Origin of the sequence: Novosphingobium sp. (genome assembly GCF_040398825.1) — a bacterium.
Taxonomy (GTDB): domain Bacteria; phylum Pseudomonadota; class Alphaproteobacteria; order Sphingomonadales; family Sphingomonadaceae; genus Novosphingobium.
The window spans coordinates 1-96,293 of record NZ_JBBATI010000014.1; the positions used below are offsets into that span (position 1 = coordinate 1).

At 63.7% G+C, this 96,293-nt stretch carries 81 protein-coding genes, 1 tRNA gene and 2 pseudogenes; 48 read left to right on the top strand and 36 right to left on the bottom strand.

Annotated elements, in window-relative coordinates; genetic code table 11:
* Positions 1-60: 60 nt before the first annotated feature.
* Positions 61-651 (top strand): annotated as a pseudogene (locus ABWP89_RS08870) (sugar phosphate isomerase/epimerase family protein); the annotation flags it as partial.
* 50 nt (positions 652-701) lie between these two features.
* Here ABWP89_RS08870 and kce read toward each other — a convergent pair.
* Positions 702-1,631, bottom strand: coding sequence for a 3,5-dioxohexanoate:acetyl-CoA acetone transferase (gene kce, locus ABWP89_RS08875; protein WP_353228710.1), 930 nt, complete (start codon positions 1,629-1,631; stop codon positions 702-704).
* Between the two features lie 272 nt (positions 1,632-1,903).
* On the opposite strand from kce, the gene ABWP89_RS08880 reads away from it, so the two are divergent.
* The 11 genes from ABWP89_RS08880 to ABWP89_RS08930 all read left to right on the top strand — a co-directional run bounded on the left by ABWP89_RS08880 (position 1,904) and on the right by ABWP89_RS08930 (position 12,752).
* Entirely contained in the window at positions 1,904-4,096 is a 2,193-nt protein-coding gene (locus ABWP89_RS08880) for a TonB-dependent receptor (RefSeq protein WP_353228712.1), read from the top strand.
* A 267-nt stretch (positions 4,097-4,363) separates the two neighbouring features.
* Positions 4,364-5,257, top strand: a complete 894-nt coding sequence (locus ABWP89_RS08885; protein WP_353228713.1) for an acetoacetate decarboxylase family protein — start codon at positions 4,364-4,366, stop codon at positions 5,255-5,257.
* A 297-nt stretch (positions 5,258-5,554) separates the two neighbouring features.
* Positions 5,555-6,235: a YceI family protein gene (locus ABWP89_RS08890; protein WP_353228714.1), complete on the top strand. Its 681-nt coding sequence runs from the start codon at positions 5,555-5,557 to the stop codon at positions 6,233-6,235.
* 43 nt (positions 6,236-6,278) lie between these two features.
* Positions 6,279-7,670, top strand: a complete 1,392-nt coding sequence (locus tag ABWP89_RS08895) for a hypothetical protein (protein WP_353228715.1) — start codon at positions 6,279-6,281, stop codon at positions 7,668-7,670.
* Positions 7,671-7,944: 274 nt separating this feature from the next.
* Positions 7,945-8,361 (top strand): DUF6152 family protein, encoded by a 417-nt coding sequence (locus tag ABWP89_RS08900; protein WP_502915267.1) that lies wholly within the window; start codon positions 7,945-7,947, stop codon positions 8,359-8,361.
* Positions 8,362-8,371: 10 nt separating this feature from the next.
* On the top strand, positions 8,372-9,106 hold the full coding sequence (locus tag ABWP89_RS08905; protein ID WP_353228717.1) for a hypothetical protein: 735 nt from the start codon (positions 8,372-8,374) through the stop codon (positions 9,104-9,106).
* 32 nt (positions 9,107-9,138) lie between these two features.
* The gene (locus ABWP89_RS08910) at positions 9,139-10,173 is read left to right on the top strand and encodes a hypothetical protein (protein ID WP_353228719.1); all 1,035 of its coding nucleotides are present in this window, start codon (positions 9,139-9,141) and stop codon (positions 10,171-10,173) included.
* Between the two features lie 4 nt (positions 10,174-10,177).
* Positions 10,178-10,759, top strand: a complete 582-nt coding sequence (locus tag ABWP89_RS08915) for a nuclear transport factor 2 family protein (RefSeq protein WP_353228720.1) — start codon at positions 10,178-10,180, stop codon at positions 10,757-10,759.
* A 90-nt stretch (positions 10,760-10,849) separates the two neighbouring features.
* Positions 10,850-11,338 (top strand): DUF6644 family protein, encoded by a 489-nt coding sequence (locus tag ABWP89_RS08920; protein WP_353228722.1) that lies wholly within the window; start codon positions 10,850-10,852, stop codon positions 11,336-11,338.
* A 39-nt stretch (positions 11,339-11,377) separates the two neighbouring features.
* The gene (locus ABWP89_RS08925) at positions 11,378-11,890 is read left to right on the top strand and encodes a DUF6644 family protein (protein WP_353228723.1); all 513 of its coding nucleotides are present in this window, start codon (positions 11,378-11,380) and stop codon (positions 11,888-11,890) included.
* 157 nt (positions 11,891-12,047) lie between these two features.
* Positions 12,048-12,752, top strand: a complete 705-nt coding sequence (locus ABWP89_RS08930; RefSeq protein WP_353228724.1) for a TetR/AcrR family transcriptional regulator — start codon at positions 12,048-12,050, stop codon at positions 12,750-12,752.
* A 3-nt stretch (positions 12,753-12,755) separates the two neighbouring features.
* On the opposite strand, the gene ABWP89_RS08935 is transcribed toward ABWP89_RS08930, so the two are convergent.
* The 3 genes from ABWP89_RS08935 to ABWP89_RS08945 are packed head-to-tail and all read right to left on the bottom strand — an operon-like array spanning position 12,756 to position 15,636.
* Positions 12,756-13,970, bottom strand: a complete 1,215-nt coding sequence (locus ABWP89_RS08935; protein ID WP_353228725.1) for a HupE/UreJ family protein — start codon at positions 13,968-13,970, stop codon at positions 12,756-12,758.
* A complete protein-coding gene (locus ABWP89_RS08940; RefSeq protein ID WP_353228726.1) occupies positions 13,967-14,866 on the bottom strand; it encodes a peptidylprolyl isomerase in 900 nt (299 codons plus the stop codon). Before ABWP89_RS08940 ends, ABWP89_RS08935 begins: the two co-directional genes overlap by 4 nt.
* Positions 14,863-15,636 (bottom strand): c-type cytochrome, encoded by a 774-nt coding sequence (locus tag ABWP89_RS08945; protein WP_353228727.1) that lies wholly within the window; start codon positions 15,634-15,636, stop codon positions 14,863-14,865. Before ABWP89_RS08945 ends, ABWP89_RS08940 begins: the two co-directional genes overlap by 4 nt.
* Before the next feature lie 137 nt (positions 15,637-15,773).
* Between ABWP89_RS08945 and ABWP89_RS08950 the strand changes: the two genes are divergently transcribed.
* Positions 15,774-17,024: a helix-turn-helix domain-containing protein gene (locus ABWP89_RS08950; RefSeq protein WP_353228728.1), complete on the top strand. Its 1,251-nt coding sequence runs from the start codon at positions 15,774-15,776 to the stop codon at positions 17,022-17,024.
* 44 nt (positions 17,025-17,068) lie between these two features.
* On the opposite strand, the gene ABWP89_RS08955 is transcribed toward ABWP89_RS08950, so the two are convergent.
* On the bottom strand, positions 17,069-17,815 hold the full coding sequence (locus ABWP89_RS08955) for a cytochrome b (protein ID WP_353228729.1): 747 nt from the start codon (positions 17,813-17,815) through the stop codon (positions 17,069-17,071).
* Between the two features lie 241 nt (positions 17,816-18,056).
* On the opposite strand from ABWP89_RS08955, the gene ABWP89_RS08960 reads away from it, so the two are divergent.
* From ABWP89_RS08960 to ABWP89_RS08980, 5 genes are all read left to right on the top strand, one after another.
* The gene (locus tag ABWP89_RS08960) at positions 18,057-18,911 is read left to right on the top strand and encodes a fumarylacetoacetate hydrolase family protein (RefSeq protein ID WP_353228730.1); all 855 of its coding nucleotides are present in this window, start codon (positions 18,057-18,059) and stop codon (positions 18,909-18,911) included.
* Between the two features lie 170 nt (positions 18,912-19,081).
* Positions 19,082-19,924, top strand: coding sequence for a fumarylacetoacetate hydrolase family protein (locus ABWP89_RS08965; protein WP_353228732.1), 843 nt, complete (start codon positions 19,082-19,084; stop codon positions 19,922-19,924).
* A gap of 82 nt (positions 19,925-20,006) precedes the next feature.
* Positions 20,007-20,957 carry a VOC family protein gene (locus ABWP89_RS08970; protein ID WP_353228733.1) on the top strand — a complete coding sequence of 317 codons (951 nt, stop codon included), beginning with the start codon at positions 20,007-20,009 and terminating at the stop codon, positions 20,955-20,957.
* Positions 20,958-20,989: 32 nt separating this feature from the next.
* Positions 20,990-21,814: an SDR family oxidoreductase gene (locus tag ABWP89_RS08975; RefSeq protein WP_353228735.1), complete on the top strand. Its 825-nt coding sequence runs from the start codon at positions 20,990-20,992 to the stop codon at positions 21,812-21,814.
* A 2-nt stretch (positions 21,815-21,816) separates the two neighbouring features.
* Complete coding sequence (locus ABWP89_RS08980) at positions 21,817-22,329, top strand: nuclear transport factor 2 family protein (protein WP_353228736.1); 513 nt, start codon at positions 21,817-21,819, stop codon at positions 22,327-22,329.
* A 6-nt stretch (positions 22,330-22,335) separates the two neighbouring features.
* Here the strand turns inward: ABWP89_RS08980 and ABWP89_RS08985 are convergent, their stop codons facing one another.
* The 3 genes from ABWP89_RS08985 to hisD form a co-directional block, all read right to left on the bottom strand.
* Positions 22,336-23,556, bottom strand: a complete 1,221-nt coding sequence (locus tag ABWP89_RS08985; protein WP_353228737.1) for an MFS transporter — start codon at positions 23,554-23,556, stop codon at positions 22,336-22,338.
* Positions 23,557-23,662: 106 nt separating this feature from the next.
* Positions 23,663-24,427 (bottom strand): SDR family NAD(P)-dependent oxidoreductase, encoded by a 765-nt coding sequence (locus tag ABWP89_RS08990; protein ID WP_353228739.1) that lies wholly within the window; start codon positions 24,425-24,427, stop codon positions 23,663-23,665.
* Positions 24,424-25,749 (bottom strand): histidinol dehydrogenase, encoded by a 1,326-nt coding sequence (gene hisD / locus ABWP89_RS08995; protein ID WP_353228741.1) that lies wholly within the window; start codon positions 25,747-25,749, stop codon positions 24,424-24,426. Before hisD ends, ABWP89_RS08990 begins: the two co-directional genes overlap by 4 nt.
* A 316-nt stretch (positions 25,750-26,065) precedes the next feature.
* Between hisD and ABWP89_RS09000 the strand changes: the two genes are divergently transcribed.
* From ABWP89_RS09000 to ABWP89_RS09010, 3 genes are all read left to right on the top strand, one after another.
* Positions 26,066-26,500, top strand: coding sequence for a DUF6152 family protein (locus tag ABWP89_RS09000; RefSeq protein ID WP_353228742.1), 435 nt, complete (start codon positions 26,066-26,068; stop codon positions 26,498-26,500).
* A 62-nt stretch (positions 26,501-26,562) separates the two neighbouring features.
* Positions 26,563-27,402 carry a hypothetical protein gene (locus ABWP89_RS09005; protein WP_353228744.1) on the top strand — a complete coding sequence of 280 codons (840 nt, stop codon included), beginning with the start codon at positions 26,563-26,565 and terminating at the stop codon, positions 27,400-27,402.
* Positions 27,403-27,475: 73 nt separating this feature from the next.
* Positions 27,476-28,156, top strand: coding sequence for a nuclear transport factor 2 family protein (locus tag ABWP89_RS09010; RefSeq protein WP_353228745.1), 681 nt, complete (start codon positions 27,476-27,478; stop codon positions 28,154-28,156).
* A 94-nt stretch (positions 28,157-28,250) separates the two neighbouring features.
* On the opposite strand, the gene ABWP89_RS09015 is transcribed toward ABWP89_RS09010, so the two are convergent.
* From ABWP89_RS09015 to ABWP89_RS09045, 7 genes are all read right to left on the bottom strand, one after another.
* Entirely contained in the window at positions 28,251-29,201 is a 951-nt protein-coding gene (locus tag ABWP89_RS09015; RefSeq protein ID WP_353228746.1) for a quinone oxidoreductase family protein, read from the bottom strand.
* A gap of 100 nt (positions 29,202-29,301) precedes the next feature.
* Positions 29,302-31,578 (bottom strand): TonB-dependent receptor, encoded by a 2,277-nt coding sequence (locus ABWP89_RS09020; protein WP_353228747.1) that lies wholly within the window; start codon positions 31,576-31,578, stop codon positions 29,302-29,304.
* A gap of 296 nt (positions 31,579-31,874) precedes the next feature.
* Positions 31,875-32,744 (bottom strand): hypothetical protein, encoded by an 870-nt coding sequence (locus ABWP89_RS09025; protein WP_353228748.1) that lies wholly within the window; start codon positions 32,742-32,744, stop codon positions 31,875-31,877.
* Complete coding sequence (locus tag ABWP89_RS09030) at positions 32,741-33,250, bottom strand: DUF6152 family protein (RefSeq protein ID WP_353228749.1); 510 nt, start codon at positions 33,248-33,250, stop codon at positions 32,741-32,743. Before ABWP89_RS09030 ends, ABWP89_RS09025 begins: the two co-directional genes overlap by 4 nt.
* On the bottom strand, positions 33,247-34,890 hold the full coding sequence (locus ABWP89_RS09035; RefSeq protein ID WP_353228750.1) for an FAD-binding oxidoreductase: 1,644 nt from the start codon (positions 34,888-34,890) through the stop codon (positions 33,247-33,249). The genes ABWP89_RS09030 and ABWP89_RS09035 overlap by 4 nt, the downstream gene beginning before the upstream one ends.
* Positions 34,887-35,435, bottom strand: a complete 549-nt coding sequence (locus tag ABWP89_RS09040; protein WP_353228752.1) for a hypothetical protein — start codon at positions 35,433-35,435, stop codon at positions 34,887-34,889. Before ABWP89_RS09040 ends, ABWP89_RS09035 begins: the two co-directional genes overlap by 4 nt.
* A gap of 7 nt (positions 35,436-35,442) precedes the next feature.
* Positions 35,443-35,832: a c-type cytochrome gene (locus ABWP89_RS09045; RefSeq protein WP_353228753.1), complete on the bottom strand. Its 390-nt coding sequence runs from the start codon at positions 35,830-35,832 to the stop codon at positions 35,443-35,445.
* Positions 35,833-36,231: 399 nt separating this feature from the next.
* Here ABWP89_RS09045 and mhpA point away from each other — a divergent pair, with 399 nt between their 5' ends.
* The 8 genes from mhpA (at position 36,232) to ABWP89_RS09085 (ending at position 48,005) form a co-directional block, all read left to right on the top strand.
* On the top strand, positions 36,232-37,797 hold the full coding sequence (gene mhpA, locus ABWP89_RS09050; RefSeq protein WP_353228755.1) for a bifunctional 3-(3-hydroxy-phenyl)propionate/3-hydroxycinnamic acid hydroxylase MhpA: 1,566 nt from the start codon (positions 36,232-36,234) through the stop codon (positions 37,795-37,797).
* A gap of 217 nt (positions 37,798-38,014) precedes the next feature.
* Positions 38,015-41,515: a hydantoinase B/oxoprolinase family protein gene (locus ABWP89_RS09055; RefSeq protein ID WP_353228757.1), complete on the top strand. Its 3,501-nt coding sequence runs from the start codon at positions 38,015-38,017 to the stop codon at positions 41,513-41,515.
* Positions 41,512-42,183: a DUF969 domain-containing protein gene (locus ABWP89_RS09060; RefSeq protein ID WP_353228759.1), complete on the top strand. Its 672-nt coding sequence runs from the start codon at positions 41,512-41,514 to the stop codon at positions 42,181-42,183. The genes ABWP89_RS09055 and ABWP89_RS09060 overlap by 4 nt, the downstream gene beginning before the upstream one ends.
* Positions 42,180-43,130: a DUF979 domain-containing protein gene (locus tag ABWP89_RS09065; protein WP_353228760.1), complete on the top strand. Its 951-nt coding sequence runs from the start codon at positions 42,180-42,182 to the stop codon at positions 43,128-43,130. The genes ABWP89_RS09060 and ABWP89_RS09065 overlap by 4 nt, the downstream gene beginning before the upstream one ends.
* On the top strand, positions 43,127-44,122 hold the full coding sequence (locus tag ABWP89_RS09070) for a DUF2891 domain-containing protein (RefSeq protein ID WP_353228761.1): 996 nt from the start codon (positions 43,127-43,129) through the stop codon (positions 44,120-44,122). Before ABWP89_RS09065 ends, ABWP89_RS09070 begins: the two co-directional genes overlap by 4 nt.
* Before the next feature lie 41 nt (positions 44,123-44,163).
* Positions 44,164-45,597, top strand: coding sequence for a DUF6880 family protein (locus ABWP89_RS09075; RefSeq protein WP_353228762.1), 1,434 nt, complete (start codon positions 44,164-44,166; stop codon positions 45,595-45,597).
* A gap of 91 nt (positions 45,598-45,688) precedes the next feature.
* Complete coding sequence (locus ABWP89_RS09080) at positions 45,689-46,483, top strand: dimethylarginine dimethylaminohydrolase family protein (RefSeq protein WP_353228763.1); 795 nt, start codon at positions 45,689-45,691, stop codon at positions 46,481-46,483.
* A 247-nt stretch (positions 46,484-46,730) separates the two neighbouring features.
* Complete coding sequence (locus tag ABWP89_RS09085) at positions 46,731-48,005, top strand: amino acid permease (RefSeq protein WP_353228764.1); 1,275 nt, start codon at positions 46,731-46,733, stop codon at positions 48,003-48,005.
* A gap of 45 nt (positions 48,006-48,050) precedes the next feature.
* Here the strand turns inward: ABWP89_RS09085 and ABWP89_RS09090 are convergent, their stop codons facing one another.
* Positions 48,051-48,836 (bottom strand): MipA/OmpV family protein, encoded by a 786-nt coding sequence (locus tag ABWP89_RS09090; protein WP_353228765.1) that lies wholly within the window; start codon positions 48,834-48,836, stop codon positions 48,051-48,053.
* A gap of 149 nt (positions 48,837-48,985) precedes the next feature.
* Positions 48,986-49,570, bottom strand: a complete 585-nt coding sequence (locus tag ABWP89_RS09095) for a DUF2306 domain-containing protein (protein ID WP_353228766.1) — start codon at positions 49,568-49,570, stop codon at positions 48,986-48,988.
* 207 nt (positions 49,571-49,777) lie between these two features.
* Here ABWP89_RS09095 and ABWP89_RS09100 point away from each other — a divergent pair, with 207 nt between their 5' ends.
* Positions 49,778-50,662: a LysR family transcriptional regulator gene (locus tag ABWP89_RS09100; protein WP_353228767.1), complete on the top strand. Its 885-nt coding sequence runs from the start codon at positions 49,778-49,780 to the stop codon at positions 50,660-50,662.
* Here the strand turns inward: ABWP89_RS09100 and ABWP89_RS09105 are convergent.
* Positions 50,659-51,801 (bottom strand): MFS transporter, encoded by a 1,143-nt coding sequence (locus tag ABWP89_RS09105; RefSeq protein ID WP_353228769.1) that lies wholly within the window; start codon positions 51,799-51,801, stop codon positions 50,659-50,661. The two genes, ABWP89_RS09100 and ABWP89_RS09105, sit on opposite strands and share 4 nt — an antisense overlap.
* Positions 51,802-51,979: 178 nt before the next feature.
* Between ABWP89_RS09105 and asd the strand changes: the two genes are divergently transcribed.
* The gene (asd, locus tag ABWP89_RS09110; protein ID WP_353228770.1) at positions 51,980-52,819 is read left to right on the top strand and encodes an archaetidylserine decarboxylase; all 840 of its coding nucleotides are present in this window, start codon (positions 51,980-51,982) and stop codon (positions 52,817-52,819) included.
* Positions 52,820-52,857: 38 nt separating this feature from the next.
* Here the strand turns inward: asd and ABWP89_RS09115 are convergent, their stop codons facing one another.
* Complete coding sequence (locus ABWP89_RS09115; RefSeq protein ID WP_353228771.1) at positions 52,858-53,994, bottom strand: aromatic ring-hydroxylating oxygenase subunit alpha; 1,137 nt, start codon at positions 53,992-53,994, stop codon at positions 52,858-52,860.
* Positions 53,995-54,090: 96 nt separating this feature from the next.
* Here ABWP89_RS09115 and ABWP89_RS09120 point away from each other — a divergent pair, with 96 nt between their 5' ends.
* The 5 genes from ABWP89_RS09120 to ABWP89_RS09140 all read left to right on the top strand — a co-directional run bounded on the left by ABWP89_RS09120 (position 54,091) and on the right by ABWP89_RS09140 (position 61,051).
* Positions 54,091-55,704, top strand: a complete 1,614-nt coding sequence (locus tag ABWP89_RS09120) for a phytoene desaturase family protein (protein ID WP_353228772.1) — start codon at positions 54,091-54,093, stop codon at positions 55,702-55,704.
* The gene (locus tag ABWP89_RS09125) at positions 55,704-57,113 is read left to right on the top strand and encodes an APC family permease (protein ID WP_353228773.1); all 1,410 of its coding nucleotides are present in this window, start codon (positions 55,704-55,706) and stop codon (positions 57,111-57,113) included. Before ABWP89_RS09120 ends, ABWP89_RS09125 begins: the two co-directional genes overlap by 1 nt.
* Positions 57,110-57,724: a TetR family transcriptional regulator C-terminal domain-containing protein gene (locus ABWP89_RS09130; RefSeq protein ID WP_353228775.1), complete on the top strand. Its 615-nt coding sequence runs from the start codon at positions 57,110-57,112 to the stop codon at positions 57,722-57,724. Before ABWP89_RS09125 ends, ABWP89_RS09130 begins: the two co-directional genes overlap by 4 nt.
* Before the next feature lie 66 nt (positions 57,725-57,790).
* Positions 57,791-59,089, top strand: a complete 1,299-nt coding sequence (locus ABWP89_RS09135; RefSeq protein ID WP_353228776.1) for an NAD(P)/FAD-dependent oxidoreductase — start codon at positions 57,791-57,793, stop codon at positions 59,087-59,089.
* 396 nt (positions 59,090-59,485) lie between these two features.
* Complete coding sequence (locus ABWP89_RS09140; protein ID WP_353228777.1) at positions 59,486-61,051, top strand: alpha-amylase family glycosyl hydrolase; 1,566 nt, start codon at positions 59,486-59,488, stop codon at positions 61,049-61,051.
* Between the two features lie 14 nt (positions 61,052-61,065).
* On the opposite strand, the gene ABWP89_RS09145 is transcribed toward ABWP89_RS09140, so the two are convergent.
* The 7 genes from ABWP89_RS09145 to ABWP89_RS09175 form a co-directional block, all read right to left on the bottom strand.
* Positions 61,066-62,214, bottom strand: a complete 1,149-nt coding sequence (locus ABWP89_RS09145; RefSeq protein WP_353228778.1) for a cytochrome P450 — start codon at positions 62,212-62,214, stop codon at positions 61,066-61,068.
* Complete coding sequence (locus tag ABWP89_RS09150) at positions 62,211-63,698, bottom strand: MFS transporter (RefSeq protein ID WP_353228779.1); 1,488 nt, start codon at positions 63,696-63,698, stop codon at positions 62,211-62,213. Before ABWP89_RS09150 ends, ABWP89_RS09145 begins: the two co-directional genes overlap by 4 nt.
* 41 nt (positions 63,699-63,739) lie before the next feature.
* A complete protein-coding gene (locus ABWP89_RS09155) occupies positions 63,740-64,642 on the bottom strand; it encodes an alpha/beta hydrolase (RefSeq protein ID WP_353228780.1) in 903 nt (300 codons plus the stop codon).
* Positions 64,639-66,843, bottom strand: coding sequence for a GH92 family glycosyl hydrolase (locus ABWP89_RS09160; RefSeq protein WP_353228781.1), 2,205 nt, complete (start codon positions 66,841-66,843; stop codon positions 64,639-64,641). Before ABWP89_RS09160 ends, ABWP89_RS09155 begins: the two co-directional genes overlap by 4 nt.
* Positions 66,843-67,637 carry a GDSL-type esterase/lipase family protein gene (locus tag ABWP89_RS09165; RefSeq protein WP_353228783.1) on the bottom strand — a complete coding sequence of 265 codons (795 nt, stop codon included), beginning with the start codon at positions 67,635-67,637 and terminating at the stop codon, positions 66,843-66,845. The genes ABWP89_RS09160 and ABWP89_RS09165 overlap by 1 nt, the downstream gene beginning before the upstream one ends.
* A gap of 164 nt (positions 67,638-67,801) precedes the next feature.
* The gene (locus ABWP89_RS09170; RefSeq protein WP_353228784.1) at positions 67,802-69,421 is read right to left on the bottom strand and encodes an alpha-amylase family glycosyl hydrolase; all 1,620 of its coding nucleotides are present in this window, start codon (positions 69,419-69,421) and stop codon (positions 67,802-67,804) included.
* A 14-nt stretch (positions 69,422-69,435) separates the two neighbouring features.
* A complete protein-coding gene (locus ABWP89_RS09175) occupies positions 69,436-71,256 on the bottom strand; it encodes an alpha-amylase family glycosyl hydrolase (RefSeq protein ID WP_353228812.1) in 1,821 nt (606 codons plus the stop codon).
* 193 nt (positions 71,257-71,449) lie between these two features.
* Here ABWP89_RS09175 and ABWP89_RS09180 point away from each other — a divergent pair, with 193 nt between their 5' ends.
* Together ABWP89_RS09180 and ABWP89_RS09185 are read left to right on the top strand one after the other, a co-directional pair.
* On the top strand, positions 71,450-72,964 hold the full coding sequence (locus ABWP89_RS09180; RefSeq protein WP_353228785.1) for a tryptophan halogenase family protein: 1,515 nt from the start codon (positions 71,450-71,452) through the stop codon (positions 72,962-72,964).
* A gap of 17 nt (positions 72,965-72,981) precedes the next feature.
* Positions 72,982-73,650, top strand: a complete 669-nt coding sequence (locus ABWP89_RS09185) for a DUF6445 family protein (protein WP_353228813.1) — start codon at positions 72,982-72,984, stop codon at positions 73,648-73,650.
* On the opposite strand, the gene ABWP89_RS09190 is transcribed toward ABWP89_RS09185, so the two are convergent.
* Together ABWP89_RS09190 and ABWP89_RS09195 are read right to left on the bottom strand one after the other, a co-directional pair.
* Positions 73,625-75,109 (bottom strand): tryptophan halogenase family protein, encoded by a 1,485-nt coding sequence (locus ABWP89_RS09190; RefSeq protein WP_353228786.1) that lies wholly within the window; start codon positions 75,107-75,109, stop codon positions 73,625-73,627. The genes ABWP89_RS09185 and ABWP89_RS09190 overlap by 26 nt on opposite strands.
* Before the next feature lie 171 nt (positions 75,110-75,280).
* Positions 75,281-78,169, bottom strand: coding sequence for a TonB-dependent receptor (locus ABWP89_RS09195; RefSeq protein ID WP_353228787.1), 2,889 nt, complete (start codon positions 78,167-78,169; stop codon positions 75,281-75,283).
* A 277-nt stretch (positions 78,170-78,446) separates the two neighbouring features.
* On the opposite strand from ABWP89_RS09195, the gene ABWP89_RS09200 reads away from it, so the two are divergent.
* Positions 78,447-79,484, top strand: a complete 1,038-nt coding sequence (locus ABWP89_RS09200; protein WP_353228788.1) for a LacI family DNA-binding transcriptional regulator — start codon at positions 78,447-78,449, stop codon at positions 79,482-79,484.
* 41 nt (positions 79,485-79,525) lie between these two features.
* Here the strand turns inward: ABWP89_RS09200 and ABWP89_RS09205 are convergent, their stop codons facing one another.
* Entirely contained in the window at positions 79,526-81,061 is a 1,536-nt protein-coding gene (locus ABWP89_RS09205; protein ID WP_353228789.1) for an AMP-binding protein, read from the bottom strand.
* 266 nt (positions 81,062-81,327) lie between these two features.
* Here ABWP89_RS09205 and ABWP89_RS09210 point away from each other — a divergent pair, with 266 nt between their 5' ends.
* Positions 81,328-81,903: a TetR/AcrR family transcriptional regulator gene (locus ABWP89_RS09210; RefSeq protein ID WP_353228791.1), complete on the top strand. Its 576-nt coding sequence runs from the start codon at positions 81,328-81,330 to the stop codon at positions 81,901-81,903.
* Between the two features lie 183 nt (positions 81,904-82,086).
* Here the strand turns inward: ABWP89_RS09210 and ABWP89_RS09215 are convergent, their stop codons facing one another.
* Positions 82,087-82,950 (bottom strand): SDR family NAD(P)-dependent oxidoreductase, encoded by an 864-nt coding sequence (locus ABWP89_RS09215; protein WP_353228792.1) that lies wholly within the window; start codon positions 82,948-82,950, stop codon positions 82,087-82,089.
* Positions 82,943-84,127 (bottom strand): acyl-CoA dehydrogenase family protein, encoded by a 1,185-nt coding sequence (locus ABWP89_RS09220; protein ID WP_353228793.1) that lies wholly within the window; start codon positions 84,125-84,127, stop codon positions 82,943-82,945. Before ABWP89_RS09220 ends, ABWP89_RS09215 begins: the two co-directional genes overlap by 8 nt.
* A 217-nt stretch (positions 84,128-84,344) precedes the next feature.
* On the opposite strand from ABWP89_RS09220, the gene ABWP89_RS09225 reads away from it, so the two are divergent.
* Genes ABWP89_RS09225 through ABWP89_RS09245 form a run of 5 tightly spaced genes read left to right on the top strand, consistent with a single transcriptional unit; the run spans position 84,345 to position 90,609 of the window.
* Positions 84,345-85,178 carry an enoyl-CoA hydratase-related protein gene (locus tag ABWP89_RS09225; RefSeq protein ID WP_353228795.1) on the top strand — a complete coding sequence of 278 codons (834 nt, stop codon included), beginning with the start codon at positions 84,345-84,347 and terminating at the stop codon, positions 85,176-85,178.
* A complete protein-coding gene (locus tag ABWP89_RS09230; protein WP_353228796.1) occupies positions 85,163-87,013 on the top strand; it encodes an acyclic terpene utilization AtuA family protein in 1,851 nt (616 codons plus the stop codon). The genes ABWP89_RS09225 and ABWP89_RS09230 overlap by 16 nt, the downstream gene beginning before the upstream one ends.
* Positions 87,010-88,494, top strand: a complete 1,485-nt coding sequence (locus tag ABWP89_RS09235; protein ID WP_353228798.1) for an acetyl-CoA carboxylase biotin carboxylase subunit — start codon at positions 87,010-87,012, stop codon at positions 88,492-88,494. The genes ABWP89_RS09230 and ABWP89_RS09235 overlap by 4 nt, the downstream gene beginning before the upstream one ends.
* A 2-nt stretch (positions 88,495-88,496) precedes the next feature.
* Positions 88,497-88,997: an acyl-CoA carboxylase biotin carboxyl carrier protein subunit gene (locus ABWP89_RS09240; protein ID WP_353228800.1), complete on the top strand. Its 501-nt coding sequence runs from the start codon at positions 88,497-88,499 to the stop codon at positions 88,995-88,997.
* A gap of 4 nt (positions 88,998-89,001) precedes the next feature.
* Entirely contained in the window at positions 89,002-90,609 is a 1,608-nt protein-coding gene (locus ABWP89_RS09245; protein WP_353228801.1) for an acyl-CoA carboxylase subunit beta, read from the top strand.
* Between the two features lie 7 nt (positions 90,610-90,616).
* Here ABWP89_RS09245 and ABWP89_RS09250 read toward each other — a convergent pair whose 3' ends face one another.
* Together ABWP89_RS09250 and ABWP89_RS09255 are read right to left on the bottom strand one after the other, a co-directional pair.
* Positions 90,617-92,584 carry a DUF2075 domain-containing protein gene (locus ABWP89_RS09250; protein WP_353228802.1) on the bottom strand — a complete coding sequence of 656 codons (1,968 nt, stop codon included), beginning with the start codon at positions 92,582-92,584 and terminating at the stop codon, positions 90,617-90,619.
* A 33-nt stretch (positions 92,585-92,617) separates the two neighbouring features.
* Positions 92,618-93,034 carry a cupin domain-containing protein gene (locus ABWP89_RS09255; RefSeq protein WP_353228803.1) on the bottom strand — a complete coding sequence of 139 codons (417 nt, stop codon included), beginning with the start codon at positions 93,032-93,034 and terminating at the stop codon, positions 92,618-92,620.
* Positions 93,035-93,231: 197 nt separating this feature from the next.
* Here ABWP89_RS09255 and ABWP89_RS09260 point away from each other — a divergent pair, with 197 nt between their 5' ends.
* Positions 93,232-93,849 (top strand): hypothetical protein, encoded by a 618-nt coding sequence (locus ABWP89_RS09260; RefSeq protein WP_353228804.1) that lies wholly within the window; start codon positions 93,232-93,234, stop codon positions 93,847-93,849.
* 59 nt (positions 93,850-93,908) lie between these two features.
* Here ABWP89_RS09260 and ABWP89_RS09265 read toward each other — a convergent pair.
* Positions 93,909-93,990, bottom strand: a tRNA-OTHER gene (locus ABWP89_RS09265).
* A gap of 94 nt (positions 93,991-94,084) precedes the next feature.
* On the opposite strand from ABWP89_RS09265, the gene ABWP89_RS09270 reads away from it, so the two are divergent.
* Positions 94,085-95,359 carry a tyrosine-type recombinase/integrase gene (locus ABWP89_RS09270; protein WP_353228806.1) on the top strand — a complete coding sequence of 425 codons (1,275 nt, stop codon included), beginning with the start codon at positions 94,085-94,087 and terminating at the stop codon, positions 95,357-95,359.
* On the opposite strand, the gene ABWP89_RS09275 is transcribed toward ABWP89_RS09270, so the two are convergent.
* Positions 95,347-95,565 (bottom strand): DUF5818 domain-containing protein, encoded by a 219-nt coding sequence (locus ABWP89_RS09275; RefSeq protein WP_353228808.1) that lies wholly within the window; start codon positions 95,563-95,565, stop codon positions 95,347-95,349. The genes ABWP89_RS09270 and ABWP89_RS09275 overlap by 13 nt on opposite strands.
* Positions 95,566-95,588: 23 nt before the next feature.
* On the opposite strand from ABWP89_RS09275, the gene ABWP89_RS09280 reads away from it, so the two are divergent.
* Positions 95,589-95,876 (top strand): ADP-ribosylglycohydrolase family protein, encoded by a 288-nt coding sequence (locus ABWP89_RS09280; protein ID WP_353228810.1) that lies wholly within the window; start codon positions 95,589-95,591, stop codon positions 95,874-95,876.
* A 202-nt stretch (positions 95,877-96,078) separates the two neighbouring features.
* On the opposite strand, the pseudogene ABWP89_RS09285 reads toward ABWP89_RS09280, so the two are convergent.
* Positions 96,079-96,293 (bottom strand): annotated as a pseudogene (locus ABWP89_RS09285) (D-aminoacylase); the annotation flags it as partial.

A 96,293-nucleotide genomic window follows, 5' to 3' on the forward strand; every position in this document is an offset into this window, starting at 1 on the left:
TGGTCGGGTGGGGAGGCGGGGCGGGCGGTATGAGTTCACGTCAGTGAACTTTGGTGTGAGGCGGTGGACACGATCGTCAGGTTCGGTGGCAGCTATATGAACACCTGTCCGACTCAGAACTATTTCGGCACGGGCCCGCTCACCCGCAAAGAGGTGCAGCAATGCGCGCGCGTGATGAACGAAATCGGTGGCTATGCCACAGACCATGGCGTGAAGATCGGCCTCCACAACGAATTTTTCTGCGCGATCAACCTGCCCAACCACCGCGAACTGATCGAATCGACCGATCCCGGGCTGGTCCACTATTGCATCGACACCGCGCAGATCGCGATCATGGGTGAAGATCTGCTGACGTTCTACGAGGATTATCACGACCGCATCAGCACCTTTCACCTGAAAGACACGGCATCGGCCAACCAGCCCGACAACGTGCGCCATGCGCAGGACCCGGAAATCGCCGACGATGGCCACCGCTGGTTCTGGGAACCGGGCGAGGGCGAGCTCGACCTCAAAGGCCTGTATCGTTTGCTCAAAAAGCACGCGTTCCGGGGGTGGATGTCGATCGAATACGACGGCTCGCCCGATATGCTCGCCTCGATGGCGCTGACCCGGTACCACCTCGATAACGAGCTGCGCCCGATCTACGATTGAGCGCTGAGGATCGGCGGACCCGATCGATAGCCGCGTGGATTTATCGCAACCTAGAATCTTACCTGATCCGCCCCCTTCAGGCGCAGGCGATCGCGCGCCTGCGCCGGAGTTGCCACGGCATAACCGAGCGAATCGATAATCCCGGCCAGCTTTGCAACTTGCTGGGCATTGGAATGGGCCAGCTGGCCACGGCTGATGGTCAGGCTGTCTTCAAGTCCGACCCGCGCATTGCCGCCGAGCAGAATGTTTTGCGTGGCCATCGGCATCTGATGGCGTCCGGCGGCGAGCACAGACCATTCAAAATCGGTGCCGAACAGGCGCTGCGCGGTGCGCACCATGTGCAACAGGTGGTCGATCTCTGCGCCGATCCCGCCCAGAATGCCCAGGCAAAACTGGATGAACAATGGTGGTTCGTACAGCCCGCGTTCGAGGAAATGGGCCAGATTGTACAGGTGCCCGATGTCATAGCATTCAAATTCGAACCGGCAGCCATGACCTTTGCCCAGTCGGTCAAGGATCATCTCGATATCCTTGAACGTGTTTTTGAACACGTTGTCGCGCGACCCTTCCAGAAAGGGTTGTTCCCAATCGAAGCGGTATTCCTTTATTTTTGATGCGGCCGGAAACAGCCCCACGTTGATTGACCCCATGTTGAGCGAGGTCATTTCCGGACTGGCCCATTCCGATGCGGCCAGCCGGTCATCCATGGCCATGCCGGGGGCGCCTCCGGTGCTGATATTAACGACCGCGTCGGTCGCTTGTTTGATGCGGGGCAGGAATGCCCGGAACACGTCGGTGCTGGCGGTCGGCCTGCCGGTCTGGGGGTCGCGCGCGTGCAAGTGCAGGATTGCGGCGCCGGCTTCGGCGGCGGCAATCGATTCCTGCGCGATCTGGTCGGGCGTGATCGGCAGATAGGGCGACATCGATGGCACATGCAGCGATCCGGTGATGGCGCAACTGATAATAACCGGCTTCGTCATACGGGTTCCTTAAAGTGCGATGCCATTTCGTCGGCTAGGACTGCGGCCACGCTTTTTAAAATGACCAAATATTCCAATTGTGACCTTATGGTACATTTTTGTGGGGGGATAGTGCAAGCTGTCTGTGTGGTACCCCGACAGGGCCACGCCCAAATGCGTTGCCGATGCACGGGGATTCCTGCTGAAACGTGCGCTGTAACCTGGGCGCAACGGTAAAGAACTTAACGTGCAGGCGGATTGATCGTCAGGGCCTTGGCCAAGGCGCCACAGACATGGGCCGCATTTGGGAGGCCTGTTTGCGCGGATTGGCGACGATTGTGTGTGCGGCACTGTGGCTGGTTCCGTCAGCCGTGCTGGCGCGGGGTGAGGCGGCGACCCCGGCACCTGCCAGTGACACTTTGGAGGCGGAGCCCGCCGGTCAGCAAATTGTCGTTACCGCGTCGCGGGCTGACCTGCTGGGGCGGGCCGCCACCGCCAGCGAGGGTTCCTTGACCCGGCGCGAGGTTGCGCTGCGGCCAATCTATCGCCCCAGCGAGCTGTTTGAAAGCATCCCCGGGATGGTGGTGACCGTCCATTCGGGTGAGGGCAAGGCGCCGCAATACCTGATCCGCGGCTTCAACCTGGATCACGGCACCGATTTTGCCAATTTTGTCGATGACATGCCGGTCAACCGGCCGACCAACGCGCATGGTCAGGGCTATTCCGATATCGGTTTTCTGATCCCGCAGCTGGTTGGCGGGATCGATTTTACCAAGGGGCCCTATTTCGCCGGTGTCGGTGATTTCGGTTCGGTCGCGTCTGCACATACCCGGCTGGTCGATGAATTGCCGGCACAGGCTGTGCTGACCATCGGCAGCAACGGTTCGCAAAGCCTGTTTGCGGGTGGTACGCTGCACCCGGCGCCGGACCGGCGGTTGCTGGCTGCGGTGGAACTGACGCACTACGACGGGCCATGGCAGCCGCGCCAGAATTTCCAGAAGATCAACGCCGCGCTGCGTTACAGCCAGGGCACCAAGTCCGATGGATTGAGCGTGACCATGCTGTTTACCCGCAGCGGGGGCGGGCTGACCACCGACGTGCCGGAACGAGCGGTCGATGCCGGCCTGATCGGCCGGTTTGGCACGCTCGATCCCAGCGATCACAGTGCCACGTCGCGGTACAGCGTGTCGGCCCATCTCGACAAGCCGGTCGGCGCGGGTCAGCTTGGTTTCAGCGCCTATGCGGTGCACAGCACGATGACGCTGTGGAACAATTTCACGCATTTCCTGTTCGATCCGCAAAACGGTGATCAGGAACAACAGGATGAGACCCGCACGACATTCGGGTTTGCCGGCAGCTACAGCGTGCGCGCCACCATCGCCGGTATGATGACGGAAACCGTGATCGGCGCGCAGCTGCGCCATGATACCGTGCTGGTCGATCGCAAACATACCATGGGCCGGACCACTGTGCTGCCCACGTGCCAGGCCGCGCTGGGCGACGAAGGCGTGCTGACTTATGCTGCGGTCAACGGCAATTGCACAAATGACCGCGTGCATCTGCTCAGCCTGGCGCCGTGGGTACAGGAAACCGTCCACGTCACGCCGTGGTTGCGGGTGACCGGTGGTCTGCGCTTGGACAATTTGCGGGCTGACGATCGCAGCCTGGTGACCGGCACCGGTGGCGCCGGCAGCCAGGCGCTGTGGCAGCCCAAGGGCAGCATCGCGCTGGGGCCCTGGGCAAAGACCGAGCTGTATTTCAGCATCGGGCGCGGGTTTCATTCCAACGATGTGCGCGGCGTGTTCGGCACGGTGCCCAATGTCGGCATCCCGCTGGCCGGCGGTGCAACGCCGCTGCTGTCGACCACCAACGGTATGGAACTGGGCCTGCGCAGCGACGCAATTGCGCGGCTGTCGTTGCAACTGGCGCTGTTCCAGCAGGATTTCGGGTCGGAACTGATCTACAATGCCGATCTGGGCAGCGACGAGGCCGGCGCACCCAGCCGGCGCCAGGGACTTGAGCTGTCTGCGCAATATCACCCGTTCCGCTGGCTGGAATTGAACACCGACCTGGCGTTTTCGCGGCCGCGCTATCGTAGCGGCAGCCTGGCTGCGTTCGGTCTTGCCGGGCCTTACATATCGGATGCACCCAATTTCATCTATTCGGCGGGAATTCTGGTCGATGGCCTTGGCCGCTGGTCGGGCGGCCTGCAATGGCGGCGTCTGGGCACGCATCCGCTGGTCGATGGCCAACGGTTTCCGCAGGCCGCGGGCTATAGCGAATGGAATCTGGATGTGGCCTATGCCCTGCCGACCGGCTGGCAGGTGCAACTGGGCCTGTTCAATGTGTTCGACAGCCGGGGACTGGCGGCGGATTTTTTCTACACCAGCCGCCTTGCCGGCGAACCGGCCGAGGGCGTTGCCGGATACCAGAATCACCCGCTGGAACCCCGCGCCGCGCGGATCGTCCTGACCCGGCGGTTTTGATACCGGTCGCTGCCGGATCGCCGCACGACCGCAAAGGGCACCTGGGCGCAGCGCCTGAACCGCCCGCCCGGCGTCGGATATTGCGTCGATCGCGCCATGATCGCAGCGGTTTGGCGATGTGATTTAAAGTTGACCGATATGTTCAAATATGACTACATAGTTCAAATAATTTTACGCCCGGCCGGTCAACCTTCCAGTGCTATGGAAAGGCTGTCCGACTGTTTGCAAAAATATGATTTTCAATGAAAACCTCTACGGAGAGAACGAATGACATTTGTTCCCAATGCCGGTTCGCGTTACCGTATGCCGATCATGTTCGGTGCCGCACCAGGGCCGCGCCAGCATCCCGACGGGCGGATGTGGACTGTCGAAGAAGCCGGGCGGATGAATGCCCAGTGGATGAAAATCGGTTACCGTACCGATCCGGCCAAGCTGGAAAAACTGCTCCCCGCCGGTTTCAGCCTGCGCGGGGATCCGATTGTTTCGGTCAGCTGCGCGTGGTTCAAGAATATGTATTGGCTGGCGGGGCGGGGCTATGGAATTTTGTCGGTCGATTTTCCGGTCACCTATCAGGGCAAGACGGAGCGGCTGGATGGTGCGCTGTGCCCGATCATCTGGGAAGGATCGCCCGATGCGATCATGACCGGCCGCGAAGAACTGGGGTTCCCCAAGATGTTCGCCCGGTTCAGCGAAATCGACTGGGACCCTGCCGCCGGACGCGCCGCCTGCGATGCCGCGTGGTTTGATCATACCTTTTTCGACATCGCACTGCATGACATGGTCGAAGAAGCGAACCCCAAAAAGCAATTGCCGGGGTCCAACGGCGGCGCGCAGATGTATTACAAATACATGCCGCGCACGAGCCCGGGCGGACGCGAGGGCGCAGATCTGGCCTATGTCACGACGTCGGCGGCCCTGGCCGGCAGCGGCGGTGCGGTTGCCAATATCAATTTCGATGAATTTGAATTCCGCCGCTGGACCGGCAAGGGCAGCCTGCAGTGGCACCGCGCCACGTTTGAACAGCTGCCGCTGTCGGCGCATATCGTCAACGGCATCGCCGATCTCGACATTCTGGAATTCACCGATGCGGAAATGGTGCAGTTCACCGGTCCGGGTATCGGTGTGGCGATGAATTCGCATCGCGTGGTCGAACCTGCGTGAACGCAGCCGTGTGATCTGCGCGGGATGCCATTATTGACAAGCATTTCAAGCGTTCATCCGGCCTTTTCGGCTTTCCGCCGGCACCAGCCCGCCTTGCAAATATCCTTGACCAAACAGTTCAAATATGACTGAATGGTGCATATCGGAAAGTGTTTTGGCGTGCAGTGTGGCCCCTGTGCAGAGCGGGCACGGCGCACGACGCGACCTCCGGGCGGCAGTGCCGGTGTTTCACCGGCACCCGCGTGACAGCCTGATAGAGACCGGTTTGGCCGGCGAATTGTGATTGGGGAAGACAGGGTGCATAAGCGGATCACGACTTTGCTGGCAGTGGCGGCGCTGACCTTGTGTCTTTCGGGCGCAACCATAGCGCAGACCACGCCCCCACCGGGGGCGATGACGATGCCCCCACCGGGGGCGATGACGATGCCCCCACCGGGGGCGATGACGATGGCCACCCGCGACCCGTCGGCCGCACCCGAAGGCACCTATCGCATCGATCCGGACCATCAGTCGGTTGTTGCGCGCGTTTCGCATCGGGCGATGTCGTTCAGCGTGGTGCGGTTTGGCGTGCGCCAGGGGGTGCTGCACTGGAACCCTGCCAATCCATCGGCGATCACGCTGGATGTCACCGTCGATGCCAAGCCGTTCTTTGCACCCATCGTGTACAAGATGCCGCCCGACGGCGCCCCGTTTCTGAACGTGGCCAAATTCCCCGAAGCCCGGTTCGTGTCCACTGCAGTTCATGTCAAAGATGGTGCCCGCGCGGCCATTGATGGCCAGCTGACCCTGATGGGGGTGACCAGGCCCGTGGTGATCGACGCGGAACTGGTCGGGGCCGGGCGGTCGATGAACGGCACGGCCAACATCGGCTTTACTGGCACAATGGCGGTCAACTGGGCCGAATTCAGCGATCAGCCGATGGCGCGGATGGCGGGCAAGGTCACATTAATGCTCGATGCGGAATTCCTGAAAGACTGACATACCCCGTGCCAAAGCCGGCGCAGCCAAGGGACATCAAGCAATGATCAAAGCCAATCGGTCCGCCGGATCCGGCGTCGATGAATTGCAGCGGATCAGCGGCTGCATGCTGGGTGATGTCGCCCCGGCCAGCCTGGCGCATGAAGCGGTGCTCGACATGGAAATGGGGCTGTTGCGCCAGGGCTGGCCGGTGGGTCAGTCGCTGGGCGCGCTCCCCGATGTGCGCAAACGTCTGGGCCTTGGCCGGCCCGCGTTCCGTGAAGCGGTGACCATCCTTGAGGCACGCGGTCTGCTCGATGTGCGACGTGGCCCCGGTGGCGGGTTGTTCGTGGCGGCGCCAGCGCTCGAAGACGTCGCGGGTGCGGTGCTGATGCACCTGGCCCTGGCCGGGGAAACCCACGCCTGTATCGACCAGTTCCGCCTGCTGGTGTGGCGCATGATTGTGAACGTGGCGATTGAGCGGCGCATTGTAACTGTGTCCGGCGTGACTGTGTCCGGCGTGACTGTGTCCGGCGGCGCCGGATCGCATGACTGGGGCTTTGCCGCCGATCTTGCCGAACAACTGGGCAAGACGACCATGGCACTGCTGGCGCGCCTTGCCGAAATGCTGGTGCGCACATCGCAAGGAACTGAAGCGCCGGCCCATGACTGCGCGCTTGCCGACGCGATCGGGCATGGCGATCTTGCCAAAGCGCTGGAACGGCTGGATGAACTGGCCGGGCCGGTTAACCCGAACAGTGCCATTGTCGCGCTGGAACTGGCCGAGCGCGCGTTTTCGCTGTCAGGCCGCAAATCGGCGATGGCGCTGGCGGCGCGCATGACCCGCGAACTGAGCGGGCGTCCGGGCACGCAGGAGGCGGAGTGGGAAACCGCCGAACGGCTGGGCTATACCGATGGGGTCGTGCGGCAGGCGCGGCGCATCCTGCAGGATTTCGGGATCGTGCGCTGCCACCAGGGCCGCAAAGGCGCAGAGCTGGCGCCACCTGCGGCGCCCACCGGCGTTATCCGCTTGCTGGCGCCGTGTCTGGTGGCCAGCGCCACGCCGGCACTGGATATTCGGGAGGCGATTACCTTTTTGATGTGCAGCGCGCCGGTGCTCGCCGCCCGGCGCGCCCGCGATGCCGATGGCCCGGTCGCCCGCGCGGCGGCGCCGGCATCGGGCGCCGAGGCGTTTGAAGCGCTCACGCTGGAAAACCTGTTGCTGGAACTCAGCGGCAATCCGCTGCTGGCGATCATCGTCCGGTCGCTCGGGCTGGCCAATATCTTTGCTACCAGCGAACCGCTGGCACCGCCCGACCGGTGGGATGTGATGGCAATCAACCGCCGCATCCTGCAGGCGATCGAGGCGGGCGATGTCGCCGCGGCGGGCATGCTGGCCCGGGTCAAGCTGGAGATCATGCAACGGCCGGCCGCCACGTATCTGGCAGTGGCCTGACGCGCCAGGCCAAGCATTGGCGCGCGCCATCGGCTGTGGGCGCGACCGCCAGCCGGGCTGCGAATTGATACAGCTAACTGCGCAACAAGGCCTGCGATAGCATCAACTTATCGGCGGTGGCTGGGTTTGTCCTCCGCGTGCCTGGCGCCGTGCCCAGGCGTGACCGGCGCAGCAGTGCCAGCGCGCCCGCGGTTGCGGTGCGCGCATGGCTTGGCACAACAGCCTTATTTTTGCAGGCGGCGGGGCGGTGCCACGGGCGTCGGGTTGGAGCAGAATGATGAACAGGTTGAAAATGCGATGGCTGGCGGGATTGGTTGCGGGTGCAGCCCTTGGCGTCGGCCTGGGTGCCGCGCCGGCCGTCGCACACCATTCGTTTGCCGCGTATGACATGAACCAGACACTGTCAGCCGAAGGCACGCTGAAGGAATTTCGCTGGGGCGCGCCGCATTCCTCGCTGGTGCTGATCTATCTCGACAAGGGCGCTGAAAAGCAGATGTCGATCATCAGCGGCAGCCCGCTGCTGTTTTCGAAACAGGGACTTAGCCCGCGCGACTTCAAGCGCGGCGACAAGATAAAGGTTACCTACCATCCCAATACCAGCGGGCAGCCGGGCGGCGCGCTGGCAACGTTGAAACTGCCCAATGGCAAGGCGTTTTCCGACACCGAGGCCGCCCGCGCCGGCGGCAATTGAAAGACGCGACATGGGCACCCGTTCGAACAGACCCCGTACCGCGCTGCGCACCCTGCTTTCCGGTGTGGCGCTGGCAATCGGCATCACCGGTTTTGGCGTGGCGCAGGCGGCCGTGCCCAATCTGGAAGGGGTGTGGCAGATCGCCACGCCCACCAGCCAGATGAAGCCGGTCGCCGGCCAGGTGCCGTTCACCCCCGACGGGCGCAAGGCCTATGACGCCAACCGCAAGCTGCAGGCGCAGGGCAAGTTTGACGATTACGACATCACGCTGTCGCGCTGTTCCAACCCGGGCGTGCCGCGGCTGGCGCTGACGCCGCTGCGGTTCAAGATCTGGCAGCGGCAGAATGTCGTGACGTTTGATTATGAATGGAACCGCGCGCTGCGCCAGATCAACCTGGGCGTGCCGCCGCAGCCCGATTTTCTGGGGTTGGGGCTGGTGCCGACGATGACCGGCAAATCGAACGGCCATTGGGAAGGCGACACGCTGGTGTCGGTGATGGACGGGGCGTCTGACCGCACGCTGATCGATGACCTGGTGCCACACGACTATGACCTGAAAGTGACCGAGCGCTACCGGCTGATTGCGCCCGACACGCTGGAAGATCGCATCACCATCGAAGACCCGGGCATGTTCACCACAGCCTGGGATGCCGTGGTCATCTACAAACGCCAGCCCGACGTGATCTTTGCCGAAGATGTCTGCCTTGATCGCATCGACGCCAAGCAACCCGCATTTCCGAAATGAAGCGGCAGCACAGCAATTGGGAACATGCCCGCATGAGGAACACCACCCTGACTTCGTTCGGCCCCACGCGCACGCTGCTGGGCATCGCGGCCACCATGGTGATGGCGATCGGTCCGCAACTGACGGTGGCCCAACCGGCACCCCAGGGGCCACCACCACCGGGCGCAGGCTTTCCCGCGCCAGGCGGCCAGCCGCCAGCGGATTTTCAAGGCCCGCCACCCGGCATCCAGGGCCCGCCGCGCGGTGGCCCTGGCGATGGCGTGCTGGCGCAGCTTGGGCCGCCGCCGGGGCCGGTGCTGACGCCTGCGCAAAAGCTGGTGGCCGCGTTGCCCCCACCGGCACCGGGCGGGATGCCGCCACGCCCGCCGCTGCCCGCCGACGCAGCAATGCCGTCGGCCGATCGGCACGATCTGCAGGGCACGTGGATTCACAACCTGCCGTTGGCATTCCGGTCGCAGAATGACATGTATGGCGCGGCCGCACCCTATACCATGGCCGGCGCCAAAGTGATCGCGCGCCGGGTGCAGTCGCTGAAGGACGGGAAACCGTTCACCAATGCGTCGGCGCTGTGCCGGCCACCGGGGCCGCAATGGCAATTTGATCTGAACTTTCCGTTTCAGATCATGCAGGCCAAGGACCGGCTTGAGTTTATTTTTGAAGAATACCACGGCCGCTGGACCATCCTGCTGGACCCGGCGAAGGCGGCGATACCGGCCCGGAAATCCTATATGGGCACATCGGTCGGCCATTGGGACGGCAACACGCTGGTGGTTGAAACCGGCGATTTCAGGCAGGCGATCTGGATGGATGTCGATGGCACGCCGCTGTCGGCCAATGGCAAGTTGATCCAGCGCATTCGCAAGGTCGCCAATGCCGGGCAAGTGCCGTTTCTGGAGGTCGTGACCACCATTGTCGATCCTGCGAATTACACCGCGCCGTGGTCGATCGTGCGGACTTATGGCTGGAATCCGTATCTTGCGCTGTTTACCGAATACAATTGCGAAGAACAGATCGGCGATCCGGGCGTCAAGGCCGATGCCGGCCTGGTCGCGGAACCAAAGGACTGATCGGATGCGCGCACCACCAATGGCTGTCCTGCCCATGCTGCGTCGCTGGCGCACATTGTTCACGCCGGTGCTGACACTGGGCGTCATGCTGGCGTCCGGATCGCCCGCATTGGCGCACAGGACGGCAGCAGAGGTTGCCAACCAGAAAGTCGTGATCGATTTTTATGCGGCATTGAACGCAGCGGATGCGGCCGGCACGATGCCGCAGCGCATCCAGACGATCGCCGAAACCTATCTCGATCCCGACTATGTGCAGCATTCGGACATGTTCGCCGGCCTGCCTGGCCCCGGCAGCGCGCGTGACAAGCTGATCCGCCTGTTCCAGTCGCGCCCGGCCATGCCGGCAATGGCTGCGCCGACCACGGTGGCGGTGATGGCGCAGGATGACCGGGTGATGCTGCTGACATCGCGCGCGATGCCCGATCCTGCCACCGGCGGTCTGAAGCCAGCCTATATCTTCAATATGTTCCGGGTCAAAAACGGGCGGTTGGTGGAACATTGGGATATCATGCCGATGCCACCGGGCGGTGGTGGTCCGGGCATGATGCCGGGTGGCCCGGGTGCACCGCCACCCGCTGCTCCGTGATGATCATACCGGCGCGGTCGCGCGTACCGGCCGATGCAGCGCTCATCCGGATGAGGCTTAACCGACCGCAGACTTGAGGATGTTTCCGCCATGTCACTCGAACAACTCTCTCGCCAGATCTATGTCACACCGGTCAGCGCGGCGATCCGCGATACGACCTGGATCATTCCGGCACTGCAAAGCGTGCACATCCTGGCCATCGCGGTGGTGATCGGTTCGGCCGTGGTGATGGACCTGCGTCTGGCCGGGGTGCTGGCCGTCGATGAAACCCCGCAGGTGATCGTGCGCCGGCATTTGCCATGGATGTGGTCAGCGCTGGCCACGCTGCTGACTTCGGGTTTCATACTCGGGTTTGGCGAACCCGATCGTGTGCTGATGAACGAGGTGTTCTGGGTCAAAATGGCGCTCGTGCTCAGCGGTTTTGCGCTGACCCTGCTGTTTCGCTATCCGATCCTGCATCCCGATTATCGCATCGAACACGCGCGCGCGGCCCGCCTGGTAAAGCCGATGGCGTGGGCGTCGCTGGCGATCTGGGTGGTCGTCGTGTTTTGCGGCCGCTGGATCGCCTACACCAAATAAGCCAAGCCAAATAAGCCATGATTGTCTGGAGACGAGCATATGGAACCCGATGGCGCCACCGGCGGCCTGATGCAGATGCTGTACGATTCTGCCTGGGGCACCGCGATCCGGCAAAGTTCGACGCTGTTTCCGTGGATCGAATGCACCCACGTGCTGATGATCGCGACGGTGGTCGGCACGATTGCGATTGTCGATCTGCGATTGATGGGGTTTGCGGCCCACCGCCGCAGCGCGCGGCAATTGACGGTGGATATGCTGCCGTTCACCTGGGTCGCCTTTCTACTTGCGGCGATCACCGGCGGGCTGCTGTTTATTTCCAATGCCACAGGCTATTACGAAAGCATGCCGTTCCGGTTCAAACTGATCGCGATCGTGATTGCCGGGATCAACATGGCGGTTTTCCACTTCACCGCCTATCGCAAGGTCAGCGATTGGGGCGATCACCTGCCGCCACCGCACGCGGCGCGGATTGCCGGGTTCACCTCGCTGACATTGTGGATCGTCATCGTGTTTCTGGGGCGCTGGATCGGTTATTCGTACCCGCTGGCCTGATCTTGCGCGCGGGCGCGGGGCAGACCTGCGTGAAATTGCGTGCATGAAATGCGTTCGACCGCTGATTTCAGTTGAACGAACCAGTCAATTACGGCGAAAGAGATCACCATGGCAGCAACGCGGCATGGCGGTCGCGTGGAATGGATAGGAACAGCGAATGGTAGCGCGGCCCCGCCTGACGGAAAGCCCGAAGCAATCGCAATCGCTGCTGGGCAAACTGGATACCGCGCGCCATTCGGGCGAAAAGGCTGATCGCCGCATTTCCCGCACCCGGCTGGCCTTGCTTGAGGCGGCGCAGCGCCTGTTTGCGACCCGCTCGGTCGACGGGGTGAGTATCGACGACATCGCCAGAGAGGCGGAGGTCGCCAAGGGTAGCCTGTACAACCATTTCGACAGCAAGGAGGATCTGGCCGACGCGCTGTTCGGGATGGTGCGTGGCCATGTCGCGGGCCTGCTTGATGCGCATGTCGACACCAGCATCGCGCCGCCCGAACGGCTGGTGCGCGGGGCTTTTGTCATCCTGCGGTTTGCCATCGACCATCCCGAAAGCGCGGCGGCGCTGATCAAGCTGTCGCCCGAATTGCTCGAAGATTCCGCGCCGCTGAATGTCAAGGCGCGCGAAATCATCGTCGAAGGGCTGGAATCGGGTCATTTCAAAGGGATTCCATCGGATTCGGCCACGCTGCTGGTGGTCGGCGCGATGCTGGTGATGCTGCAGGATTCGATCGATCGGCAAAAATCGGTCAAGCGCCTGATCGCCAGGATCATCCCGCTGATGGCGGGCGTGCTGAAAGCGCTGGGGGTGGACAGCGAAAGCGCCGCCGCCGCCGCCAAAGCGGCAGCGCGCGCCAACCTGGAATAAGGTTCAGATGAAGCTGAAACTGCGGCTGACGAACCAGTAGGTCCCTTCCAGCACCAAACCCGCCGCGCACACATCGACCACGATCGGCCGGGGCAGCGTCAGTCGCAGGCGCCGCAGCAGCGCGACCGCCGCCACCAGCGTGGTCACCACGGTCAGCTGGCCGATCTCGACACCCAGGTTGAAACCCACCAGCAATTCGGCGAGTTTTGCCGGCGGGATCGCATCGTTGAGCAGGTCGGCGGCAAAGCCGAAGCCATGGATCAACCCGAAGATCAGCGTCACGATCAACCGCAGCCGTCCGGCATCGCGGACATGGCCCGCGACCAGCAGATAGTTGGATGCAAAAAGCCCCGCGCCCAGCAGCAGCGTGAACGGCAACAGCCCGATCCCCAGCAGTTTCAGCCCGGCCATCGCCAACAGGCCTGCCCCGGTCCACACCGCAAACAGCCCCGGGCGATGAATTTGCACCGCCAGATTTTCAATCCCGATCAGCGCGATGGTCAGCGCCACCAGCGCATCGATGAATTCTGCATGGGGCCGGATAATCCCGGTCACCGCCAGCGCCAGCGTCAGGCTGTGACCGATGGTGAACCCGGTGATGACAAACACCAGATCCTTGAACCGGCGCGAAATCAGCACCAGCCCGAGCAGAAAGCTCATGTGATCGATACCGGTAAAGATGTGCATCAGGCCCATCGACACAAAGGTCAGGAACCCGGCGCCTTCGATCCGCCCGCCCTGCGCCTTGCTCAGGTCGATGGTCTGCGTGTCGGCCGTCAGCACATCTTCGGCAAAATCGCCCTTGGCGGTCTGGATCTGCGCCAGATTGACGTGGGTCGGCACCAGTTCAAAAAACGCGTTGTCGCGCAAAGTGATCCCATCTGACGACGGGCAATTGAAAAAGAATTCCACGCGTCGATAACCGGTTACCGCCGCGACCGCGCGCGGCCGACCGGCGGCGGCGCAAACACGCCCGGCGGCGCTGGCGCCAACCCTGGGCGCAAGATAGGCGATCAACCGTGGCGTCGCGGGCGTGTGGCCATCCGGTGTCAGCCTGCGCGCTTCGACGTCGGTCACCGAAAAGGTCAGATGCACCGAACTGCCATCGACCAGCCAGGTCGTGTGCGATTCAGACCGGGTGTGCGCCTGCGCCGGTGCGATGTGCCAGACGGCGATGGCGATCAGCAGCAGTGTGCGCAAAGCTATCCGTGTGATCATTGCAGGTCTGACGCGATCTTGATGTCGGCGCGTTTTTTCAGGAATGTCCGGTTGCCATCCTGCAGCCGCGCCACCTTGTCAGCCAGAAAATCGTTCAGCACCTGATCGCGTGCCTTGGCGTATGGGGTTGGTTGCGGCGGCCGGTTCGCCACCACCTGCACGATATGAACGCCATCGGGCGCCGCAACCGGATCGGACACGGCGCCATCGGGCAGGCGGCGCACCAGGGTGAACAGCGCCTTGCCCAGATGCTCTTCGGCAGCGAAATAGAACTCGTCGCCATCATCGACCCGGCCGGATGTTTTCAGCCCCAGCCATTGCGCGGTGGCGCCCCTGCGCAAGGCGGCGACGGCCTGTGCTGCATCGGACCCGCGCGGCGCAATCCATTCGTGCAGCGCGATCATGCCTTCACCGGCATAGCGATCCTTGTGGCCGGCATACCAGCGAACGAGTTCGTCCTCGGCCGGTTTGGCGGTCATCGCGTCCTGGGCGATTTGACCTTCGGTGGCCTGTATCAGCGCCGCGCGGACATCGGTATCGTCGTTGGTCAGCCCCATTTCGACCCCGCGCTGCACATAAAGTTCTTCACGGATCATGTCTTCGAGCACGTTGTGCCGTTGCGCCGGGGTGGCCTGGGCATAGGGCACCCCGTACAGCGCAGTGACCTGCGCGATCATGTCGGCGCGCAGCAGTGGCACATTGTTGATCAGCGCGGCATCTTCGGCCGGAACGATCGCGGTGCGCGTGCCCTGCGCGGTGAACAGGCCGTATCCGGCGATGGCCAGGCCGATCAGCGCGCCCGCCGCCGCCAGCGCCAGCGAACGTCGCCCGACCGGCTGGTGAATATCCCAGACCGATGGAGCAGACGTGGCGGGGGATGCAATCGGATCGGTCATTTCCGTTCCTGTCGGGTTGGCGCCAGTGACGCGACATAGACCGCGACGTTGCGCAGCTGCGCCGCGGTCAGCGTGCGGGCAAAGGCCGGGCTGATCCCGGCCCGGCCACGGCTGATCGAGCGGCGAATGTCGTCGGCGCTGCCGCCATACAGCCAGATGTCATCGGTCAGTGTGGGTGCGCCGATCGCCGGGTCACCACCCAGATCGCGGCCATGGCAATCCCAGCATCCTGCCGCAGAATATGCGGCGGGACCGCGTGCGACCGCGGCCGCATCGGTGGCGCGCGCGGTAAACGACAGAATGTACTGGGTCAGATCCGCGATCTGCGCGGGTGTCTGCGGTGGCAAGGGTTCCGCCGCGTCTGGCATTTTGCGGGCATAGGCCGGCATCACCGCCAGGTTCCAGCCGCGTTTGTTGCGCGCGCGAATGCCATAGCGCGCAATGTCCTCGATCTGCGAAACCGTGCCGGTGCCGTAAAGGTGGTCGCCGTCGGTCAGATCGGGCACACCCAGCGTGCGGTCGCCTTTGCCCGCGTTGCCGTGGCATGATGCACACGACGTGTCGAAGACCTGTTTGCCGCTGGTCAATGCGACGCGGCGCAACTGCGGATCGCCAAGAATGGCTTCCGGGTCTGCGCGCAAAACCGCGGACTGCGCGTTTGGTTGCAGCGCGCCCACGCCCAGCGCAACGGCCCCGCCAGCCAGCAGCAGCAGCGCCCACCGCAGCCTGCGGGGTTTTATGGCAGTAACGAAATCGACAACGAACGACATGATCATGTGCCTGGGCAAGTCCGGGCAAGGCGTCCAGCAACGTACGGTAACGTACATGTTACAGGGCGTTACCGCGCAGATCGCTGACCGACTGGTTTTGCACTTGTCCCGACGGCGCAGGCTGATAGCACCGTCCCATGATGACCACCGACCCCGGCATTCGCGAACGACTGGCCGCAGCAGCGGCGCGGGTGCGTGCCAGCGGCGGTCTGGGGAAATCGGATTCGCTGATCCGGTTGTTTGATTTTCTGCTGGAACGGTCGCTGGCGGACCGTGTCCCCAAGGAAATCGAAATCGCGCAGGAGGTGTTTGGCAAGACCACCGATTTTGACGGGATGGTCGATGCCTCTGTGCGGGTCTATGTCCACCGCCTGCGTCGCAAGCTGGCGGACCATTATGCCACTGCGGCGGACAATCCCGATCACATTACCGTGCCGCTGGGCGAATACCGGATGGTGCTGGTTTCGCCGGAGGGCGGGGATGATGCGGCCCCGCCTGTCCCGGTTGCCGCGACTCGCCCGGACTGGCGGATCGGGCGCCTGTGGCTTGCGCTGCTGGTGCTGGCGCTGGGCAATGGACTGGCGTGGACGTATTATATTGCACGGCAAAGCGCCGATGCCGGCCCGACACCGGGGATGCTGTGGCAGCCGATCATGGAAAACCGGCGGCCCACGCTGCTGATCATGGGCGATTATTACATCTTTGGCGATGCGCCCGATGGCAATGTCGTTTCGCGGCTGGTCCGTGACTTTTCGATCAATTCGGCCGCCGATCTGGATAACCATCTGCTGGCTCACCCGGACAAGGTCGGCCGTTATCTGGATGTGAACCTGCACTATCTGCCGGTTGGCGGGGGTCTGGCGTTGCGCAGCCTGCTGCCGGTGGTCAACGCTGCCGCCCGACCCAGCCGGATCCGTCCGGTGGTCGACACCATGTCGAATGTCCGGCCCGAAATCTTCAAGGCCGCGAATATTGTCTATGTCGGCTTTTTCAGCGGGCTTGGCCCGTTGCAGGACGCGCTGTTTCGCGCATCAGGCTTCAGGATCGGTAACAATTTTGACGAACTGGTCGACAAGGCCAGCGGACGGCGGTTTACATCGGATTGGGGCGTGGTCGCGGACGGCAAAGTGCCACGGCGCGATTTTGGCTATATCGCCAGCGTGCGCGGCCCGGCTGGCAACCGCATTCTGATCATCGCCGGCACACGCGATCCGGCGGTCCTGCAAATGGCCGAAGTCGCTGCCGACGCGCAGCAAATCGACGCCATTGTGTCGAAAAACGGTGGCGACGCGTTTGAGGCGCTGTTTGAAGTGCGCACGCTGGGCAATCTCAATCTTGGCAGTTCGCTGGTGCTCGCCCGTCCGCTGCGTGCAGGCAGTATCTGGTAGCGTGTTGGGGGGGCAGGGCCTGGCGCTGCCCCCCCCTGCTACGATCAGTCTGCCGCGCGTTTGTGACCACGCAGGCCCATGCGCTGCAGTTCCGGCTCTTTGTCCACAAACTGATGCTTTAGCGCGCCGCCGATGTGCACCATCAGCAGCAGCAGCATCAGATAGCCGCCGATCTTGTGCCAATCGGCCAGTTGTTCATGCAGGATGTGCTGTGGTTTCACACCGCCCGGTTCCAGGCCGATATTGGCAATCGGCGCGATCGGGGGCAGCGGAACGATCCACCAGATGCCGGGCGGGGGCGGGGGACCATGCGGCGCACCGGCGCCGCCCGAAGCGCCAGCAGGCGGCGCGGCCATCGGCGGCAGTGGTGCGCTGAGCGCGCCCGCCGACCCCGCCGGCGGATGCGCGGACAGGATCGCCCACCCGGTCAGCGGCATCAGCACCATCCCGCTGTACAGCAGGAAGTGCGCAAAGTGCGAGGCATGGCGTTCCCACTGCTTCATCGTCGCGGGATAGGCCGGCGGTTCGTGCATCAGCCGCCAGACGACCCTGGCCAGGGTCAGTGCCAGCACGGTCAGCCCCGATGACAGGTGCGATGTGATGCCGATCCCGTAAAACGCGCGGTGCGATTTGAAAAAGCCAGCCGCAAAATCCCAGATCAGCAACCCGCTGACCAGATTGTAGATGATCATGATCGCGATCGTCCAATGCAGCCACATCGCCACCCGGGTATAGCGCGCGCCTGAATGGGCGTGACTTTGCCGATCTGTGTCGGCGGCTATCGCTTGCATACATTCTCCCGCTTCATGATGTTGCGATGTGGCTGACCATGCAGCGGATTGATCGTTGCAAAACGTTCGCTCAGTGGTGCTGCCAAATTTGAACTAGACAGTCATCTTTGTACCATCTAGTCAATGAAAAAGGCAAGGTACCCGGGATTGGCGAATGCCATCCGTGCGGTTTGGGCGGCCTGCGGCATCGGCCGTGCAACCTGCCCTTTCGCAAAATTGACGGACAAAGGATCGATTTTTCATGAAGCTTGCAAGGTTTACCGCCGGCGGACACACGCGCCTGGGCAAAGTGGTTGGCGATTCTGTTGTCGATCTTGGCGCGGTGTTGCCGGGTATCGGTGATTCGATGCGGCTGCTGCTGGAACAGCTGGACGGGTTTCGCGACGCAATCGAGGCAGTCGCTGCACCGGCGTTCGCGCTGGCCGATGTCATGCTTGAAGCGCCGATCACCGACCCCGGCAAATACCTGGCGATCGGCATGAACTATCAATCGCATGTTGACGAAGCCGCCGCCGCCGGCGTGACCGCACCAAAAACGCAGATCTGGTTCAACAAGCAGGTCACCTGCATCAACGGGCCGTTTGGCGATGTCGATGTGCCGCGGGCAGGGCCGGACAAGGTCGATTACGAGGCGGAACTGGGCGTGGTCATCGGCAAGCGTTGCCGCCACGTGTCGCGCGATCAGGCGCGATCGGTGATCGCCGGCTATGTCGTCTGCAACGACGTGACCGCGCGTGACTGGCAGTTCCGTTCGCCAACCTTCACGCTGGGAAAATCGTTCGACACACACGGACCGATCGGTCCGTGGATCACCACCGATGATGAAATCGCCGATCCGCACGCGCTGACCATCACGCTGGAGCTTAACGGTGAAGAGCGCCAGCGCGCATCGACGGGCGATATGATCTATGACATCTATGACCAGATTGCGTACCTGAGCGAAGTGATGACGCTGCTGCCCGGCGATCTGATCGCCACCGGCACACCCGCCGGGGTCGGCATCGCCGGCAACCGTTTCATGAAAGCAGGCGATGTCGTGCGCGTGGCAGTCGAAGGGCTGGGCGCGATCGAAAACCGCTTTGTCGACGAGGCCTGAACCGCGCGCGATCGATTGAGGCACCTAACATTGCCGCGCCAACCGGCGCAAAAAACGTCCTGTCGGCATGGCGCCCGGTCTGATGGCATCGGGCTGGCAGCAACCGGTCCATGCTGACGGCATCGGCCGTCGGCAACCGGTCCATGCCATGGTCAAAGGGGTTATCACGCGTGAAACTCGCTGTTTTTGAATCAAACGGGGCGCAGCAGGTCGGCATCGTCAAGGATGGCAGCGTGCTGCCGGTGCCGGGTGTGACCGACATGATTGCGCTGATTGCGGATTTCGATTCGCATGCGGCAAGCCTGCATGATCTGGCGGCAACCGGTGAAGGCTGGCTGGCACTGGATACGGTCAAATTGCGCGCACCGATCAAGCGGCCCGGTAAAATTCTGGCAATCGGTCTCAACTATGCGGACCACATCGCTGAATCCGGACGTGAAAAGCCCACACAGCAAATGTGGTTCCTTAAGGCATCGAGCTCGATCGCGGGCCCGTTCGATCCGATCCAGCTGCCCAAGGCATCGCCCGGCAGCGTCGATTACGAGGTCGAGCTGGTCGCCGTGATCGGCAAAGGCGGTCGGCATATTTCGCGCGAAGATGCGCCGGCTGCGGTGTTCGGGTATTGCGTGGGCAATGATGTCAGTGTGCGCGAATGGCAGGGGCATTCACCGCAATGGTCGGTGGCCAAATCGTTCGACACGCATTCGCCGGTGGGGCCGTGGATCACGCTGACCGACGAAATGCCAGACCCGCACGGCTACGCCATCAGCTGCAGCGTCAATGGTGATGTGCGCCAGCAATCGAACACCGCCAATCTGGTGTTCGATGTGTGGGCGCAGATCGAATACCTGTCACAGGCGATGACGCTGGAACCCGGTGATATCATCTTTACCGGCACCCCCGGTGGCATCGGCTGGGCGCGCGATCCGAAACTGCTGCTTAATCCCGGCGACGTGTGCCGTTGCGAAATTGCGGGCATCGGCGCGATCGAAGGCGTCTGCATCCCTGAATGACACCGGCCCGACCGACCGTGTCGGCAACCCATGACGACCTGCACCTGGCGCAACGGCCGGCCATTTTACGGAGCATCGCAGCATGAGCATCGCCAAGGCCTATGACGTCGCACACGTGCGCTTTCGCGCGCCGGATCTCGACCGGATGCGGGCGTTTCTGGTCGATTTCGGAATGGTGGATGCGGTTGTCGATCAGCCCACCGACCATCTGTTCATGCGCGGCACCGGTCGCGCGCCGTTTGTGCATGCGACCGAGCGGGGCGATCCGGGGTTTGCGGCGCTGGGCATCTGGGTGCGCGATCGCGCCGATCTGGAACGTCTGGCGGCCCACGATGGCGCCACAGTCGAACCGTTTGACGCGCCCGGTGGCGGTCTGGTGGTGCGGCTGACCGATCCCGACGGGTTCGTGATCGAGGCGATTGCCGAACAAGTCGCGCTGCCGCCGGTCGAACGGATCGCGCCGCAGCCGGAACCATGGAACCACGCCGGGGAATACCCGCGCATCGGCCGGTTCCGCCGGGTGGCGCAGGGGCCATCGCATGTGCAGCGGCTGGGCCATTGCGTGTTCGGCGTGTCCAATTTTCGCAGCTCCGAACAATGGTACAAGGAACGCTTTGGCTTCGTCACCTCTGATGAAATCCAGCCAGCGCCGGGCGTGGCGATCGGCGCGTTCATGCGCGCCGATCGGGGGGATGAACCCTGCGACCATCACACCATTTTCCTGTTCGAGCGACCCGGCGCACCCGCGCAGTTCATGCATTCGGCGTTTGAAGTGGTCGATGTCGATGATCTGATGGCTGGCCACGACCACCTGGTCAGTGGTGGCTGGCACCTGCATTGGGGCGTCGGCCGACATATCCTGGGCAGCCAGATCTTTGATTACTGGAACGACCCCTGGGGTCACGAGATCGAACACTGGACCGATGGTGACAAGTTGCGCACCGCCGATGGCGGCGGGATTGCCGGGATGGGCGAATTGCTGGGCGGCCAGTGGGGCCCACCCAATCCGGTGATCGCCGAATTGATGAAATAGCCCGGTTTTCGAGATTGTTGAAGGGTACCATTATGCCGGTCGTGTTGATCACAGGCTGCAGTTCGGGCTTTGGCGAGGCAATGGCGCTGGGCTTTGCCGAGCGCGGGTTTCAGGTGGTGGCGACCATGCGCAAACCCACATCCGCACCGGCCAGCCTGACCGAACTGGCGGCGGCCAGGCCCGATGACGTCATGCTCACCGCGCTCGATGTGACCGATGCCGACATGCGCAAAGGCGTGATCGACACGGTCAACGCACGCTTTGGCCGCATCGATGTGCTGATCAACAATGCCGGCGTCGGGTCGCGCGGGGCGTTTGAGGATACGCCCGATGCGCAGTTGCGGATGATGTTTGAAACCAATCTGTTCGGCCCGCTCGATCTGATCCGGCTGGTGTTACCGCTGATGCGCGCGCAAGGGTCGGGGCGGATCATCAACGTGACCTCGGTCGCGGCGATGATCAAAACCCCGTTCATGAGCGCCTATTGCGCCAGCAAGCATGCGCTGGACGCCGCAACCGCGGCACTGAACATCGAAACCCGCGGAACTGGTGTGCGGGTCGTCAGTGTGGTGCCCGGGCCGTTCAAGACCGCCCTGCCGCAAAACTCGCTCGATCGCGCGGCCAGCGCGCCCTATGCCGCGATCGCGGAAACCTTTAACCGCAACTTTGACGGCCTGGAGGCTGGCGCCCCGACCGACGTGACCCCGGTCGTGCTGGCTGCGCTGGCGGCCGCCACCGATGCCGAGCCGCTGTTGCGTTATACCGCGGGCACGGAACCGGTGAAAATCCTGCCGCCGATCCTGCAGGCGCTGGCCCCGCTGGAAAAAATCGGGCTGCATCTGACCGGGCAGGATTGATTGTGCAGGGCGGTGCGCCGGGCCTGCTTCGGCGCGAATTGCTTGCCGGTTCGCTGGCCGGCGCGGCGGGGCTGGTTGCTGCACCCGGGTGCGCCGCCACGCCACGACCCGGCCGTTTCGATCGTGCTGCCTATGATCGCTATGTCGCGCTGATGAACGCGGGCGATCCGCATGTCGTGGATTTCTATGCTGATGACGTCAAATTCGTCATGGGCATCCGGGGCAGGGCGGCAGTGCGCGATTTTTACGCGCGGCACCGCCCCTATGTGCGTGAATCCCTCGAAGTCTTGTTCTTTTGTGCGGATGCCACGGGTGCCGCGGCCGAGGTGCACAGCACCCTGCGCTGTCTGAAGGATTGCGACGACAGCAGCGTGTTTGGCCGCGCGTTGCGGGCGGGTGAGGTCATGCGAACCCACGGTTACCTGCTTTACGTGCTGAACCCGCAAGGCCTGATTGTCGAGGTCAAAGGACCGCCGCCCGAAGTGCTGCAACCGTGGCAGATCGAGGCGGGCTAGCGCGCGTCAGTGCGCGCCGGGCATGGTGCCCGTCGCGCCCGTCTGGGTCGATCCGCGCCGCCCGCTGATCGCCGCAACCGCTGCGGCAACCAGACAGGCAATCCCCAGCATCTGCAAGGTCGCGGGCAGGTTGCCGCCATTGTGCGCGCGCAGGAATGCCACCGCCTGGCTGCTGAGCGGCTGGCCCAGCCACCACCCGCTCATGAACAGGCCGGTCCCGCGCCCGCGCACCGCGAACGGCAGGCGGGCCATCGCCCACACCACCAGCGCGGGCAGCAACATGCCCGAACCGATCTGGTTGATGATCAGCCAGGCGGTAAACGACACCGGCGTGGCAGCGTGGTTCATCAGGATATACGACAGACCCAGCAGGCCGAACGCGATCATCAATTGCGCCGGGGTCATCAGCCGCGCGGTAAAGCGCCGATACAGCAGCGTACCGCCCGCCACCGACAGCCCGGCCAGACCGCTGAACAGCCCCAGCGCGCTGGTCGACCGGATGGCATAATAATCGCTCAGCATGTTGCTCACCTGGATCTGCATGGGGAAAAACATGGTGCCGCCAAACACCGCCAGAACCGAAATCGGCACGATCGTCGCCCAGGGAAAGGGCGCGTCAGGGGCGGCGGCATGCGCAACCGGTTCATCATGGCGACGCGGTTCCCAGGTCCACAGCAGCAGGCCGATCGCGAAAACAATGCTGAACCCATAGGCGGCAAATGCCCCGCGCCACCCGAAAGTGCCCAGTGCGCCGCCCAGCAAGGCCAGGAAGATCGACGAAATCGACGCGACCGCAGTCTGGTTGGCCAGCCATTTTTCGCGTTCGCGCCCGTGAAAATAATCGCCGATCAGCGTCGTGCTGGAAATCACGATCAGCGCTTCCATCGCGCCCAGCACCGCGCGGCTGATGATGATTGCGGTCAGGCTTTGCAGAAAGATCGGCATGATGCCGACGAACGTATAGACCACCAGCGCGCTGATGCAGGTGGTGCGCCGGCCAAAGAAATCCACCACCACGCCCGCCACCGGCGACAGCACCGCGACACACAGCGCGGGCAGGGTCAGCATCAGCGGGACGAGGTATTCGACGCCGGGCACGTCATGGAAATGCGCCATCATGCCCGGCAGCACCGGCACCAGCACGATCAGCCCCATCACCGCCATCGTGATCGGCAGCAGCAGCAGGACCCCCTGCAAAGTGCCGGCGTGGCGTTCGGTGACGGTCATTGGCCAGGTTTCCCGCAGTGCAAGGTGGTTTCAACACCGCGTCCTACCGCAACGCTGCTGCGCGAGTTAGGTGTCACCTTTGCGCCGGGGGCAAGACTTTGCCCGATCAATCCGCCGTCCAGCCGCCGTCCACCACCAGGCTGGTGCCGGTCATCAGTGCCGACGCATCCGACGCCAGGAACAGCACCGCACCCATCAGATCGGTGACCTCGCCCAACCGGCCCAGCTTGATCCTGTCCAGCACGCTGGCCTTGAACGCCGCGTCCTGAAAAAACGGCCGGGTCAGCGGTGTATCGATAAAGGTCGGTGCGATCGTGTTGGACCGGATGCCATGCGCGGCAAGGTCGAGCGCAAACGCCTTGTTCATACCCTCCAGCGCCCATTTCGATGCGCAATAGAGCGATCGGTTGGCCCCGCCGACATGGCCCATTTGCGATCCCATGTGGATCAGCGAACCGGCCACCCCTTGCGCGATCATCGCCAGCGCGGCGGCCTGCGCGACGAAAAATGCCGCCCTGACGTTCAGGCCGATCACCGCGTCGAAATCGTCCGGGGTGACATCGGTCATCGGTTTGGGGCGGTTGGTGCCGGCGTTGTTGAGCACGATGTGGAACGCGGGCCGCGTCGCGAAAAAATGCTGCACGGCGTCCAGGTCGGCCACATTGAGCACGGTTGCGCTGGCCTGCCCACCGCCAGCAACGATTTGCGCCGCCACCGCTTCGATCTCATCGCGGGTGCGGGCAACCAGTGTGACCGTCGCCCCGGCCTGCGCCAGTGCGGCGGCACCGGCCAGCCCGATTCCGCGCCCGGCACCGGTGACCAGCGCACGCCGGTGATCCAGCCGGAAACTGGGTGTGACCGGCAATGTCATGATGCGCCGTGCGGCATGGCTTTGCCAGCATAGGGAACATTGCGATGGCCATAGCGACGCACGCGGATATTGGCCTGTTCGCCGTGGCCGGCGAAACCTTCGAGCGCGCACAGCCGGCTGCAATATTCGCCGATCATGGCCGATGCCTCATCGGTCAGCACGCGTTGATAGGTGCAGGTTTTCAGGAATTTGCCGACCCACAGCCCGCCGGTATAGCGCGCGGCCTTGCGCGTCGGCAGCGTGTGGTTGGTGCCGATCACTTTGTCGCCAAACGACACATTGGTGCGCGCGCCCAGAAACAGCGCACCATAATTGGTCATATTGGCCAGGAAATAGTCGGGGTCGGCGGTCATCACCTGCACATGTTCCGACGCGATTTCGTCGGCAATGCGCACCATTTCGGCATCGTCGTCGGCCACGATCACTTCGCCGAAATTTTCCCACGCAGCCCGCGCAATATCGGCAGTGGGCAGGATTTGCAGCAGCCGTTCGACCCAGGCGATGGTATCCTGCGCCAGCTTTTCGGATGTGGTCAGCAGCACGGCCGGGCTGTCCGGCCCATGTTCGGCCTGGCCCAGCAGATCGGTGGCGGCCAGTTCGCCGTCGCAGCCGATCTCGTCGGCGATCACCAGCGTTTCGGTTGGCCCGGCAAACAGGTCGATGCCCACACGGCCGAACAATTGCCGCTTGGCCTCTGCCACAAACGCGTTGCCCGGCCCGACCAGGATATCGACGGGATCGATCGATTGCGTGCCCAGTCCCATCGCTGCGACCGCCTGAATCCCGCCCAGGCAGTAAATTTCGTCAGCCCCTGCCATAGCCTGCGCAGCGACGATGGCCGGGGCAGGCTTGCCGCCAAACGGCGGGGCGCAGGTCACCACGCGCGGCACGCCCGCGACCTTGGCGGTGATCACCGACATATGGGCAGAGGCCAGCAGCGGATATTTGCCACCGGGAACATAGCAACCGGCGGCGTTGAGCGGCAGGTTGCGATGACCCAGCACCACGCCGGGCAGGGTTTCGACCTCGACATCACGCATGCTGTCGCGCTGGATCTGCGCGAAGTTGCGCACTTGTGCCTGTGCAAAGGTGATGTCGGTGATGTCCTGCGGGGAAAGTGTGTCGATGCAGGCCTGGATTTCGGCATCGCTGAGCCGGTAGCTGTCACGATCCCACTGGTCGAAACGGATCGACAGATCGCGCACCGCGGCATCGCCGCGCGCCTCGATATCGGCCAGAATGGCTTCGACCGTATCGCGCACCTGGCGGTTGGTGGCGGCCCTGGCCTCTGCCGTAGCGCCGCGTTTGAGATAGCGAGCCATGCAATGTTCTCCTGAAAATTCAATGAATGCTTTGCCACTTCCGGCCAGGTGGATCGCGTCGCAGAACGATTGCCCGCTCGATCGCGAACGAGGCGCCGGTGCGATACCGGTCGCTGCAGCTGTATCCCAACCGGCTTATGCGCGCGTGCCGATCCCGGTTAGGTGCAAAAATTGTCTGGCTACCGCGCGAGCGCCGGACCCAATTGTGGCACCTATCTTTGCCGGCCGTTCGGTGGGATGAATCGTGGCGATCCACTGACGGTATGCGCAAATGACGACATGCCGGAAACCTTCGAAAGGCAAAAAGGCCGTGAAAGTGCATATTTCAACCCGGATTTCGGGCGCATTGGCAGCATTGCTGTTTGTAACCGCCATACCCCATGCGTCGGCGCACCATTCCGCAGCCGTGTTCGACATGACAAAGCAGATCACCGTTTCCGGCACTGTTGAAAAGTGGCTGTGGGCCAACCCGCATTCCTGGCTGTATATTCGTGTTGCCAAACCCGACGGCACCCAGGAAATCTGGGGGCTGGAAGGTGGCAGCACGGGCATGCTGGCGCGCGGTGGCTGGAATGCGGCCGACATGAAGCCGGGCGACAAAGTCACCTGCTCTGCAAACCCCGATCGTCATGGCAATCACATCGGATTGCTGGGTGATGTGCATCTGGCAAACGGCCGCGTGCTGAAGGCTGCGGCCGGTGCGCCGCCGCCGGGCCTGCTCGGCCCAGGTGGCCCGCCGCACCCCCGTTGATTGGCCCCGTTGCTTGTTGACGCCGCCCGAAGACACATTGCAAAAACCGTGGAAATCGCATCATGAAAAATCGCAAAATAGTGCTGGCGATCGCGCTTGGTTCGGCCATGCTGGCCATGCCGGCGGCCGCCGAAACAGCGGCGCCGGCGGCGCCGACCGGATCAACCTGGGCCGAAGTTACCAAACTGCCTGATTTCTTTTCGGGCAATTGGCAGAGTGTGACGTCGTTCCTGGATCACCCGGTCGATGCCCCCTATACGGATGAGGCGCAGGCCTATGTTTCGCGCTTCAAACCCATCAAGGACATCCCGTTTGCCGGCGCAACCTGCAAGACCCCGGGGATGCCGATCGTGCAACGCCTGGGTTCCCCGCTGAAGTTCTTTTACGAACCGGGCATGATTGCGATCTACATCGAAAATACCAGCATGACTCGCTTCATCCGGTTGAATTCGAAGCACCCCGATCGCCCCAATCCGACGTATCTGGGCGATTCTATCGGGCATTTTGAAGGCGATACGCTGGTTGTGGACAGTGTCGGCTTTGCCGATATCCTGACGCAATATGGCGATTTGCCCGGCCAGGGCAAAGGCATGTTCATCCTTCCCCCGGAATCGATTTTTGGCCCGCACGGACCCAATATGCGGATGGTTGAGCGCATCCGGCTGGTCGATGCCGACACGCTGGAAGACCAGCTGACGATCTATGACGATACCATCTGGAAAAAGCCCTACGTTTCCAGCCCGGTGCAGATTTTCAAACGCAACCGCGGTGAGGAAGGCATTCCCCACGAATGGGTGTGCAGCACCGCCAATATCCTGGCGTTTGATCCGATCCAGGACAAGACCATCGAAGAAGACCCCGCCGTCGTCCTCAAGCGACTGAAAGAAAACGACAATCACTAGGAATGTGATCCAGACGTCATGCTGGCGTCCGGATTGTTCCTGATTGTCATAAAGATGCTGCGGGGAGGGTACGATGAATCGCAAAATGAAATTGCTGGCCGGTATTGTCGGGGCGTGTTTGTTGACGACCGCCGTCGGGGCTCATGCCCAGGCAGCAGCCCAAAGCGCCGCTGCCCCAGCGTACAAACCCACGGTCGATGATTGGGTCGGGGTCAATGATGCGGTCGACAACTATACCCTGGGGCTGGAACTTCACGATCCGGCGCGGTTTGACCGGGCGTTCTGGCCCGAAGCACAGATAATCGCCGTGCCCGAACCTGGCCTGCGTTTTGCGATGCCCTATCGGCAGGCAGAAGCTGGCCCACCGCCACCGGGAGCCATGCCGCCCCCCGGTACGCCGATGCCACCACCCGGAATGCCCATGCCGCCCCCCGGCGCACCAATGCCGCCCCCCGGCGCACCAATGCCGCCGCCGGGAATGTCCATGCCGCCGCCGGGAATGCATCTTCCGGCACCCGGTGGGGTCAATGCGATCGGCAATGGCAATCCGCCCTGGCATCTGGCGCTGAGCCATCACTTTGAATTTCAAAGCGCGACCCGCGCCACGCATTATGGCTATTTCATGAGCGTGTATCCGGATCTCAAGACGAAGCAGACCGTGGTCGGCCTGCCCGGGCACTACGATGACGTTCTGGAAAAGCGCAACGGCGAATGGCGCATTCTGCAGCGCACGACGGTGATCGGCGTCAAGTAGGCACTGGTTGCAACCCCTGGCGAACCTGCGGGATCGCCGGGGGGGGCAGGCACGGCAGACTGGCGGACGGAGGACATCACCGTCCTGATCAAAATCAGATCATGAATACCGTACGCGGTCCCGCGGTGTCCGACCACATGGCGGCAACATCGGCCAGCGGCACTGCGCGGATGGGCAATTGCAATCCGCCGGTGGCGGCCAGTTGCAGGACTTCGCCGATCCGTTCGAGCAGCCGGGCGTTTGACACGCTGCCCAATCCACTCCCCATCAGGACAAGGCCCGAGGACCGCAGGATGGCACCCGGCAGGCTGATTTCCAGCCCGCTGGCGGTGCCGATCTGCACAAAGCGGATCGGTTTGCCCGGCCGCGCTGCCCTTGCCGCCGCCCTAAGCAGGGTGAGTGCGCTTGGCCCCCACAGGTAGTCGAGCACGACATCCACCCCGCCGGCAAACAGCGCTTCAAAGCGCGTCGCCATGGTTTGCGGATCAGCGTCCAGCGCGATGGTTTCGTCCGCCCCAAGGGTGGTCAAGTGTTCCAGCACCGCCCGATTTCTGCCCGTGGCAACGATCCGTCCGGCCCCCAGCGCCCGGGCGATCTGCACCGCCAACTGGCCGGATGCACCGGTGGCGCCATTGATCAGCACGGCCTCACCCGGCTGAAATTGCGCGCGATCTTTCAACGCAGCCATCGATGACATGCCGGGATTGGCCAGCGCAGCCGCCATGGCATTGTCGAGCCCGGCCGGGACCGGTGTGCAGCGATCGGCCGCCACCACGGTCTGTTCGGCCATCGCGCCAAAGGGATCGCGCGGCAGCGAGAAATAGACCCGGTCCCCGGACGGGGTTCGCCCGACCCCGTCCACACCCGGGATCAACGGATAGAGCCCGGCCGCGCTGTAATGGTGCCCGGCAGCGCGCGCGCGCACCAGCGGGTAAAGCGCGGCAGCAGCGACGGTGATCAGCAATTCCCCGGCGTGCGCGACCGGAGCGGCGTGATCGGCATAGATCGGGGTGTTGCCGGCAGCTGCAACCAGGGCGGATTTCATAGTTCGATACCCTCTCGATCGCGCCACGTGCCCGAACCCATAAACACGCATAGCCGGGCTCGACGCCCGGCTATGCGTGCCACTCAAACGATCAAACCGGTCAATATTTGACGTTCAGGATCAAGCCGAAAGTGCGCGGGTCGCTGAGCGTGTTCTGCGACACCACCACAATCGGCTGGCTGTCGGTCGGGCCCTTGAGCACGGTCGCGACGTTCCAGTTGTCGGGGAGATAGCGCTTGTTGGCCAGGTTGCGGGCATAGGCCGTGATCGACACGTTGGACCCCAGAACGAGGGTGCCATTAAGGTCGATCACCGCCGCATCAGGAACCCGGATATAGGGCGTGGCGCCGGGTGCAGCAATCGCCAGGAATGGCGGTACCGTGGGGTCCAATCCCGCCTGTGCCTTTGTAATGCGGGTGCTGTCATGGGCCGAAACATAGCGCACCGCCGCCCGCAGCATCAGCGCAGCATTTTCGCCCAGCACAACGCGGTGATCATAGGACGCGGTCAGACGGAACGGCGCAGATGGCGATACGGTATGATTGGAAAAGAACCTGTCATATGCGCCATAATCACCATAGCGGGCGTGGTTGTAAGAGGCATTGAGGCCAAAAGTGCCATTTTGCCATGGACGCGCCTCAACTTCGAGTTCGGCACCATAGACCTTTACCGGCGTGGTGATATTTTCAAAGATCCGGATCGGCCCGGGCGGTGCGACGTTGATCCCCGCGGTCTGATAGCCGGCGTAATTGTTGTAAAATGCTGCGACGTTGATCTGCAAGTGGTTGTCGAGGAAACGGTTTTTGGACCCGATTTCGTAGGATGTGAGCGTTTCGGCCTTCAGCACGATCGGCTTGGGCTGGCCGGTGGGGTCCTGGGTCAAAGCCTTGTCGCCCGGCGAAAAACCGGTCGAGATCGCTGCATACAGCAGATTGCGCGGGGTCAGATCGTGCTCGAGCCGGGCTTTATAGGTTATGTTGTCAAACGATGCCTTGCGGTCCGCCCCGGTAAGTGACTGCGTAATGCCGGTAAAGCTGGTGTAATTCTGGTCGATGGTAATCTGGGTATGATCATAACGGATGCCGGCGGTCAGTCGCGTGTCCGGCGCAAAGGCATACGTGCCCTCGGCAAACAGGCCCTCGGCCGTCGTGACCTTGTGGGTCGACGATTTGAAGATGTAGCTGCCGCCGGGCCCGAGATCGTAATTGAACAGGTTGTTGATTTCGCTCAGCGTGTTCCGGTAGTACATGCCACCGACCTGCCATTTGAACGCCGCGCCCGCATCGGTGTTGTGGAGGCGGATTTCATGCGTCATGAAATCATCGGGCGTGGTAATCACCGGATTGTCGATGTTGGTTGCGCCGGGGCCAGGTGGGGTGCGGATCACCGCCGTCGCGTTCTGATAGAACGTGCGAAAGGCCGGCACATAGGTCAGCGCGACCGATCCCAGATCAAGATTGAAATTGCCCCAGAACTGGCGGGAATGGTTGCGCCCGTTGCCGACGGCATTTTCGTTGAAAACAAAATCGGTGGGTGAGCTGCGCTGCGAAACCCCGGTACCGCCGGTGTGGGTGACGTTGTATTCCTGCGCATAGCCGAACAGCGCCGAAAAATTGTCGGTCGGCTTCCACAGCAGCTTGGCCCGGAAACTTGTGCTCTGGCGGGCATCGCCCAGTTTCGAATAATAGCCGTCACGTTCGAAATAGTTGCCCGAAACGCGCAGGGCCAGCTTGTCAGTGATGATCGGCAGGTTCACTTCGCCGACGAAGTGATACAAATTGTAGTTGCCGATCTCTCCCGTAGCTTTGACGCCAAACTTTTTGGTGTCGGGATCAATGGTATGAATGGCGACAACGCCGGCAGTCGCACTGCGGCCATAGAGCGTACCCTGCGGTCCGCGCAGCACTTCGACCTGGGCGATGTCATAGCCGCCACCGACACCGTTATAGACGTCATCGACATAAATGGCCGCAGCGGACGAGGTGGAGGTCGCGCTTCCGCCAACGCCGGAGTTGGACTGAACCCCGCGGATGACGAGGCCAGTCGCAGGGTTGTCGGTGCCACCGGCCAGTGATGTGTTGGTGGAACCAGAGGCGCCGCCGGAAATCCCGGGCACGTCTTCGAGGATGCTTTTCAGCTCGTAACGGCCTTCAAGCAGCAGCTGGTCACCGGGCCGCACGCTGATTGCCGCGGCGGTCTTCTGCGCCGTGTTGAACCGGCGTTCGGCCGTGACGATGATTTCCCTGATCGTGCTGTCATTCGTCGCTGGTGCAGCATTGGCAGGAGCAGCGCCGGCGGCATCATCGGCAAAGGCCGGTTGTGCGGCCAAGACGCAGCCCAACAGCGACGTCGACAACAGCAGGTGAATATGGCGCATTGTTTTTCCCTCCCCCATGACCGACTTGTGGCCGGTCGTTTGTGTCTTGAACCCGCAAAGGTCCGTGGTGCTGGTCTGCCAGGGGCGACGACAGCAATTGCCGAGCCCCCACGGCGTCGCAAAGCTGATCGCGAAACGCGCCTGACAGGCGACTATGTGGCTGCGACGCTAACGTGCGCTGGCAGACAAGATAGGTGCATCAATTTTTGCGTGCAGCATTTCGATCGGCGCCGGCGCGGCAGATGGCGCGGCCGGGGTGCTGTTCACCACCATCAGCCGCGCCATTCCGCCAAAGTTCAGTGGTTCTGCGCCTTGTCCTTGACGTTCAGTTCCAGCTTGCCGGTTACCGGATCAAGGTAATCGCGGTTGTCGGTGCACGCCCATTCCTGGGGTTCGTTGCGGCGTTCGATACCGCGCAGAAACCGCCGCGCGGGCAGCGCATAGGGCTGTTTGAACACGGTATCGTCGTACAGCGTGGTCTGAATTTCCAGCGTGTTGAAATCGACCAGGTGCATCCGTTCCACCAGCCGCAGATTGGGGCCGTGCGGGCCGAAGATCACCCCGGCAATCGGCGAATGATCACCCTGCGCCAGCGCACGCTGGTCGCGACCCAGCTGGAACACGGTATCGGGCGCAATCCCGGTGGTATCGACGACAAACGTATCGCCTTCCCAATGGCCGATCGATTCCCCCAGATAGGTGGGATTGGGCTGTTCACTGTGGGTGCGGCCGTCGGTATGGATGAACCGCGTCATGCCCGATGATTCAATATAGATCGCGACCATGCCGGGCGTCTGGAAAAACTTCATCGGCATGCCGCCGATGTTCTGCACAAACGGCATGCCCAGCGGCTTGCAATTGGTGAACGGGCTGTCTTCGGCCGGCTTGTATTGCTTGATATAGGCCTGTGCCGAGGCGGTGTAATCGGGCGTGGTGGAAAAATCGTCGGCGATCGGGCTGATCGATTGCCAGGTCCCCTGCCAGAAATCGGGCAGACGCGCGATCTCCTGCCAGCTTTGCGCCTGTTGTTCCGCCGTACGCGGCACGGCCGTGTCCTGCGCCAGCGCGGGCGCGGCGATCAGGACCAGTGCCCCCAGCGCGCAAGCGGCGTAACCGCGCAGGCGAAAGGCCGATGTTTTGCGCCGGGGCGCTGCCATGTCGATCATTTGTAGGGTTGTCCCTGCGGTTTGGTGGGCAAATGGCCGGGGCCGCCGGCAAGCGCCTGACCGGTCGATCCGGCCGGATCGGCCAGCACTTTGCCGTTGGTCAGAAACACTGTCTGCAGCGATCCGATGGGGGTGCCATCACGGCCGGGGTGAACATCGACGACCACTTTGTCGCCCACCTTGATATCGGCCGCGTTCCAGCCCCACCGGCTCATCATGTTGGGGCTTGATCCCACCAGCGCCCACTGTTCGGTCGTGCCATTGGCCCGTTTGACGATCACGATCAGCCAGGTATGCGGATTGGCCCAGGTAAATTCGCGTACCGTTCCCGACAGCGTGGTCAGTTTGCCCATGTCGAATTTTCCGAACGAATGGTGGGCGTTGGCGGTCTGGGTCCACACCGTTGCCAGCGCAACCAGTGCAAGTTTCCATGGCCGGGACAGGTGGCGCCGTGTGGTGTTCATGACATGCTCGCTTTCGGGTGATGGGGTGTCGGGTATGGTCATGTCTTGTGATCGCGCAGATGGCGGGGCCAGATCGCATAGCGGCCGGGTGACATGATGCCGTTGGGATCGACCGCGTCCTTGATCGTCCCCAGAAAGTCGCGCAACGCGTGGTCGTTGTACGAATAGGTGTCCATGATCATGTCATAAAACGCCGGCGCGGTGCGGTATTCGCCCCAGCCGTTGGCGGTGGCGATCGCCACCAGTTCACGGAAAATGCCCCGGATTTTGGCATTGACCAGCGGCGACCGGGTCACCGGCAGCCCGATCGCGAACAGGAACGCGCGTTCAAAGATCGATGACGGCACCGGCAGCGGCGGGCCGGGGATGTTGTATTTGCGCGCAATACCGGCAAACGCCGCCATCGCCGCGATTGCGGCCTCACCCGTGCGGGGGATGACCGGCGAAAAGAACACGTGGCCGACCACATCCTCACCATCAAATTCGTGCATCGGGCCAAGATCGAATGTTTTCAATGTCGGAATGCCAAACGGCCCCAGGTCGCGCGTGGCGCGCTGGGTTTCGACCGGCAGGGGCAGGGTCTGAATGGGGTTCAGCCGGAATTGCGCGCCGGGGATTGCGGCCATCGCATCGCACATGCATTCCCACTGCGCCGCGATCAGCTTTTGGGGGCCATAAAGGTTGAATTCGCAGGCCCAGAACGGCAGGCCCATCGCGGTGCCGACCGTTTCCAGCCTGGCCATGTCGGCGCCGGACGGATCGTTCAGGATCGCCATGATTGTGGGGCTGGGCGGTGCGGGCGGGCCGGCTTCGTGCGCGGCGTTGCCGGGGGTGCCGGTGATCGGGCTCGACAGGTTCCACAGGCCCTGCACGATTTTGGCTTGTTCCAGCCGGCCGATGATGTCGATCAGCGGGATGATGTCGCGATGTCGGGGCACGGTTACCACACCGGTCGCGTGGGCGTCGGGCGCGGGCATCAGCCAGATGCCCATCTTGGTGACCACGCCATAGTTCGATTGTTTGAACAGCCCATCGATGCGCGGGCCAAAGCCGGGCTTGAACTGCTGCCAGGTTTTGGCGCCTGGCATCGCGCCCATGCCGGTGCGCATCATCCGACCATCGGGCAGCACGACCTCCAGCCCGCACTGCGCCTCAAAATGGTTGCGATAGGGCGCCATGGTAACCCCCACGCCGCCATCCAGCGCATTGCCCATCACGCTGCCCCAACCGGGACTGGGGCAATCGATCCACAGCTTCAGACCCTTGGCCTGGATATGGTTGTACAGGTCAAAATAGCTGACGCCGGGTTCGACCACGGCATAGCCGTTGCGTTCGTCAATCTCGACGATCCGGTTCATCCGTTTCAGATCGAGCACCACGCTGCCGGCCAGTGCCGGGGCGGCGCCGCCATAACCCAGGTTCTTGCCGGTCGAAATCGGGTAGATCGGGATGCGGTAACGGTTGGCCACTTTGACCAGATCGACCACTTGTTCCGCCGTGTCGGGCGCCACCGCGGCAGAGGCCGTGCGTTCGTCCGCTTCGCCCCACATGATCGAATAGGAATCGCGGTAAAGGTCCAGATCCGCTTCGGTGGTGAACACCCATTGGTCACCGACAATGCGCGCGAACGCGGTCAGTGCAGCGGCGAAATCCGCCACGCTGACCTGTGGTGGCGGGATCATGCCGAAATCTCCGCAACAGCCGCACGCAAGGGGCGATCAGCCGGTTTGTGCATGGCCCAAAGGTGGATCAGGCCATCGCCCCGCGCTGGCCGATAGGCGCGGAACTGTGCGGGTGTGCCAGCACTGGCAGGCAGGTTCCCGTCTACCAGCGCGGCCAGATCATGGAGGACGGCGACATCGCTGGTCGCGCGCTGGCTGCGCGCGGTCAGGCGAAAGCCGTGATCCCACGCCATCCGTTCCAGGCAAAACAGCGTCGCGCCCGAACTGATGCCGATGATCGCGGATGCCTGGCCCAGCATGCGCCCCAGATCATCACAGTCTGCGGCATCAAGCCGGACCGTCCGTCGCGGCAAACGCGGGTTGCGGCTTTGCACCAGCGCCGCCAGTTGGCCGGGTAGTGCCAGCGTCGCGTCGATCAGCAGGGCATCGATCGGGCGCGCGAACGTTTCGGCGCTTACCGTGACCGCGCGGGCATCGTCACCGTGCACGATTGCCACCGTGGCAAAGGCCGCGCCTGATGCCAGGACGGTTCGTCTGGACGGCATGTGCCGGTTACTCCCCACCGGTGGCGCGTGCCGGGCGTCGATGGTTGCGGAGTGACCTCGGCGTCAGATAGGTGCCCAGCCGGTCCAGTTCGGCATCGCTGATTTCGGTCTTGCGAAACGATGGCATGAACGACACGCCATGGCGCACCACCTGGCTGATATATTCGGGCGAAAGGTCGCTGCGCCGGTTCAGGATGGCGGGCAGCGATCCGTGGTATTTGCGTTCCAGCGCCATGCTGCCCGGGCCCCCGGCAGTGCTGTGGCAATCGCTGCACCATTTGCCATAGACCGCAGCGCCGGCGTCAGGCGCAGCGTCGGCCACCGGCGCGCCCGTGGCGGCACCGGTTTGCATGCTGGCGATGCATCCCAGCAGCAGCGCCGACGGCCAGACTTGCATTCGCTTTATTCGATGTCCTGCATGCGTCCGGTCGCAATGCCGGACCGTTCGGTAACAAACGGCGAAGGGACCACCCGGCGCGCCAGCTGCGAACCTGCAAAAACCCTCTGCCAGCGACGGTAACAGCACCGCCCGTGCAACATAGGTGCATGAATTGCCTGCAACCTCCATCGGTGTGCGATGGGGCGCCGCGCGCCTGTGGTGCGCCAGCCACGCGCCCTGGCAAGATCGGCGCAGATCACGATACGCTGGCGCCAAATTGCCCGGATTGGGGGCTTGTTAGGCTCTTGGGAATCTGACTATATAGTTCGATATTGACGGTTCGGTCATATTCGGCAGTGGTCATCGCCGCAATTCCGGCGTCCCCGTGAATGGCCCCCTCGCGCAAAAGGTATTGCAATGTCCCCCGAACAAGACGTCATCATTGCCGGCGGTGGGCCAGTGGGTTTTTGCCTGGCACTGCTGCTGGCGCGCGCCGGGCGCAGCGTCACGATCGTCGAACGGCACGCGGCGATCTATCCGTTGCCGCGCGCGATCGCGTTTGATCACGAGGTTGCCCGCATCCTCAATCTGCTGGGCCTGATGGGGCCGATGGCGCCGTTTCTGTCGTCGCCGGGCAAATACCAATGGCGCAGCGCCAAGGGCGAAACGCTGTTCGTGCTCGACTGGACCGAACAAAGCTTTAGCGGGTTTCGCACCAGCTATATTTTCAGCCAGCCGCAGCTGGAACAGGTGCTTAATGCGGCGGCGGCGGCAGAACCGTTGATCACGGTCCATCGTGGCTATGAAGTGACCGGGTTTCAGCAGGACGACCATGGTGTCAGTGTTTCGGCCCAACGCTTTCCCGATGCGGACGGGCAGCTTGGCTTGCGCGGCGGTTATCTGGTGGGCGCGGATGGCGCCAACGGCCCGGTACGCGCCGGGATCGGCGCGTCGCTGATCGATCTGGGGTTCAAGGCCGACTGGCTGGTGGTCGATGTCCTGCCGTTGCCGGGACAGCGGCTGCCCTATGATGACGATCTGGCCGTGCAGATCTGCGATCCGTTGCGGCCGACAACGATGGTGCCGGGCGGGCCCGGGCGCCGGCGCTGGGAATTCATGGCGCTGGAGGGCGAAACGCTGGCCGATCTCAATTCGGTCGAGCGCGCCTGGCAATTGCTCGCCCCCTTTGGCCTGACACCCGCCAATGCGATCCTGGAACGCCACGCGGTCTATACCTTTCGCGGCGCGGTGGCAGACCTCTGGCGGCAGGGGCGGGTGTTTATCGCGGGCGATGCCGCGCACCTGACGCCGCCCTTTGCCGGGCAGGGGCTGTGCGCCGGTTTTCGCGATGCGGCAGCACTGGCCTGGCGGATCGACCTGGCGGTGCGCGGTCTGGCGAGCGAACCCATGCTCGACAGTTACGGCACCGAACGCGCTGATCATGCGCGGGCGTGGGTGATGAATGCGATCGAATTGGGCAAAGTGATTTGCGTGCTCGACCCGGCCGCCGCCGCGGCACGCGATGCCGGCATGATGGCTGCGCGCGCCGCCGGTGCCCCGCCGCCATCGTCCGGGATATTGCCGTTACTCGGCCCCGGCATGACCCTGCCCGATCAGGCAGGCGGCACGCTGGGCCATGGTGGTGCCCTGGCGCGCGATGGAAACCTTGCGCATATCGACGATCTGGTCGGCAGCGGCTTTCAACTGGTGTCGCGATTGGGGGACCCGGCGGCGATGCTTTCGCCTGAATCCGCGGCGCTGTTCGCGGCGCTGCGCGGGGTCAGCGTCGATGTGTCCCCGGGCTCGGTGATCACCGATACAGCTGGCGTGTTCACCCGCTGGTTTGCAGAGCTCGGCGCCGATACCGTGCTGGTGCGGCCCGATTTCTATGTGTTCGGCGCCGCATCGGGACGCGCTGGCGCGGAAACGTTGCTTCAGGCGCTGCGCGGCTTTGTGGCGGTGCCGGACGTCGCATCGGCGTGACAGCGGCTGCCATTCGGGCAGCGTGTTCCATTCGACTGATACCTCTGCCCACCCGTTTCGCCATGCCGCTTTGTCGCCCCGGGTAATCCGCTGCGTGGTTTTGATGCACGTGCGGTTTCCACTGGCATGACGACGCCCGGCTCGCCCAACGCGAATTGGCATGGCATGGTCCTGCGCGGCGCCGCGTTGCCGGGTCAGTGCCTGATGGGATTCGAAGGTGAACTTTACCTGGACTTTTGCCATAGATCGGGGTGGCACGTTTACCGATATTGTAGCGCACAGCAGCAATGGGCGGCAGCGTGTGGCAAAGCTGCTGTCGGTCAATCCCGGCCAGTATGACGACGCCGCGATCGAAGGCATCCGCCGGATTGTGGACGCCGAGGGCGGCGCCATTGCCGCTGTCCGCATTGGCACCACCGTGGCCACCAACGCCCTGCTGGAACGCACGGGCGAACGGACTGCGCTGCTGACGACGCGCGGCTTTGCCGATGCCCTGCGCATCGGCAACCAGGCGCGGCCCGATATCTTTGCGCGCCATATCGTGCTGCCGACGATGCTGTATGATCGCGCGGTTGAAATTGACGAGCGCATCGACCCACAGGGGACAGTGCTGCGCGCGCTGGACGACGCGACAGCGACAGCATTGCTGGCAGATCTGCGCGCCGATGGATTTGATGCGATCGCCATCGCGCTGATGCATGGTTGGGCCCATCCCGCGCATGAACAGCGGTTGATGACCCTGGCGCGCAAAGCCGGGTTTGCGCAGGTTTCTGCCAGTCATGAAGTCGCGCCGCTGATCCGGTTCGTGCCCCGCGCTGCCACGACGGTGGTTGACGCCTACCTCTCGCCTATCTTGCGCCGCTATGTCGACCGGGTTGCCGCTGGCCTGGGTGCGCGCTGCGAACTCAGCTTTATGCAGTCCAACGGCGGGCTGACCCGCGCGGACCGGTTTCGCGGCAAGGATGCGATCCTGTCGGGCCCGGCAGGCGGTGTCATCGGCATGGTTGCGGCCGGCCAGGCGCATGGGCAAGACCGCCTGATCGGTTTTGATATGGGGGGAACCTCGACCGACGTTTCGCATTACGCCGGACGCCTGGAACTGGCCGAGGAAAGCCAGGTGGCCGGGTGCGCGATCCGCGCGCCGATGGTGCAGGTCCATACCGTGGCGGCCGGCGGTGGATCGATCTGCCGGTTTGACGGGATGCGCTTTCGCGTCGGTCCCGAATCCGCGGGCGCCTGGCCGGGTCCGGCCTGCTATCGCAATGGTGGTCCGCTTACGGTCACCGACTGCAACCTGGTGACCGGGCGCATCGTCGCCGCGCAGTTCCCGGCGGTGTTCGGCCCTTCTGGCGATCAACCGCTCGACATGGATGCGTCGCGCGCGCGATTGGCGGCCATCGCACAAACGCTTCCCCGGCCGATGTCGATCGAGGACATTGCGCGCGGGTTTCTGGCGATTGCGGTCGACAACATGGCGGCGGCGATCCGTCGTATTTCGATCGCGCGCGGGCATGACGTCACACGCTATACGCTGGTGTGTTTCGGCGGCGCCGGTGGCCAGCTTGCCTGTGCGGTGGCCGACGCGCTGGGGATGACCCGCATCCTGGTGCCCCCGCTGGCCGGTCTGCTGTCTGCGCAGGGCATCGGCCTTGCCGATGTGAAGGCAATCCGCGAGACGAGCTGGTTGAAGCCGCTCGACCAGCCGTTTGACGACGCGTTCGGGCCAATGGTGGCCGCGCTGCATGCAGAGATTGCCGCCCAGGGCTTTGCCCGGGATCGCATCGCGGTCACCCGCCGCGCGCGTCTGCGGCTGGCGGCAAGCGACAGTTCGATCGAGCTCGATGTGGGGGAACGCGCCGCGATGACCGCCGAATTCCATCGGCTGCACCGCCAGCGTTTTGGCTATGCCGATCCCGCTGCCGACGTGATCGTCGAGGCGCTGGTCGCCGAGGCGGTCGGGCGCACCAATCTCCCGGTGTCTGATGGTCGGGTGTCAGAGGTGGCAAGCGAAGCGGCGGAACAGGTGCTGACCGGGCCGGCGGTCGTGCACGAGATCGGTTCCACCACCGTCATCGATCCGGGCTGGTCCGGCGCCAGGCAGGGCGACGGTTCGCTGTTGCTGGTGCGCTCCGTGCCAATCGTGCGCCAGCGCGCGGCGGGCACTGACGCTGATCCGGTCAGGCTGGAAATCTTCAACAACCTGTTCATGGCGATTGCCGAGGATATGGGCGCCACGCTGCAGGCCACGGCGAGTTCGGTCAACATCAAGGAACGGCTCGATTTTTCCTGCGCCGTGTTCGACCATAGCGGCGCGCTGATCGCCAACGCGCCGCACATTCCCGTCCATCTGGGATCGATGGGGGAAAGCATCCGCACCATCATCGCCGCGCGTGGAAACGCGCGCGATGGCCGGGGCATGTTTGCGGGCGACGCCTATATGCTGAACGATCCCTATCGCGGCGGCACCCATTTGCCCGATATCACGGTCATCGTGCCGGTGTTTTATGGCGCGGGCACAGATCCCGATGCCTATGTTGCCGCGCGTGGGCACCATGCCGATGTTGGCGGTATTGCACCCGGTTCGATGCCGCCCGCCAGCCGGACAATCGATGAAGAAGGCGTGCTGATCAGCAACGCGCTGCTGGTCGACCGGGGTCGCTTGCGTGAAGCGGAGTGCCGCGCCCTGTTCGCACGCGGCCCGCACCCGGCACGCCAGATCGATCGCAACATTGCCGATCTGAAGGCGCAGCTCGCGGCCTGCACGCGCGGCGCCGAACGGCTGGTCGCGGTCGCGCGCGAAGAGGGCGAGCCGGTGTTGCGCGCCTATATGGCGCATTGCATCGCCAATGCAGAGGAATCGGTGCGGCGGCTGATCGACCGGCTCGATGACGGTGCGTTTTCCTATGCGATGGACAATGGGGCGGTCGTTCGCACCAAGATCACCATTGATCGCGCGACGCGCGGCGCGACATTCGATTTCAGCGGCACCAGCGCACAACTGGCCGACAATTTCAATGCGCCGTCCGCCATCACCCGCGCCGCCGCGCTGTATGTTGTCCGCACGCTGGTCGATGATGCGATCCCGATGAACCAGGGCTGCCTCAATCCCGTTACCCTGATCGTGCCCGACGGATCGATGCTGTGTCCGCAATCGCCGGCAGCCGTGGTCGCCGGCAATGTCGAGACGAGCCAGGTGGTGACCGACGCCTTGTTCGCTGCGACCGGCAGGCTTGCCCCCAGCCAGGGCACCATGAACAATTTCACCTTCGGCGACGCCCACCACCAATATTACGAAACCATTTGCGGAGGATCGGGCGCCGGTCACGACCACGATGGTACCGACGCGGTGCAGACCCATATGACCAACAGCCGGCTGACCGATCCGGAAATTCTGGAATCCCGATTTCCGGTCAGGATCGAACGATTTTGCATACGGCGCGGATCGGGCGGCAATGGACTGCACCGCGGCGGCGACGGCGTGATCCGCGACATCACCTTTTTGGCGCCGATGCAGGCCAACATCCTGGCCAACCGGCGGGCAGTGCCGCCCAGCGGTCTGTGCGGGGGCGGCGATGGCCTGCCGGGCGTCAACCGGGTGGTGCGGCGCCATGGCACCATCGAAGCATTGCCGGCCTGCGCCACGGTCACGATGGAGGCGGGCGATCGGTTTGTTATCGAAACGCCGGGCGGCGGCGGATTTGGCGGGCTTGATCGATGAATGCCTGGCCGATGATCGGCATCCTGCTGGTGACCGCAGGCTTTGTCCTGCGGGTAAACCCGATGCTGGTGGTAACCGGTGCAGCGCTCGTTACCGGCCTGCTGGCGGGGATGGACCTGGTCAGCGTCATCGCCACCTTTGGCAAGGCGTTCAACGCCAATCGCATTTTCGGGGTGCTGTGGATTGTCCTGCCGGTTATCGGCAGCCTTGAACGCTTTGGGCTGCAACAGCGTGCGGCCAGCCTGATCGGCGCCATGAAAGGGGCAACGCTTGCGCGACTATTGATTGCCTACCTTGCCTATCGTCAGGTGATTTCGGCGGTCGGGCTGCAGTCTACCGCCGGTCACGTGCTGACCATTCGTCCGCTGGTCGCGCCGATGGCGCTGGCCGCAGCGACGCGCGAACATGGCCCGTTGAGCGATGACGCAGCCGACCAGGTGAAGGCGATGGCAGCGGCAACCGACAATATCGGGCTGTTTTTTGGTGAGGACATCTTTGTGGCAATCGGCTCGATCGTGCTGATTCAGCAGACGCTCAACGCCTATGGCTATGACCTGACCCCGTTTCAACTGACGGTCTGGGCCATTCCGACTGCCATCGCCGCGTTTGTGGTGCACACATTGGTCATCCGCCGGTTCAGTGCCCGGCTGGGGCGGATGGCGCGATGATCACGCTGGATTGGATTTACGCGCTGTGCGGCGCCATGTTTGCGGGCTTTGCGATGCTTGCCCTGGGCGATCGGTCAAACCCGCAGCGGCTGGGCACGGCTGCGTTTAGCGGTTTGCTGGCGATAAGCCTGCTGGTGGGCGACCGCATCGGCGATTTTGGCAATGGCGTACTGGTGCTGTGCCTGGTGGCAATCGGCGGTTTCAAACTGCTCGGCCGCAGCCATCCGGTGACAACGTCGGACCGTGAGCGCGAGGCCCTGTCCGTCACCCACGGGAACCGGCTGTTCCTGCCGGCGCTGATCGTCCCGCTGTGTGCGCTGATCGGCACGCTGGCCTATGCATACACCCCGCTCGGGCACGCCGGCTGGATCGAGCCAAAGCGCGAAACCTATGTCTTTCTGGCCGCGGGCGTCGTGCTGGCGCTGGCGGTGGTGTTCGTCTGGTTGCGCCCGCCCGCGCTGGCACCCCTGAACGAAGGACGACGCCTGTTCGATGCGATCGGCTGGGCCGCAGTACTGCCGCAGATGCTGGCCGCGCTTGGCGTGGTGTTCGCCACGGCGGGGGTGGGCAGGATCATCGGCAGCTTTGCCGGATCGATGATTGCCGACAACATTTGGGCCGGGGTTATCGTCTATGCGGTCGGCATGGCGCTGTTCACGATGATCATGGGCAACGCGTTTGCCGCCTTTCCGGTGATGGCCGCCGCCATCGGCGTGCCGGTGCTGATCCAGCATGACCATGGCAATCCGGCGGTGATCGGGGCGGTCGGGATGCTGGCCGGGTTCTGCGGCACGCTGATCACGCCGATGGCGGCGAATTTCAACCTGATCCCGGCGGCATTGCTGGAACTGAAGGACCACCATGGCGTGATCAGGGCACAGGCCGCGACCGCACTGCTGGTGTTGTTCATCAACATCCTGATTATCAGGCTGGAGGCGTTCCAATGAACCTGAACCCGTCCCTGGCGACGCATTTTGCGCGCATCGCGCTGGGCCACGTCGGCCGCGAATATCCGCACAAGCTGGATCAAGTGCTGTCGTCGGACGGTGATCTGTTGCCGCCGCGGACCTTGCATCCGATTTTCTTTGGCAGCTTTGACTGGCACAGTTGCGTTCACGGCTGGTGGACATTGCTGACCTTGCACCGGCTGTTTCCCGACCTTGCAACGGCGGCAGAGATCGCCGCGCTGGCCGATCGGCGTATGACAGTGGCGAATGGCCTGGCAGAGCGGGCCTATCTCGATCGGCCGCTGGCGGCGGGTTTTGAGCGGCCCTATGGCTGGGCCTGGCTGCTGGCGCTGCATCATGAAGCATGCCGGCATGAGAATCGCGGCTGGGCCGCTGCGCTGCAACCGCTGGCGGATGCAATTGCCGACCGGTTCATGGTTTACCTGTCAAAGCTGACCTATCCGATCACGGTCGGCACGCATGCCAACACCGCCTTTGCGCTGGTGCTGGCACGCGAATGGTCGCTGGATCGCAGGCCCGCACTGACCCACGCGATTGACCTGTGGGCCATGCGGACCTTTGGCGAAGAACGGGATTATCGCGGGTGGGAACCGGGCGGAGACGACTTTCTGTCGCCCGCGCTGACGGCGGCGCTGCTGATGAGCCGAGTCATGGAACCATCGCAGTTCACCGCCTGGTTCGACCGGTTTCTGCCCGAACCGGCGATGGCCCGGTTCCAGCCGGTCGAAGTTTCTGACCGCAGCGATGGCAAAATCGCGCATCTTGACGGTCTGAACCTCAGCCGCAGCTGGTGCATGTTTTCGATCGCTGCGGTCATCGCCCCGTCGCCGCGCGTGGCTGGGCTCAACGCTGCCGGTCAGCGCCATCTGGATGCCGCGCTGCCGCATGTCGCCGGGGATTATGCCGGCGAACACTGGCTGGCCACATTCGCGCTGCTGGCATTGTGCCGGGCGCCGGTGGCGCCGCGCTAAGCTGGCTTGACCGGCCATGGCCGGCTTGCAAAGGAACGGCGATGGCATCCGAAAAGACCCTGAACGCAAAGAACCTGGCCGCGCTGGGCGCGGAGCGCCTGGCGGACCTGTTGCTGGAATTGGCGACCGGCGATGCTGCGGCAAAGCGACGCCTGCGACTGGAACTGGCCAGCCGCAGTGGTGGCAGCGATGTCGCCGCAGAAATCCGCAAACGGCTCGCCACGATTGCCAAATCCAGATCGTTTGTCGACTGGCGAAAGATCAAGCCGCTTGCCCAGGACATCGAGATGCAGCGTGCTGCGATCATGGACCATGTCGCACCGACCAACCCGGTCGAAGCGTTTGACCTGCTGTGGCGCATCCTGACCATGGCGCCTTCGATCTATGCGCGGTGCGATGACAGCAACGGCGTGATTGGCAGTGTGATCAGCCTGGCGCTGGCCGACCTTGGCGTTGTGTCGGTGCAGGCGAGGCTGGCCCCGGCAACGCTGGCCGACCGGGTGTTTCAGGGCGTCTGCGCCAACGATCACGGCCAGTTTGACGGATTGATCGCGCTGATGGCCATGCCACTGGGCCGCGACGGGCTGGAAATATTGCAAGCCAGGTTCAGCGAACTGGCAGCCAGACCCCCGGCCAGGCCGAGGCCGGATGAGCGGCGCCTGATCGGATTGGGCAATTCCGGCCCATTGTCTGACGACGATGGCGACGCCGGCAATCATGCGCGTACCATCCAGTCCGCGCTGACCGAAATCGCGGACGCATTGGGCGACGTCGATGCCTATGCCGCGTGCTTTTCAGCGGAAGAGCGCACCAACCCGGCCATCGCTGCGCGCATCGCACAGCGTCTGTTGGGTGCCGATCGGGCGGTGGAGGCGATGTCGGCGTTGGGTACGGCCGAACCCCGGTTCCGCAAGGGCGGGCACTGGCCCGATTGGCAAAGTGTGCGGATCGATACGCTGGATGCGTTGGGACGATCGGATGACGCCCAGACCGAACGCTGGGCCGGCTTTGAGCAGAGTTTGAACGCCGACTATCTGCGCGCCGTTATCAAACGGCTGCCCGATTTTGACGATGAAGAAGCAGAAATGCGCGCGTTGGCCTATGTTTCCGCGCACCCGGATTTCAACCAGGCGCTGGCATTCCTGATCAACTGGCCTGCTCACGATCTGGCCGCAAAGCTGGTTCTGGCCCGTCAGGGTGAGCTGGACGGTAATCGCTATGACGTGCTGACGCCTGCTGCCGATGCTCTGGAACAGCGCCATCCTTTCGCAGCGACCCTGATGCTGCGCGCGATGATCGACTTTTCGCTCATTCACGCGCGGCACAAGCGCTATGGGCATGCTGCCCGGCATTTGCAAACCTGTGAACAGCTCTCCAAACGCATCGATGATTTTGGCGACCGTCGGGACCACGCAGCCTATGTGGCGCATTTGCGGCGTCTTCACGGCCGCAGAAGCGGTTTTTGGAACGCCTGAACGGCGGTGCATGTCACGCGGTCACGCGCTGCTGGCGCAGGGTGGGCCCAAAGGCTAGAGCCGTGCATCGCAAATTCCTGAAAGTGCGCAGATGCCCTATTATTTCTATCAGTTTACCCATGCCATTACCCGTCGCCCGCCGACCACGATCTGCGACGGACTGCGCGCGGTTGACCAGGGGAATCCCGATTTCGCCCGTATCAGCGCCCATCACGGCGAATATATCGCGGCGCTGCAAAATGCCGGGATGACGGTGGTCGAACTGCCGCCGCTGGAGCAATTTCCGGACTGCTGCTTTGTGGAGGATACCGCGCTGTGCCTGCCGCAAGGCGCGATTGTGCTGCGCCCCGGGGCGGTGACCAGGCGCGGTGAAGCGAGCGCGATGGCCCCGCATCTGGCGCCATTTTTCGATGACATTGCGGTGATTTCCGGTCCCGGTTTTGTCGAAGGCGGCGATATTCTGGTAACCGAACGCGAAATTCTGGTCGGCCGTTCGGCGCGAACCGATGCCGCCGGCATTGCCGAACTGACGCAGATCGCCAAGGCCTGGGGGCACCACGTGCGCGAAGTGATCACCCCGCCGGGCGTGCTGCATTTCAAAACCGATTGTTCCTTGCTGGATCATCAAACCATCCTGGCGACGCCACTCCTGAATGCCTCCGGCTGTTTTGCGGACTATACGGTGATTGAAACCGCTGATGGGGAAGAGGCCTGTGCCAATGCGATCCGCGTCAACGACACGGTGATCATGCCGGCGGGATTTCCCAAAACGGCGGACATTCTGGCCGCACGCGGATACCATGTGGTCACCGTAAACAATTCCGAATGCGCCAAAATCGATGGCGGCATGTCGTGCCTGTCGTTGCGGTTTACGCCGACACTCTAATACCAAAGTTCACTGACGTGAACTCATACCGCCCGCCCCGCCTCCCCACCCGACCACCATAACCTACTGGTATCGTTGGTGGTCGGCTCCTCAGCGAAAACGTCCCCCGGACGTTTTCGTGATCTTCGTCGCGGGAGGCGGGGCGGGCGGTATGAGTCGCGCTTTGCGCGAGTTGGTATAACATCTGATCCGGGTTTGGGGGGCTGATCTGGCAATGGCAACTGGCAAGCGCGCTCTCGGGTTCGGCATGGCGCTCGCCCTGGTGGTCGGCAACATGATCGGATCGGGCGTCTATCTGTTGCCGGCCACGCTGGCGCCGCTTGGCATGAATGCGCTGGCCGGTTGGGCGGTAACGATCATCGGCGCGATGGCGCTGGCCTGGGTGTTTGCGCGCCTTTCGGCGAAAATTCCCAAGGCGGGCGGGCCTTATGCCTATGTCGCGGCGGCGTTTGGTCCCGGCGCAGGCTTTGCCGTGGCATGGAGCTATTGGGTTTCGGTGTGGACGGGCAATGCCGCGATTGCGGTGGCGGCGATCAGCGCGCTCAGCAGCCCGCTGGTGTTCCTGCGCCAGCCGGCCTTGGCGGCAGGCGCCGCTTTGGTGCTGGTCTGGGCACTGGTCTGGGTGAACGTGCGCGGCGTGGCGCTGGCCGGGCATGTGCAAGTGGTCACCGCGATTGCGAAGCTGGTGCCGCTGGCGCTGGTGATGCTGTTGGGGGCATGGTATTTGCTGCCGGCGGCGCATGTCACTGCGATTGCTCCGCTCGCCGTGCCCCTCAGCGGCGGATTGATTGCCCAGGCCGCCGCGCTGACGTTCTGGGGCTTTCTGGGCGTCGAAGCGGCGACTGTGCCCGCAGACAAAGTGATCGACCCCGAACGCACCGTACCGCGTGCAACCATGCTGGGCACGGCCTTTACCGGGGTGGTCTATTTTTCGATTGCCGCGACACTGCTGTATTTTGTGCCGTCGCAAACGCTGGCGCAATCGCCCGCGCCCATTGCCGATTTTCTGGGGCGCAGCTTTGGGCCGCTGGCGGCCGGTGGCATGGCCCTGTTTGCCGCCGTCAGCGCGCTGGGCACGCTCAACGGTATGACCCTGCTGCAGGGCGAAATGCCGCTGGCCATGGCGCGCGGCAAAGTGTTCCCGGCATGGTTCGCGCACGAAACCCCGCAAGGCACGCCGGCCCGCGCCCACGTGCTGTCGGGAATCCTGCTGAGCGTCGTCATGCTGCTGAACTATTCCGGAAGCACCGCGAGCCTGTTCGCCGCGGTTATGGAAATAAGCCTGGCCGCGGCCATGCTGGCCTATTTCGCCAGCGCGCTGGCGGCGCTGAAACTGGTGCGCGGTGAACGGACCGTGGTCGTGGCCGCGGCGGTTGCGGCAGGCTATGTGGCGTGGATGGTGTGGGGCCTGGGGCTGCGCGCCGATGCCTGGGGGCTGGCACTGCTGGCGGCCGGTGTGCCGATTTACTGGTCGATGCGCGGCGCTGCCAGAACCAAAGTGATGCAAGGGGCAGGGGGCTGACAGGCCGGATGAGCAAGTCCGGCCCGACGCCTGGCACACAACGTTTTAGAATGACCAGCCTATGCCCAGGCCGCCAACGAATTGGTCGGCACTGCCAGCTTTTTTGACGATGGGACTTTCGGCGGTGCTCCCCACCAGCCGCCGGTAGGCGCCGATGCCAAACAGGGACCATCGCCGATCGATGGCATAGCTGATGTTGACCGAGGCGCCGACATCTTTGATGCCGCTTTTGGCTTTGAACGGTGACAGGCCGCTGGACAGCGCACCGGCGGGCGTGACCGAGAAGTACGTTTTGGCATAGTCGGCACTGGCATAAGTCACTTTCACATCGCCGGACAGGCTCAGTCTGGGGCTGACCGTGGATTCAAAGCTGGCACTGGCCGTGCTCAGCCAGCCCTTGTGCACCCCGCTGACATCCTGGACGCCATCGATCGCGATCCGGATGCGGTCTTTGGCTGTGATGGAAAGCGCGATTGCGGCGAACGCCCCCACTTCAACGGCATCCTGGATAGTCCCCAGCCGCGCGACCGCGCGCGAATGAATATGGCTGCCGCGACGCGGGGTCACGCTGATCTGCGGGCCGAATTCCACCCATTTGCTGTCCACGATATTGGCGCGCAGCGTAGGCCCTTCGATCGCCAGATACCGGTTGCCGTCATTGATCCGCCCGATCAGGAACGGAACAACCTTTTGCCGGTCGGCGCCTTCATATTCCGGAACGTCGGCCACGCCGGCAACGACCATGCCGTGGACACCGGCGTCTTGTGCCTTTGCTGTGCTATTGAACGTCGCCATCAGGGCGATGGTAACAAGAGTGCTTGTCTTATTCATGATATTTTCCCCGTTTGATTTTTATGGGCGCAAAAATGCGCTTCAGCGGAAATGTGCTGAAATATTGACGTTAAATTTCTGATTTCGTTTATATTGACAAATTTTTTCGTCGCTTAAAGACGGTAAATCTGTATTTTATAATATTTTACTCAGGCTGGATAATTCGTCGCAGTATTGTTGAAATCTGGCGCGTACGGTGCCGCCACGCGCACGCTGTTGGTTGAACTTGCCCGCCGGCGAATGATCCCTTCGGCGATGGCAAGGTTCAGAACCCAACCGGCACCCATCAACAGCGCCCTTGGCAATGTACCCGGCACGCCGATCAGCAGGATCCACGGCAGTTGCGTGGCGGCCTGGGTGCCTGCGCCCAGGCCAATGGCATAGGCCCGGATCATCCATGCGCGATGCCGGGCAACATCGTGGCGCAGTATGGCGGCAACCCCCAGGAGCGTGGCCAGAACCATGGCCGATCCAAACAGCAGGCGGAAAAAATACAGCAAAACGCCATCATGCGGGCCGTAGGGGTAAAATTGGTTCATCCACAGTCCCGACAGTCCTGCCACGATGTCGGCCGGTGCCAGCAAACGCCCCGCCATCCGGTGCCAGCGCACAAAGCGGCGGGAAAAGCCGGGCCAGAACTGAAACGCACCCACCACGCAAAACAGGCTGGCGCTGATGATGTGCAATTGCACGGGCAGCGGGTTCGCGAAAAAGCGGGCGTTGGCGAAGGTCACGGGACCGCCCGCCGCCAGTGACAGCAACCGTATCACCCCTGCCGTGACGGGAATGAAACACAGTGCCAGCAGCCCCGCGGCAATGGGCCAGCCGTGATGGATGGAAGGTGGTGGGCAGTGCATGGTCGTCCTCCGATCCGGGCGATCTACTTATGCGCAACGGCGAAAGAAATTGCCGAAATCCGGCTGTGTGTTATGCAAAATCGTATGAATTGGCAGTCCGCCCCGTTCGACTGGAATCAGGCTCGCGCGTTCCTTGCGACGGCGGAGGCGGGCAGCCTGTCGGCCGCCGCGCGGTCCTTGCGCCTGACGCAGCCGACGCTGTCGCGGCAGGTCGCTGCGCTGGAGGAGGAACTGGGTGTCGCGTTGTTCGACCGGGTCGGGCGATCGCTGTCGATCACGCCGATCGGTGTCGAACTGCTGGAACATTTCCGCACCATGGGTGACGCTGCCGCCAGCATCGCGCTGACGGCTTCGGGTCAGTCGCAGGCGGTCGGCGGCCAGGTTAGCATCACCGCCAGCGATGCCCTGGCGGCCTATTTCCTGCCGCCCATCCTGATGCGCCTGCGCGACATCGCGCCGGGTATCGAGGTGGAGGTGCTGGCATCCAACGACATGCGGGATTTGCGCCGGCGAGAGGCGGATATCGCGATCCGCCACGCCCGCCCGGACCAGCCCGAACTGATTGCCAGACAGGTTCGGCTGTCGTCGGCCCATTTGTATGCCGCCACCAGCTATCTGGACCGGCATGGCCGACCGCAGACGGCCGCAGACCTTTTGGCCATGACCTTCATCGGTTTTGCCCCGGTCGATCGGCTGATCGCCGGGCTGAATTCGTGCGGACTGGCGCTGACCCGATCGCAGTTCAAGGTTGTCACCGACAATGGCGTGGTGGCTGGCGAGCTGATCCGCCAGGGCTTTGGCATCGGGGTCATGCCAAAGGAATTTGCGGGATTGCTGCCCGATGTTGAGCCGATTTTGCCCGACCTGGTCGCCCTGCCGCTGCCGTTCTGGCTGGTCACGCACCGCGAACTGCTGACCAGCCGCCGCATCCGCGTGGTCTATGATCTGCTGGCCGAAGCGTTCTCTTAACGCCATTTGGGCAAGCCCTGCTGGCGGTTGATGACGCTGGTAATTCCGGCTGTCAGCGTCAGCGCGGCCGCGATGGCCAAGCCGATCCGGGGTGCCATCGCGGCCGGTGCGACGGTGAACAGCACCGTCAGCAGCAGCCCGCCCGCGATTTGTCCGACCAGCCTTGCCAATCCCTGCTGGCCGCCGGCAGCGCCGCTGCGATGCAGCGGGGCCGCCATGAACAGCCGTCGGTTGTTGGCCACGTTGAACAAGCCAAAGCCCAGGCCACCCGACAGGGCGCAAACGCCAAAGGCCAGCGGAAAATGCGCGAGCGGGAGCAGGATTGCCGAGGTGAAGCCCGTGCAAAGCAACACGCTGCCGGCCAGACAAAGCGCACCCGTTCGTCCGGCGTCAGCCCATTTGCCCGCCCACGACCCCACCGCGGCGACACTGAGTGGCCACAACGCAAGGCACCCCGCCATGGTCATCGGCGCCATACCGATTGACCCATGCAGATAGAATGGCAGCGCGATCATTCCCGCGGTCTGCCCTTCGAAACACAGGATCGACGCGACAATCGCGCGGCCAAAGCGCGCCTGGCCCAGCAGGTCGAGCGGAAGCAGCGGCGTGGCGATCCGCCACTGCCGGGCAACCAGCAAGGCCCCGCACACAACCGCGAACAGGATGCAGCCGCCAGCCGCGGGCAGCCTTGCCGGCAGCAGTTCCACCCCCGCGACGAAGCAGCCGAACGCGCCAACATTGAGCGCAACGCTGGTCCGATCGACCGGCGCACCGGTTCCGCGCACGCGGGGCAGCGCCCTGCCGGCCACCAGGATGACCAGGCCGACCGGCAGATTGACCAGAAACAGCCAGGGCCAGGGTGCGACCGACAGGACAAGCGTGCCCACGCCCGGGCCAGCGGCGGAGGTCAGGGCGACGGTCATCGCGTTCCAGCCGATCGCCGTGCCAAAGCGCGATGCCGGGACGATGGTGCGCAGCAGGGCGACGCCAAGGGCCAGGATGCCCGCACCCCCAATGCCCTGCAGCACCCGTGCCGCCACCAGCCAGTGGATCGACGGCGCAGCCGCGCACAGCACCGATGCGGTGATGAACAGACCGGTCCCGGCGCGAAAAACCCGCCGGCGACAGGGCCTTGCCACGTTCCCCTTGCCGTTTTCCGCAACCGCGTTCACGGTTTCGATGGTCTGGCATCCCCGGATGGACGCCGACCCCGTGCACCGGTGGCTAAGGGGCTGTGTGCGCGATGCGTGCGGGCAATAGCCGCCGGGCGCGTTGCCGGCGTTGGGTGCCGGCGCAACAGGACACAAAGGTGCTGCAATGTTCGATCAGTTGACCGCCTTCACGCAAATTGCGCTGCCCAAGCGGGCTTTGACCGAACTGATGGGGCGGATCGCCCGCGCGCGGCTGGGTTGGTTCACCACGCTGATGATCCGGCTGTTCGTGCGCCGGTTTGGCGTCAATCTTGCTGAGGCGCTACTGCCCGATGCGACCAGCTATGCCTGTTTCAACGATTTCTTTGCGCGTGCGTTGCAACCCGATGCGCGCCCGATCGACGGGGCGGGCTATGTCTGCCCGGTCGATGGCCGCATCAGCCAGTTCGGCGCGATTGCAGACGGGCAGATCTATCAGGCCAAGGGGCATCACTTCACGGCGACCGCGCTGCTTGGCGGGGATGCGCAATTGGCCGCCCGGTTCAACAACGGCAGTTTTGCCAATCTGTATCTCAGTCCAAAGGACTATCACCGCCTGCACATGCCGTGCGATGGCCGCCTGATCAGCATGACCTATGTGCCGGGCGCGCTCTATTCGGTCAGCCCCGCCTGCGCGCGCACCATTCCGGGATTGTTCGCGCGCAATGAACGCGTGGTGTGTGTGTTCGAAACCGACCACGGCCCGATGGCGATGGTGCTGGTGGGCGCAACCATCGTCGGCAGCGTGGCGACGGTCTGGCATGGTCTGGTCAATGCGCCGCGCCCGAACACCTTGCGCATGTGGACGTATGACGACCAGTCGATCGTGTTGCGCAAGGGTGAAGAGATGGGGCGTTTCCTGCTGGGATCGACCGTAATCCTGTTGTTTGAAAAGAACGGTCTGCAATTCAATCCGGCCTGGCGGGCGGCCGGACCGGTCCGGCTGGGAACGATGCTGGCGCAGTGACCCGGCACAACGCCTGGCGGGTAAGCCGCCGGGGCGGATCATTGGTCGTGGCAGCGGCTGACATAGCGGCGGATGTCCAGGCTCAGGTCCTCGATCGGGGCGTAATAGCCGTGGGTGTGGACGCTGGCGGCAATACCCGACTGCACGCGTTCGCACACGGCCCAGTCCTGCCGGTTGACCAGATCCCAGAAATCGACGGCATCAGACTGATCGAATGTGGCCAGCGCCATTTCATCGGGATGGAACAGAAACCGGCATTCGATCACGGTGCGGTCGGCCGCAACCGGCCACAGCACAAACGCGGCGGCATGGTCGCATGACATGCTGAGCATCAGGTTCGGATAAAGCAGTTCGCCTTTGTGGCGGACTTTCTCATCCTCTGACAGGCCGGGGAAGGGGGCGCGGGTGGTCGTACCATCGGCGGTGTAGGTGACCGCGCCGTCGCGGTGGGGAATGCCAGCCTCCCAATCCAGATCGATGCCGCCGCGGGTGCGAAACGCCGGGACAATTTCGCACAGTTCGGGATGAACCCCGGGGCAGTGATAGCATTCGTTGTAGTTTTCGAGGATCAGTTTCCAGTTGGCGTTGACGTCATAGCGGATCGTCGTGGCGGTGCGCAGCGCGGCCAGCGGGTAATTGTTCAACCGGCGTGGTGCGGCATCGAGCGCCGTCGCAAAATCGGGCGCGGTGTCGGGCGCCAGGTTCACAAACATGAACCCGCCCCAGGCGGCGACGCCAACCGGGTGGAGCGGATAGTCGGCCTTGTTGAAACCCGGCGTGTCCTGCAATTGTGGCGCGGCCAGCAGCCGGCCATCAAAGCCATATGTCCAGCCGTGATAGGGACAGCGGATGCGGTTGCCACCGACCACGCCGGCATCCAGCGTCACCCCCCAGCGGGCATCGTTGGCGGCATCGCACAGCCGCGAACCGCGATGGCGGCATACATTGTAATGGGCATAAACCGCCCCGGACCGGTCGCGGACAATCAGCACGCTTTCGCCGGCAATATCCAGCACGCGGTGGTCGCCGGGTTCGGCCAGATCTTCTTCGCGACCGGCGCAGAACCACTGCCGTGCAAAGATCGATGATCGATCCTGTGCAAACGCGGCCGCGGTCAGATAGGCTGTGCTGTCCAGCGACTGTTCCATGGCGGGCATGTCTTCCGACCGGGTCATCGTCATTCCTTCGCGGCGATCTTATTAGACAGTTGCCTTATAACCGGGCTTGAGGCAAGTTTTACGCTTTGGCGCAAACGGGGCGACATCACAGCCATGCTATCGACCACCGACCGCTATGATGCCATCGTGATCGGCGCCGGGCATAACGGCTTGACCGCTGCCGCCTATCTCGCCCGGGCGGGCCGTTCGGTGCTGGTGCTGGAGGCGCGCGACATTGTCGGCGGCGCCTGCGTAACCGAAGAGGTGATCCCCGGTCACCGCGTGTCGTTTACGTCGTACATCGCCTCCATGCTGATGCCGACGGTGATCCGCGATCTCGATCTGGGCAAACATGGCTTGCGCATGGTCGCCTGCGACCCGATCCTGACGGTGCCGTTGGGCGATGGGCAGATCATCCGCTGGTGGGCCGACCCGCACGCCACTGCGCGCGAAATTGCCCGCTTTTCCGCACGCGATGGTGAGGCGTTTGTGGAAGTGGATCGCAAGCTGAAGGCGCTGGCCGCCTATCTTCAGCCGTTCTTCCTGGAATCCCCGCCCGATCTGGCCGCCAGGGGGCTTGATCGCCTGCGCGAAGGTCTGCGGCTGGTGCGGCGTTTCCGCCGGATTAGCGGCAACGAAATCGGCGAAATGGCGCAATTCCTGACCGGCAGCCTGGGCGATTTTCTCGACCGTCATTTTGAGGCGGACGAAACCAAGCGGATGATCCTGGCCAACAATGTCTATGGCAAACATGGCGGGCCGTATGAACCGGGGTCGGCGGTTGGCCTGTTGTTCCACCTGCTGGCGGGCGGCGACCACAGCGTGCAGGGTTTCAACGGCCATGTCATGGGCGGCATGGGCGCAGTGTCGGGCGCGATTGCGGCGGCGGCGCGCGGCTTTGGCGCGACCATCGCCACCGGTGCACCGGTCGCGCGGATCGATGTCACAAACGGGCGCGCGCACGGCGTGATGCTGGCCGACGGGCGGCAGTTTCACGCTGATGTCGTGCTGTCCAATGCCGATCCCAAACGCACGTTCCTGGGTCTGCTGGATGCAGGCCATTTGTCCGACGATTTTCGCCGCGACATCGCCGCGATCAAAATGGGTGGCCCCGCCGCAAAGCTCAATATCGCGCTGTCGGGGGAACCGCGCGTGATCGGCCGGTCGCCCGATGCCGATCCGCTGGAACGCGCGCTGCTGACCATCGCCCCCACGCTGGAAGGGGCGCAGCGCTGTGCCGATATTGCCCGGTTTGGTGATGTGCCCGATGAACTGTGGATCGATTGCGTCATCCCCAGCCTGGTCGATGACAGCCTGTGCCCGCCCGGCCATCACATGCTGACCTGCTTTATCCAGTATGTGCCCTATCACTTGCGCGAAGGGACCTGGGACGACCGGCGCGAGGCGTTTACCGATGCCGTGATCCGCCAGATCACCCGGCACATGCCCGATCTGCCCGATCTGATCCTGGGCCGCACGATGCTGACCCCGCTCGATCTGGAACGGATCTATGGCCTGACCGAGGGCAATATCTTTCACGGCGATCTGCACGTCGGCGGCCTGTTTTCGATGCGTCCGGTGCCACGCTATTCGCAATACCGCACGCCGGTTGACGGGTTGTATCTGTGCGGGGCGGGGGCGCATCCCGGCGGCGGGGTGACCGGCGCGCCCGGGCACAATGCCGCGATGCAGGTGTTGCGTGACACCCGGAAGCGGCGCCGGGCCTGATGGCGGGCGCGGAGCCCCATCCGCCCAAGGTCATGGGCGTTGTCGATCTGGCGATGTTCTACATCGTCACCGGGGTCAGCCTGCGCTGGATCGCTACCGCCGCCGCGATCGGGCCCAGTTCGATCGTGGTGTGGATGGGCGCGCTGCTGTGCTTTTACCTGCCGCTGGTGCTTGCGATCGTGGAATTGTCGTCGCGCTACCCGCAGGAAGGCGGGCTGTATATCTGGACCCGGCAGGCGTTTGGGCCTTATGTCGGGTTCATGGCGGGGTGGAGCTATTTCACCTCAAACCTGCCGTATTTTCCCAGCGTGTTCTATTTCGATGCGGGCAATGCGCTGTATATCGGCGGCACGCGCTGGCTGTATCTGCACAACAGCCCGCTGTTTTTCATGACGTTTGCGCTGCTGGCGCTGCTGTTCATCACTGTCATCAACATTGTCGGGCTGCGGTTCGGGCGCTGGCTGCACAATCTGGGGGCGGTGGGCATGTGGCTGCCCGCATTGATCGTGATCGCGATGGGGGGCATGGCGTGGTGGAATTTCGGTTCGGCCACCAATTTCACCGCGCAATCGTTCGTGCCGGTGTTCGATATTCAGCACATGATCGTGTGGTCGACGATTGCGTTTGCGCTGTCGGGCGCCGAAACCGCCTCATTCATGAGCGGTGAAATCAGGGACCCGCGCCGGACCATCCCCCGCGCGCTGCCGATCGCCGGGGTGGTCATCGTCACATCGTATGTCATCGGCACGTTCGCGGTGTTGCTGGCGATGCCGTCGGCAGAGGTCAACACCCTGCAGGGCCTGATCCAGGCCGGCGCAGTGGCCGCCGGGCGGCTGGGCGCGACCTGGATCGTGGTGCCGCTGGCATTGTTGATCACCGTCGGCAATCTGGGCGCGGCCAGCGGTTTCCTGTCGTGCAGCGCGCGCATTCCGTTTGCGGTCGGCATCGATCGGTTGTTGCCGCCGGTGTTCGCCAAAGTCCATCCGCGCTGGGGCACGCCGCATGTGGCGATCCTGGTGCAGGGCGGGCTGGGCGGGGTGTTCTGCGTGCTGGGGCAGGCGGGCACCGGGGTAAAGGGCGCCTATGACGTGCTGGTCAGCATGGGTATCATCGCTGCATTCCTTCCGTTTGCGCTGGTGTTCCTGGCGGTCATCCGGCTGCAGGGGCAGCCGTCCGGCGTGGTGGTCACCCGGCTGCCCGGTGGCCGCTTCACGTCAACGCTGTTTGCCTGCATCGGCCTGGCGACCACCGTCGTGGCGCTGGTGCTGGCCGGGTTTCCCGCGGCGGATGAGCCAAACAAGCTGCTGGCAGTCATCAAGATCATCGGGCTGACCACGGTGCTGCTCGGCAGTGGAACGCTGATCTATGTGCTGGGGCGGCGTTCTGCACTGCCTGAATCGGCGCCATGACCGACGTGACCATCAGGCGCCGGGCCAGGCGTGAATCTCCGCTGGTGCGGCGCAAGGACCTGCTGGATGCGACGGTTACGTGCCTGGCCAGGCTGGGACCACGGGGCACGACCGGGCGTGAAATCTGCCGCCAGGCGGGCGTGTCGCACGGGCTGCTGCGGCACTATTTCCGCAATCCCGACAATCTGTTGTTCGAAACATATGAACAATTGTGTGATGATTTGCTGGCCCATGTCGAACTGGCTGTCGCGCCGGTGGCGGATGATCCGTGGGCAGCACTGCATGCCTTTTTCGTCGCGGTGTTTTCGGATGACTGGGCCAGCCCCGACATTATCGGCGCGTGGATCGTATTCTGGCAGCAGGTGCGCAGCCGCGACGATTTCGCCGCGGTCAGCGATGCGTTCAATCTGCGCCAGCGCGCGCTGCTGGAACGGATCGTCCACCGGTTGCCGCAGCAGGCAGGCGCATTGCCGATCGCCGATGCGGTGGCGATCCTGTCGGCGGTGCTCGATGGCCTGTGGATCGAATTCTATCTGTCAGACCGGCGCACGCCGCACGACCGTTGCATCGCCCTGTGCGATCAGGCAGCGCGGCGGCTGTTCACGGCCTGAAATGCGGCAAATAGCGGGAGTATTGTAACGGTGGGCCCACAGACAATGGCCGTGTTCGGCGATAGCGTGTTGCCTCTTGCGGTCGATACGGTGGTGATCGGCGGCGGCGTGATCGGGGTGTGTGCGGCGCTGACGCTGGCCGAAGCGGGACAGCGCGTGGCGCTGGTCGAAAAGGGACAGATTGCGGGCGAACAGTCCAGCCGCAACTGGGGCTGGTGCCGCGCGGCCGGGCGTGATCCGCGCGAATTCGATCTGGCGCGCGAAGCGCTGCAGCTGTGGCGCGGGATGAACGCGCGCGTGGGCGGCGACACCGGCTTTGTCACCCGTGGCACGCTGTATGCTGCGCGCGACGATGCCGCGATCGCGCACAACCGCGCGTGGATCACCCAGGCCGCCGATGCGGGCATTCATGCCGAAATGGTCGAAGGCGAGGCGCTGGCCGCGCTGCTGCCGGGGGACCAGGGGCGTCCGCGCATCGGCATGTATTGCGCGACCGACGGGCGGGCAGAGCCGCAGCGCGCGGTGCCGCTGATGGCGCAGGCGGCCGCGCGACTGGGCGTGCATATCCTGACCGATTGCGCGGCGCGCGGCATCGAAACCGCAGGCGGGCGCGTGCTGAGCGTGGTTACCGAACGCGGGACCATCAAAACCGCCCATGTGGTCGTGGCCGGCGGGATCTGGACCCGGCGCATCCTGGCGGACCTGGGCATCGCGCTGCCGCAATTGCCGGTGCGCGCCAGCGTAGCGCGCACCCAGCCGTTTGCCGATGATGCCGGCCCCGTGCCCAATTTCTGGGATGGCACGCTGGGCATCCGCCGCCGTGCCGATGGCGGGTTTACCGTGGCCAACGGGCATCTCAACGCCATTCCGGTCATTCCCGCCTCGTTCCGCCACATGGGCCTCTATCGCCATCTGCTGGGGATGGAATGGCGGCACATCCGGCTGAAATTCGGGCATGATTTTTGGCGCGAATGGCGCGATGGCGCCACCGTGCCGTTCGACCGGCCGTCACCTTATGAAGCGATCCGCGTGCTCGACCCCCGGCCGGACAGCAAATATCTTGACCGCGCATTTGCGCTGTTGCGGCAGCGCTATCCGGCGCTGGCCACGGCACGCGCCGTGCAGACATGGGGCGGCATGATCGATGCGACGCCCGACACCGTGCCGGTGATCAGCCCGGTGGCCGCGATCGGCGGGCTGGTGGTGGCCACCGGTTTTTCCGGGCACGGCTTTGGCGCGGGGCCGGCGGGCGGGCAGCTGGCCGCCGATCTGGTGCTGGGCCGCGCGCCGATTGTCGATCCCGCGCCCTTTCGCCTGGAACGATATTTCGACGGCACGATGCCGCTGCCGGTCTATGGGGTCTAGAGCCAGATGACGTTAGGTTGCACCGCCGGGATTGCGTCAGGAAGCTTCTCGGCAAGGAGCGTTGCGCTGGGCGGGCTGGTAGCCCGTCCAAGCAACGCGACGCTGTCCGAGGGGCTTCCTGACGCAACCGCTCCGCGGCGGGCCGCTTTTGGCCCATCGCAGCGTCAATCGTCGGTCACTATGCGATGGCATGGCTCCCGCCTCTCTCCTCGCGCTGGGCCAAAATCGGCTCCGTCGCGGCGGTCCAACCTAACGTCATCTGGCTCCAGCCAGCAGGGTCCAGGCAGCCCGGCCGGCACGCCCCTGCAATGGTATACGTATTCCGCTGATCGCTGGCTGGACGGCGTGGCGGGTGAACAGCATGCTGCCCCCCGGGAACCGGAGGATAGCTGCGTAATGGCGTTGAGACGAACGGGCCGTGGCCTATCCGCGTGGCTCACCGTGCTGCTGGCGCTGGTTTGCCCGATTGCAGCCAGGCCGGCCGCTGCTGCTCCGGGCCCGGATGGCGAAATCTTCTATCACGTGTTTGTCCGCAGCTTTCGCGATGCTGATGGCGACCGGATCGGTGATCTCGACGGGCTGGTGCAGGGGCTGGACTATATCAAGGGCCTGGGGGTGACCACCGTTCTGCTGACCCCGGTGCAGCCATCGCCGTTTTATCACAATTATTTCGCCACCGATTTCAGGGGTGTTGCCCCCGAATATGGCGGCATGGCGGCGTGGTCGCGATTGGTGCGCGCGGCCCATGCGCATGGCCTGCGGGTCACTATGGATCTGGAATTCCAGTATGTTGCGGGCGGGCATCCGTGGTTGACGCAGACCTGGCATCACCCGCGCGCGCCACGGCGCGACTGGCTGATGTGGGACAAGGCAAGGCGCGGCGTCGATCCGCTGGCCACGCCGTTTGGGATGTATGCCGGCGCGGCCGACGGCACATCGCATGCCATCGCCTATGTCAATCTGGATAACCCCGCGGTGCGCCGCTATTTCCAGGCCTATCTGCTGCGCTGGGCCGATCCGCACGGCGATGGCAGCGGGCGCGACGGCGTCGATGGTTTTCGCATCGATCACATGATGGACGATCTCGACAACGCGCACGCCGTGACCAACCTGTTCGACGGGTTCTGGCGCCCGCTGATCGCGGCGGTCAAGGCGCGCCGACCGGGGTTGCGGTTCGTGGGGGAACAGTGGGACTGGGGTCATGGCCACGATTTCCTGGCTCGCGGACATGCCGACATGGTGTTTGCGTTCCCCTTGCGCGACGCGCTGATAAAGCTGGATAAAGACGCCATACTCAAGGAAGTGGCGGCGACGCAGGCGGCGACGCCGGTGGGAAAGAACCAGGTCGTGTTCCTGGAAAACCACGACACCGATCGCGTTATGGGCATGATCGGCAATGATCCGGCCAAGGCGCGCGCGGCTGCCGCGATCCTGTTTTCGCTGCGCGGTGAACCATCGGTCTATTACGGGCAGGAACTGGGCATGCGCGGGCGCAAGGGGCCGGCGGAAAATACCGATGCGCCCGACATCCCCCGGCGAGAGGCTTTCCGCTGGAAAGCCGATCTGGAGGCGCCGGGATCGGCGATCTGGTACCGGTCGATGGACCGCGTGTGGCAGCCGCGCGTGAATGTGTCGAACGACGGTGTTTCGGTGGAAGAACAGGACCATGCGCCGGGTTCCCTGCTGAACTGGTACCGGCGGCTGATTGGCCTGCGCCGCACCCGGCCCGAACTGGCCAGCGGCGACCAGGCGTTTCCCTGTGCCGCAGCATCGCGCGTGTTGTGCGTGCTGCGCAGCAAGGGCGTGCACCGCACGCTGGTGCTGGTCAACCTGTCCGACGCGCCGGCCGCGCCCGCACCTGATGCCACGGTGTCGATGGCGGGCATGCAAGTGCTGGTCGGGGATGGTGAGGGCGCCTCTGCGCTCGCACCCTATGCCACGCGCATTTTGGGAACCCGCTGAGCCACACGCGCCGATCAGGCGGGTTCCATCCGCACGACCAGCGATTCATAGCCCACCCACCGGCGATAGCTGGGCTGGTCTTCGTATTGGCGTTGCTCTGCCATCACCGTGATCGCGCGGGTTTGGGTGCCCAGCTGCCGGATCAGGCTGCGCAGGATTGTGCGGGCCTGCGTGGCGCCCAGGCAATTGTGAATCCCGCTGCCAAACCCCAGGTGCGGGTTGGGCGACCGGTCAAGCCGCACCGTTTCAGGCTGGTCAAACACCGCCTCGTCATAATTGGCAGAGGCCCAGCACAGCGACACGCGGGCGTCGGCCGGCACCGCCAGCCCGTGCACGTCGGTCGGATGGGGGCAGACCCGCCCAATGTGCGTAAGCGGCGAAACGACGCGCACAAATTCCTCGGTCGCAAAGGCAACGCGTTTTGTGTCACTGGCAATTTTGGCAAGTTCGGCGCGGTGGTCGGCGAAATAGGCAATGATCCGGCTGACCGCGTGGATTACCGTGTCGCGCCCGCCCGCGAAGGTCAGGTTGGCAATCCCGACCATTTCGTCGCGGGTCAACGCGTGTCCATCGACCGTGGCGCGGCGCAGGATTGCAAAGAAATCGGTACCCGCTGGCACATCGGCACCATCCAGCGCGGCGCGGATATAGCGGTCGAGCACGGCGCCTTTGTCCGTGCTGTCGTCGCCATCGTGAAAGACGTGCGTGCCCCAGCTGATCCATTCTTCGGCCGCCGCTTCGGGCATGCCCAGCAGGCAGGCCAGCGCGCGCGATTGCAGCGGCAGTGCAAAGTTTCGCACGATTTCGACGTGTGGCCGGGTCAGCGCCGCATCGATCAGCCCGGCGATCAGCGTGTCGATGCGCGCCTGATAATCCGGGGCCAATGGTTGCAAAAAGATCGGCTTCAGCAAATCGCGAAACCGGGTGTGGAGCGGGGGATCGGCCTCGATCGGCAATTGCCGCACCGACCGCACCGCTTCTTCGGACGGGATCGGCACGCGCATCGGCGCATCCGATGAATAGGTTTCCCAGTCGCGCGCGGCCTTGCGCACATCGGCATGGCGCAGGATCATCGGGATCGGTTCGCCGGCAAACTGGGCCGCCAGCACGCCATGGTCGCGGCGCGCCGCGCGGAACGGATCGATTGGATCAGGTTCGGTCATGCGGCGGCCGGTACATCGCGGATACGCAGGGTGAACAGGGCGGCCAGCGCGATCGATCCCGCGGCAAAGGCCATCGTCCAGATCGGCTGGCCGGGGAAAGCCGCGTGCATCACGCTGCCCATCGCGGTGGCCACCAGCAATTGCGGGATCACCACGAAAATGTTGAACAGTCCCATATACGTGCCGAGCTTTGCCTGCGGCAGGCTGGAGGCCAGAATGGCATAGGGCATCGACAGGATCGAGGCCCAGGCAATGCCGATCGCCACTTCGTTGATGATCAACATTTGCGCATCGCGCACGAACAGAAAACCCAGATAGCCGATTGCGCCGCAGGTCAGGCACAGCGCATGGGTACGGATCTTGCCGATCAGCCGCGTGAGCAGTGGCAACAGCGTGAGCGAGGCGATCGCAGCCACCCCGTTGTAAACCGCAAACAGCACGCCCACCCAATTGCCGGCCGCCTGATAACCGGGGCTGGCCGGATCGGCAGCGCCAAAGACATATTGTGCGACCACCGGCGTGGTGTGGATCCACATGATGAACAGCGCCGACCAGGTGAAAAACTGCACCAGTGCCAGTTGCTGCATCAGCTTTGGCATCTGGGCCAGTTCGCCCAGGATGGTTGAAAACATGCCTGGCGCGTGGCCCTGTCTGGCGCGCATGATCGCCACCAGCAGCCCGGTGCCGTATACGATCAGGCACATGGCCAGCAGCAACACCTCCTTGCGCAGGCCGAAATGCGCGACCACCGCAGCCGTGGCCAATCCGGCCACAATCCACATCGCGGCGCGCGCCAACGGTTGCCTCGTCAGATCGGGCGCCGTGGCGGTCGCCGTTTCGGGATGAAAAACCGCCATTTCGTCAGGCGAATATTCGCGGGTGGTCAGCACTGTCCAGCCGACCGCCGCAAACAGGATCACCGCGCCCAGCTGCAGCGATATCCGCACCGTATCGGGGATGCCACCGCCCGCAACCACGTTGGCAACGCCGAAATGTGCCAGCGCAAACGGGAACAGCGATCCGATGACCGCCCCGCTGCCAATAAATGCGGTCTGCACCGCATAGCCCAGCGCGTGCTGCGACGGATTAAGCATGTCGCCGACAAAAGCGCGAAACGGCTCCATCGAAATGTTCAGGCTGGCATCCAGCATCCACAGCAGCAGCGCCGCCATCAGCAATCCGGAACTGAGCGGCATGGCCACCATCGCCAGCGCCGACAGCAACGCGCCAGCCAGGAAAAACGGGCGCCGACGGCCGAACCGCCCCAGCCAGGTGCGGTCGGACACGTGCCCGATCAGCGGCTGCACCAGCAATCCGGTCACCGGCGCGGCAATCCACAGCACCGCCAGATCGTCAATATTGGCGCCCAGCGACTGGAACACCCGGCTCATATTGGCACTTTGCAGCGCAAAGCCGATCTGGATGCCGAAAAATCCGAAACTGATGTTCCATAGCCCGGCGAAGCTTTTCAGTGGCTTTTGCATGCGTGACTTTCAAATGCCGAACGGGGCAGGGAACTATGGTCTCAATGTTCGGAACCAAGCAGAAATTGCATCGGCGTGGCAAGCCGCGCGCGCCACGATGCTTCGTCATGCGCGCCGCCCTCGAACACGCGGGAAACCCAATTCTTGTCCCGCTGCCAGCCCATTTGCGGCAGCGCGGCCTCCATCCGTTCGGCATAAGGGCGATAAAAACTGTCCAGCGTCAGCGTGCCGTGATCCATATAGAGCCGGTTCTGGCCCGGTTGCCAGTGGCTGGTTTTCAGATAGCCAGCCCACGCCGCCGTCACCACTGCCGGATCGCTCTTGCGCGGATCGCTCATCGGCCAATGCACCGACAGGCATGCGACCTGGCCAAACACCTGCGGATATTCGGCCATGGCATACAGCGAGATCAACCCGCCCATGCTGGACCCGGCCATGCTGGTATCGGCGCGGCCGGGGCGCGTGCGATAGGCGCGGTCGATTGCCGGTTTAAGCTCGGTGACAATGAATTGCAGGTAAGCGTCCGACAGGGGCGCACCGCCATGGGTTGCCACGGCATTGGCCTGCTGATCGGGGGGCAGCAGGGCAAACACCTTGGCCGGAAAATATTCGCGGCCGCGCTGTTTCGTGTTCCAGATTCCCACCACAATCGCATCGACGTGCATCGCCGACAGGGTTTCGGCCACGCCCCACGTTTTCCCGCCATAGGCAGTGGCCGGGTCGAACAGGTTTTGCCCGTCATGGAAATACACGACCGGATAGCGCCGACCACTGGTGGCATAGCCCGCCGGCAACCAGATCGAGACCTGGCGCGGGGTTACCAAAGCCGATGGGAACGCGCTGATCTGCACCAGCGTGCCACCCGCCAGCGGTGTGTCGGCATGGACCGGGGTCGCACCCAGCCCGAACAGGGCCATACACAGTACAATCAGGCGGCGGATCATCGGACGGTTCCTTTTCGATCGGGGGACATCACGGGGGCGATGGCAAACCGCAGGGTGCCGCCCCGCGCCAGATCGCGATAGGGCAGCGCCAGCGGGTCAACGTGACGCCCCTGATAGGTCAGCGTTTTCAGCAGGTCGCCGGTGCCGGTCCGGGCAATCACCAGCGGTGCGCGGCCCGGCACGCGGATCGTGGCACGGCTTACCAGCGGCACGCCGGCGACAAAGCTGCCGCTGGCCGGTTGCGCCGGATAGAACCCCAGTGTGGCAAACACGTACCATGCGCTCAATTGGCCGGCGTCTTCGTTGCCCATCACGCCATCGGGTGTGTCGTGATAAAACTGCGCGGCAATCGTGCGCACCGTCTGCGCCGCCTTCCACGGGGTGTCGGACCAGAGATACAGCCAGGGCACGTGCTGATCGGGTTCGTTGCCGTGGGTATACTGCCCCAGCATGGCTTCCTGCCCCAGGTACTTGTCGGCCTTTGTCGATGTCACGCCAAAAAACCGGTCGAGCATGGCGGTAAAGGCCGCGCGCCCGCCCATCGCGGTAATCAGGCCCGCGGGGTCGTGCAGCGCCGGCGTCCAGGAATATTGCCAGGCATTCGCCTCGGTATAATCGCCCGGATTGTTGAGCGGGGACGTCGCGGTCAGCGGATCGAACGGGGTGCGCCAGTGCCCTGCGCTGTCGCGGCCGCGCGCCAGATGCGTTTCGGGATCGATCAGCGCGCGATAGGCCGCAGCGCGGGTGCCAAAGCGGGTGGCAGCGGCCGGGTCGCCCAGCATGGCGGCCATACGCGCGGTGGCCGCATCGCCGATGCCAGCCTCCAGCGAGCGCGAGACCGCCTCGTTGGAAACCAGGTCAAACGGGTAATAGCCGTATTGGTCGAACATGCTCCACTGCGAATGGGCATGGTCAACCGTCGATGTGCGGATCATCGCCGCCAGCGCTTCGTGGCCATCAAAACCGCGAAAGCCCTTGGCCCAGTCGTCGGCAATGATCGACAGCGATGGATCACCGATCATGGTATCGGTTTCGCGCCCCCACAGCGCCCAGATCGGCAGATAGCCCCGCGCGCGCGCGTGATCGAGCATGGTCAGCACAAAATCGTTCACTCGCTCTGGCACGATCAGCGTGTACAGCGGCTGTGCGGCGCGAAAACTGTCCCATTGCGACAGCGTCGAATATTCCACAGCCCCGCGTGTACGGGCGATCTGGCCATCGGCCCCGCGATAGCGTCCGTCGATATCCGACAGCGTCGCGGGGTGTACAAACGCATGATACAGCGCGGTGGTAAACACGCGTCGGGTGCGCGCGTCCGCGTCGATCGTCACGCGGCCCAGCAACCGGTTCCATTGCGTGGCCGATGCCAGCGCCACCGCATCAAATTGCCAGCCTGGCAATTCGGTCAGGTTGCGCTGTGCACCCGCCTCATCGGTTGATGATACCGCAACTTTGGCCTGCAAAGTGCGGCCGGTGCCAAGATCGAACGCCAGCAGATAGCGCGGCGCATTTTCGCCGGGCGCGGCGGGCAGGCGTTCGCTGGCGGCGATCGGATGATCGAACCGCAGCGCAAAGGCAACATGGCGCACCGCCCAATTGGTTGAATCCACGCTGCCATCGGCGCCGTCAGCGCCCAGACGCACGTCGCTGGCGGTGACTCTGGGCCCATCAAGAAAATGCAGGCTGTGTTGGAAATCGGCCAGCACCCAGACCCGGCCAGGCCGGTCAAATGTATAGCGATGCAGCGCAACCCGGGTCGTGCTGGTCAGTTCGACTTTCACCGCATTGTCGTCCAGGCGAACGGTATAATAGCCCGCGCGCGCGGCTTCGCTCGATTTGGCATAGTGGCTGGCAAAACCGGTGGTGCGCCGGATGGCCATCGGCATCAGCAGGATATCGCCCATTTCGGGCAAGCCGGTGCCGCTTTGATGTGTTTGCGAAAAGCCATCGATCGTGGGCGCGCGAAATTGGTACCCGCTGCAATATTCCCAGCCATGATCGACATTGTCCGGCCCCGGCGCCACCATGCCGAACGGCCGGGTGGCGGCCGGGGTGGTGTGGCCGGTGCCATCGCTGCCGATGAACGGATCGACATAGGCCACGGGCGGCAATGCGGCCCTTGCGAAAGCTGCGGGCGCCGTGCCGGCGAGCGCCAGCACCAGCACCAGCAGGGCGGCACGGCCGATCGCGGCCAGGGTCATCAGCGCGCAGGCGCCGCGGCAGCGGTGTGCAGGAACGCCACCAGTTGATCGCGCCACACCCGATAACCGGCGCGGCTGGGGTGCAGGGCGTCGTTGAACAGGTCGCGGCGCTGCATGCCGCCGGCATCGACGAACGAGGGGTACAGGTCGAGGAAGCGCAGGGCTTTGTCTGCGCCGGCGAAGTCGCGCAGCGCCGCATTGACCGGCCTGACCAGATCGCGATTCTTGGCATCGTCTTCGGTCGGCAACAGCGATTGGACGACGATTTGCGCGTTGGGCTGGCGTTCGCGTATGCGCGCGACGACGGCCATGACGCCCTTGATGATGCTGGCTGCGGCGGGCGTTTCGGCGTCGAACGAATTGTTGATGCCCAGCATCACAAACACGCGGTCCGGGCGCAGATCGGGCCGGTCAAGCCAGCCTTCGCCACCATCGGCGGCGGGCATCAGCCGGTGCAGCACATGTTCGATCCGGTCGCCCGATACACCCAGGTTCAGCGCGGTTTGCCCGGGTACGGCGCCGCCAAAGCTTTCATCCCAGATCGCCGCGCCGCAAAATTTGCCGGGAAACCACGGGTTGGCATCCAGATGCCAGAAATCGGTGATGGAATCGCCGACGAACACCAGCCTGATCGCCGCCATGCTCTGGCGGTCGGCCAGTCGTTCATCAATCTGCGCGGCCCGCTTTTGCCAATAATCAACCCGCGCGACCGGTGTTTCGGCAACGAAATGGCCTGTTGGTTGCGCAACCGGCTGGGCCAGCACAGTCGCCGAAAAGACCAGCAGCGATGGCATTCCCGCTGCCAGCAGGCGCGACAAAACGCGTTTCAAAACATCACACTCCGGCCAATTTTTATAATTCCGGCGATCGTACCACCGGCACTTGCGCAGGCAATGTTTTCGCATAGGTATACGCGCGGGCAACACGCCGCGCGCGCCAACCATGGCCGCCTGCGGTTTTACACCGCCCCATCCCTGACAAACAGCACGCCCCACGCCGGCAGCACTTGCATATCGGCCTGGTTGAGCGACAGGATGACCTCGCCGCCGGGCGCACTGTAGTCGCACGGTGCGGGGCCGATGTTGAACGCGCAATGGATCGCTTCGCTCGGCCCCCGCCGCGTAAAGCACAGCAGGTCGCCATCAACGCGCAAGGCTTCGACCGTGCCCAGCCGCAGCGCCGGGTGCGCGCGGCGCAGCGCCAGCATCGCGCGGGTATGCGCCAGCAACGCGGCCGGATTGTGCTGCTGCGTGTTGACCGCGCGCGCCATGTTGTCCGCCGACAGCGGCAGCCACGGGTCTCCACGCGTAAATCCGCCATGGGGCACAGTGGCATCCCACGGCATCGGTGTGCGCACACCGTCGCGGCTGAGCGTCAGCGGCCAGTTGGCGATCGCCTCCGGGTCTTTCAGCAGATGAAACGGAATGGTGTCCTGCAACAGGCCCAGTTCCTGCCCCTGGTACAGAAACACATTGCCGCGCAGCGCCACCAGCAGCGCCATGATCATGCGCGCAAACGCCGGACGGGCGGCGTCGTCGGTCCACCGCGACAGGCAGCGCGGGGCGTCATGGTTTTCAAACGCCCAACTGGGCCAGCCCTCGGTCAGGCCGGCGGCGTCCCGCGTGCCGGGCCAGGCCTGCAGCACTTTGGCAACCAGCCGGGCATCGAATTCGGGGGCATAAAGAAAATCAAAGCCATAGGCGCTCGACAGGCGATGGTCGCCCGCGGTGTAGGCCTTCATGAGTGGCATCGCGCCATCGCCGCCGACCTCGGCAACCGTGAAAATCGCGCCGTAATCGTCGCACACGCGGCGGATGCGTTCGACAAAGCCGACCACGTCGGGGTGGTTCTGGCTGAATGACTTGATCTGGAAATCATAGGATCGCGTGCGCGGGCGATTGTCGGTGGCCGGCGGATTGTCGGTCAGTGCCGGATCGAACATCGAATGGTTGAGCGCGTCAAAGCGAAACCCGTCCACGCCCCGTTCCAGCCAGAACCGCGTCACGTCCAACAGCGCATCCTGCACCGCGGGCAGGTGTACGTTCAGCTGCGGCTGTTCCTTCAGGAACTGGTGGTAATAGTATTGCTGGCGCCGCGCGTCCCAGGTCCACGCCGGGCCGCCAAACACCGATTGCCAGTTGTTGGGCGGGGTGCCGTCGGAATTGGCGTCGGCCCACACGTACCAGTCGGCATGGTGGCCATTGCGGCCGCTGCGGCTGTCGACGAACCAGGCATGATGGTCAGAGGTATGCGCAAACACCAGATCGATGGTGACCTTCAGCCCCAGCGCATGCGCGCGTGCGATCAGCGCATCAAAATCGGCCAGCGTGCCAAAGGTGGGATCGACATCGCGGTAATCCGCTACGTCATAGCCGTAATCGACCATCGGGCTGGTGAAAAACGGCGAAATCCAGATCGCATCGACGCCCAGGCTGGCGACATGATCCAGATGCGCGGTAATCCCTGGCAGATCGCCGATGCCATCACCATTGCTGTCGGCAAAGCTGCGCGGATAGATCTGATAGATTGCCGCGCCGCGCCACCATTCGTGGCCGGTTGCGGTGTCCGCGACGGGCATTGGTTGGGCATCAATCATTTGCGGCCATCACAAATCACATAGCCCAGTGCGGGCAGGTCGATCCGCAGCGAGCCGGGGGCATTGGCGGCGGCGGGGCAAGTTCCGGCCAGCGCAGTCAGGTGCGTGGTGCCGACCTCGACCGCGATTTGCGCCGACACCGGCGTCGTGGCGGTGTTGAATGCGATCAGCACTTCGTGCCCGTCCGCTGGATCGATCCGCGATACCGCAAATAACCCTGGTACGGTGGAGCGGGCGCGCACGATCTGCCGCCCGCTGCGCAGCGCCGGCGTTTCTTGGCGGATCTGCGCAAGCTGGGCAATCGTGTGAAACAGCGGATGATCGGTGCCGAAATGCGGGTCGGCCGTGGTGGTACCGGTGCCGATCAGCTTTTCCGCGTTGAAGGCGGCGACTTGCGATCCGAACTGGTCTTCGCGCGCGTTCTGGTCATCACCCAGCCCGGCAAAGCCCTGTTCGTCGCCGGCATAGATGGCGGGCACCCCGCGCAAAGTCATCAGCATGGCATGCGCCAGTGTGACCCGCGCCAGCACTTCATCATCGCCCGCCTGCGGCAACGCGCGACGAATGAACCAGCCGATGCGGCCGTTGTCGTGGTTGGAAACAAAAGTCACCTGATCGCGCGCGGCCGCTTCGCCACCGGCATACAACGGGTCGATCGCAAACAGGTTTTCCAGCAGATCGGTGCCGCCTTTGCCGCTGACCGCGTCGATGACCTTGAATCGGAAACCGAAATCGATGGTGGCGGGAAAATGCGCGACCTGGGTCGATACGGCCTGGTACTGCGCGTTGTCGCTGCCGCCGCCGACTTCGCCAAAGATGGCGAAATGGGGCAGGCCTTCGTGGCGCGCGACGGCGCGGATGGCGGGGATGAACGCGCGCCAGAATGCCGGATCGACATGTTTGGCAGTGTCGATGCGAAACCCGTCAACATGATAGCGCCGCACCCAGTCGGCATAGATATCGATCATCCCGCGGACCACGCGCGGGTGTTCGGTCATCACGTCATCCAGCCCGGCAAAATCGCCCATCGTCGAATTTTCACCGGCAAACGTGGTGTCGCCGCGATTGTGATAATAGATCGGATTGTTCAGCCAGTCGGGCACTTTGGCATGCCTGTCAGCGGCATCGATCACCGGCGTATAGGCATAGTCGGGGCTGGTCAGCTGTGCGAAATTGGCAGGCGTACCGATGCTGTCGCCGGCAAAGCCCGGGTTGATCGCCGCACCACCAATCCCGCCACGCCGCTGATAGGGGTAATCGGCGCGGCTGTGATAGGGGCAGGGTGCGACCGGGCATTCGCCATATTTGATGACATCGGCAGTGTGGTTGACGACAATATCCATATAGAATTTCAGGCCGCGCGCGTGTGCCGCCGCCACCAGCCGGGCAAAATCGGCACTGGTGCCGAAATGCGGATCGACCTGGGTGAAATCGGTAATCCAATAACCGTGGTAACCGGCGGTTTCGTGCCCCGGCGCGCCCTGCACCGGGCGGTTTTTCATCACCGGGCCGATCCAGATCGCGGTGGCGCCCAGCGCCTTGATATAATCGAGCCGGCGCATGACACCGGCCAGATCGCCGCCATGGTAAAATGCGCGGTCGGCCGGATCATATCCGGTATGCAGCCGATCGCCGGTCAGCCCGCCGCGATCGTTGGACGCATCAGCGTTGTCAAACCGGTCGGGCAGCAGGAAATAAATGATTTCATCGTCAACGCCGCGCGCCGCCACCTGCGATGCCAGCGCCCGCTGTGGCGCGGCATGGGCGCCAGCCGACACGCACAGCGCCAGCACGGCGGCGGCAAGACGCACGGCCATGGCGTATGGACGCAGGCCGGCGATGGCGGCGCGCGTTGCGGATGAACAGGACACGATCTCTCCCTTGGTTGGCGGCCTTGTGCCACCGCCGCCGCCGCTGCGGCACAAGAATACGTATACCGACAGCACAGCTCTGCGCGGTGCTGCCCGGCGCGGCAATTGCCATCGGCACCGGTGGCGGTTAGCGTTGGGTATGGATAGCAATCCGGCCACGCTCCGTTCAATCGTCATCGTCGGCGGCGGGTCTGCCGGCTGGATGACTGCCGCCGCGCTGGCCAATGCCCTTGGCGGCAGCATTGCGATCACGCTGGTCGAATCCGATGCGATCGGCACGGTCGGAGTGGGTGAGGCGACCATCCCGCCGATCCGGTCGTTCAACGCGCGGCTGGGGATTGATGAAGCGGAATTTTTGCGCAGCACGCGCGGCAGTTACAAACTGGGCATCGAATTTGTCGGCTGGGGTACGGCCCATTCGCGCTATTTTCATCCATTCGGCACCTATGGCGCGGATTTTGACCGCGTGCCGCTGCACCACTGGTACTTGCGCGAACGCGCGCGCGGTGATGCGACGCCGATCGATGATTATGCGATGTGCTGGGCACTGGCGCGCGAAAACCGCTTTGGTCCGCCGGTCGACAATGCGCGCGATGTGCGATCGACCCATGGCTATGCCTATCATTTCGACGCCGGGCTCTACGCCAAAACCTTGCGCACTTATGCCGAGGCGCGCGGCGTTGTCCGCGCTGAGGGGCGAATCGAAACGGTCGGCCGCGATGGCCAGACCGGGCACCTGACCCATGTCACGCTGGATGACGGGCGGCAGATCGCCGGGGATTTCTTTGTCGATTGTTCGGGCTTTGCCGGGCTGTTGATCGAACGCACGCTGGAATCGGGGTTTGACAGCTGGGCGCACTGGTTGCCGTGCGACAGCGCGGTGGCGATGCCCACTGCCAACACCGGGCCGATCACGCCCTATACGCGCTCCACCGCGCATGCCGCCGGGTGGCAATGGCGCATTCCGCTGCAGCATCGCCAGGGCAATGGCCATGTCTATTGTTCGGCGGTGATGGGTGATGACCAGGCGGTGGATATCCTGCACGCGCATGTGGAAAGCCCGGGGCTGGCCGATCCGCGCGTGATCCGCTTTACCGCCGGGCGCCGCCGCCGGTCATGGGTCAACAATTGCGTGGCTATCGGGCTGGCATCGGGGTTTCTGGAACCGCTGGAATCGACCAGCCTGCATCTGATCCAGACCGCGGTGGAACGGTTGCTGCTGGTGCTGCCCGATCGCAACCACGATCCGCTCAATGCCGAAGAATTCAACCGCGCCACTGCCGCCGAATACGAACGCATCCGCGATTTCATCATCCTGCATTACCATGCCAATACCCGCCCCGAACCGTTCTGGCGGCAATGCGCGGCCATGGCGGTGCCCGATGAGCTGGCCTATAAACTGCGGCACTGGCAGGCGGCGGCGCGGCTGGTTTCGCCACAGGATGAACTGTTCCGCAATCCCAGCTGGTTGGCGGTCTATCTGGGGCAGGGGCTGGTTCCCGCCGGCTATGACACGATGGCCGATGCGCGCGCCGGGCTGGTCGATGGTGCGCAGCATTTGCGATCCCTGCGCGATCTGATGCGCGCGGCGGCGGCAACCTTTCCCACCCACGACGCGGCGCTGGCGCGTCTGTTGCCGGAGCCGGTGCGCTGATCCACCGCATCGAACCGATCGGCCATGAACGCCAGCCGGTGATCGTGATCGACGATTTTGTGCCCGATCCGGCGCGGCTGCGAGCGCACGCAGAGGCCCTGGCCTATCGCCCGCTGGGCCGGCATTACCCCGGCCTGCGCGCCGAAGTCGCGGCCGATGATGTGGCCGCGTTTCTGGGCCCGGTGATCGACCTGATCACCGCAACATTTGGGTTGGATGCAGCCCCGGCGCTGGTGTCGGCGGGCTATTCGATCGTGACCACGCCGCCCGCCGCGCTGACCCCGATCCAGCGCATTCCGCATATCGACGGGTTGGAGCGGGAACGTATCGCGCTGCTGCATTTCCTGTCACGCGCCGACCAGGGTGGCACCGCGTTCTACCGCCACCGCAGCACCGGTTTCGAAACGATCGATGCCGCGCGCCACCCGGTTTATGATGCCGCGCTGCACCGCGATGTTGCGCAACATGGCTTGCCGGTGGCGGGCTATATTGCAGGTGATACGCCGATTTATGACTGCATCGCGCGGTTCGATGCCCGCCCCAATCGCGCGTTGATCTATCGCAGCCATGCGCTGCATTGTGCCGATCTGCCCGATGATCTGGACCTGTCACCCGATCCGCGCCGCGCGCGGCTGACGGTCAACACGTTTCTGTTGGGAATTACGCCTGGCAATGCCGTGAAATGAATGCCGCGTGGTCGGGCAGGGCATTGGCCTGGCGGCCGATGACCTGGCGCAACAATTGCAGCAATTCGCGCACTTCGGCATCGGATTGCGCGTCGGCCAGCGGGTGATGGCCGTGCGGGCGTTCGCCCTGGCCGACCATGACCTGCAACCAGCCGACTTCGGCAAACAGTTCGTCGGCGTGGCGCACGATGCGGCCATTGGCGCGAAACAGCGCCAGCTTTGCCGCCAGGCTGTCGGGCACCGCCATGGCCGCGCAATCGCGCCAGAACGGTTCGGGCCGGGTGTTGATGTGGTAATGCGCGATGATGAAATCGCGCACGCGTTCCCATTCAAAGATGGTGTCGGCATTGTATGCCGCAACATCGGCGGGCTGGATCGGCCCGTTGGGCAGATAGCGGATCACGCGTTCGATGGCCGATTGCACCAGATGGATGCTGGTGGATTCAAGCGGTTCCATAAACCCGGCGGCCAGTCCCAGCGCGACCACGTTGTGGTTCCAGAACGCGCGGCGGCGCCCGGTGGTAAAATGGATCGGGCGCGGATCGGCCAGCGGGGCAGCATCCAGCGTGTCCAGCAGCAGACGCGCCGCATCATCATCGCTGACATGCGCCGAACAATAGACATGCCCGTTGCCGGTACGGTGCTGCAACGGGATGCGCCATTGCCACCCGGCGGCATGCGCGGTTGACCGGGTATAGGGCGTCAGCGGCGTAACCCGGGCGCAGGGCACCGCCAGCGCGCGGTCGCAGGGCAACCAGTGCCCCCAGGTTTCATACCCGGTGCCCAGCGCGCCCTCAATCAACAGACCGCGAAAGCCCGAACAATCGATGAACAGATCACCGGCGATAATTTGTCCGCCGGCCAGCTGCACATCGCGCACATCGCCGCTGTGGGCATCGCGGCCCACACTGACAACGCGACCTTCGATGCGCGCGACCCCGCGCGGGGTAGCCCAGTCGCGCAAATAGGGCGCAAACAGCGACGCATCGAAATGAAACGCATAGGGCAAATCGGGGCCGCCTTGTGGCTTGTCGAACCGGTTGGCCCACGCGGCCTGCGCATTCAGCGCATAGGCATCGAGCGGCGCGGTTTCGCCCAGGCCCAGCCCGCGCAACCAGTGGTGGTGGAACGCGGCCTGGCCGAGCGGCCGGCCGACCGCGCCAAACCCGTGCATGTATCGGCTTTCGGCTGCGCCCCAGCCGACAAATTCGATCCCCAGTTTGTACGTCGCCTGGGTCGCGCGCATGAACGCATATTCGTCCAGGCCCAGCGCCGCGTTCAGCAGGCGGATCTGCGGAATCGTCGCCTCACCCACGCCAACAATGCCGATATCATCGGATTCGATCAGCGTGATGGCGTGGCGGTGTGCAGGCAGATAGCGCGCCAGCGACGCCGCCGCGATCCACCCGGCGGTGCCGCCGCCGATGATGACTATGCGATGGCGTGGTGGCGTCGTCATGGCCTTGCCCGATACCAGACGGTCGCAGACTGGCCAAGCCAGACCGCGACCGAAGGGGGTGAGGGAACCCTGGTGTTCAAACCGACTTCATCCATACGCATCACCCCGCGGGTGACGAGTGCGGGCGGGTTGCGGGGGAGGGGTTGGTGGCCCGCCCCCGCAGCATTTCGATCAGAACTTGAACGTTGCGCCGGCGAGATAGGTCGCGCCGTACTGGTCGCGGATGTTGATCTCGTTCGGGTCGTTGTTCACGTACGACAGTGTCTTGGAATTGGTCAGGTTGTGGCCCTGAACATACAGCGACAGACCATTGAGCGGGCCGGATTTGAAATCATACCCGATCTGCGCATCCAGCGTCGATTGCGGCTTGGTCTGGTTGGCGGTCACCTGCGCGCTGAACAGCTGGTAATCACCCAGATATTGCCCGCGATGGGTGAACGAGGTGCGGGCGTTGAAGCCGTACTTTTCAAAGTAGAGCTGCGCCTGGAACACGCTCTTTGACAGACCTGGCAGTGTGATCGAGTTTCCGTTGGAAAACTTGATCTTGCTGGTGGTGTTGGCATAGTTGCCGATCACCCCGAACCCGTCGAGCGCCGGTGTCAACACCTTCAGCGGCAGCACGGCGCTGACTTCAAAGCCATAGACATCGCCCGACCCGTCGTTGATCGGCGCCGAAGCATAACCCAGCAGCGTGTAGGCCGGATTGTTCAACAGCCCCGGTGTGGTCACCAGCGCCTGGTAGGGGGTGAAATCGTAAGTGTAGGTGGTAGTCGATCCGGGGCCATCGCTGTTGATGTTGCCGTTGTTCAGCTTTTGGTTCTGGGTCGCGAAGTTGGTGATGTGTTTGTAATAGCCGGCGAGGGCGATCTTGCCCTGATCATGGGCAAAGTATTTTTCCACTGCCAGATCGACGTTATCCGCGAAGTACGGGCGGATATAGGGGTTGCCGCCGTTGCCCGACAGCAACGGTGTCTTGCCACCGATCTGCGGCACCGTGGTGCAGCCGTTGGCGCCGCACGAATTGACCGCGAATGAGGAGTTTTCGTTGTCAAGCTTTGCACGAGCAATGGTGCGGCTGGCACCAAAACGGATGAACGTCTTGGGCGCGACTTCAAACCGGGTGTTCAGGCTCGGCAGGAAATAGGTGTAGTTGGTGCTGGCATAGCTGGGCAGCGCGGTCGTCGCATTCAGCGCGATCGAACCGGTCGAACCCTGGTTGGTGTGGACAATCTGCACGCCAAAATTGCCGCGAATGCCGATGCCGCCCGATGTGCCATCAAAATTGATCTGGGCATAGCCGGTCAGCACGCGTTCCCGCACGGTCCAGTCACGCGCGCTGTTGTTGCTTTGCGACTGCGGTGCGGTGCGCAGCAGGTTTTGCGCGGCAATCGGGTTGACCGCGATGATGCTGGTCCCGGTCACGCCATAGGGTGTGACCGATCCGGTGATGATCGACTGCGGAATGGCGACGCTGTTGGGGCCGCCGCCCAGGCCCGGCCAGTCGCCGCAATTGCCGACCGAGCTGTACCCGGCGGCGCCTGGCAGACAGATGAAATAGCCCGAATAGTTCGACGTCTTCTTTTCATCGCTGAAATTGGCGCCCAGTTCCCAGCCCTTGAAAAAGCCATCGCCCAGGTGGCCCTGCAGTTCGGCGCGCAGGCCCTTGATCGTGTTGACAAAGTCGGGAACGTTGTTGAATCCGACCTGGCCCCAGCCTTGCGGGTCGGTCAGCGACACTTGCGCCGGATCGGCATAGTTGGCGCCGGCAATGTTGACGCCATAGCTGCCATCGGGCTGCCGCGTGATCGTCGCGGTGGCAGGGTTGGTGTTGTTCAGGTGCGAGATGCCGCCATAGATTTCATAGGTGTTGTCGTGGCGCGTGGCGCGCGAATAGTTGGCATCGACCACCAGCCGGATCGCATCGCTAACCTTGACCTTGGCGTTCCAGCCGATCGCGAGTGTCTTGGCATCCGACGTGTTGAGGTCGTTGCGCAGAACCGGATTGACCTTCCACTGTTCGGACTGGACATAGCCGTCGCTGGTCGCGGTTTCGGTGCCGGGGATCTGTGTGTCGTGGCTCCAGCTGGCCAGCGGCATTTCCCAGCCGCGCGAATATTCGCGGGTCTTGGATTGGCTGTACAGTGCATCGACCGCCATTTCGAACGCGTCGCTGGGGCGATAGACCACGTGGCCAAAGCCGGTCTGGCGATAGAGCACGTTGGTGTTGGCAAAGTTCTGGATATCCTGCGGGCCGATATTGCCCGCGGCGTCCTTGTTGCCCGGCCCGTAATAGTTGCCGTTGCCGCCGCCGGTTGCCCAGTGGTAATCCTGCGACGGGTCCTTGATTGCCGAAAAGCCCAGCGACACGCCGATGGTGTCATCGGCAAACTTGTTCACATAGACGGTGGAAACCTTGTAGCCCTTGTTCGACGATTCCGGGTTGAGCGAGGCATATTTGCCGATCGCACCCTGGACGTTCACGCTGAACGATTTCTTCGCCTTCAGCGGATCATAAGTCTGCAGGTTGACCGTACCGGCGAGGCCGGCGTTGAGCAGGTCGGCCGACGGCGTCTTGATGACGTCGATTTCCTGGAACAAGTCGCCCGGAAACTGGCCATAGTCAAAACGGCGGTTGTCATCGACAGTGGCGATCATCCGGCCGTTCAGCGTGGCGGTGGTGTAATCGGGGCCGAACCCGCGGATCGACAGATATTTGGCGCGACCGGCCGATTGCTGCACGGCCAGGCCAGGCAGGCGCGACAGCGCATCGCTGATCGATACGTCGGGCAATTTGCCGACGTCTTCGGCCGAGATCGCTTCAACCACCGAAACCGACATTTCCTTGATGCGGTTGGCGTTGGTGATCGACCGGGCATAGCCGCTGATGACGATCGCGTCGCCGTCTGTCACAGGCTTGGCATCGGTGGCGGGGGCGGCGGCCGGGGCGCCGGCCGTCTGCGCCATCGCCGGGGTGATTCCGGCCACGGCCATCAGCGCCACGCCGGTCTTCAGCAAAGTCTTGATCGACGCCGATGCGCGCGAGTTCTGGATCCGTTTCATATGTCATCCTCCCTGTGCCGGTGCGCTTGACGCATCTCGGTGTGCAAGCCTGACGCGACCGACGCAGCCCCCATGGCCATGCGTTTCAGCGCGTTTTCGTTGATGTGCTTTTGCGCCGGACCGGCCATGCGGGTAAAGAATGCGACATACGTATGTTAGACCGAGCTGCCAAAACGGGCGTGCCGGGGGTCATTTTCAATCCGCTTTGCGCAGCCGCGCGGTGGTGCTAAACAGGCAACAACACAACAAAAGACGGGGACAGGATCGTCGCGCAGGCATGAGCTTTAAGCCGACATCATTCGATATCGCCCAGCGCGCCGGGGTGTCGCAGCCGACTGTTTCGCGCGCGCTGCGCGGGCATCCGTCGGTCAGCGAAGGAACGCGGCTGCGAATCGAAGCGATCGCAGCGCAACTGAATTACGCGGTGGACCGGAATGCCTCACGCCTGCGGTCGCGCACCACCAACACATTGGCATTGCTGTTTTTTGAAGATCCGACGCCCGACGAATCGCATATCAATCCGTTTTTCCTGCCGATGCTGGGGTCGATCGCGCGCACGTGCGCGCGGCATGGCTATGACCTGCTGACATCGTTCCAGCAATTTTCGCGCAGCATGCATGTCGACTACGAATACAGCCGCAAGGCCGACGGCATTATGCTGCTGGGCTATGGCGATTACGAAACCTATCGCGAACGGTTGAACCAGCTGGAGGCCGAAGGGGCCCGTTACGTGCGCTGGGGATCGGTCAGCGCCGATGCACCCGGCATGACCATCGGCAGCGACAACCGGATGGGTGGTCTGCTGGCGGGGCAGCACCTGGTTTCGCAGGGGTATCGCCGCATCGCATTTCTGGGCGAAGCATCAAGCCATGCGCCAGAGGCCGAGGACAGGTGGCGCGGCGCCTGCGACGCCATGATTGCGGCCGGGATAACCCCCGATCCCGATCTGGTGGTCGGCGCGGTCACCACCGACGCGGCCGGCTATACCGCCGCGCGCGAATTGCTGGCGCGTGGCAAACCGTTCGACGCGGTGTTTGCCGCATGCGACCTGATCGCCATCGGCGCGATGCGCGCGTTTGAAGAAGCCGGGCTGTCAATTCCCGACGATATCGGCCTGGTCGGGTTCGATGACATTCCGCTGGCCGGATTTTCCCACCCGCCGCTGACCACCGTGGCGCAGGATGTCATCCGCGGTGGGGCGGCGATGGTGGAGGCGCTGATCGAACAGATCAACGGGCGCCCGATGGATGTGCGCATGCTGCCGCCACGACTGGTGGTGCGCCAATCGACCGCGCGGCCGGCGGGCGCTGGCTAAACCGGCGCGGGCTAAGGCACTGGCGTTGGCGAACTGCGCGCTCAGACAATGGCGCGGCCGCGTCCTTCCCAGAACGGGCGGCGCAGTTCGCGTTTCAGGATCTTGTTGGCGGGGGTGACCGGGAACGGTTCGGTACGTACATCGATCGACCGCGGCACTTTGTAACCGGCGATGCGGTTCCGCACATGGGCGATGATCGCATCGGTGGTGACCGATGCCCCGGCGCGCAGGCGGACCACGGCGTGGACCGCTTCGCCCCATTTGGCATCGGGAATGCCGAATACCGCCGCCTCTGACACGTCGGGGTGGCTGCACAGCGCGTTTTCCACTTCGGTGCTATAGACGTTTTCGCCGCCCGAAATGATCATGTCCTTCACCCGGTCAACCACATAGACCAACCCGTTCGCATCCATGTACCCGGCATCGCCGGTGTGCATCCAGCCGCCGCGCAGTGCTGCAGCGGTCTCTTCGGGGCGGCGCCAGTATCCGCGCATCATGGTTTCGGATCGCACGATCACTTCGCCCACTGCGCCGCGCGGCAGCGGCCGGTCATCGGCATCGACAATGGCGATTTCGACCCCGATCAGCGCCCGCCCGGCCGCACGATGCGCGCCGGCCGCGCGCCACGGCCCGATCAGATATTCATGCGGCAGCATCGCGCAGACCGGCGCCAGTTCGGTCATGCCATAGCATTGTACAAAGCGCGTGGCGGGAAACGCGGTCAGCGCGCGATCGAGCAACGCCTCGGTAATCGGCGCTGCGCCGTACAGAATGGTGCGGAACGCCGACAGATCAAATTCTGCAAACCGGGGGTGATCCAGCAGCATCTGCAGCACGGTCGGCACCAGCAGCGCTTCGGTCACGCGGTGCCGTTCGATCAGCGTCAGCGCGGCCTCCACCTCCAGCTGCGGCATCAGCACCAGCGTGCCGCCGCTGGACATGATCGACAGGCTGGGCCAGGTGCCGGCGGCGTGGAACATCGGCCCGTTGAGCAGGAATGTGCTGTCCGCGCCCAGCACGCCCTCGGCATGGCAGGCCAGCGCCTCTACCAGCACGTTGCGGTGGGTCATGATCGCGGCTTTTGACCGCCCGGTGGTGCCGCCGGTATAGGCCAGCTGAAACGCGTCATCGCCGCCACGCGGGACCGGTACGCCGGGCTGCGCGGCTGCGATCAGGTCCTCATAACACGCCAGGCCGTCCGGCCCTTCATCCAGCGCCAGCAGGGTCAGCCCTGGTCGGCCCTGCGCCAGCGCCTGCGCGGTGGCGACCATGGCGCGGTCGCACCACAGCACCAACGGTTCGCAATCCTGCAGGGCATCGGCCAGTTCCGCCAATGACCAGCGCCAGTTCAGTGCCACGACCACGCCGCCCGCCCAGGGGATGCCCGCCAGCAATTCGACATAACGGTCGCTGGTCAGCGCCAGCACCGCGACGCGATCACCCGCCTTTACGCCCAGCGCCGACAGCGCCGCGCCGGCGCGTGCGGCCCGGTCGGTGGTCTGTGCCCAGGTGCGTTCCACCGCGCCGAACACGGTCGATCGCCGCTGTCCGGCAACCTGCGCGGTGCGTGTGAGCATGGACGAGGTTCCCGACCATCCCGGTTTCTGGCCGTTCGTTTGGCCCGGCTTCTGGTGGATACTGGCCGCCGACATCAACCCCTCTTCCGGTTGCAACGAATTTGCCGGGGCTTTTGCCACTGGCGATTGGCGCCACCTGGCGATTGCGCCCCGGCAACCTTTTTGTGCTTTACGAAGGCGGTTTCAAGGTGAATGCAATTCAATTATGAGTCAACCTTGCCATGCTGGAGCCGCGTTAGCCAATGCCGCGCATATCACCTGTCAGGATGCAGGAACGCAGCCATTCAATCGTGGCCGCGGCGCTGGTGGTGTTTGGCGAGCGCGGCTTTGAAAAGGCGTCGATCGCCCAGATTGCTGCGCTGGCGGGCACCAGTGACGGGCTGATCTATCGCTATTTTACCGGCAAGCGCGAATTGCTGGCGGCGGCACTGGCGCATTTCTATGGCCAGACGCTGGAACTGGCCGAGCGCGAGATTGCCGCAGGGCAGGGGTTTGAGGGCAAGCTGCACGCGCTGATCCGATCGCATATCCGCGTGTTTGGCGAAAACACCGGCATTTGCCGGCTGTTCATCGCCGAAGTGCGCAACTTTGACGATTATGTCGGGTCCAGCCAGCAGGGCCTGAACCGCAAATACACCGCGCTGCTGATCCCCGTACTCGAAGCCGGGATGGATGAAGGGGTGATTTCGCACGAGATTGACCACCGGCTGGTGCGCGACATGGTGTTTGGCGGGATGGAACATGTGGCGTGGCGCCACATCGGTTCCGGGCTGACGATGAATGTCGACCGGCTGGCGCGGCTGGTCAGCCAGTTCGTGATCGGCGGGCTGAAGGCGTTATAATTTTTGGCTGCACTGACATGCAGTCAAACCTCCCGCCCCGCCTCGCGAGCCCGACCACCACAGCATGATGGTATCATTGGTGGTCGGCTCCTCAGCGAAAACGTCCCCCGGACATTTTCGTGCTCTTCGTCGCGGGAGGCGGGGCGGGAGGTTTGAGTCGCGCGCAGCGCGACCCCGCAGAATTTATCCGTCCGGGTCGAACCAGGCCGGGCGCGGAATGGTCCAGGTTTCGCCCCACAGCTGGCTGCCGCCGGCGACATGCAGCACTTCGCCCGTTACGTAACGGCCGGCATCACCGGCCAGATAGGCCACTGCTTCGGCCACATCCCAGGCGGTGCCGGCGCGCTTCATCGGGTTGGAATCCGGATAGTGCGCAATCACTTCGGGCGTATAGACCCGCCAGCCCGGCGTTTCGATTGTGCCGGGTGCGACGCAATTGATGCGGATGCCCAGCGGTGCCCATTCGACCGCCAGCGCCTGGCTGAGCCCGACCACGCCCGCGCGCGCGGCCACGCTGTGTGCCACGCCGTGCAGGCCCTGGCGCGTGACGACCACAATGTTGACGATCGATCCGCCCCGCGCGGCATCGCGCCACAGGCGGGCGGCGCCCTGCATCATGTGCCAGGTGCCGTTGAGATTGGTGTTGATCACCGTGTTCCAGCCTTTGGCCGAAAAATCGATCGCGGCCTGCGGAAATTGCCCGCCGGCGCTGTTGACCAGTATGTCGACGCCGCCGTCGTCGGCGATCTGCGCAAACAACGCGGCCACCGCATCGGGTTCGCGAATGTCGACCACGCGGCCCACGGCGGCAATGCCGCGTTCGGCCATCGCGGTGGTGGCCTGGTCCAGCTTTGCCGCGTCGCGCCCGGTCAGCACCAGGCGCGCGCCCAGCCGGCCCATCAGCCAGCCGGTCGCCCGGCCAAGCCCGCCGCCACCGCCCGATATCAGCACCGTTCGCCCGGCCAGCGATCCGGGCGCAAAGACCGTTGGATGATCGGCCAGCGCCGCGTCATCCAGGCCATAGGCGGGCGGCGGATCGTCACCCACGCGGCGCAATGCCGCGCAGCAGGTCTTCGGCGATGATCATTTTGCGCACTTCGGTCGTGCCGGCGCCGATTTCCAGCAGCTTGATCGATCGATAGAGCCGGTTGATTTCGGTTTCCCACATATAGCCGCTGCCGCCGTGGATCTGCACTGCGTTGTCCAGCACGCTGTGGCAGGCCTGCGCGGCGTACATCACCGACGCGGCGGTCTGTTTGTGCAATTCGCCGCGTCCGCCGCCGCCGACCTCCATGCGCGCGGCGCGCGCCAGCGTCTGATAGGTGAACGACCGCATGGTTTCGACCGCCACATACATGTCGGCCAGCATCGATTGCACCATCTGGAAATGGCCGATCGGCTGGCCGAATTGCACGCGCGTGCGGGCATAATCGATCGACAGATCGAGCGCGCGTTCGGCAATGCCCAGGCAGATCGGCGAAATCATCGCGCGTTCCAGATCGAGCCCGCCCATGACGATGCCCACCCCGGCATTTTCGGTGCCGAGCAGGTTTTCGGCCGGCACGCGGCATTCGTCAAACACCAGTTCGGCGGTCTGGCTGCCGCGATAGCCCATTTTAATCAGTTTTTGCGCGACGGCGAAACCGGGGCTGGTGGTTTCGACGATGAAGGCGGAAATGCCCTTGGCGCCCCGGTCCTTGTCGGTCTTGGCATAGACCAAAACCACATCGGCGACCGCGCCGTTGGTGATATAGATCTTTGATCCGTTCAGCACATAGTGATCACCATCACGCCGCGCGGTGGTGCGCATTGCGCCCAGCGCGTCAGACCCGGCGCCGGGCTCGGTCAGGCCCAGGCAGCCCACGGTGCGGCCAGCGCACAGATCGGGCAGGTATTTCGCGCGCTGTGCAGCGTTGCCGTTGCGAAAGATGTTGTTGGCGCACAAGTTGTCGTGCGCCACCCAGCTGAGCGCCAGCGCATGGTTCCAGCGCGCGAAGCCCTGCAGGACCAGCCCTGCGGCCAGCAGATCGAGCCCGGCGCCGCCAAATTCTTCATCGATGGTGATGCCCAACAGGCCGGCGTCGCCAAACGCGGGAAAGGCGCCCGCCGGCCACCATTCCTCCGCATCCATGCGCGGCGCCAGATCGTACAGGCGCTCACGGCCAAAACGGTCGGCGGTTTCGAGAATGGCCTGCTGTTGCTCGTCGAGTTCAAACCCGGACATACTCTTCCCTTTGCATCGTGCCGGCCACCTGCGAGGCGCCAACATGAATTCCTTTCGTTTTGTGATGTCGTGCCGCCCATGCGCCGGAACGTCAAGTGCCCCAAGGCCCGGTTTTCATCGTCTGCGTGCGGCCAGGAAAGCCAGCTGGCCCAATCGGGTTGACAAAAATGAATTTGGCTCATTTAAACGTGGCAAGAGATCGCCGGAGGCAACGATAATGGGCAGTTCCGAGCAGGTTGGGGGCAGTTTCGAGCAGACCGATGAAACGCACTATGGCGCGGTCCGGACGCGGCGGCGGGGCCATGTGCTGGAAATCACGATCGACCGGCCAGAGCGGCGCAACGCGATGAATGCCGATGTGTCGACCGGGATCGGCCAGGCGCTTGATGCGGCCGAGGCGACAGGCGATGTGCGCGCCGTGGTGCTGACTGGCGCCGGTGACCGCGCGTTCTGCGCGGGCGGAGACATGCAGGCCGATGCCAGCGGCACGCCGTTTACCATGAATGAGGCCGATCCGCGCAACCATGTCGCCACGCTGTTTCGCCGGATGGAAGCATGCCGCCTGCCGATCATTGCGCGGGTCAATGGCCATGCCCTGGCTGGCGGTTTCGGGCTGGTCTGCGCCTGCGACCTGGTGGTCGCGCGCGAAGACGCGCTGCTGGGCGTGTCGGAGGTAAAGATCGGCTTGTTCCCGATGATGATCCTGCCGTTTCTGTTGCGCACGGTGCCGGTGCGCACGATGATGGAAATGTGCCTGACCGGCGAACCGATTACGGCGGCAGAGGCGGCGCGCGACCGCATCGTCAACTATGCCGTGCCCGCCGACCAGCTTGACGCCAAGCTGGACTGGTTGCTCGGCCGGATCGTAGACAAATCCCCCACCGGCATCCGTCTGGGCAAACAGGCGCTGGGCCGCGTGCGCGAAATGACCACCAGCAATGCCATCGAATATGCGCAATTCATGCTGGCCAACCTGGCGCGCACCGCCGATGCGAAGGAAGGCTTTGCCGCGTTTCTGGCCAAACGACCGCCCGAATGGACCGGGAACTGACGGTCATGGCCAGGACGGTGCGGATCGGCTGCGGCGCCGGGTTCTGGGGCGATTCCCCCGATGGTCCGCGGCAATTGGTGCAGGGCGGTGGCATCGATTACCTAGTGATGGATTACCTGGCCGAAATCACCATGTCGATCCTGGCGCGTGCGCGGACAAAGCGCCCCGAACTGGGCTATGCCACCGATTTTGTCGATCTGGTGATGCGGCCGCTGCTGCGCGAAATCGCGCAGCAGGGCATCAAAGTGGTCACCAACGCCGGCGGGCTGAACCCGGCGGCCTGTGCTGCGGCGCTGCGCGAGGCCTGCGCGCGCGAAGGCGTGAGCCTGCGGATTGCCACGGTGCATGGCGATGATCTGGCCGACCGAGCCGGGGCCTGGCGCGCAGGCGGGGCGACCGAAATGTTCACCGGGCAACCGTTGCCGGACACGCTCACCAGCGCGAATGCCTATCTGGGCGCGCTGCCGATCGCGCGGGCGCTCGATGCGGGGGCGGATGTGGTGCTGACCGGGCGTTGCGTGGATTCGGCGCTGGTGCTGGGGCCGCTGATCCATGAATTCGGTTGGGCGGCGGACGATTATGACCGGCTGTCGGGGGGCAGCCTGGCCGGGCATCTGATCGAATGCGGATGCCAGGTCACCGGCGGGATCGTAACCGATTGGGGCACGGGCGCGGGCTGGGACGACATGGGTTTTCCGGTTGCCGAATGCGACGCCGATGGCACATGCGTGATCACCAAGCCGGCGGGCACTGGCGGCCGGGTCGATTGCGCCGGCGTGGCCGAACAGGCGGTGTATGAAGTGGGCGATCCGGCCGCCTATCTGCTGCCCGATGTGATCTGTGACTGGTCGGCGATCCGGCTGGCACAGGTCGGGCCAGACTGCGTGCGGGTGTCCGGCGCGAAAGGGCGCGCGCCCTGCACGCCGGCGGACCCGGCGCCGCGCTTCAAAGTGTGCGCGACCTGGCAGGATGGCTATCGCATGACCGGCACGATGACGATCATCGGCCGCGACGCGGTCGCGCGGGCGCAGGCCACCGGCAACGCTATTCTGGCCCGCGCCGGGCGGTTTATCGCGGCGGCAGGCGTGCCCCCCTTCACCGCAACCGCCGTTGAGGTGATCGGTTCCGACAGTCAGTATGGCCGCCATGCGCGGGGGCAGGCGGCGCGCGAGGTCGTGTTGTCGGTCGCCGCGCGCCACGCCTCTCGCCAGGCGCTGGAAATTCTGGCGCGTGAAATCTATCCCGCCGCGACTGCGATGGCGCAGGGTACGACCGGCTTTGCGGGGGGGCGGCCATCACCCCAACCGCTGGTCTGCGCCTTTTCACTACTGGTGCCGCAGGCCGACGTGCCGGTGTGGTTTGAACTGGATGGCGCGCGGCATGATCTTGCACCGGTGGCTCATGCCGCCGCTGGCCCGGTCGCGATGACTGTGGCGATGGCTGTTCCTGCGCTCGACTTGGCGATCGGTGAACAGGTCATGGTGCCGCTGATCGCCATCGCGTTTGGCCGATCGGGCGACAAAGGCGATTTGGCCAATGTGGGTGTGCTGGCGCGCGATCCGCGCTTTGTCGGGGCCATGCGGCGGGCGCTGACACCCGCGGCAATCGCCGACCGGCTCGACCATTTCGTCAAAGGTCCGATCGAAGTGTTTGAATGGCCCGGCCTTCACGGCTTTAACGTGGTGCTGCATCAGGCCTTGGGCGGCGGCGGCACGGCATCGCTGCGGCATGATCCGCAGGGCAAGGCGCTGGCGCAGATATTGATGGACATGCCGGTTGCCGTGCCCGCCACGTGGCTGAAAACCGGGCTTATCGCTGCGGAGTTTGACGCATGACCCGGCCCCCGTTTGCCCGCGTGCTGGTGGCCAATCGCGGCGAAATCGCCGTCCGGGTGATGCGCACGCTGCAATTGCGCGGGGTGTCGGCGGTGGCCGTCTATCACCGCGCCGACGCCGGTTCCCCGCATGTGGCGATGGCCGATCAGGCGGTCGAACTGGTCGGCAGCGGCCCGGTGGCGGCCTATCTCGACAGCGCGCAGATCATCGCGGCGGCGCTGGCGACGGGTGCCGAGGCGATCCATCCAGGATACGGCTTCCTGTCCGAAAATGCCGCCTTTGCGCAAAGTGTGGCCGATGCCGGACTGACCTTCATCGGCCCCGATGCGGCCACCATCGCGCTGATGGGGGACAAACTGTCCGCCCGCGCGTTTGCGCAGGCCCACGGCGTGCCGGTGGCACCATCGGTGGCGTTCGATGGTGATTTCGCCGCTTTTGAAACGGCCGTGGCCGCGGTCGGCTATCCCATGCTGATCAAGGCGGCGGCGGGCGGCGGTGGCAAGGGCATGTCCATTGTACGCGAAGCCGCGGCCTTGCGCGAAACCGTGCGCGTTGCCGCCAGCGAGGCCACCCGCTATTTTGGCGACGGGCGGGTCTATGCCGAAGTGCTGGTGGAACAGCCGCGGCATATCGAAGTGCAGGTGGTTGGCGATGGCGCGGGCGCCGCGCTGCATCTGTTCGAACGCGAATGTTCGGTGCAGCGCCGGTTTCAAAAGATCGTCGAGGAGGCGCCCGCCGCCAACCTGGCCGAAGACTTGCGTGCGGCGATGTGCGCCGATGCGGTGCGGCTGGCATCGGCTTCACGCTATCGCAATGTGGGCACGGTGGAATTCATCCTGGGCGCCGATGGCCGATACTTTTTCCTGGAAATGAACACGCGGCTGCAGGTCGAACATCCGGTTACCGAAATGATCACCGGGCTCGACCTCGTGTCGCTGCAGCTCGACATTGCGGCCGGGGCGGGGCTGCCGTTTGGGCAGGCCGATGTTGTGGCGACGGGGCACGCGATTGAATGCCGGATCTGTGCCGAGGCACCCGATCGCGGCTTTGTTCCCGCGACCGGCGCCATTCGCCATCTGACGGTCCCGCGCGCGCCGTGGCTGCGGTTTGAAAGCGCGCTGCGCGAAGGGCAGGCGGTGACCGCCGATTTTGATCCGATGCTGGCAAAGCTGGTGGTGCACGGTGCCACGCGGGCACAGGCGATTGATCGCGCCGGTGCGGCGCTGGCCGATCTGGCGGTGCTGGGGCTGGATACCAATGTGGATAGCCTGGCGCGGGTGATCGCGCATCCTGCCTTTACCGGCGGCGCACTGCACACCGGGTTTCTGACCGAGCACGCCGACGCACTGGCCGCGCCGGCGATGGATGATGCAGCCCAGGCAGCGTTCCTGATCGCCGCCGCGCTGGGCAACCATGATTTTCGCCAATTGGTAGACGCGGTGCCCGAACCCTATGCCTCGCTTGGCGGCTGGAGGAACTGACGATGATCCGGCTGATGATCGGGGGCAGTGAACACGCGGTCGAAATCATCGCACGCCGGCCGCAACTGGTGCTGTCGGTAGACGGGCAACACCATGTTGTCGAGGTCATCGCCGGTGCTGGCGATGGTATCCAGACGCTGCGGATCGATGGCCAGACCATGGCGTTTCGCCGCGCCGTGGCCGATGACGCGGTGTGGCTGCGGATCGCTGGCCGCACCGAAGCGGTCACGCCGATCGATCCGTTTGCGCGCGAACAAGACAAAGGCGCGGGCGGCGATGACGTGCGCGCGCCGATGCCGGGGCTGGTGGTCGATGTGCATGGCGCGGTGGGTGCGGCAGTGGCCCGGGGCGCGGCACTGATCACGATTGAAAGCATGAAATTGCAAACCGTGCTGTGCGCGCCGCGCGATGGCGTGATCGCCGCCGTAACCCGCCAGCCGGGCGACCTGTTCGCGCGCGACGATGTGCTGGTACGGCTGGAACCGGTGGTCGTGGGGGAATGATCTGATGCGCGTGATCCGTTCGACCATCGACACCGCCAGCGCGGCCTTTCGCCGCAACGATGCGCACAACCGCGCGTTGGTCGCCGACTTTCACGCTGCGCAGGACAAGGCGCGTCACCAGCGCCCGCAACGCGATCTCGACCGCCTGACGCGGCAGGGCAAACTGACCCCGCGTCAACGGCTTGACCTGCTGCTCGATCCGGCCACGCCGTTCCTTGAACTGTCATCGCTGGCGGCGTGCCATGCCTATGGCGGCGAAGCCCCGGGCGCGAGTTCGATCACCGGGATCGGCGTGGTGGCGGGGCGCGAAGTGCTGATCCGGGCCGATGATCCCACGGTGAAGGGCGGTGCGTGGTATCCGCTGACCATCAAGAAGATCGTGCGTGCGCTGGATATCGCGATCGAAAACCGGCTGCCGGTGGTGCATCTGTGCGATTCTGCCGGCGGATTCCTGCAACTGCAAAGCGCGGTGTTTCCCGACAAGTACATGGCCGGGCGGATCTTTCGCAACCAGTCGATCCTGTCAAAACTGGGTGTTCCGCAACTGTCGCTGGTGTTTGGCCATTGCACCGCGGGCGGCGCCTATATCCCGGCGCTGTCCGATTACAATGTCATCGTGCGTGGCACCGGCGCGGTGTTTCTGGGCGGGCCGCCGCTGGTCAAGGCGGCCACTGGCGAAGAGGTCAGTGTTGATGATCTGGGCGGGGCGGACATGCACACCAGCGTCAGCGGCACGTGTGATTATCCCGCCGCCGACGAACGCCAGGCGATCCTGATCGGGCGTGAGGTGGTCGCGCAATGGCAACGCCCCACGCCGTGGGCGGCACAACGGCCAGACCCCGATCCGCCGCTGTACGATCCGGCCGAAATCTATGGCATCCTGCCCCACGACATCAAACAGCAGTTCGACATGCGCGAAGTGATCGCGCGGCTGGTCGATGGCAGTCGGTTTCATGAATATCAGCCCGCCTATGGCCCGACCCTGTTGTGCGGTTTTGCCGATATCTGGGGCTATAAAGTCGGGATTCTGGCCAACAACGGCGTGCTGTTCAACGAATCCGCGCTGAAGGGCGCGCATTTCATCGAACTGTGCAACCAGAACAACACCCCGCTGGTGTTTCTGCAAAACATCACCGGCTATATGATCGGGCAGGATTATGAACGGCGCGGCATTTCCAAGGATGGCGCCAAGATGATCATGGCGCTCAGCTGTTCGCATGTCCCCAAATTCACCGTGATGTGCAACGGATCGTTCGGCGCCGGCAATTACGGCATGTGCGGCCGGGCGTTTGACGGCCGGTTCCTGTTTACCTGGCCCAACCACCAGATCGGCGTGATGGGCGGGGATCAGGCAGCAGATACGCTGGTGGATGTAAAGGCGCGGGCCATGCGCCAGACCGGCGCACCGGTCGATGATGCGGTGCTGGAACAGTTGCGCCGCCAGACGCGGGCGGGCTTTGATGAACAGATCAGCGCGCGCTATTCGACATCGGAAGTGTGGGACGATGGCATCATCGATCCGGTCGACACGCGCAATGCACTGGGCATGGCGATCGCGGTTTCGCTCAACGCCCCGTTGGGACAGCCGGGTTACGGGGTGTTCCGGTTCTGATCGGGGTTCAATCGTCGGCAGGGTTCAGTGTCGTCAGCCCGCAACGTTCAAGAAAGTCGAAAATTCCGTCGTAAAAACCGGGGCACCGGGTCGGGTCGCGGTCATCGCCCGTCGGCACAAAGATCACCATGCCTTGCCGCGCGCGGGTCAGCACCACCCGGTAGGCGTTTTTCAAATAGAGCCGCAGGAAACGGTCGTTGACCGATTGCCACTTTGTGCCCTTGAACTTGTATGGTCGCCAGCCGGCGCCATCATGGCGCATGTCGGCATCCCAGCAGACACCGGCCCAGTCCAGTTCCAGGCCCTGCACGTCGAACTCGCTGGCCACGTCTTCCATATAAAACGACGATCGCACATCATCGCGGGCGTTCAGGAACCAGTTGGGCGGCTCGATCGCCGCCTTCACGATCAGCCCTTCTGCCTTCAGCCGCATGGCGCCCGACGATGCCACCAGGCCATAGCGTTCCGACCCGCGCGCCCTGGCCCGCAGCCACGCCCGCGCTGAATCCAGATCGCGGGTCAGCACGATGGGATAGAGGTCCAGTCCGACCAGGGCCGCCCGCGCGGCGGCGGCGTCACCATCGACCACGTGCGAAATAAAGCCCGACAGCGTTTCTGCGCGAAACGATCGCATTGACACGCCCAGATGCAAATCCGGGCTGAGCGCGACGCGCGGGCTGGTCAGAAAGCTTTGTGCGTGCTGATTGAGGTCATAATCCGGGTGGTCGATGCGATCCGATGTATAGACGTGCCAGTGCGGAAAGCGGGCGTTGAGCGCGGCCATCCACTCGCTCAGCCCGGCTTCGCCATCGTTGATTTCCTGCCCGCCGCCAATCAGGCAGATGATGGTGCACCAATCGGTGTGCCGGTCCATCACCCCCAGCAGGAATTCGGGTTCTGACAGGTCGAAATCCGCGATGCCGCGCTTTTGCCGCATAAACATCCCGGCCTTGCGCCGGTTCCAGGCGCGCTGTGCCTCGTCAAAGATCACCACATGGTCGGACGGCGCCGCGCGGGAATGGACATATTCATCCCGGAAATGATGGATGTTCTGGATGAAGGCGCGCACATGGCGCTCTGCCGCCGAGCGTTGTCCGCCGGTGCGCGCGCGGTGATCACGCACCAGCGCTTCGCGCAGCACATCCACCAGCGGGCCATTGCCCGACAGGAAGGTGGCGTGTTCATCGTTTTCGCCGGCGCTGCGCCGGGTGGCGATATTCAGCCCGGCCAGCGTCTTGCCGGCACCGGGCACGCCGGTGATAAAGCAGATCGCCTTTTGACCGCCGTTGCGGCTGGCCTCGATTGCGCGGCTGACGGCGGCTTCGGTACGGGTCAGGTTGATGGCGCCGGCGTCGCTGCGGGTGATGTCTTCGACATTGTGGCGGGCATAGAGCGCGGTCGCCGCCTGGATGATCGTGGGGGTCGGGCGATAGCCGCTGGCCTGCCACGCTGCCGCATCGAAACCCGGTGCGGCATGGTCTGCGGCGATCAGGCGGATGACCTTGCCCAGATCCTGCGGGCACAGCAGGAACGGCCGCGCGACATGGTCAAACGCCAGCTCGAACTGGATGTCGCGCGATTCACGTGCCTCGGTCGGCACCAGGATCGGAAAGATCGCCAGGTCGTGGCTGCCTTCGTGAAAGTTTTTCAGGTCGAGCGCATAGTCCTCGACTTGTTCGATAGCGGCGGCGTCATAGCGCGATTGGCCGTCCTTGAATTCCAACACAAAGATCGCCTTGCCGATAATCACCACCGCGTCGGCGCGCTTGCCCATCCGCGGGATCGCGAATTCAAAATACAGGGTGAAAACCGCGATGTCGGCCAGCGCGGCGCGCATCAGGTCGATCTGTTTCAGCCAGGCCTGTTTCTGCCCGGCCTCGACATCGAAATGGTGCCAGCGGGTCAATTCACCCAGAATATGCGAGGGGCTATCCGTATGGAACTGCTCACGGTCGGCTGAGTAATAGGCGCGCATCCAACCCCCTGTTGGTGGATGCATACCAGGTTTTTATCCAGGCGACGATATGGGCTGGGGCAGATCGCGCAGGGCGACTGTCAGGTGCACTTTCAGCGGTTCGGCCGGGTCGGCATTGGCAATCCCGCGCAGGCGATCGAGCGGGGCGTGAACATAATCGCCCGCGCCAACCGCAAAACTGTGCGTTCCCACCGTCATCACGCCGTGACCGGCGATGATGTAATAATATTCGTCATAGGCCCCGGTGCCGTTGCGATCATCGGCGTAATGGGTGTGGAGGCCCTCAGCCGCGCCAGGCGGGATTTCCAGGATCAAAAAGCGCGGAATGGCGGCATCGCCGTGAAAGCGGAAATGGCGCAGTGTGACCGCGCCGGGGCCGTCGCGCATGTGCACGATCGTTTCACGGTGATCGCGCTCATTCTGCACGGGCGGGCCGGCGGTCGACATCATCAGGCTCCCTCGCTGTGCCCGGTGGCATGACCGATAATGGCCCCACGCCACGGTGATCGCAAGCGCGGACCGCCACGTTCGTATTGCGCGCCACAATGCGGTTGCGCCGGGCCGCAAATCGCCGCACGACGGTGCCCGTACACGCGGATGTCGCCCCCGATCAGGGCAATATTGCCGACACTGAAGGGGGATTGGCAATGCTTAATGGAACGCTGTGCCAGGCGGATTTCTACAAGCTTCGCAAATCAGACCAGAACGGCTTTCGCAAGGTGCGGGTGGTCACCGTGCCGAAGGATACCCTGCTGTTCAAAATGACCAAGGGCGCCGCCGCGGCCGGGCAATATGGGGTGACCCCGTGGTGGTCTGCGGTCACGCCGTTTCTCGACGACAAAGAGGGCGCGCTGGGGCGTTTTCAGCAGGCCAAGGCCAATGGCATCAGCATGACCGCGATGGTGCGCTTCATGTCGTGCGTGTGTCTCGACTGGAACGATCTGGACAATTACGTGCAGGTGAGGCTGAAGGTGGATGCCCGCATTTTCTGGGGCACGTTCAATCCCATGCCGAAATTCAGCCAGGAACTGTGGAAAGCCGATTGGAACAATCCCAACGTGGAAGGTTCGGGCGCAAAGGCGCTGGCCAAAGTAAAGCTGATGAAATTTAAGGAACAGCAGGCGGGCTTTACCGTGCCTGACACCCTGGGCGGGCCAGAGGCCTGGCAGATGTATATTCCCAACCTGACGGATGAACACATCGAACGCTGCGGGGTCATTTCCGGCCACGACATGGGCGCGCTGGGAATGGCGCTCGGGTTCTGAACGGCGGCTGCAAACGGCGCATCCCGGCGCACGAAATCAGCGACGATACTGTTGGGGAATGGTGGACACACTTGGGTTCGAACCAAGGACCCGCTGATTAAGAGCTAAAATCAGAGGGTCCTAGCCCATCCGCATGGGTCCAAAAATGGCGGAAATCTGCCATTTCATGTCCATATAGTTCTTGAAATGTTCACGTGTATCCAGTACCAAAAGCTACCTAAGGTAGCAGGTACAAATGGCGAACAAAGTTGGATTGACGGATGCGCGGATCGCGGGTTTGAAGGCCCCCGCGTCAGGACAAATTGAGCTCGCAGACGGCCTCGTCGCCGGTCTTCGACTGCGTATCGGCGCAAGCGGCAGCAAGACATACATTTTACGTAAGCGCATTCAGGGGAAATGGCTGAACGTCACGATCGGGCGACATAGCCCGAGCTTCACCCTTGCCAATGCTCGTCGCAAGGCACGCGATCTTCTCGTCGATGTTGAGCAAGGCAAAAATATTGCCAGGAAGCCAGGCGCGAAGCGGAAAGGTTCCAAAGGCGTCGGGACGGTTGCCGAGCTATACGAGGTTTACTTGTCCCAGCAGATCGAGGGTAAAAAGCGCAGCGCCAAGGAATTCGACCGGGTGTTCCGGAAATACATCGAGCCCGAGCTGGGCGACCGCCTCGCCGATTCCATAAGCCGGAGCGACGTGAGCCGGTTCGTTGAGAAGATCGCATTCGAGCGTGGCAAAGAAACACTGACGATGGCGCGCATCGTTTATCGTCATCTCTCGACGTTTTACACTTGGGCACTCACCAGGCTCGAGAACCTGCCGTCCAATCCGTGCCGGGATGCGTGGCGGCCGAAACGCAGCGAGCCTCGGGATCGCGTGCTGAGCGATCGAGAACTTGCAGCACTATGGCAAGCCGCTGTCGAGGACGGCTATCCATTCGGGCATCTTGTGCAAATGCTGGTCCTTACAGCCCAACGCAGGGGAGAAGTGCTCGAGGCGGCCTGCGATGAGTTCGACTTCAAAGGGAAGGTTTGGACGGTGCCAGGTGGCAGAGCGAAAAATAGCAAGGCGAATGTTGTGCCAATGTCTGCGCAGTCCCTTGCTGTCGTCACCGAGATTTTCGCTGCCGCAGGGATCGCTCCTGATGACGCACACAAGCAGTCGCAAATTCTGTTGGCATCCAAGGTAACCAACACGAATAGCGTCAGTGGGCTGTCGAAAGCGTGGAAGCGTATCAGGGCGAACGTGGACGAGAAGCTCGGCTATGAAGCCGGGCATTTCACAATGCATGATATTCGCCGGACTGTCGCAACCGGACTGCAGAGGCTTGGAATACCTTTGGTTGTTTCGGAAGCTGTCCTCAACCATCAGTCGGGGTCAGCGATGGCTGGTGTTGCCGGTGTTTATCATCGGCATCAGTACACCAACGAAAAGCGCGAGGCGCTTGCGCTGTGGGGCAGGGAGGTTCTCCAAATCGTCGCGAAATATCCGCCGCAGGAGAATCAGGAAGGATGACTTTCTGCGCCAATCCAGTCGGCACGCAGGCGATCCATGCCTGAAATGGCACCTTCAACGATCACCTTCGAGCCAATGAGATTGTCACCAAGTTTTTCGCTGTCTACGATCGAGATCTCGTTGGTCGTCGTTGTCAGGATGACCCCCCGCCTGCCGCGGCTAAGCACTCCTGAAACGCGTATTCGCGCGGAACTCACAATGAACACCTACTCGAAAACGCCAACCAATCATGGCCGGGTCCTCGCGCGGCAAACACCGTAGCCAGATTGCTTCGTCAGGATATGTCGCGCACAGCCTTGAAGCGGCGCTGTGGTGTGTCGGGCGGACGGACAGCTTCCGCGACGCCGTGTTGCTGGCCGCAAATCTTGGCGATGGTGCCGATACCACAGCCGCGATCGCCGGGCAGTTGGCCGGGGCGGTCTATGGGGCAGGATGCATACCAAAGGTTTGGAAGGACAAGGTCGCCTGGGGAGAGCGGATCACGAACGCGACGGTGGCACTGTTCGAGGCATCATGAACCGACTTGGCGTCAAACGACCCTGGGCATCCTCAGCCCTATCGACTTTGAACGTCAAGCTGGGGTATTCTCTTTCAGCTCGTCTCAGCGTCCGTCAAACCGGCAGCAGCTCATTTCTCTTCAAATCACAACCTCAAATCTGTGCCGTTGATGCTTGCGGGGGACATAGGGGCGCCGACAACCGGCGCCTCCTTTGGCATGATTAACCTGCCAGTTCGTGAGCAGCCGCCGGCTGGAACGCATTGGGTGCGCTGCGCAGCAGTTTGCCCGGCAGGGCGCCGGTGGCGATGCCGTTTTCGAACGTCACCTCACCGCTGACGATGGTCATCTTGTACCCGGTCGCGGTTTGCAGCAGGCGCATACCGCCCGCGGGCAGATCGGCGACCATTTTGGGGCGCGAACTGTTGATCTTTGCAT

Excerpts from the sequence above, each read along its gene's own strand:
- kce (WP_353228710.1), bottom strand. The coding sequence starts at position 1,631 with ATGACGAAGCCGGTTATTATCAGTTGCGCCATCACCGGATCGCTGCAT.
- ABWP89_RS08880 (WP_353228712.1), top strand. The coding sequence starts at position 1,904 with ATGGGCCGCATTTGGGAGGCCTGTTTGCGCGGATTGGCGACGATTGTG.
- ABWP89_RS08885 (WP_353228713.1), top strand. The coding sequence starts at position 4,364 with ATGACATTTGTTCCCAATGCCGGTTCGCGTTACCGTATGCCGATCATG.
- ABWP89_RS08895 (WP_353228715.1), top strand. The coding sequence starts at position 6,279 with ATGATCAAAGCCAATCGGTCCGCCGGATCCGGCGTCGATGAATTGCAG.
- ABWP89_RS08900 (WP_502915267.1), top strand. The coding sequence starts at position 7,945 with ATGATGAACAGGTTGAAAATGCGATGGCTGGCGGGATTGGTTGCGGGT.
- ABWP89_RS08905 (WP_353228717.1), top strand. The coding sequence starts at position 8,372 with ATGGGCACCCGTTCGAACAGACCCCGTACCGCGCTGCGCACCCTGCTT.
- ABWP89_RS08910 (WP_353228719.1), top strand. The coding sequence starts at position 9,139 with ATGAGGAACACCACCCTGACTTCGTTCGGCCCCACGCGCACGCTGCTG.
- ABWP89_RS08915 (WP_353228720.1), top strand. The coding sequence starts at position 10,178 with ATGCGCGCACCACCAATGGCTGTCCTGCCCATGCTGCGTCGCTGGCGC.
- ABWP89_RS08920 (WP_353228722.1), top strand. The coding sequence starts at position 10,850 with ATGTCACTCGAACAACTCTCTCGCCAGATCTATGTCACACCGGTCAGC.
- ABWP89_RS08925 (WP_353228723.1), top strand. The coding sequence starts at position 11,378 with ATGGAACCCGATGGCGCCACCGGCGGCCTGATGCAGATGCTGTACGAT.
- ABWP89_RS08930 (WP_353228724.1), top strand. The coding sequence starts at position 12,048 with ATGGTAGCGCGGCCCCGCCTGACGGAAAGCCCGAAGCAATCGCAATCG.
- ABWP89_RS08935 (WP_353228725.1), bottom strand. The coding sequence starts at position 13,970 with ATGATCACACGGATAGCTTTGCGCACACTGCTGCTGATCGCCATCGCC.
- ABWP89_RS08940 (WP_353228726.1), bottom strand. The coding sequence starts at position 14,866 with ATGACCGATCCGATTGCATCCCCCGCCACGTCTGCTCCATCGGTCTGG.
- ABWP89_RS08945 (WP_353228727.1), bottom strand. The coding sequence starts at position 15,636 with ATGTCGTTCGTTGTCGATTTCGTTACTGCCATAAAACCCCGCAGGCTG.
- ABWP89_RS08950 (WP_353228728.1), top strand. The coding sequence starts at position 15,774 with ATGATGACCACCGACCCCGGCATTCGCGAACGACTGGCCGCAGCAGCG.
- ABWP89_RS08955 (WP_353228729.1), bottom strand. The coding sequence starts at position 17,815 with ATGCAAGCGATAGCCGCCGACACAGATCGGCAAAGTCACGCCCATTCA.
- ABWP89_RS08960 (WP_353228730.1), top strand. The coding sequence starts at position 18,057 with ATGAAGCTTGCAAGGTTTACCGCCGGCGGACACACGCGCCTGGGCAAA.
- ABWP89_RS08970 (WP_353228733.1), top strand. The coding sequence starts at position 20,007 with ATGAGCATCGCCAAGGCCTATGACGTCGCACACGTGCGCTTTCGCGCG.
- ABWP89_RS08975 (WP_353228735.1), top strand. The coding sequence starts at position 20,990 with ATGCCGGTCGTGTTGATCACAGGCTGCAGTTCGGGCTTTGGCGAGGCA.
- ABWP89_RS08985 (WP_353228737.1), bottom strand. The coding sequence starts at position 23,556 with ATGACCGTCACCGAACGCCACGCCGGCACTTTGCAGGGGGTCCTGCTG.
- ABWP89_RS08990 (WP_353228739.1), bottom strand. The coding sequence starts at position 24,427 with ATGACATTGCCGGTCACACCCAGTTTCCGGCTGGATCACCGGCGTGCG.
- hisD (WP_353228741.1), bottom strand. The coding sequence starts at position 25,749 with ATGGCTCGCTATCTCAAACGCGGCGCTACGGCAGAGGCCAGGGCCGCC.
- ABWP89_RS09005 (WP_353228744.1), top strand. The coding sequence starts at position 26,563 with ATGAAAAATCGCAAAATAGTGCTGGCGATCGCGCTTGGTTCGGCCATG.
- ABWP89_RS09010 (WP_353228745.1), top strand. The coding sequence starts at position 27,476 with ATGAATCGCAAAATGAAATTGCTGGCCGGTATTGTCGGGGCGTGTTTG.
- ABWP89_RS09015 (WP_353228746.1), bottom strand. The coding sequence starts at position 29,201 with ATGAAATCCGCCCTGGTTGCAGCTGCCGGCAACACCCCGATCTATGCC.
- ABWP89_RS09020 (WP_353228747.1), bottom strand. The coding sequence starts at position 31,578 with ATGCGCCATATTCACCTGCTGTTGTCGACGTCGCTGTTGGGCTGCGTC.
- ABWP89_RS09025 (WP_353228748.1), bottom strand. The coding sequence starts at position 32,744 with ATGATCGACATGGCAGCGCCCCGGCGCAAAACATCGGCCTTTCGCCTG.
- ABWP89_RS09030 (WP_353228749.1), bottom strand. The coding sequence starts at position 33,250 with ATGACCATACCCGACACCCCATCACCCGAAAGCGAGCATGTCATGAAC.
- ABWP89_RS09035 (WP_353228750.1), bottom strand. The coding sequence starts at position 34,890 with ATGATCCCGCCACCACAGGTCAGCGTGGCGGATTTCGCCGCTGCACTG.
- ABWP89_RS09040 (WP_353228752.1), bottom strand. The coding sequence starts at position 35,435 with ATGCCGTCCAGACGAACCGTCCTGGCATCAGGCGCGGCCTTTGCCACG.
- ABWP89_RS09045 (WP_353228753.1), bottom strand. The coding sequence starts at position 35,832 with ATGCAAGTCTGGCCGTCGGCGCTGCTGCTGGGATGCATCGCCAGCATG.
- mhpA (WP_353228755.1), top strand. The coding sequence starts at position 36,232 with ATGTCCCCCGAACAAGACGTCATCATTGCCGGCGGTGGGCCAGTGGGT.
- ABWP89_RS09060 (WP_353228759.1), top strand. The coding sequence starts at position 41,512 with ATGAATGCCTGGCCGATGATCGGCATCCTGCTGGTGACCGCAGGCTTT.
- ABWP89_RS09065 (WP_353228760.1), top strand. The coding sequence starts at position 42,180 with ATGATCACGCTGGATTGGATTTACGCGCTGTGCGGCGCCATGTTTGCG.
- ABWP89_RS09070 (WP_353228761.1), top strand. The coding sequence starts at position 43,127 with ATGAACCTGAACCCGTCCCTGGCGACGCATTTTGCGCGCATCGCGCTG.
- ABWP89_RS09075 (WP_353228762.1), top strand. The coding sequence starts at position 44,164 with ATGGCATCCGAAAAGACCCTGAACGCAAAGAACCTGGCCGCGCTGGGC.
- ABWP89_RS09080 (WP_353228763.1), top strand. The coding sequence starts at position 45,689 with ATGCCCTATTATTTCTATCAGTTTACCCATGCCATTACCCGTCGCCCG.
- ABWP89_RS09085 (WP_353228764.1), top strand. The coding sequence starts at position 46,731 with ATGGCGCTCGCCCTGGTGGTCGGCAACATGATCGGATCGGGCGTCTAT.
- ABWP89_RS09090 (WP_353228765.1), bottom strand. The coding sequence starts at position 48,836 with ATGAATAAGACAAGCACTCTTGTTACCATCGCCCTGATGGCGACGTTC.
- ABWP89_RS09100 (WP_353228767.1), top strand. The coding sequence starts at position 49,778 with ATGAATTGGCAGTCCGCCCCGTTCGACTGGAATCAGGCTCGCGCGTTC.
- asd (WP_353228770.1), top strand. The coding sequence starts at position 51,980 with ATGTTCGATCAGTTGACCGCCTTCACGCAAATTGCGCTGCCCAAGCGG.
- ABWP89_RS09115 (WP_353228771.1), bottom strand. The coding sequence starts at position 53,994 with ATGACCCGGTCGGAAGACATGCCCGCCATGGAACAGTCGCTGGACAGC.
- ABWP89_RS09120 (WP_353228772.1), top strand. The coding sequence starts at position 54,091 with ATGCTATCGACCACCGACCGCTATGATGCCATCGTGATCGGCGCCGGG.
- ABWP89_RS09125 (WP_353228773.1), top strand. The coding sequence starts at position 55,704 with ATGGCGGGCGCGGAGCCCCATCCGCCCAAGGTCATGGGCGTTGTCGAT.
- ABWP89_RS09130 (WP_353228775.1), top strand. The coding sequence starts at position 57,110 with ATGACCGACGTGACCATCAGGCGCCGGGCCAGGCGTGAATCTCCGCTG.
- ABWP89_RS09140 (WP_353228777.1), top strand. The coding sequence starts at position 59,486 with ATGGCGTTGAGACGAACGGGCCGTGGCCTATCCGCGTGGCTCACCGTG.
- ABWP89_RS09145 (WP_353228778.1), bottom strand. The coding sequence starts at position 62,214 with ATGACCGAACCTGATCCAATCGATCCGTTCCGCGCGGCGCGCCGCGAC.
- ABWP89_RS09150 (WP_353228779.1), bottom strand. The coding sequence starts at position 63,698 with ATGCAAAAGCCACTGAAAAGCTTCGCCGGGCTATGGAACATCAGTTTC.
- ABWP89_RS09155 (WP_353228780.1), bottom strand. The coding sequence starts at position 64,642 with ATGATCCGCCGCCTGATTGTACTGTGTATGGCCCTGTTCGGGCTGGGT.
- ABWP89_RS09160 (WP_353228781.1), bottom strand. The coding sequence starts at position 66,843 with ATGACCCTGGCCGCGATCGGCCGTGCCGCCCTGCTGGTGCTGGTGCTG.
- ABWP89_RS09165 (WP_353228783.1), bottom strand. The coding sequence starts at position 67,637 with ATGCCATCGCTGCTGGTCTTTTCGGCGACTGTGCTGGCCCAGCCGGTT.
- ABWP89_RS09170 (WP_353228784.1), bottom strand. The coding sequence starts at position 69,421 with ATGCCCGTCGCGGACACCGCAACCGGCCACGAATGGTGGCGCGGCGCG.
- ABWP89_RS09175 (WP_353228812.1), bottom strand. The coding sequence starts at position 71,256 with ATGGCCGTGCGTCTTGCCGCCGCCGTGCTGGCGCTGTGCGTGTCGGCT.
- ABWP89_RS09180 (WP_353228785.1), top strand. The coding sequence starts at position 71,450 with ATGGATAGCAATCCGGCCACGCTCCGTTCAATCGTCATCGTCGGCGGC.
- ABWP89_RS09190 (WP_353228786.1), bottom strand. The coding sequence starts at position 75,109 with ATGACGACGCCACCACGCCATCGCATAGTCATCATCGGCGGCGGCACC.
- ABWP89_RS09195 (WP_353228787.1), bottom strand. The coding sequence starts at position 78,169 with ATGAAACGGATCCAGAACTCGCGCGCATCGGCGTCGATCAAGACTTTG.
- ABWP89_RS09200 (WP_353228788.1), top strand. The coding sequence starts at position 78,447 with ATGAGCTTTAAGCCGACATCATTCGATATCGCCCAGCGCGCCGGGGTG.
- ABWP89_RS09205 (WP_353228789.1), bottom strand. The coding sequence starts at position 81,061 with ATGCTCACACGCACCGCGCAGGTTGCCGGACAGCGGCGATCGACCGTG.
- ABWP89_RS09210 (WP_353228791.1), top strand. The coding sequence starts at position 81,328 with ATGCAGGAACGCAGCCATTCAATCGTGGCCGCGGCGCTGGTGGTGTTT.
- ABWP89_RS09220 (WP_353228793.1), bottom strand. The coding sequence starts at position 84,127 with ATGTCCGGGTTTGAACTCGACGAGCAACAGCAGGCCATTCTCGAAACC.
- ABWP89_RS09225 (WP_353228795.1), top strand. The coding sequence starts at position 84,345 with ATGGGCAGTTCCGAGCAGGTTGGGGGCAGTTTCGAGCAGACCGATGAA.
- ABWP89_RS09230 (WP_353228796.1), top strand. The coding sequence starts at position 85,163 with ATGGACCGGGAACTGACGGTCATGGCCAGGACGGTGCGGATCGGCTGC.
- ABWP89_RS09235 (WP_353228798.1), top strand. The coding sequence starts at position 87,010 with ATGACCCGGCCCCCGTTTGCCCGCGTGCTGGTGGCCAATCGCGGCGAA.
- ABWP89_RS09240 (WP_353228800.1), top strand. The coding sequence starts at position 88,497 with ATGATCCGGCTGATGATCGGGGGCAGTGAACACGCGGTCGAAATCATC.
- ABWP89_RS09245 (WP_353228801.1), top strand. The coding sequence starts at position 89,002 with ATGCGCGTGATCCGTTCGACCATCGACACCGCCAGCGCGGCCTTTCGC.
- ABWP89_RS09250 (WP_353228802.1), bottom strand. The coding sequence starts at position 92,584 with ATGCGCGCCTATTACTCAGCCGACCGTGAGCAGTTCCATACGGATAGC.
- ABWP89_RS09255 (WP_353228803.1), bottom strand. The coding sequence starts at position 93,034 with ATGATGTCGACCGCCGGCCCGCCCGTGCAGAATGAGCGCGATCACCGT.
- ABWP89_RS09260 (WP_353228804.1), top strand. The coding sequence starts at position 93,232 with ATGCTTAATGGAACGCTGTGCCAGGCGGATTTCTACAAGCTTCGCAAA.
- ABWP89_RS09270 (WP_353228806.1), top strand. The coding sequence starts at position 94,085 with ATGGCGAACAAAGTTGGATTGACGGATGCGCGGATCGCGGGTTTGAAG.
- ABWP89_RS09280 (WP_353228810.1), top strand. The coding sequence starts at position 95,589 with ATGGCCGGGTCCTCGCGCGGCAAACACCGTAGCCAGATTGCTTCGTCA.